The organism is Acidiluteibacter sp., from assembly GCF_055129545.1.
In genome coordinates, this window is sequence record NZ_JBSRUB010000013.1 from 519,043 (window position 1) to 634,385 (window position 115,343).

General features: G+C 34.1%; 95 protein-coding genes and 2 tRNA genes (2 of these 97 only partly in view). 59 read left to right on the plus strand and 38 right to left on the minus strand.

Annotated features, from left to right (window positions below; all coding sequences use genetic code 11):
* The 4 genes from ACTB0X_RS08255 to sppA all read right to left on the minus strand — a co-directional run.
* On the minus strand, positions 1-444 hold the 5' portion of the coding sequence (locus ACTB0X_RS08255) for a deoxynucleoside kinase (protein ID WP_463024525.1). It extends 174 nt beyond the left edge of the window; the window shows 444 of its 618 coding nt (coding positions 1-444); the start codon lies at positions 442-444; its stop codon lies beyond the left edge, outside the window.
* 61 nt (positions 445-505) lie between these two features.
* Positions 506-1,312 (minus strand): hypothetical protein, encoded by an 807-nt coding sequence (locus ACTB0X_RS08260; RefSeq protein WP_463024526.1) that lies wholly within the window; start codon positions 1,310-1,312, stop codon positions 506-508.
* Between the two features lies 1 nt (position 1,313).
* Positions 1,314-2,825: a GH3 auxin-responsive promoter family protein gene (locus ACTB0X_RS08265; RefSeq protein ID WP_463024527.1), complete on the minus strand. Its 1,512-nt coding sequence runs from the start codon at positions 2,823-2,825 to the stop codon at positions 1,314-1,316.
* Between the two features lie 130 nt (positions 2,826-2,955).
* On the minus strand, positions 2,956-4,755 hold the full coding sequence (gene sppA, locus ACTB0X_RS08270; RefSeq protein WP_463024528.1) for a signal peptide peptidase SppA: 1,800 nt from the start codon (positions 4,753-4,755) through the stop codon (positions 2,956-2,958).
* Positions 4,756-4,866: 111 nt separating this feature from the next.
* On the opposite strand from sppA, the gene folK reads away from it, so the two are divergent.
* Both folK and ACTB0X_RS08280 read left to right on the plus strand, forming a co-directional pair.
* A complete protein-coding gene (gene folK / locus ACTB0X_RS08275) occupies positions 4,867-5,364 on the plus strand; it encodes a 2-amino-4-hydroxy-6-hydroxymethyldihydropteridine diphosphokinase (protein WP_463024529.1) in 498 nt (165 codons plus the stop codon).
* A gap of 123 nt (positions 5,365-5,487) precedes the next feature.
* Positions 5,488-7,212: a tetratricopeptide repeat protein gene (locus tag ACTB0X_RS08280; RefSeq protein ID WP_463024530.1), complete on the plus strand. Its 1,725-nt coding sequence runs from the start codon at positions 5,488-5,490 to the stop codon at positions 7,210-7,212.
* A 107-nt stretch (positions 7,213-7,319) separates the two neighbouring features.
* On the opposite strand, the gene ACTB0X_RS08285 is transcribed toward ACTB0X_RS08280, so the two are convergent.
* On the minus strand, positions 7,320-7,847 hold the full coding sequence (locus ACTB0X_RS08285; RefSeq protein ID WP_463024531.1) for an RNA methyltransferase: 528 nt from the start codon (positions 7,845-7,847) through the stop codon (positions 7,320-7,322).
* Between the two features lie 164 nt (positions 7,848-8,011).
* On the opposite strand from ACTB0X_RS08285, the gene mutS reads away from it, so the two are divergent.
* From mutS to ACTB0X_RS08315, 6 genes are all read left to right on the plus strand, one after another.
* Positions 8,012-10,597, plus strand: a complete 2,586-nt coding sequence (mutS, locus tag ACTB0X_RS08290) for a DNA mismatch repair protein MutS (RefSeq protein ID WP_463024649.1) — start codon at positions 8,012-8,014, stop codon at positions 10,595-10,597.
* Positions 10,598-10,715: 118 nt separating this feature from the next.
* Positions 10,716-10,788: transfer RNA gene (locus ACTB0X_RS08295), tRNA-Gly, on the plus strand.
* 44 nt (positions 10,789-10,832) lie between these two features.
* Positions 10,833-10,917, plus strand: a tRNA-Leu gene (locus tag ACTB0X_RS08300).
* A gap of 246 nt (positions 10,918-11,163) precedes the next feature.
* Positions 11,164-11,448, plus strand: coding sequence for a GIY-YIG nuclease family protein (locus ACTB0X_RS08305; RefSeq protein ID WP_463024532.1), 285 nt, complete (start codon positions 11,164-11,166; stop codon positions 11,446-11,448).
* A 253-nt stretch (positions 11,449-11,701) separates the two neighbouring features.
* Entirely contained in the window at positions 11,702-12,631 is a 930-nt protein-coding gene (locus ACTB0X_RS08310) for a methionyl-tRNA formyltransferase (protein WP_463024533.1), read from the plus strand.
* Between the two features lie 148 nt (positions 12,632-12,779).
* A complete protein-coding gene (locus ACTB0X_RS08315; protein WP_463024534.1) occupies positions 12,780-13,319 on the plus strand; it encodes a phage tail protein in 540 nt (179 codons plus the stop codon).
* A gap of 71 nt (positions 13,320-13,390) precedes the next feature.
* Here ACTB0X_RS08315 and ACTB0X_RS08320 read toward each other — a convergent pair whose 3' ends face one another.
* Positions 13,391-15,640 (minus strand): CRTAC1 family protein, encoded by a 2,250-nt coding sequence (locus tag ACTB0X_RS08320; RefSeq protein ID WP_463024535.1) that lies wholly within the window; start codon positions 15,638-15,640, stop codon positions 13,391-13,393.
* A gap of 111 nt (positions 15,641-15,751) precedes the next feature.
* Between ACTB0X_RS08320 and ACTB0X_RS08325 the strand changes: the two genes are divergently transcribed.
* Positions 15,752-18,859: an FG-GAP-like repeat-containing protein gene (locus ACTB0X_RS08325; RefSeq protein ID WP_463024536.1), complete on the plus strand. Its 3,108-nt coding sequence runs from the start codon at positions 15,752-15,754 to the stop codon at positions 18,857-18,859.
* A gap of 9 nt (positions 18,860-18,868) precedes the next feature.
* Here the strand turns inward: ACTB0X_RS08325 and ACTB0X_RS08330 are convergent, their stop codons facing one another.
* Positions 18,869-19,576, minus strand: a complete 708-nt coding sequence (locus ACTB0X_RS08330; protein WP_463024537.1) for a sulfotransferase family protein — start codon at positions 19,574-19,576, stop codon at positions 18,869-18,871.
* A gap of 361 nt (positions 19,577-19,937) precedes the next feature.
* Here ACTB0X_RS08330 and ACTB0X_RS08335 point away from each other — a divergent pair, with 361 nt between their 5' ends.
* The 6 genes from ACTB0X_RS08335 (at position 19,938) to ACTB0X_RS08360 (ending at position 24,764) form a co-directional block, all read left to right on the plus strand.
* Entirely contained in the window at positions 19,938-20,534 is a 597-nt protein-coding gene (locus ACTB0X_RS08335; RefSeq protein ID WP_463024538.1) for a hypothetical protein, read from the plus strand.
* A gap of 87 nt (positions 20,535-20,621) precedes the next feature.
* Entirely contained in the window at positions 20,622-20,903 is a 282-nt protein-coding gene (locus ACTB0X_RS08340; RefSeq protein WP_463024539.1) for a lasso peptide biosynthesis PqqD family chaperone, read from the plus strand.
* Between the two features lie 80 nt (positions 20,904-20,983).
* Positions 20,984-21,886 (plus strand): hypothetical protein, encoded by a 903-nt coding sequence (locus tag ACTB0X_RS08345; protein ID WP_463024540.1) that lies wholly within the window; start codon positions 20,984-20,986, stop codon positions 21,884-21,886.
* Positions 21,879-22,721: a sulfotransferase domain-containing protein gene (locus ACTB0X_RS08350; RefSeq protein ID WP_463024541.1), complete on the plus strand. Its 843-nt coding sequence runs from the start codon at positions 21,879-21,881 to the stop codon at positions 22,719-22,721. Before ACTB0X_RS08345 ends, ACTB0X_RS08350 begins: the two co-directional genes overlap by 8 nt.
* Complete coding sequence (locus tag ACTB0X_RS08355) at positions 22,718-24,610, plus strand: asparagine synthase-related protein (protein ID WP_463024542.1); 1,893 nt, start codon at positions 22,718-22,720, stop codon at positions 24,608-24,610. Before ACTB0X_RS08350 ends, ACTB0X_RS08355 begins: the two co-directional genes overlap by 4 nt.
* Positions 24,594-24,764, plus strand: a complete 171-nt coding sequence (locus ACTB0X_RS08360) for a hypothetical protein (protein ID WP_463024543.1) — start codon at positions 24,594-24,596, stop codon at positions 24,762-24,764. The genes ACTB0X_RS08355 and ACTB0X_RS08360 overlap by 17 nt, the downstream gene beginning before the upstream one ends.
* Before the next feature lie 13 nt (positions 24,765-24,777).
* On the opposite strand, the gene ACTB0X_RS08365 is transcribed toward ACTB0X_RS08360, so the two are convergent.
* On the minus strand, positions 24,778-25,056 hold the full coding sequence (locus ACTB0X_RS08365) for a PqqD family peptide modification chaperone (protein WP_463024544.1): 279 nt from the start codon (positions 25,054-25,056) through the stop codon (positions 24,778-24,780).
* 275 nt (positions 25,057-25,331) lie between these two features.
* On the opposite strand from ACTB0X_RS08365, the gene ACTB0X_RS08370 reads away from it, so the two are divergent.
* The 3 genes from ACTB0X_RS08370 (at position 25,332) to ACTB0X_RS08380 (ending at position 27,465) form a co-directional block, all read left to right on the plus strand.
* Entirely contained in the window at positions 25,332-25,763 is a 432-nt protein-coding gene (locus ACTB0X_RS08370) for a hypothetical protein (RefSeq protein ID WP_463024545.1), read from the plus strand.
* A gap of 353 nt (positions 25,764-26,116) precedes the next feature.
* Positions 26,117-26,545: a hypothetical protein gene (locus tag ACTB0X_RS08375; RefSeq protein WP_463024546.1), complete on the plus strand. Its 429-nt coding sequence runs from the start codon at positions 26,117-26,119 to the stop codon at positions 26,543-26,545.
* Positions 26,546-26,556: 11 nt separating this feature from the next.
* Positions 26,557-27,465 carry a hypothetical protein gene (locus ACTB0X_RS08380; protein WP_463024547.1) on the plus strand — a complete coding sequence of 303 codons (909 nt, stop codon included), beginning with the start codon at positions 26,557-26,559 and terminating at the stop codon, positions 27,463-27,465.
* Here ACTB0X_RS08380 and ACTB0X_RS08385 read toward each other — a convergent pair.
* From ACTB0X_RS08385 to ACTB0X_RS08415, 7 genes are all read right to left on the minus strand, one after another.
* Positions 27,452-28,450 carry a glycosyltransferase family protein gene (locus ACTB0X_RS08385; RefSeq protein WP_463024548.1) on the minus strand — a complete coding sequence of 333 codons (999 nt, stop codon included), beginning with the start codon at positions 28,448-28,450 and terminating at the stop codon, positions 27,452-27,454. The two genes, ACTB0X_RS08380 and ACTB0X_RS08385, sit on opposite strands and share 14 nt — an antisense overlap.
* A 1-nt stretch (position 28,451) precedes the next feature.
* Complete coding sequence (locus ACTB0X_RS08390; RefSeq protein WP_463024549.1) at positions 28,452-29,063, minus strand: aspartyl/asparaginyl beta-hydroxylase domain-containing protein; 612 nt, start codon at positions 29,061-29,063, stop codon at positions 28,452-28,454.
* Between the two features lie 51 nt (positions 29,064-29,114).
* On the minus strand, positions 29,115-30,131 hold the full coding sequence (locus tag ACTB0X_RS08395; RefSeq protein WP_463024550.1) for a hypothetical protein: 1,017 nt from the start codon (positions 30,129-30,131) through the stop codon (positions 29,115-29,117).
* Positions 30,132-30,144: 13 nt separating this feature from the next.
* Complete coding sequence (locus ACTB0X_RS08400; protein ID WP_463024551.1) at positions 30,145-31,830, minus strand: ABC transporter ATP-binding protein; 1,686 nt, start codon at positions 31,828-31,830, stop codon at positions 30,145-30,147.
* Entirely contained in the window at positions 31,827-33,002 is a 1,176-nt protein-coding gene (locus tag ACTB0X_RS08405; RefSeq protein WP_463024552.1) for a nucleotidyltransferase domain-containing protein, read from the minus strand. The genes ACTB0X_RS08400 and ACTB0X_RS08405 overlap by 4 nt, the downstream gene beginning before the upstream one ends.
* An 85-nt stretch (positions 33,003-33,087) precedes the next feature.
* Positions 33,088-34,059 (minus strand): Gfo/Idh/MocA family protein, encoded by a 972-nt coding sequence (locus ACTB0X_RS08410; RefSeq protein ID WP_463024553.1) that lies wholly within the window; start codon positions 34,057-34,059, stop codon positions 33,088-33,090.
* Between the two features lie 68 nt (positions 34,060-34,127).
* A complete protein-coding gene (locus ACTB0X_RS08415; protein WP_463024554.1) occupies positions 34,128-34,868 on the minus strand; it encodes a glycosyltransferase family 2 protein in 741 nt (246 codons plus the stop codon).
* Positions 34,869-35,056: 188 nt separating this feature from the next.
* Here ACTB0X_RS08415 and ACTB0X_RS08420 point away from each other — a divergent pair, with 188 nt between their 5' ends.
* The 10 genes from ACTB0X_RS08420 (at position 35,057) to ACTB0X_RS08465 (ending at position 47,971) form a co-directional block, all read left to right on the plus strand.
* Positions 35,057-35,896: an FkbM family methyltransferase gene (locus ACTB0X_RS08420; RefSeq protein WP_463024555.1), complete on the plus strand. Its 840-nt coding sequence runs from the start codon at positions 35,057-35,059 to the stop codon at positions 35,894-35,896.
* Positions 35,897-35,899: 3 nt separating this feature from the next.
* Positions 35,900-37,186, plus strand: coding sequence for a hypothetical protein (locus ACTB0X_RS08425; protein WP_463024556.1), 1,287 nt, complete (start codon positions 35,900-35,902; stop codon positions 37,184-37,186).
* 95 nt (positions 37,187-37,281) lie between these two features.
* A complete protein-coding gene (locus ACTB0X_RS08430; protein WP_463024557.1) occupies positions 37,282-40,440 on the plus strand; it encodes an FG-GAP-like repeat-containing protein in 3,159 nt (1,052 codons plus the stop codon).
* A gap of 23 nt (positions 40,441-40,463) precedes the next feature.
* Entirely contained in the window at positions 40,464-41,660 is a 1,197-nt protein-coding gene (locus ACTB0X_RS08435; RefSeq protein WP_463024558.1) for an N-acetyl sugar amidotransferase, read from the plus strand.
* A complete protein-coding gene (locus ACTB0X_RS08440) occupies positions 41,660-43,282 on the plus strand; it encodes a carbamoyltransferase family protein (RefSeq protein ID WP_463024559.1) in 1,623 nt (540 codons plus the stop codon). The genes ACTB0X_RS08435 and ACTB0X_RS08440 overlap by 1 nt, the downstream gene beginning before the upstream one ends.
* Positions 43,283-43,324: 42 nt before the next feature.
* A complete protein-coding gene (locus ACTB0X_RS08445) occupies positions 43,325-45,109 on the plus strand; it encodes a DUF6798 domain-containing protein (RefSeq protein ID WP_463024560.1) in 1,785 nt (594 codons plus the stop codon).
* An 11-nt stretch (positions 45,110-45,120) separates the two neighbouring features.
* Positions 45,121-45,990: a carbon-nitrogen hydrolase family protein gene (locus ACTB0X_RS08450; protein WP_463024561.1), complete on the plus strand. Its 870-nt coding sequence runs from the start codon at positions 45,121-45,123 to the stop codon at positions 45,988-45,990.
* Between the two features lie 5 nt (positions 45,991-45,995).
* Positions 45,996-47,174 (plus strand): SGNH/GDSL hydrolase family protein, encoded by a 1,179-nt coding sequence (locus tag ACTB0X_RS08455; protein ID WP_463024562.1) that lies wholly within the window; start codon positions 45,996-45,998, stop codon positions 47,172-47,174.
* Positions 47,175-47,199: 25 nt separating this feature from the next.
* Positions 47,200-47,754: an aspartyl/asparaginyl beta-hydroxylase domain-containing protein gene (locus tag ACTB0X_RS08460; RefSeq protein ID WP_463024563.1), complete on the plus strand. Its 555-nt coding sequence runs from the start codon at positions 47,200-47,202 to the stop codon at positions 47,752-47,754.
* Positions 47,755-47,797: 43 nt separating this feature from the next.
* Positions 47,798-47,971, plus strand: coding sequence for a hypothetical protein (locus ACTB0X_RS08465; RefSeq protein ID WP_463024564.1), 174 nt, complete (start codon positions 47,798-47,800; stop codon positions 47,969-47,971).
* Positions 47,972-48,117: 146 nt separating this feature from the next.
* On the opposite strand, the gene ACTB0X_RS08470 is transcribed toward ACTB0X_RS08465, so the two are convergent.
* Genes ACTB0X_RS08470 through ACTB0X_RS08480 form a run of 3 tightly spaced genes read right to left on the minus strand, consistent with a single transcriptional unit; the run spans position 48,118 to position 52,414 of the window.
* On the minus strand, positions 48,118-49,299 hold the full coding sequence (locus ACTB0X_RS08470) for a JmjC domain-containing protein (RefSeq protein WP_463024565.1): 1,182 nt from the start codon (positions 49,297-49,299) through the stop codon (positions 48,118-48,120).
* Between the two features lie 11 nt (positions 49,300-49,310).
* Positions 49,311-50,894 (minus strand): tryptophan halogenase family protein, encoded by a 1,584-nt coding sequence (locus ACTB0X_RS08475; protein WP_463024566.1) that lies wholly within the window; start codon positions 50,892-50,894, stop codon positions 49,311-49,313.
* 2 nt (positions 50,895-50,896) lie between these two features.
* Positions 50,897-52,414: a tryptophan halogenase family protein gene (locus tag ACTB0X_RS08480; RefSeq protein ID WP_463024567.1), complete on the minus strand. Its 1,518-nt coding sequence runs from the start codon at positions 52,412-52,414 to the stop codon at positions 50,897-50,899.
* Positions 52,415-52,427: 13 nt separating this feature from the next.
* On the opposite strand from ACTB0X_RS08480, the gene ACTB0X_RS08485 reads away from it, so the two are divergent.
* From ACTB0X_RS08485 to ACTB0X_RS08510, 6 genes are all read left to right on the plus strand, one after another.
* Positions 52,428-54,416 carry an asparagine synthase-related protein gene (locus ACTB0X_RS08485; RefSeq protein WP_463024568.1) on the plus strand — a complete coding sequence of 663 codons (1,989 nt, stop codon included), beginning with the start codon at positions 52,428-52,430 and terminating at the stop codon, positions 54,414-54,416.
* A 26-nt stretch (positions 54,417-54,442) separates the two neighbouring features.
* On the plus strand, positions 54,443-55,591 hold the full coding sequence (locus ACTB0X_RS08490; RefSeq protein ID WP_463024569.1) for a hypothetical protein: 1,149 nt from the start codon (positions 54,443-54,445) through the stop codon (positions 55,589-55,591).
* Positions 55,591-56,502: a glycosyltransferase gene (locus tag ACTB0X_RS08495; RefSeq protein WP_463024570.1), complete on the plus strand. Its 912-nt coding sequence runs from the start codon at positions 55,591-55,593 to the stop codon at positions 56,500-56,502. The genes ACTB0X_RS08490 and ACTB0X_RS08495 overlap by 1 nt, the downstream gene beginning before the upstream one ends.
* 103 nt (positions 56,503-56,605) lie before the next feature.
* Positions 56,606-57,508 carry a hypothetical protein gene (locus ACTB0X_RS08500; protein ID WP_463024571.1) on the plus strand — a complete coding sequence of 301 codons (903 nt, stop codon included), beginning with the start codon at positions 56,606-56,608 and terminating at the stop codon, positions 57,506-57,508.
* Positions 57,505-58,338 (plus strand): sulfotransferase domain-containing protein, encoded by an 834-nt coding sequence (locus ACTB0X_RS08505; protein ID WP_463024572.1) that lies wholly within the window; start codon positions 57,505-57,507, stop codon positions 58,336-58,338. The genes ACTB0X_RS08500 and ACTB0X_RS08505 overlap by 4 nt, the downstream gene beginning before the upstream one ends.
* Before the next feature lie 55 nt (positions 58,339-58,393).
* Positions 58,394-58,672 (plus strand): lasso peptide biosynthesis PqqD family chaperone, encoded by a 279-nt coding sequence (locus tag ACTB0X_RS08510; RefSeq protein ID WP_463024573.1) that lies wholly within the window; start codon positions 58,394-58,396, stop codon positions 58,670-58,672.
* A 69-nt stretch (positions 58,673-58,741) separates the two neighbouring features.
* Here the strand turns inward: ACTB0X_RS08510 and ACTB0X_RS08515 are convergent, their stop codons facing one another.
* The gene (locus ACTB0X_RS08515) at positions 58,742-59,791 is read right to left on the minus strand and encodes a lasso peptide biosynthesis B2 protein (RefSeq protein WP_463024574.1); all 1,050 of its coding nucleotides are present in this window, start codon (positions 59,789-59,791) and stop codon (positions 58,742-58,744) included.
* 139 nt (positions 59,792-59,930) lie between these two features.
* Here ACTB0X_RS08515 and ACTB0X_RS08520 point away from each other — a divergent pair, with 139 nt between their 5' ends.
* On the plus strand, positions 59,931-60,554 hold the full coding sequence (locus ACTB0X_RS08520) for a sulfotransferase family 2 domain-containing protein (protein ID WP_463024575.1): 624 nt from the start codon (positions 59,931-59,933) through the stop codon (positions 60,552-60,554).
* Here ACTB0X_RS08520 and wecB read toward each other — a convergent pair whose 3' ends face one another.
* Positions 60,555-61,652: a non-hydrolyzing UDP-N-acetylglucosamine 2-epimerase gene (gene wecB / locus ACTB0X_RS08525; protein WP_463024576.1), complete on the minus strand. Its 1,098-nt coding sequence runs from the start codon at positions 61,650-61,652 to the stop codon at positions 60,555-60,557.
* 150 nt (positions 61,653-61,802) lie between these two features.
* Here wecB and ACTB0X_RS08530 point away from each other — a divergent pair, with 150 nt between their 5' ends.
* The 21 genes from ACTB0X_RS08530 to ACTB0X_RS08630 all read left to right on the plus strand — a co-directional run bounded on the left by ACTB0X_RS08530 (position 61,803) and on the right by ACTB0X_RS08630 (position 87,744).
* The gene (locus ACTB0X_RS08530; protein WP_463024577.1) at positions 61,803-63,284 is read left to right on the plus strand and encodes an SPOR domain-containing protein; all 1,482 of its coding nucleotides are present in this window, start codon (positions 61,803-61,805) and stop codon (positions 63,282-63,284) included.
* An 80-nt stretch (positions 63,285-63,364) separates the two neighbouring features.
* Positions 63,365-64,162, plus strand: coding sequence for a polysaccharide biosynthesis/export family protein (locus ACTB0X_RS08535; RefSeq protein ID WP_463024578.1), 798 nt, complete (start codon positions 63,365-63,367; stop codon positions 64,160-64,162).
* Positions 64,159-66,525 (plus strand): exopolysaccharide transport family protein, encoded by a 2,367-nt coding sequence (locus ACTB0X_RS08540; protein WP_463024579.1) that lies wholly within the window; start codon positions 64,159-64,161, stop codon positions 66,523-66,525. The genes ACTB0X_RS08535 and ACTB0X_RS08540 overlap by 4 nt, the downstream gene beginning before the upstream one ends.
* A gap of 9 nt (positions 66,526-66,534) precedes the next feature.
* Complete coding sequence (locus ACTB0X_RS08545; protein ID WP_463024580.1) at positions 66,535-67,875, plus strand: oligosaccharide flippase family protein; 1,341 nt, start codon at positions 66,535-66,537, stop codon at positions 67,873-67,875.
* Complete coding sequence (locus ACTB0X_RS08550) at positions 67,868-68,608, plus strand: class I SAM-dependent methyltransferase (RefSeq protein WP_463024581.1); 741 nt, start codon at positions 67,868-67,870, stop codon at positions 68,606-68,608. Before ACTB0X_RS08545 ends, ACTB0X_RS08550 begins: the two co-directional genes overlap by 8 nt.
* Positions 68,595-69,773: a glycosyltransferase gene (locus ACTB0X_RS08555; protein WP_463024582.1), complete on the plus strand. Its 1,179-nt coding sequence runs from the start codon at positions 68,595-68,597 to the stop codon at positions 69,771-69,773. The genes ACTB0X_RS08550 and ACTB0X_RS08555 overlap by 14 nt, the downstream gene beginning before the upstream one ends.
* A 5-nt stretch (positions 69,774-69,778) precedes the next feature.
* Entirely contained in the window at positions 69,779-70,786 is a 1,008-nt protein-coding gene (locus ACTB0X_RS08560; RefSeq protein ID WP_463024583.1) for a nucleotidyltransferase domain-containing protein, read from the plus strand.
* A gap of 36 nt (positions 70,787-70,822) precedes the next feature.
* Entirely contained in the window at positions 70,823-71,545 is a 723-nt protein-coding gene (locus ACTB0X_RS08565; protein ID WP_463024584.1) for a class I SAM-dependent methyltransferase, read from the plus strand.
* Positions 71,542-72,528 (plus strand): hypothetical protein, encoded by a 987-nt coding sequence (locus ACTB0X_RS08570; RefSeq protein WP_463024585.1) that lies wholly within the window; start codon positions 71,542-71,544, stop codon positions 72,526-72,528. The genes ACTB0X_RS08565 and ACTB0X_RS08570 overlap by 4 nt, the downstream gene beginning before the upstream one ends.
* A gap of 15 nt (positions 72,529-72,543) precedes the next feature.
* On the plus strand, positions 72,544-73,671 hold the full coding sequence (locus ACTB0X_RS08575; RefSeq protein ID WP_463024586.1) for a glycosyltransferase family 4 protein: 1,128 nt from the start codon (positions 72,544-72,546) through the stop codon (positions 73,669-73,671).
* 14 nt (positions 73,672-73,685) lie between these two features.
* Entirely contained in the window at positions 73,686-74,444 is a 759-nt protein-coding gene (locus ACTB0X_RS08580) for a class I SAM-dependent methyltransferase (protein WP_463024587.1), read from the plus strand.
* Positions 74,445-74,494: 50 nt separating this feature from the next.
* A complete protein-coding gene (locus tag ACTB0X_RS08585; protein ID WP_463024588.1) occupies positions 74,495-75,619 on the plus strand; it encodes a glycosyltransferase family 4 protein in 1,125 nt (374 codons plus the stop codon).
* A gap of 1 nt (position 75,620) precedes the next feature.
* A complete protein-coding gene (locus ACTB0X_RS08590; RefSeq protein ID WP_463024589.1) occupies positions 75,621-76,901 on the plus strand; it encodes an O-antigen ligase family protein in 1,281 nt (426 codons plus the stop codon).
* Positions 76,888-77,985 (plus strand): glycosyltransferase family 4 protein, encoded by a 1,098-nt coding sequence (locus ACTB0X_RS08595; protein ID WP_463024590.1) that lies wholly within the window; start codon positions 76,888-76,890, stop codon positions 77,983-77,985. The genes ACTB0X_RS08590 and ACTB0X_RS08595 overlap by 14 nt, the downstream gene beginning before the upstream one ends.
* A gap of 6 nt (positions 77,986-77,991) precedes the next feature.
* Positions 77,992-79,860 carry an asparagine synthase (glutamine-hydrolyzing) gene (gene asnB, locus ACTB0X_RS08600; protein WP_463024591.1) on the plus strand — a complete coding sequence of 623 codons (1,869 nt, stop codon included), beginning with the start codon at positions 77,992-77,994 and terminating at the stop codon, positions 79,858-79,860.
* Positions 79,861-81,984: a bi-domain-containing oxidoreductase gene (locus ACTB0X_RS08605; protein WP_463024592.1), complete on the plus strand. Its 2,124-nt coding sequence runs from the start codon at positions 79,861-79,863 to the stop codon at positions 81,982-81,984.
* 128 nt (positions 81,985-82,112) lie between these two features.
* Positions 82,113-82,757, plus strand: coding sequence for a putative polyvalent protein kinase domain-containing protein (locus tag ACTB0X_RS08610; RefSeq protein WP_463024593.1), 645 nt, complete (start codon positions 82,113-82,115; stop codon positions 82,755-82,757).
* 17 nt (positions 82,758-82,774) lie between these two features.
* Positions 82,775-83,953, plus strand: coding sequence for a hypothetical protein (locus ACTB0X_RS08615; protein WP_463024594.1), 1,179 nt, complete (start codon positions 82,775-82,777; stop codon positions 83,951-83,953).
* Positions 83,954-84,997, plus strand: coding sequence for a DUF354 domain-containing protein (locus ACTB0X_RS08620; protein ID WP_463024595.1), 1,044 nt, complete (start codon positions 83,954-83,956; stop codon positions 84,995-84,997).
* A gap of 44 nt (positions 84,998-85,041) precedes the next feature.
* Complete coding sequence (locus ACTB0X_RS08625; protein WP_463024596.1) at positions 85,042-86,130, plus strand: sugar transferase; 1,089 nt, start codon at positions 85,042-85,044, stop codon at positions 86,128-86,130.
* A gap of 12 nt (positions 86,131-86,142) precedes the next feature.
* Positions 86,143-87,744, plus strand: a complete 1,602-nt coding sequence (locus ACTB0X_RS08630; RefSeq protein WP_463024597.1) for a hypothetical protein — start codon at positions 86,143-86,145, stop codon at positions 87,742-87,744.
* 16 nt (positions 87,745-87,760) lie between these two features.
* Here ACTB0X_RS08630 and ACTB0X_RS08635 read toward each other — a convergent pair whose 3' ends face one another.
* The 16 genes from ACTB0X_RS08635 to ACTB0X_RS08710 form a co-directional block, all read right to left on the minus strand.
* Positions 87,761-88,477 (minus strand): ABC transporter ATP-binding protein, encoded by a 717-nt coding sequence (locus ACTB0X_RS08635; protein WP_463024598.1) that lies wholly within the window; start codon positions 88,475-88,477, stop codon positions 87,761-87,763.
* Between the two features lie 31 nt (positions 88,478-88,508).
* Positions 88,509-89,297, minus strand: coding sequence for an ABC transporter permease (locus tag ACTB0X_RS08640; RefSeq protein ID WP_463024599.1), 789 nt, complete (start codon positions 89,295-89,297; stop codon positions 88,509-88,511).
* A 15-nt stretch (positions 89,298-89,312) separates the two neighbouring features.
* Positions 89,313-91,469, minus strand: coding sequence for a glycosyltransferase (locus ACTB0X_RS08645; RefSeq protein WP_463024600.1), 2,157 nt, complete (start codon positions 91,467-91,469; stop codon positions 89,313-89,315).
* Positions 91,470-91,475: 6 nt separating this feature from the next.
* A complete protein-coding gene (locus ACTB0X_RS08650) occupies positions 91,476-92,087 on the minus strand; it encodes a class I SAM-dependent methyltransferase (protein WP_463024601.1) in 612 nt (203 codons plus the stop codon).
* Positions 92,084-93,049 carry a glycosyltransferase family 2 protein gene (locus ACTB0X_RS08655; protein WP_463024602.1) on the minus strand — a complete coding sequence of 322 codons (966 nt, stop codon included), beginning with the start codon at positions 93,047-93,049 and terminating at the stop codon, positions 92,084-92,086. Before ACTB0X_RS08655 ends, ACTB0X_RS08650 begins: the two co-directional genes overlap by 4 nt.
* A complete protein-coding gene (locus ACTB0X_RS08660; protein WP_463024603.1) occupies positions 93,049-96,357 on the minus strand; it encodes a glycosyltransferase in 3,309 nt (1,102 codons plus the stop codon). Before ACTB0X_RS08660 ends, ACTB0X_RS08655 begins: the two co-directional genes overlap by 1 nt.
* A 7-nt stretch (positions 96,358-96,364) precedes the next feature.
* Positions 96,365-98,710 (minus strand): class I SAM-dependent methyltransferase, encoded by a 2,346-nt coding sequence (locus ACTB0X_RS08665; protein ID WP_463024604.1) that lies wholly within the window; start codon positions 98,708-98,710, stop codon positions 96,365-96,367.
* A gap of 23 nt (positions 98,711-98,733) precedes the next feature.
* Positions 98,734-99,984 (minus strand): O-antigen ligase family protein, encoded by a 1,251-nt coding sequence (locus ACTB0X_RS08670; protein ID WP_463024605.1) that lies wholly within the window; start codon positions 99,982-99,984, stop codon positions 98,734-98,736.
* 10 nt (positions 99,985-99,994) lie between these two features.
* Complete coding sequence (locus ACTB0X_RS08675; RefSeq protein ID WP_463024606.1) at positions 99,995-101,086, minus strand: glycosyltransferase; 1,092 nt, start codon at positions 101,084-101,086, stop codon at positions 99,995-99,997.
* Positions 101,083-101,895: a glycosyltransferase gene (locus ACTB0X_RS08680; RefSeq protein WP_463024607.1), complete on the minus strand. Its 813-nt coding sequence runs from the start codon at positions 101,893-101,895 to the stop codon at positions 101,083-101,085. Before ACTB0X_RS08680 ends, ACTB0X_RS08675 begins: the two co-directional genes overlap by 4 nt.
* Before the next feature lie 460 nt (positions 101,896-102,355).
* On the minus strand, positions 102,356-103,090 hold the full coding sequence (locus ACTB0X_RS08685; RefSeq protein WP_463024609.1) for a WecB/TagA/CpsF family glycosyltransferase: 735 nt from the start codon (positions 103,088-103,090) through the stop codon (positions 102,356-102,358).
* Complete coding sequence (locus ACTB0X_RS08690; RefSeq protein WP_463024610.1) at positions 103,087-104,256, minus strand: glycosyltransferase family 4 protein; 1,170 nt, start codon at positions 104,254-104,256, stop codon at positions 103,087-103,089. Before ACTB0X_RS08690 ends, ACTB0X_RS08685 begins: the two co-directional genes overlap by 4 nt.
* Complete coding sequence (locus ACTB0X_RS08695; RefSeq protein ID WP_463024611.1) at positions 104,253-105,512, minus strand: O-antigen ligase family protein; 1,260 nt, start codon at positions 105,510-105,512, stop codon at positions 104,253-104,255. Before ACTB0X_RS08695 ends, ACTB0X_RS08690 begins: the two co-directional genes overlap by 4 nt.
* Positions 105,502-106,788 carry an O-antigen ligase family protein gene (locus tag ACTB0X_RS08700; RefSeq protein ID WP_463024612.1) on the minus strand — a complete coding sequence of 429 codons (1,287 nt, stop codon included), beginning with the start codon at positions 106,786-106,788 and terminating at the stop codon, positions 105,502-105,504. Before ACTB0X_RS08700 ends, ACTB0X_RS08695 begins: the two co-directional genes overlap by 11 nt.
* Positions 106,789-106,791: 3 nt before the next feature.
* Entirely contained in the window at positions 106,792-108,108 is a 1,317-nt protein-coding gene (locus ACTB0X_RS08705) for a lipopolysaccharide biosynthesis protein (protein WP_463024613.1), read from the minus strand.
* 2 nt (positions 108,109-108,110) lie between these two features.
* Positions 108,111-109,142, minus strand: coding sequence for a hypothetical protein (locus ACTB0X_RS08710; RefSeq protein ID WP_463024614.1), 1,032 nt, complete (start codon positions 109,140-109,142; stop codon positions 108,111-108,113).
* A 179-nt stretch (positions 109,143-109,321) separates the two neighbouring features.
* Between ACTB0X_RS08710 and ACTB0X_RS08715 the strand changes: the two genes are divergently transcribed.
* Positions 109,322-110,446, plus strand: a complete 1,125-nt coding sequence (locus ACTB0X_RS08715; RefSeq protein WP_463024615.1) for a glycosyltransferase family 4 protein — start codon at positions 109,322-109,324, stop codon at positions 110,444-110,446.
* Between the two features lie 19 nt (positions 110,447-110,465).
* Here ACTB0X_RS08715 and ACTB0X_RS08720 read toward each other — a convergent pair whose 3' ends face one another.
* Together ACTB0X_RS08720 and ACTB0X_RS08725 are read right to left on the minus strand one after the other, a co-directional pair.
* Positions 110,466-111,287 (minus strand): putative capsular polysaccharide synthesis family protein, encoded by an 822-nt coding sequence (locus tag ACTB0X_RS08720; RefSeq protein ID WP_463024616.1) that lies wholly within the window; start codon positions 111,285-111,287, stop codon positions 110,466-110,468.
* 1 nt (position 111,288) lies between these two features.
* Positions 111,289-112,899, minus strand: a complete 1,611-nt coding sequence (locus ACTB0X_RS08725; RefSeq protein ID WP_463024617.1) for a glycosyltransferase family 87 protein — start codon at positions 112,897-112,899, stop codon at positions 111,289-111,291.
* 121 nt (positions 112,900-113,020) lie between these two features.
* On the opposite strand from ACTB0X_RS08725, the gene ACTB0X_RS08730 reads away from it, so the two are divergent.
* Both ACTB0X_RS08730 and ACTB0X_RS08735 read left to right on the plus strand, forming a co-directional pair.
* Positions 113,021-114,247, plus strand: a complete 1,227-nt coding sequence (locus tag ACTB0X_RS08730; RefSeq protein WP_463024618.1) for a hypothetical protein — start codon at positions 113,021-113,023, stop codon at positions 114,245-114,247.
* A protein-coding gene (locus ACTB0X_RS08735) for a polysaccharide biosynthesis protein (protein ID WP_463024619.1) crosses the window boundary here: on the plus strand, positions 114,244-115,343 show its 5' portion. Its footprint extends 79 nt past the window's final position; only the first 1,100 of its 1,179 coding nucleotides appear in the window; it begins with the start codon at positions 114,244-114,246; the stop codon falls past the right edge of the window. Before ACTB0X_RS08730 ends, ACTB0X_RS08735 begins: the two co-directional genes overlap by 4 nt.

Here is a 115,343-nt window from a genome sequence, read left to right on the forward strand (position 1 = left end):
AATGCTTTCTTCGTATTCTCTTCCTCTCTTTTGGATTTGATTCACCAACTTAGGAATTGAAGCTCTTAAATAGATTAAAAGATCCGGTGGTTGGATAAATCCTTCCATTAATTTGAATAAGCTGAAATATGTTTCGAAATCACGAGTAGTCATCAAGCCCATTGCATGTAGGTTAGGAGCAAAAATATAGGCATCTTCAAAGATAGTTCTATCTTGAATCACTTTTTTACCAGTTTCTCTGATGTCCAGCACCTGACTAAATCGAGTGTTTAAGAAATACACCTGAAGATTAAAAGACCACCGCTGCATGTCGTTGTAAAAGTCGTTCAAATAGGGATTTTCATCGGCATCTTCATAATGGGCTTCCCAGTTATAATGTTTTGATAAAAGAGATGTTAGGGTTGTTTTTCCAGAGCCTATGTTGCCTGCAATTGCTATGTGCATATATTGATATTTAAAGTCCTACTAAAGTACAAAATTCAGAGCGATTTCATTCAAAAATGACCTACCTTTTGTCTGGTAAATAATGGTAAATATAGAGTTTTTCATTTTTTAATAAAAGCAGGCGGTCTTTGCTGATTTTTGCGCTTTTTATTTTGTCTAAAGGTAAAATCATTGGGGAAGCAACCAATTGTTTTGGGGAGTATTGGAAAAGAGTATCGTTGGTTTGGAAAATTATATTCTGATTAATTACTTGTATTTCATTCGTAGTTTTAATGGATAACACTTTATCAAATGTGGCAAATTGATCAAATATAATTACACTTTCATTCGATAAATGAAGTGCTACTGTTGAATTTTGTTCAATCAATGTTTTTGGATTTATTTGGTTGCCAATCCACTGACTCAGATTGATGCTTTTGTTCGTTACTGTTAAATCTTTACCTAACTTAATGAGTTTTTGTTGTAATCGATCAAATAGCCACAGTCCGTTTTCTTGAGAAGAGCAGGCCAATGTTACTCCATCATAACCCAACCGATCTAGGGCGATAGGAGTTTCCATAGCGGTCAAAAAGTTGTCTAAGAAAACAATGACTGAGTAGTCGGAATAAAAAACTAAGATTTTGTATGGGTTAGTGACATCTATTGAGCTGATGTTTCCCAATCGATTGTTACTGTATGTCCCGATTGAATCTCCTTCAGGGTTATATTTTATAATTGTATTGAAATCGAAAATATAACTATTGCCTAAATTGTCTGCTGCTAATCGTGCATTTTTAATTGGAAGTTGAATAGTCGCTATTAGTTTATTTTCTTGACCTAAAACGGTCAATCCCAAAAGCAAAAATAAAAGAAGGATTGAATTCTTCATACTAACGGTTGTATTCCAATATCTGTTCCAAATAGGTTCTTTCGTTCGCTAAACGTGGAACTTTATTTTGTCCACCCAATTTTCCTTTGTCTTTTAGCCAATTAAAGAAAGTGTCTGGTTTCATCACTTTTACCAACGGCCTTTTAAGAGCCATGTTGCCTTTGCGCTTTGCAGCATAATCTGTATTTATTTCTTGTAATGTATGGTCTAATGTATCAATAAATAATTCCAAGTCGTTGGGAGGGGAAGTAAATTCAATCAACCATTCATGACCACCAGCTTCCTTATCTTTCAGGAAAATTGGCGCCGCTGAGTATTCTTTTATATTCGCATTGGTGGCCTCACAAGCGGCATTCAATCCTTTTTCAGCATTTTCAATGATCAACTCTTCACCAAAGGCGTTGATGAAATGTTTAGTACGTCCACTAACTCTTATTCTATAAGGATCTTTTGAAGTAAATATAACGGTATCGCCAATCTTGTATCTCCACAATCCTGCGTTTGTCGTAATCACAATTGCATAATTGACACCAAGTTCCACTGCTTCTAATTCAAGTGTTTTTGGATACTCATTTTCCCATTCACTCATTGGAATAAATTCGTAGTAAATTCCATAATCAAGCATCAATAAAAGATCTTCGCTGTTTTTTTGATCTTGTATTCCAAAAAAACCTTCCGATGCATTGTATGTTTCGAGGTAATGCATTTGGTCTGATGGAATCAGTTTTTTGAATTCCTTGCGATAAGGAGTAAAACTAACACCTCCATGAAAGAATACTTCTAAATTGGGCCAAATGTCCAATATGCTATTCTTGCCGGTGCTTTCTAACACCTTGTGCAATAAAATTAATGTCCAAGAAGGAACTCCAGATAAATTAGTGACATTTTCATTGACAGTAATTTCTGTCATCTTGATTAATTTTTCCTCAAAATTGTCCAATAGGGCAACTTCCTTTCCTGGAGTTCTTAAATATTCCACCCAAAACGGCAAATTCTTAATGATAATGGCTGATAAGTCACCATGGTAAGAGTCGTTCTGTACATTTATAGATTGACTACTTCCACCCATCATGAGTGCCATTCCATCAAATACATTGGTTTCAGGGTAATTGTTGCAATACAACGAAAGCATATCTTTCCCCCCTTTATAATGGCAATCTTCTAATGCTTCTTTTGTAACTGGTATAAATTTGCTTTTGTCACTTGTTGTGCCAGATGATTTTGCAAACCATTTGGTTTCAGATGGCCACAAAATATTTTGTTCTCCATTTTTTAATCGATCGATGTATGGCTTGATTTCTTCATAGGATTGAACGGGCACTCGATTGGCGAAATCCGCTGGTGTTTTAATGCTGGTGTACCCGTATTTTTTACCCCATTCTGTATGTCTTCCATTGTATATTAAATTCTCAAACCATTCATTTTGAACTTCGCTAGGGTATTTCATGAACAGTTCTATCTGATGCATCCTTTTCTTCATTATCCAGGACATCAGCGAATTAATAAGAGCCATTTACTTTAGTTTTTATTTGTGGCTTAAAAATACTTGTAAAATCTGACTTTCAATTCATCTATTTCGAAATAAGCATAAAAAAAGCGTTGCAAAAATGCAACGCTTCCTCAAATTGTTCAACTAAAACAGACTAGTAAAATCTGACATCGAAAGGAATCCTAGTCATTATTCCTTGACGCGTGGAAACTTCTTCTAAACTTTTGTAATATTTGTATGTACTTCCCAAATTTTCGCCTAATATATAGGCTTTTGCATCCATGCTAAAATCTTCCATTATTTGTTGAAATGGCTCTTTTTGTCGAGGTAATTCTTTGATTTCATATGCCTCTATTCCTGCTAAAGTAGCTGCAGATTTTAATGCATCTTGCAATCCACCTATCTCATCTACCAATCCTATTCTTTTGGCATCCATTCCAGTCCAAACTCTACCTTGACCAATTGAATCAACATCAGCTTTTGAAATTCCTCTGCCTGCTGCTACTTTCGTGATGAAGTCATCATATACTGATTCAACCATTTCAGTGATCGCAATGGTTTCTTCATCATCTAATGGTCTAAATGTATTGATCATCATATCTGAATGTTTATTGGTGCTCACACCATCCACATAGACTCCAAGTTTGTTGTTGATTAACCCCTTAAAGTTCGGTATTACTCCAAATACACCGATAGATCCTGTTATGGTGTTAGGTTGTGCAAATATTTTATTTGCTCCACAAGAAATATAATAACCACCAGAAGCAGCTAAGTTCCCCATGGAAACAACTACTGGTTTCTTAGCTTTTGCTAATTCTAAAGCTCTCCACATCACATCAGAAGCTAAAGCACTTCCACCTGGTGAGTTTACTCTTAAAACAATGGCTTTGATATCATCGTCTTTTGCGGCTTTTTTAATTGCTTCAACTATTGTCTCGCTTCCCATGATTTCTGCATTACTCTTACCACCTCTTATTTCGCCAGCTGCGTAGATAATGGCAATTTCATTTTTGGAGCTTTTTATTTGGTCTCCATCCTCATCTTCATCTGTGTTTTCTTTTCCTGCTGCAGATTTGTATTTTGATAATTCAATCAATTTTGGCTCGTCTTTATCAATGCCAGAAAGCTCTACCAATTCTTGCATCACTTCATCTTCATATTTTAATGCATCCACCAATTTGTGCTTTACAGCATCAGCCGGTAGTCGAATTGAAATGTTGTCAGCAATTAGATTTAATTCATCTACTAAAACACCACGAGCTGTGGAGATTCCAGCAGTCATTTCTCCCCAAACTGAGTGAACTAGTGTGCTCATTTGTTTTTTATTGGATGGGCTCATTTCATTCATTAAAAATGGCTCTACTGCACTTTTAAACTTTCCGTGACGGATTACTTGCATTTCGATGTCTAGTTTTTCTAGTGCATCTTTAAAAAACATAATTTGGCTAGTCATTCCTTGAAACCTTAAATCTCCTTGAGGGTTTAAGTATACTTTGTCGGCAACTGTGCTAAGGAAGTAAGCCGATTGAGAATAGCCTTCGCTATATGAAATAATGAATTTTCCACTTTCTTTAAAATCTAACAAGGCTGCTCTAATTTCATCAATTACAGCTAATCCAGTATTTAATTGACTTAAATTTAGAAAAATACCTTTTATCTTGTCATCTGTTTTAGCTTTCTCTAAACTTGATTTAATTTCATTTAAACCCAACGTTTTTTTAGTTTCAAAACTATTGAAGTCAAAGTTTTCTAAGGGATTTTTAGATGCTCTATCCATAATCTCTTCATCCAATTTTATGTGTAAAACGGAGTTGTCTGAAACGAAAGTAACTGGCGAACTTCCAGCTGATGCCACAATCCCTCCAATGATTACAACAAGAAGGAAGATCGAAATGATTACAGTCAATAACATTCCTAGCATTGACGCAAACATGAATTTGAAAAATTGTTTCATAAATTTATGGTTTCAGTTGATTTGTAAATGAAAGGTAAAAGTAGCTTCTTTTTAAACGATACTTTTGCGAAAATACATTAGTGGTTAGTCAAAATGATAAAAGGAAAAAAGATGCTCAACACTTGTTATTTGCAATTGGGGAGCAATGAAGGCGATTCTTTAAATACGATGAAAGCCGCTGAGGAATTTATTCAACAATTGATTGGAGAAATTGTCAAAAAAAGCAGCTATTATCAATCCGAACCATGGGGAAATTCTAACTTAAATTGGTTCTTGAATAGTGTGATTCAAGTACGAACTGTGTTGTACCCATTTCAATTGTTAGAAGTGACTCAGTTGATTGAAAGTCGCTTAGGAAGAGAAAGTAAAGGAGGTCTAGATGGGCGGTATACAAATAGATCAATAGATATTGATATCCTATTTTATGATAATTTTATCATTCGAAGTAAACAATTGACGATTCCTCATGATAAAATTCCACACCGAAGATTTGTTTTAGAACCCTTTGTTGAAATTTTTCCTCAGTACATACATCCTTGTTTGAATAAGAATTTGAGTTACTTACTTGATCACTGTCAAGATAGGCTAAAAGTGTTGAGAATGGATTAATATTTGAAATGCACGAAAAGAGAAAATTTGGACGAAATAATTCGTACTTATTTTTTTTGTGTGATTTAACAATATTAACTAACATTGTATCTTAAAAATACAAGGAAAAGAAAACTTTAAAAGATGAAAAATACAAATACCAAAGCATTTGCTTTAGTTCTCACGGCTTCAGTTGGTTTAATGGCATGTAACCCATTGAATAAGATGTCAAAAAAGGCAGAAGAAGTAAGTTATTCAGTGACTCCAAGTCCATTAGAATTACACAACGATAGTATTGAAATTAACGTTTCAGGTAGTATTCCTCCACGTTTCTTCAATAAAAAAGTGTCTGTAAACTTTGTTCCTAACTTTAAATACGGTGGAAAAGAGACACAATTCAAAACAATTACACTAGTAGGTGAGGACAGTGAAGTTGAAGGTATGAAAATCAACTTTGAGAAAGGTGGAAATTTCGCATACACAGACAAAGTGGCTTACGAAGAAGGAATGGGAGTTTCTGAATTATTTATGGTAGCTACGGGTGCTTATAAAGGAAAAGAAAAGTCTTTCGATCCTGTAAAAGTGGCAGATGGTACTATTTTGACACCAATGATGGTTCAAAATGAAGATATGCCTGCAATTGGTCCTGATAAATTCAAGAAAGTTGTTCCACAGGAATATAAGGCAACAATCAACTATTTAGTAAATAGTTCTGCTGTTCGTTCTTCTGAATTAGCTGAAGCTGATATCAAAGAGATGGCTAATTTTATTAAGAATGGCAAAGAGAAAGGTTTTGTATTTAAGTCTACTAGTGTGGTAGCTTGGGCATCTCCAGAAGGTGAGATTTCATTGAATGAAAATTTAGCTGATCAAAGAGCTGCTTCAGGTGCAAATGCTGCATCAGGAATGTTCTCAAGAAATAAAGTAAAAGCAGCTAACGATAAAGAATTCTATTCTAAAACTGGTAAAGGTGAAGATTGGGATGGTTTTAAATCTGCAATGCAAGCTTCAGACATCAAAGATAAAAACTTAATCTTAAGAGTTTTGGAGATGTATGAGGACAAAACTAAAAGAGAAGAAGAGATTAAGAATTTAGCTGAAACTTTTGAAGTGGTAAAAGAAAATATCCTTCCTCAGTTGAGAAGATCAGAAATTACTATCAATGCTGAATTGAAAAGTATGTCTGACGAAATGATTTCTAAATATGCAGAAAGCAAGCCTGATACATTAACTGTTGAAGAATTGTTATATGCTGCTACTTTAACAACTGACATGGATAAGAAATTAGCGATCTACAAATCAGCTGAGAGAGTATATCCAAATGATTTTAGAGGATTCAACAACGCAGGTTATATTTATGCGATGCAAAATAACCTAGAATCAGCTAAAGGTGAATTTCAAAAAGCTGCTAAGTTAGCTCCAAGTGCTCCTTCTGTAAATAACAACTTAGGTATGGTTGCTCGTTTAGAAGGTGACAACAAGAAAGCAATGGAGTATTACAACAACGCTTCTGGTGCAGGGGATGCTGTAAATATGAACAAAGGTTTGATCAATATTAAGCAAGGTAACTATGCTGAAGCTGTAAGTAACTATGGAAGTGCAAAAACTTTCAACGCTGCTTTGGCTCAAACGTTGAACAAAGATTATCAAACAGCATTGAAAACTGTAGATGCTTCTGATGCTAGTTCTAAAGCAATGGGAATGTATTTGAAAGCAGTTATTGGTGCAAGAATGAAGGATAAATCAATGATGGTAAACAACCTTAAATTGGCTATCGCTAAAGACCCTTCATTGAAGGATTACGCTAAAAATGATGCAGAATTCTTAAGCTATAGAGATGATGCTGAATTTAAAGCAGCAGTTAACTAAGAAAAGATTTAGCAATATTAAAAGTCCTTTCAACTCAGTTGAAAGGGCTTTTTTTGTTTTATTATTTTGAATATTTACCTTGTGGGGTTTGAAAAGAATGTGTACGATTAGTGGAATTTTTTACTGAATTCATACATTACAATTCCTGCGCTTACTGATATATTTAGGGAATGCTTTGTTCCCTCTTGTTGGATTTCAATTACAGCATCAGAAAGGTTAATTATTTCTTGGTCTACACCATCAACCTCATGTCCGAATATTAATGCTACGCCATTTTTATTGGGAAGGTAGGATTCAGGGGTAGTGCTTTCTTTTGCTTGCTCTATGGAGAGTATCGCATATCCTTTTTCTTTGCATTTCTCAACTGCAATTGTGGTGTTGTCGCAATATTCCCACACAACAGATTCAGTGGCTCCCAAAGCACTTTTATTAATTTCTCTATGTGGTGGTGTAGCAGTGATTCCGCATAGGTAAATCTTTTCAATACGAAAGGCATCAGCGGTTCTAAATACTGACCCGATGTTGATTAAACTTCGAATGTTGTCAAGAATAATGACAATGGGACGTTTTTCTGTTGACTTGAATTCTTCAACAGTTAATCGATTTAACTCTTCGTTTTTGGTCTTTTCATTCATTTTGCAAAAATAGAACTAATCTTAGTTTTTCAAACTGTGAAAAACTATTCATAACCCATCTAGAAAATAGTGAAGAGGACGAAACGAACTTCTTAAATTAGCGTTGAAAATTTAAGAAATTGAGTAAAATAAAAAAGTCTGATAAGCCTACGGTTACACCTTTGATGAAACAGTACAATCAAATCAAGGGAAAGTATCCTGATGCTTTGTTGTTGTTTAGAGTAGGCGATTTTTACGAGACATTTGGGGCTGATGCGATAAAAGCCGCTGGCATTTTAGGAATCGTATTGACAAAACGCCACAATGGGTCGGCAAATGAAATAGAATTGGCCGGATTTCCGCACCATTCTTTAGAAACCTATTTGCCCAAATTAGTTCGTGCTGGACAACGCGTTGCCATCTGCGATCAATTGGAAGATCCAAAGCAAACGAAAACAATTGTGAAGCGTGGAGTAACGGAGTTGGTGACACCTGGCATTTCATATAGTGATAAAGTGTTGGATCACAAATCAAATAATTTTCTAGCAGCAGTGCATTTTGCCAAGAAGAATACCGGAGTTTCATTTTTAGATGTTTCTACAGGTGAATATTTAGTAGCTGAAGGTTCCATTGAATACATTGATAAATTATTGCAAAGTTTTTCTCCTGCTGAAATTGTATTTCAGAAAAAGGACAAACGCTTGTTTGAAGAGAGTTTTGGCACAAGTCATTACACCTATCCGTTAGAAGATTGGGCGTTTACTTTTGAATTTGGTAATGATATTTTACTGAAACATTTTGAAACGAAGTCGCTTAAAGGTTATGGAATAGAGGGCTATGAAAGTGGTGTGATTGCAGCTGGTGCGGTGTTGCACTATTTGGCCGAAACTCAACACAAGAAATTAAGGCATGTTGCTGCCATTTCAAGGATAGAAGAAGAGCGATATGTTTGGTTGGATCGATTTACTATTCGGAATTTAGAATTGATTCGATCACCACACGAAAATGCAAAAACATTGATTGATGTAATCGATGATACCATTTCACCGATGGGTTCTCGGTTGTTGAAGCGATGGGTGGCTCTTCCATTAAAAGATATTCAGCCTATTGAAGAGCGATTAAATGTAGTGACTCACTTTATAAAGAAAGAAGATGATGCTCAATTGATCAAACAGAACCTAGAGCAGATTGGTGATTTAGAACGATTGATTTCTAGGGCGGCTGTTGGACGAATTAATCCACGTGAAGTCGTTCAATTGAGTAGAGCTTTGGAAGCCCTTAAGCCAATTAAGGCGATGTGCATGTCAACGAAAGAGGGCTCTCTAAAGAGAATTGGCGAGCAGATGAATCCCTGTGATACCATTTTAGAAAGAATCAAAAAAGAGATGGTTATAGATCCTCCAGTAGCATTAGCGAAAGGAAATGTAATTGCTCAAGGAGTGAATGCGGAGTTGGATGAACTGCGCAAGTTGAAGACGAGTGGGAAAGATAGTTTGCTGGCTATTCAGCAACGAGAGGCTGAGGCGACAGGAATTTCAAGTTTGAAAATTGCGTTCAACAATGTATTTGGGTATTACATAGAAGTCAGAAATGCTCAAAAAGATAAAGTGCCTGAAACCTGGCATCGAAAACAAACTTTGGTGAATGCGGAACGATACATTACTGAAGAATTGAAGGAATATGAGAGTAAAATTTTAGGTGCAGAGGATAAGATTAATGTATTAGAATCAAGACTATATAATGATTTGATTTTGGCATTGTCAGATTATATAGTTCCCATTCAGTTGAATGCAAATTTGATCGCTCGATTAGATTGTTTGTTGGCTTTTTCACGAATTGCGATAAAAAATAATTACACTCGACCTTCATTGGACGATAGCAAGGCCTTAGATATCAAGTTGGGAAGACATCCAGTAATTGAAAAGCAATTGCCTCTAGGCGATGAATACATAGCCAATGATGTCTATTTGGATGATGTAACTCAACAAATCATGATGATTACAGGCCCTAATATGTCTGGAAAGTCGGCACTGCTGAGACAAACTGCATTGATCGTATTGATGGCTCAAATTGGCTGTTATGTGCCTGCCAAGCACGCCAAAATAGGAATAGTCGATAAAATATTCACTAGAGTAGGTGCTTCTGATAACATTTCTTTGGGTGAATCTACATTTATGGTGGAGATGAATGAAACAGCTAGTATTTTGAATAATGTGTCAGATCGATCGTTGATATTGCTCGATGAGATTGGGAGAGGAACAAGCACTTATGATGGTATTTCTATAGCTTGGGCAATTGCTGAATATTTACATGAAATAAAAGATTTGAAACCCAAAACGCTTTTTGCAACACACTATCATGAATTAAATGATATGGCAAAACAGTTTAAGCGAGTTAAGAATTTTCATGTGTCTGTTAAGGAGATAAATAACAAAATTATCTTCATGCGAAAATTAGTTCCTGGAGGCAGTGAACACAGTTTTGGTATTCATGTAGCAAAGATGGCTGGGATGCCTCCAAAGTTGATTCGAAGAGCCAATGAAATGTTGACACAACTAGAAAAGTCACACGAACAAACTGGAAATGGCAAGGCAAAAGTGAGTATGCCGGATGCTACCGAGGATTTTCAGCTCAGTTTTTTCCAATTGGACGATCCTGTTTTACAGTCAATAAAGGAGGAATTGATTCATATTGATATAAATACACTGACTCCTGTGGAGGCGTTGTTCAAGTTGAATGAGATTAAAAAAATGGTAGGTGTAAAAAAGTAGATTTTTTCGTTGTGAATCTGAAAAAAATATTACTTTTGTCGTCCACAACAAATAAGGCAACTTGTTTGTAGAGGGAGTTCTTAAAAGGATTTGATTCGAAAGAATCTAAAAATAATAAGCGAGAGTAGCTCAGCTGGTAGAGCACGACCTTGCCAAGGTCGGGGTCGCGGGTTCGAATCCCGTCTCCCGCTCAATGATTCCTAAGTCATGCTTAGGAATTGTTTTTTTATTGTCTGCCCGGGTGGTGAAACTGGTAGACACGCAGGACTTAAAATCCTGTGATCATTGCGATCGTGCGGGTTCAAGTCCCGCCCCGGGTACATTAAAGCATCTTAAGAAATTAAGGTGCTTTTTTTGTTTTGTAAAGATTATGAAAATAGTGCTGGTTCATGCCGATAGCTATCGGCACCCGCTCTAGTTAGAAGAAGCATTTTATGTAATCGAGACGCTTTTTTGTTAGAAATCTATGGTTTGCAAGTGAATTAGACACCCTATCCATAAGAGTGATTAGTATTATATTGTTTCGTTTCTTTAGCAATAAATATGGGGTCTAATTTTTTATAATTATGGCAGTGGTTTATATTATATATTCTGCGTCTCTTGATAGGTATTATATTGGGAGTTGTATGGATGTGAAGAGTAGGTTGATTGAGCATAATAATAAGAAATATTTAAACTCCTTTACGTCAAGAAGTAATGATTGGCAATTGTATTTTTCAATAGAAAATTTAGAGTATGAGCAATCTCGGCTGATAGAATCTCATATAAAATCGATGAAGAGTTCCATATATATCAGGAATTTGAAAAAATATCCTGAAATAGTGGAGAAGTTGATTGTTAAGTTTGAATAAAATTATCATGCGGGTTCATGCCGATAGCTATCGGCACCCGCCCCGGGTACATTAAAGCCTCTGACATATGTCAGAGGCTTTTTTTGTTTTGAAAAGTTGCTAAAAATTTAAAGCTAAAGGTTTTAAATGCAATAAAAACAGTTAAATTTTCTTCTCTGAATTGCTTAATAATCCGAATTCCCTAAATTAGCTGATCTTACAAATAATACTATTCATACGTTTTAAAAAACCTCACTAAACCCCTTCAACAGAAATGAAAATCGGCATCCTTTGCAACAGTAAATTGTGTTTTCCTTCTATCCAGTATTTGATGCAAATGGGCCATCAAGTGTTTATAGCTATGCCTCAAGCAGTAGCTGAAGATCACGCCGAAATAGAAGGGTTTGCCATGCATTTTAGGATTCCTGTTTTAAAGGTAGATCAGAAAAAGTTAACAGAAGAGTTGATCTTTTGGAAAGCTACTTCTGAATTGGATTGCCTGTTTGTGATTACTTTTCCATACATCCTTTCTACAGAATTGATCGATTCTATCGGAGTTGAGATTATCAATTTTCATTTTGCACCCTTACCTCAATATAAAGGAGCTCAACCTGCATTTTGGCTAATCAAGAATGGTGAAAAAGAAGGAGGAATAGCTGCTCACCTTATTACTGCAAAAATTGATGGTGGTCCTGTATTGCATTTCGAACGCTTTTCGATGAGCGCTGTTGAAACCTATGGTGGTTATATGACAAAGATGTCCTCCTTGAATGTGAAAGTGATTCAAAAGGTTTTGGAATTACTTGGTAAAAATGGGTGGAAAAAGCAGTTGAATGCCCAAAAGCAATTGGAGGCTGTGTATCATGCAAAGCCACAGTTTAATGATGTAAGGATTGACTGGAATAAAATGAAAGCTGCTGAGATAGAACGTTTATGCAGGGCTTGCAATCCATGGAATAAAGGAGCGATCACTACATTGGGAAATGTTCCGATAAAAATATTGGAGACGGAGGTTGTTGAGGTGGCTCGCTTTAATGAGTTGCCAGGCACAATAGTTATTATTGAAAGGACGAATCAATTGGCGGTTTATACTTGCGATGGGAAGGCGCTACTTTTGAAAATTGTCTACGATGAAAGTATGGGATTTTATAGTAACGATCGAGTAAATGAATTGGGAATAAAGCCAGGCGTGCGATTGGTTTAAAAAGTAAGATTTAAAGGGTCGGGTATTTTAGATTGAAAAATAGGGGCAAACCCCTATTTTTTTTGGTTGATAGATGTCGCATCTTTGAATCGATAGTTTATTAAATGCTATCGAATTAAACTTATTTATTTATTAAAATTTTTTTATTATGGATCCATTTATAGGAGAAATTAAGATGTTTGGAGGAAATTTTGCTCCAAGATCATGGGCATTTTGCGATGGTCAATTATTACCAATAGCACAAAATACAGCGTTATTTTCAATTTTAGGAACTACTTATGGTGGTGACGGAAGAACTACATTTGCTTTACCGGATTTGAGGGGTAGAGCTGCTGTGCATGCAGGGCATGGTCCTGGCTTAACTGATAGAAGATTGGGCTCTAGAGGAGGTGCAGAAATAACAACGCTGAATGTTACAAATATGCCGTCACATACTCACATAGCATCTGGAACAGTAAAAGCAGTAGGTGCTCCTGGTAATCAAAGGGTACCAACTGGGAATAACCTAGCAGGGACTGCAGGTGATTTACAGTATTCTGATGCAGGACCTAACGCCAGCATGGCTGCAAATAATGTAGATGTAACAGTTGGGAATGCAGGGGGTCAGCAACCATTCAACAATATGCAGCCTTATGAAGTAGTAAATTATATTATATGCTTGTTTGGAGTTTTTCCATCTAGGAGTTAAGATTGTTCTTGTTCAGTATTGAAAAGCAGTTAGTATATACATACTAACTGCTTTTTTTGGTTAAAAAGATTTTAATGATGCATATGTTGGTGGTGCTTCGGATTAAATAAAAACCCATGTAGGTTTATGTTTGTAATGCCTTCTTTTTCAGTTATCAGATAGCGTTTATTAGGAGCAATATCTGTAAAGATTTGTAATAAGTCAGAATTTGGCCAATCGACAATTATGCTGTCAATTTTAGTATAATTTCCTATGCCAACTTCTTGTTGCAATGTGTTGGAACCAAAACTACCACCTGAAGAAACAACATGATAAAAAGACTGCAAAGTATCTCCTTTGCTGGCTAAAATTTGAATTCTTGCACCAATAGCATCTTTGCTGGATGTGGTTCCTTCTAATTTTAAAGTAATCCAATTGTTATTATTTCCAGGGTTTTGAAATAGGGCATTCTGAAATTCATCTCCTTCGTATTCTCCACCCATTTCAGCTAAAATATCCTGATCACCATCATTGTCAATATCCCCGAAAGAAATACCATGCCCTTTTTGAATGTGGCCAACTCCTAGTTCAAATGTTTGATCTATAAATCCTTTACCCTCTTGGTTAATTAAAATTCTATTGGGATGGATTCCCATGTAATCTGGTTCTCCTGTGCCAATGTAAAAATCTAACCAACCGTCATTATTTACATCACCAAAATTGGCGCCCATCGTACTTAATGGAAAATCTAACCCCAATGCTTTAGTTTGGTTGGTAAATGTTCCGTCACCATTGTTGTGGTATAGAAATGCTCTGCTTGTAGAATCAATAACTCCTGCAAAGTGCTTAGCTGCAGAGGCTGCAGAACTTCCATTTCCATATTCAAAACTGGAGACAAATAAATCCAACCACCCATCGTTGTTATAATCCCAAAACCAGGGTGTAAAGCTCGAAATCGGGTTGCTTACACCCGCTGTTAATGTGGTGTTCTCGAATTGAGGTATCCCGTCTTTATTATTTCCTTTATTTTTTAAAAGGTAGTTGGGTCCATTGTGGTTTGAAACAAAAAGATCCATTAACCCATCATTGTCGTAATCGCCAGCACATAAACCTTTCGTAAAAGCATTGATATTTGCTCCACTTTCTACTGAAACTTCATTGAATTGTCCTTTTCCGTTATTGATGTATAACTCATTCGGTTTACTAACCTTAGTATTCACCATAGACTCATTCCCAATATAAATGTCCGTCCAACCATCATTATTAAAATCTGCACATACCGCATTTGCTACTGGCATGAATGAAAGCAAGCCTGCCTCAACGGTTACATCGGTGAAAGTGCCATCATGGTTGTTTCTGATAAGTGAGTTGGGGTAACGACCATTTTCTCGACCCCAAGAACCTCTTACAATCAATAGGTCTTTCCACCCATCATTATTATAATCCAATGGGTAAATGTTAAATCCCGAAGTCAACCCTTCTAGTTTTGCAGAGGAGGTCTGATCCGTAAAGCCACTTGTGCCATTGTTTACATAATATTTAAGATTGTTTGTTGAAAGCAAACCTGAAGTCATGATGTCCAATAAACCATCGTTGTTAAAATCTTCCATGACCGCCCCGCCTGCTCCAGATGTCTCGCCAACTCCTAAAAGGGGAGCGATATTATTAAAGTTGTCTGATGGATTATTATCAGCCATTAAATCAGATTGAATTAGCCATTCTTGTGGAACCCCTGCAGGGTATTCTCCTACTGTCTGATAAGCGACGTTTAAAAGCCATTTGTATCTCCAATCTTCTGGGTGTTTTTTTAGCATCTTTTTGTAAATCTCAATTGCTTTTCTGGTATTGTCTTGCAGTTCGTAAATTCCATTTTCCTTAATTGGAAGAATGCATGAATTGTGATTGTGTTTAAGAATACAATTTTCTTGTTCTCCCCATCTTAAATAAGCTACAGCTAATTGCTCGTTGTATCTTGTGTATAACTCATCGGATTCGTCATGAATTATTGTGGAGAGCTTCTCTAAAATGTCAATTGCTTCATTCGTTTTGCCTACTTCTAACAATTCTTTTGCTTCAGCCAATTGAGTGGTGGATGGTTTGTAAAAAATATAAGCTATTTTTTTGTACCATTTTATTTTATGGGTTTCATGCTTGTGATTTTCATCCCACCTATAAATACTATCCAATAAACTAACCATAGCCTTGGTGCCGGGTTCTAAATCATAAGTTGTTACCCAGTCCATAGATTGAAATTCAGTATTGGATGTTCTCGTTGAAAACCAATAAATACCGAATAATACTGTTAATATAGCGAGTACAGAAAGAATGTTTTTTCGTGTCATAATTATATTATTGAGAGTGCCTTAAATTATAGATTCAAATCTATAAAATATTCTTACTCATAATTTTAAAAGTAGCAAAGAAAATGCTAAAATTGCTATTTTAATATCAAAATGAGTTTTTACAAAAAGAAATTACTTTTAATTATTATTCTAGTTCTTGGAATAGCTATTTCCTTTTGGACAGGTTCTCGATACCCACAATTGAATACCAAAGCTTTAATGGGTGCTGATAGCCCTAGTATGGGAATAAGTTTTGATGTGGTGAAAGAGGTTCAACCCGAAGATTCCATTCTTGAAAAAGTAGTTTACAACACTATTAATTGGATGGACACCAATAAAAAGGGGATGACTTTCGGTTTTTTGTTTGGTGCAGCATTTATTCTATTATTTTCTTTACTTAAAGACGTAAATGTAAAAAGTAGATTTCTAAATACGGCCATTGGGTCTATTATCGGAGCTCCTTTGGGAGTTTGTGTCAATTGTGCGGCTCCAATAGCTAAAGGGATGAAGGATGCAGGGGCAAAATCGGAGACGGCTTTGGCCACCATGATTACCTCTCCTACCATGAATATTATTGTATTGTCGATGCTTTTTGCCTTTTTGCCAATTTACATGGTGTGGTTGAAAATTAGTTTTACATTGGCATTGATTTTTATCGTTATTCCATTGGTAGCAAATCTATTTAAAGAGAAGAGTCCCGTTATTCCGAAGAACTCAACTGTTCCTATTCCGGCCTTTAATTTAGAGAATGATCCTTCTGAAAAGTTGCTTCCGCACAGTTGGATGGAGGCCTTCGGTTGGACATTCAAATCTTATTTAAAGAGTTTGTGGTTTATTGTAAAAACTACACTTCCACTAATGATATTGGCAGGATTACTTGGGAATCTTCTAATCAGTATTTTGCCTTTAGAAGATTTAGTCGATTTGGTAAAAAACCTTTCTTCAACTGAGAAGATTGTTTACATGATGGCAATTGCCTTATTTGCGACTTTCCTTCCTGTACCAATTGCGTTTGATGTGATCATCACCACTATTCTTTGGTCAGCCGGATTGCATACTCGTTTTGCGATGATACTATTGTTTTGCTTGGGTACTTACAGCATTTATTCAAGCTTTGTTGTAGCTAAGTCATTTTCTTTTAAGTTGGCAACCTTACTCTTTTTTATTGTAGCGGGTTTTGGTTTTTTAGCAGGAATTTTTGGGCATTATTTCGAAAAGGAATTGGGAGTTAATTATCGATTGGAGAACTATGCGGTACTAAAAGCATCGGATGTTCCAATGAATTACATTCGAGTTCATGATGATATTGATAGAGGGCTGACTTATGAAGAGCTAACTCCATTTTTTAATGAGCGAGAAGTAAGAACTGAGGTTTTTCAGGAAGGCTCTGTTCGGTTATTCCAGATTCCATTTTTAGCTAAGAATAAATCAAAAGAAAAAAATAAATTTAGGTCTATTGAAGGTCTTGAAAAGGGTCTTGTAGTGCCTTATCAATTTTCTGTAAAAGAAATTCGCGAACCCTTTGCAAATCCCAGGAGTATTGCTTCAGGCGATGTGCATAACGATGGTTATCCGGATTTGTTGATCAGTTCTGCAGAAGACCTCTATCTATATGCGAATATTAATGGGAAGGAGTTTAAAGCACAAAAGTTGATCAATTTAAAGGAAAAGGGCGTTTTTAATGCTGCTTTGGTTGACTTCAATAACGATGGTTGGTTAGATATTTTTGTCAGTTCGTATCGTAATGGGAATTATATTATCGTCAATGATTCAGCGCGATTTAAAACTGATTCAATGATCCGCCTACCGCAGCTTGATGGAATGATATTAACCATCTCTCCTGGGTTTGCAGACGTAAATAAGGATGGATTAATAGACATTGTTTTGGGCAACTGGTCGATCGGTTCGCTGGGAGCTGCCGATTACGCGATGAAAGAAGCCCGAAACTTTCAGTTAATTAATCGAGAGGACTTCAAATTTGATCTTGAGCCATTAGTTGGTGCTGATGGGGAGACCTTAAGTTTGCTCTTAGCGGATTTTAATGACGATGGAAATACAGATGCAATTGTGGGGAATGATTTTAATACACCTGATTTTTACTATTTAGGCGCTAAGCAAGGTGGCTTTGAAAAGGTTAATGATCCCGAAAAATTAGTAGAAAAATCGACGCTAACGACCATGAGTGTGACTACTGCTGATATTAATAATGACTTAATTTCTGAGGTTTTACAAGTTCAAATAGATCGTGTAACGCCTGGCACAAGGACGATGGATATTAATACGATTTGTGGAGGAATTCAGGATAATTATTCAAAGCAAAAATGTATTGAAATATTTGAGCTTCAACAAGTATTTCACAAATCATCTGTGACTAAAAACTATGAGATTTGTCCAGAAGAGTATAAGGCAGATTGTATAGCTTCAGAGTTAATTACTTCGAATGCGCAAAAGGGCAGAAGTATTGTTAAAGATCCTTGTACTTACTTTGGCGATCAATGGGCCGATTTTAAATATGTTTGTGCAATACAGCAGCAAGATAATCCGCCATATCCAAGCGTAAAAGAAGGAACGTACCAAGATAAAGTGCAGGGCGGTATTTTCTTGCAGAAAGATGACAATGGTTTTTTTAAAGAGAAAACGAAACAGTATAATTTACAGAAAACTGGTTGGGGCTGGAATAGTAAATTTTGCGATCTAGATAACGATGAATGGCAGGATTTATATATTGTAAATGGTTTTACATTTCAGAACAGCCAAGAGACGAATATTTTTTATAGAAATATAAATGGAGCTTCATTTCAAGAGCAAACAAAAGATGTCGGCCTCATTAATTATTTACCAACTACTGCTTATACTTATGTTGATTATGATTTGGATGGAGATGTTGATATAATTTCAGCTACATCTTTTGGGCCTATTTCTATCTATGAAAATAACTTCCATGAAAACAATTCAATCGCATTTAGTATTGAGGATTATAGCGGAAATAGAAGCGGAGTTGGTGCTATTATTACCATCTACTATGGAGATGGGAAGCATCAGAAAAGAGAAATCCTTTTAAGCGGAGGTCATAAATCTTTCGATGAAACTAAAGTCTACTTTGGGTTAGGAATTCATCAACAAGTGGATAAAATAGAGGTGAAGTGGAGAACAGGTGATGCCACAGTAATAAACAAATCGTTAATTGCCGGTTCCATGTACACTATTGTTAGAGATTAATAGTTTGATCTAAAGCGATTCAATGAAATGAGTGACATCGTCTTCATAATCGAAAAACTGAATGTCTTTTTGGTATCTGTTTTTTACTTTTATAGCTAGTTCTTTTGTATAATAAACTCTTGTCTCTTTGCGATGTGATTGATTAAAGTGTCCGAGTTCTGGAAGATTAAATCGTTCTGAGATGAGCTTCCAATCTTCATTCAATTGTTCGTATTTGCCAATAAAGTCAACTGCTAGTTGATCTTGAATTAGTAGAAATTTATGTTGTGATTGAAAATGTGCATCAGATAAATGATCAGGTGTTTTACAGACAAAATCGACAAAATCCGGAAAACTAATATCTTGGGGAACAGCTTTTCCATACTTCCAAAAGTTTCGATTGACATCTTTCATTTTAGTTTTCTGTATAAAGCAAGAAACCAAACGATCTAGTGGATTGCGAACAAAGCTAAAGGAGTAATAATCGCTTTGAGGGATTGATTTTAAAGAAATGAAATTCCATGCAGCTTTGTGTGCGCTAACCTCAAATGATAAGTTAGTTTTAGCTGCAAGAGTTTCTTTAATAGAGCGATTGGCCGCTTTCGGAATGGGTACATAGATTAATTTTAACTCATCAACTTTAATCGCTTTTGGTTTGCTGAAAGCATATAAATAGCGCAATAACTTGCCGGGTAATAGTGAAGCAATAATTTTTTTCTGATGAGTGGTAAGTGTCAAGTAAAAACGTTTTATGTTACATATAGATTAAAGGCAGTAAACGGTTATTTTGCTCAAACAAAGTAAGTGTTTTTGAGCTTAGTTTTAAAGGCCAAAAGTCCAAAATATAATTATTCTGAGTCATCTTATTATTAAGTAGGGAATCATAAAAATAGCTTTACAAGCTGAGCCTATTTTTACGATTTTTAATTCAATTTTACATTTAAATCAAAGTTGATACTTTTAAGGTTTAGTCGTATTTTGTTCCGAATTTTATATCATTATTTAGAGGTATTATTTTTATCAAGTAATTTACAGTTAGTTGCTTACTAATTGGCAAATGAGTTCAATTTCAATCTGTCAAAATTATTAAAATTCAAGAATGATAAGTAGCACAATAGCGTTCAAACACAATCCAAAATGGTCAGAAGAATTCAAAGAGAAGGGGTTTGTTGTTTTAAGAGACGTCATCTCTTCTCAAACCATAGCAATGCTCGCTAATTATTATTGGTTTTTGATGCGTCACCAAAAGTTGGAACGATTTCCTGCTTCACTCGGAAAATATGGAGACCTTTTAAGCGAAAGTTTACTAGTAGGCTATCAGAAACTCTTTGAAGAAATAGGTGGTTGTTCTTTGTATCCAAGTTTTTCTTTTATGCGATTGTATTATCGAAATAGCTCATTAGAGAAACATAAAGATCGAGTTGGGAGTGAGTTTGCAGTTTCTATAGCAATAGATTACGATACAGAAGATAGTTGGCCTTTACATGTAGAAGATTTGAATAGAAAAGAGCACGCTTTGAAACTAAATAGAGGTGATTTAGTTTTGTATAGAGGCTGTGATTTAATGCATTGGCGAGAACCATATCAAGGAAAAAGTTCGCTTCAACTATTTTTGTTTTATGTAGATGCTGAGGGGCCAATGAAGGATTTTAAATTTGACAATCGAAAACAACTAGGAGACCCTTCAATGAGGTAAGTAGTTGTAAAATTGGTGAGAATAAGAGAAATGCCATTAAATGGCTGAAGAAAATAGTAAGTTAGGAATGCTAAAGAAATTAAACAAATGAACCATATTGAATTAAATACTACTATATCTAGAAATTTGGATTTTCTTGTAAGTGAGATGGATGGAAAAATTGTTATGATGAATATTGAAACAGGTAAATATCATGGTTTAGAAGGTGTAGCTGCAACAATTTGGGGTTTTTTGGAGAACTCTACTCAAGTGAAAGCTATTTGTTCGCACCTACAAACTGAATACGATGTTGATGACAAGACTTGCGAAGAAGAAACGATGAACTTCTTGAGGCAAATGGAAGAAAGTGATATGATCATAATTGGGTAATTATCAACTTCCTTAAATTGTACTATTTTGTAACTTATAACTAGTTGCTGTTTCTTCTATTCATTCTTAATCACAAAATTTTGGACATTTATAAGTATCGTGCATTTGGATTAACTACTCGCTCCAATTTTGAATTGTTTTCAATCCCTAGAACGGAAGTACCAGATGTTTGTGATTTAATGATAACAAAACTAGCACGACTATCAAACATGCCTGATGAGTTAGCAGATTCTCCTATTCTAACTAAAACTACTGAAGGTGTTCAGTATCATGTAAATAATATAGCAACATTTTTAATTAGAGAGGACAATCAAATTATAATACAACAGTATGCTGACCAAGATGCTCTTGTTGAGTGCATATTAATGAAAGGGGTGATGTCTGCCTATTTTACATCAAAGGGGTACACCGTTTTTAATGGAGCAGCTGTATTAATTCAAAGTGAAGTACATTTATTGTTGGGCGGCCCCGGGATAGGAATTTCTGCAGTTGCAGCAACCTTTCATAAATTAGGACATTCAGTACTAAGTGATGAGGTAATTGTGCTTAAAATGGATGATAATGGACTATCCTTGATACCATCGTTAACCTATACAAAGTTGTGGGAAGATATGATTAAACAGTTAGGGCTAGGGAATAATACCAAAACTAAAGTACGGCAAGAGTTATCAAAGTTTTATACCGATTTAGCCCCTATTCATGTTCAAAACTCTTACCCGATTTCTAAGACTCTTTTCTTCGAAATAAAATCTACAGGAAAATTGCGCAATGAATGCGCACGACTAAATACCTTTGAGCTTATTGAAATGTTAGGGGAACATGTATTTAAAGGTGCAGCTAATTCATCGAATAATAAATTAGCAAGATTTAAAACACTTACAGCGTTGGCTGCGGGCTATTCAGGCTACAGAATTACTCGTCCAAGGGCAATTTGGCATGTTGAAAAATTTGTGGATTTTATAATATCAAATACGCATGAATAACAATATTGTATGGCTTAGTTCATATCCCAAATCAGGGAGGACTTGGTTGAAAATTATATTGGAAAGTATTTTATTAAACAAGGGTGGTGAGGTAGATATCAATGATTTGAAGTTGACCTCTGCCTTTGCATTTAATAGGGCTTATTTTGATGCTTATTTTGGAGTTCCATCTTCAGATTTGCTTCAAAAAGAGATTGATGCGTTTAAAAGAGAATACCTAGTTGATACTTTTAAAAACGTCAGCGAAAAAAAAATAATTCTAACACATGACAAAAATGAAAAACTTGCTGAAGGGCAACTTTTTCCAAAAGAAATCACGGCATCAGCCATCCAAATTGTTCGAAATCCATTGTCCATTGTAGGGTCATTGGCTAATTATTTAAAACTAACTATTGATGAAAGTATAGACTACATAAATGGAAAATTTCATTCTAAAAGAGGACGCGACTTTTTATCTACCACTCTGGTAAGAAAACCGGAAAGCAGTTGGAGTGAATTTGTAAATTCATGGGTAAATAATGATGGTTATCCTACTTTTGTTTTGAGGTATGAGGATCTGGTTCAAGAGTCATTAGGGACTGTTGATTTACTTCTTAAGTTTTTAAATTATAAAATAGATTCAAAAGTTATATCAGATGCCATTGCAAATTGCAGCTTTCAAAATTTATCAAAAAGTGAGCGTTTAATCGGTTTTAATGAAAAGCCTGCAACGGCTCAAACTTTTTTTAGAAAAGGAAGTATCGACAGTTGGAAAGATGAATTAAATGCCTCTCAAGTAAAAAGAGTGATTGATGTAAATAGTGCGATGATGGCGAAATTTGGTTACGGCTTATGAGTTTAATATACGGTGCTATAGGGTTTGAAAAGTTATCTGAGAATAGTGATGCTGAACTTCTAAGAAAAGAATTAGTCGACTATCCATCTGATGAATTTGATGCTTTACAAGACGATTACTGCTCCATAGGTCTTTTTAGTATTCGACTGAGAAAAGAGCCGTTTCCTCAAGATCGAATTGTACAAAATGAAAATATAATTGTTATAGCTGACGCTCGATTGGATTATCGGGATGAGCTAGTGGATAAAATAGAGATTGAAGGAATTAGTGTTGAAACAACCTCAGACCCCACACTCATATTAACAGCCTATGAAAAATGGGGGAAAAAATGCATCGACCACTTGGAGGGAGATTTTGTTTTTCTAATCTATCATAAGAAGTCAAAAGAGGTGTGGGGAGCACGAGACCCTGTTGGATTTCGACCGTTGTTTTTTGTTCAACAGAAAGACCAGATATTATTTTCTACGAGTATAAAAGGATTGCTATCCATTTCATCTGTTTCCACTCAAATGAATGAGGAGTTCTGGTTAAACAGGGTGCTTTCAATTGATTGTTGCCCATCTGCTAGTCCGCATAAAGATATTCATCAAATCCCAATTGGTCATGAAGTTACATTCAAGAAAGAAGGGTTTGAAATAAAACGATTTTTTTGGTGGAAACGTAAAGTGAGTAAAGTAAAAGGAAAGAATTACGAAGCAGAATTAAAGGCAATTTTAGAGAAAGCCGTTGAAACTAGATTGTATCCAGACTATGGAGTGGGGGCGCAATTAAGTGGTGGGTTAGACTCCTCTGCTGTTGTGGCAATGGCATCTAAGCAATTGGCAAAAAAAGATAGGGAACAGAAATTATGGACTGTAAGCTCTGTTGCTCCTGAACAAGTTCGACACCCAAGAGATGAACGACCTTGGGTTAATTCTTTTAGTTCACATTTTGAGAATGTAGAAACTACCTTTTTTACGCCTGATTTGAATCAAATGGTTAATAACGAGGATTATTCATTGTTTGCCTTTTTGCGATTTAGAAGAACTCCTTCATTTTTTATAGAACGTAAATTCCAACGTCATTTAGAAAATAAAAACTGTAAAACAATTTTAACAGGATGGAGAGGAGATTATTATATTACAAGGCACGCAAATTACTCATGGAATGAGATAGTTTTGAATGGAGAGTTTGGTTTTTTATTTAAGAACTTGAATAAAGCGAGTAAGTGGAGAGGGGTTTCTTCTTTTAAATTGATTAAAAGAATATTAAAAAAGAATAGACCTTTTAAGGGGCCATTTGCAGACTCTATGGATTTATTCAATGAAAACTGGTTGGATAAAAATAGGGTGAGAATAGAAGAACATCTTGCAAAAGGTGTTAAAAGAGAGAGGATGGATATGGAATGGGATTTTAATCAAACCTTACCACAGGGTGGTAAAGAACTGCTCTATTATATGGAAGATGTTTCAATCATAAACAAAAAACCCACCTATACTTTGCATCCGCTTTCAGATCGCAGAGTGATCTCTTACGCATTAAATTTACCGGCTCAAGAGTATGAAAAAGATGGAATGGATAGAAGCTTATTTCGAAGAGCAATGAAAGATACACTACCTGAAAGGATTAGAATGAGAGTGGATAAAGGACTATTTGATTATGAGGAAAAAGAGCAACTAAAAATCATCATGAATAATTTATTTCAAAAAAATAGCAGCTTATTTGAGCAGTCAACTCTATCTCAATATATTAATTTAAAGGTTGTTTTCTCAATAATAGAAGATTATTTAGAACGGAAAAATAGTTTTGTTACATTTAAGGTAGCACAATCGTTAAATATTATCGGTTATTTGCTTTACTTTGTGCATGTAAACAAATATAAAGAAACGACAAATGGAAAAAGGAACTAAATCTGAACAGAATTCGATAGCGGTTAATAATAAGCGAGTTTGGACTACACCGGAAATAGTTGATTTGAATGTTGGTGAGGCTACGCAAAACGTAGCTGTGAAAACCGCATCAGCTCCTGATGGTGGTCCTTCTTTTTCTGACTACAACAGTTAATTTTAGTAACAGCTTAGTCAACTAGAATCATTTTCCGGTCAAGCAGCTGTTGTAGAAAAATAATTGTTTCTTTTTGACACGTTTCCGCATCAATTGCAAAGTCATTTAGTAATTTGTCGATTATTTTTTTCGCTTCAATTGGTTCGTCAAGAAGTTCCCAGACTGCTTTCCCAATTGGATTCATTCCATAGTATTTACCATCTTCGATAGACATTAAAGCAAGAGAGTCTTCTAGGTTTGCTTCCAAAAGAGTATCCGATTTTTTTATTATTGCGTCTATTTCAATTTTCATAATTTATTATGTGTTAATTGGATTCAAAAGTAATTAAGAATTTTATTTTTTAAGAAAAATAAAGCTATCCCTTATCTCTACTTACAAACATTTAATTTCCAGAGTCTATTCGAAATCAATTTTATTGAGATTGAAGTTGAATCAATTTGTAGTGAAAAGCTAGATAATGAAATCCTTTTTATCATCTTTGTAATGCTGTGGAAAATAACTTGATATACACCATCGTTTTTACGCTTTTTCTACTGTGGTTTATAATATGCGTTATCTATGCTATTATGCCAATGTGGCTTGGTAGTTTAGGGAAACTGTTGCATCGATATGGCTGGATAAGACAATGGGCAATGTATACCAAGCAGTTTAATAATGAGGATTTTAATGCAGTTTTTTTATCTGATGTTGTAGATAAAAATGATGAGCTTACTTGGTATGAGATCGATGATAATTTCAATAGTTTTTCAAAATTAGTCTATCACCCAAATTTCAGGAAAGACTTTTTTGTTTCTAAATGCTTAAGAAAGATAACGGCTACCAGAAGAAACAATGTTGGAACAGAAGTTAATTTGGAAGTTTTTCAATACCTGTGCTCTGTATTGACCACTTATCCGAATAGTAGCAATTCCAATTATAGAAAGATAAAAATCATGAAATTTGAAGAGAATAAAGAGCCTGAAGTAGTAATCATCTCAGATTTTATCGCCTTATCATAACGATCGCAGAAACTTTCTTTTGGACTTCGATGATTTTGTCGATTGGATTAATTCAAGAGTACTTGGAGAATTTAGCACTGTTTATAAAACATCCTGCTATTCTAAATCATTCATTAGATAATAGGATTATTCATTCTAAACGAGCTTCTTTTTTTAAAACATTCTACAATTCTTCCTTCATATGGGTTTTAGTTGTCTTGCAGCTCTTTTTGTCAATTGCTTTATTGGTAACTAATTTGTTTCACCAAGTTAACTTTCTGATTCCTTTATGTATTTTAGTTATAGATGTGCTTACTTTTTTTAGGTTTAGGTATTTACCTTCTTCCTATAAGCCCCTTCAACGCATTTTTATTTTGGCATTAGTTATCCATTACTATTTTGAACAAGAGGCTTTTTCCCAACTTTCATTTCTTGTCATTGCAGTATTTTTGAGTTTGGCTTATGTTGCGGCTGGTTATCAGAAGCTAACTAGTCAGGAGTGGAAGAATGGGTTCGTAATGAGCAAGATGTTTGATGAGATTAAATTGCCCATACTAAAAAACTCTAACTTTTTAAAGTGGATGGGGTATGGTGTTATTTTGTTTGAAGTCAGTTTTCCTTTAGTTTTTAGCCATTTGTTTCTGCTTTCTGCATATTTAATTATTGGCTTTTGTTTACACGCTTTTCTATATTTTAAATACCATTACAGCTTCTTTTTTTGGACATTTATTAGCGGTTATTTTGCCGTAATTTATTTGTTTCAAAATGGTGTGAATTTCTATTTTTATAATTTTATCAAGTAGCAGAATCTAAGATGTATTATTACACCATTTACGGTTTATTTATCCAGTCAGAAATTGAAATAACAGCTTTTCAAGAGGTAAATCAATTTGCTTCTAATACTGATGTTTATGCCATAGAATACGCAGAAGTAAGCTACATAGGATATGATTTTATTGATGATTTTGTAATTCGAGAATACACTAATGATGGAATTTTATATGTAATTAAAGATGTTGTAGCATTTTTAATTACTGAAAAACGAATGAAGATTTTTCCATTGGTCGACAATAAGAAAGTTTGGCAATCCTATTTAATAGGAGGAGCAATGTCAATCATTTTGATTCAGAAAGGGTTTTTTCTATTGCATGGAAGTGCTGTAGAGTCTAACGATTCGGCCTTTTTATTTTTAGGACTTTCAGGAGTAGGAAAATCATCTCTGGTTGCAGGGTTAGACCTACGTGGATTTAATATCATTACAGATGATATATGCGCTATTTCCAAAGTTGATGACGACTTATTTATTAGTGATGGTACCAAGCAAGTAAGACTATTAAAAGATGCTGTTAAGTCTCTAAATATAGAAAATGTAACCGCTTTAGACCATCCAATTACCCAACCAAAGTATGGATATAATTTTTCTAGAAAGCCGATAGGGTATAAAACTAAAGTGATGCAAATTGTAGAGCTCGTTGTGGATGAAAGTATGACCGAGGAGATTTGTTTAGAGAAAATTGACTCTTTCGGAAAAATTGAACTTTTGAAAGGGAATATCTATAAAGAGGATCTAGCAAAAACATTGAAAGCCCATACACAGAACTTTCAGTTTATGATGCTTTCTGCAAACGAAATAGCGTGTTATAGAATTAAGAGAAGGAACAAACACTATGATCTGGGTAGTCTGGTTGAGTTTGTACAGCAGAGAATCATTATGGCCGACTAGCGCTAGAGTTCTTATCAAATAGTGATTGTAACTCTTCCTTCTTTAGATTAAATGTCGACTCTGTTTCATTAAAAAATAGTTGTTCATTAATTCCACAGTCTTTTAGTCTGTCATTTATCCAATTCAAAATAGAGTCATCTTTTAAGTCTGACACTCCATTTGGAATTTTAAGTTGCATAGGATGTTCAAAGTTAGTGTGGTAATGAAGCATATTTATTTCACCATTCTCAATTTTAGTTAATGCTTCAGTACTATTTGTTTCTTTTAGTAAATGAAAGTTATATCCATGTGGTAAAACCTTTACAGATAGTTCCATGGCAGCAATGGTGGCAGAAAGAACAGACTGTTCTAAAAAGAAGTCACCTTTAGTAGGTTTTAGCTGGTTTTGCATTACAATGCCAAAATTTTCTTTCCATTTCTCGAATAAGCCTAACTTTCTTTTTGCCGCAATTAAGCCTGCATTATAGTATTGTAGTATTTTTTCAGAGTTGCTAAGCGTAATGTAGGATTGCTTTTTTACTCGTGTTAAACGGTATAACTCTTCCCAATAATTGGCATTTTCGTCTTTGCCATTGGTTCCTATTCCTTTTAGTGCAACATGCTGCATTGCAATATCTTCTTTTGCAAGTATTAATTCATCCAAGTTTCCCAAAACTAGTTGATCACTATCACAAAAGATTAAAATGTCTTCTTCTAGCTGTTTTTCAAAGTATGCACAGGTAATTATTTTGTTGGCAAATGCATACGTTTCGTATTTATCATTGAGGTGCTCGTAGTGGTGTGATACATTCAGTTTATTGAATAATTCTAATGTGTTCGCTGAGATATTTTTTCCTTTCCTTGGTGCTAAGCTATAGATGGGAGAGTCTTTTAAAGTTCCCCCAAATTTTCTAAGACTTTTTGCAAATAGCACGGATTTTTTTTCAAGCATTCCTTTTTCGGAGCAGATCATAAAGGCTACTGAAGGCAGTGTAAGTTTGCTCACTTTAATATTGCTGATTTATTTGTTCCTGAATAATAACTGACTGTTCATTGAAATTTAAATATTCGAATATAAGGTGAATACGATCTGTATTTCCTCCGTTGGCTGCAGAGTGCACAGCAGCGTTGTTAACCTCGTATGCTTCTCCAGCTTTTAAATGATATTTAATACCATCAACATAAAAAAAGGCTCCTTTATTAGTCTGCAGTGGGATGTGAATTTTATGAGGAATTGATCCTGTTTTGTCGCCGTCTGTGTGGGGAGAAATAAAACTTTTTGGTGAAAGCTTCGCCAACATTACTCGTGTATAAACTCCTTTTTCATAAGCGTAAGGTTTGGTAGCTTCCTCTAATATTGGCAATAAAATAGGCTTGAATTCTTCCCATTTAGTATAGCTGGTATATTGAAATGGAATGGTTTGCTTATTTGAAAAGCGAAGAATTATATGTTGAGTTGAGTTTAATGCACTCTTAGGTCTTTTGTTATAATTTGCATTAAAATCCTCTTCAGTATCCCAGTCTTTGTTGGTTAGTAATTTTAGTTTTTCTAACAACTGCTTTATATTAACCTTGCCCAATTCTCGAATTGAAGCCGTTTTGTTGTTGTTTGTTTCCACTCTTCTGTAGTATTAAAAATAAACTGCTACTTTATCTTGATAAAGCAATAATTAATTGATTTTTTGTGTTAAACAATCCTCAGCCATAAGTTCAGTCATAATTTTATTCAATCCTAATTGCATGAAAGCTGCTTTTTTAACTACGTCAACTGTTTTTGATTTCCCATTAAACAGTCTTAGATGCATAAGTATTATCGGAGTTAGTAATTTGTAATTCGGTGATTTTTTCCATTTTTCTTCGTTAAAGATAAGATAATCAGGCAAAATATGATCATTGAAAGATATGGCTGAATTTTTAAGTGAAGTTTGAAGCTTTTCGAAAGTTTGACCCAATTCAATTTTAAGTTCTTCAACACTTAACGATTGAAACATAGCGCTACATTCTTTATAAAAAGCAACTTCATTGTTATGCCAACTGCCCCATACCTTTTTGTATTTTGATTCATTAATTTCACCTGATGCATTCTCAATAATGGAAGAGAGCGATTTTAACTCTTTTGGGATATTATCTATTTCTGAAATTCCCATTTTTTTCGCTACCAATAAAGATAAATGTTTATCTATAAATAAATTGAGTTGTTTGGCTTTGTCCCAAAATGCTAAACCGTGATCTAAACTAACAGAACTGCATTGGTGAAGTCCACAGATATCAGATCTGTATTTATAAACAGTGCAATTGCCATTTTTTAGAAAAGAGCATTTCAGTGCTGTTGTTTGCTCCTGAGTAACTAACGTTTCTTTTTCTCTCGAAAGTTGAAATGCTTTGTTATAGTTGCTTGAAGGCAATATTCCAAAAGGAGTTACCCCTAATCTTTGGTCAATCCTATCTAAAATCAATTGGCTGCCTGAAGCCAATTCGTCACTTGAATCGCCTAAAATACTTCCTGTTATAAAGTTGGTCAAACTAGGTTGATAATCGCAGCATTTTGTATTAAAACGTATTAATGACTGATGGCTGCAAAAAGAGCAATTTCTACAATCAACAAACTCTTCGTTTGGTATCTCTAATTCACCAACTTCCTTCAGTAATTCGTGATATACAATAGAAATGTTCTCTTTAAAATGCATAAGAAAATATAGATTACAGATTTATTACATGATCCGCCAAATCAACCAGTTTAGAGCGATGTGCAACTATAATAATAGTCATTTTTCCTGATAATTGTCCAAGTGCTTCTTTAATCAGGTTCTCACTTTTATCGTCAACAGCACTAGTGGCTTCATCTAAGATTAATAGCTGAGGTTTTCTTATTAATGCTCTTGCTAAGGCTATTCGTTGACGTTCTCCGCCTGATAAATTAGTTCCTCGATCACCAACTAACGTGTCTAACCCGTTTGGCAATTGCTGAATAAATTCAAATGCGCCTGCTTGTTTTAAGGCTATTTCAATTTCTTCAGTAGTGGCATTAGGTTTTGCCCAGGTTAGGTTTTCTAGAATACTCGTATGGAATAGGAATGCATCTTGAGGAACAAAAGCGATTTGACTTCTCCATTGGTTTTGGTCGATTTGGTTCAACGAAATACCGTCAACAAATAGTTCACCCTTCGTTGGTTGCTGCAAGGAAAGTATTAAATCTATTAAAGTGCTTTTTCCAACTCCAGAAGGTCCAAGTAGAGCGGTTGTTTTATTTGCAGGAATAGAAAAGCTGAGCTGATTAAACAATAGATTCTCTCCATAAGAAAACGATACCGATTGTACTTTTATCTCTTTCTGTAACCGATCAAAAGCTTGGCCTATTTGGGTTTGTTCTTCTTTGTCTAACTGATCAATTGTATCCAACGTAGTTTCAAATGAAGGCAGGTTGTTTAGGATTTGTTGAAAATTATTTACCATACTACTCACTTTAGGCAGGAGTCGTGCAAAAATAAAAATGAGCAATAACACTTCTGTAATCGGAATTTCCAAAAGCTCTAATGCTACGTAGATGTAACCCACAACTACTAATGCTGCTAGCAATTCAAAGAATAGTTTTGTTTTTCCACTTGTTTTCACAAAAAGGATGTTCTGCTTTTCTGAGATCTCACTTTTTTGCTCAAAATCTATTAAATGAGCCGCTTCTTTTTGGTAGCTTTTTACCAACTTCAATGCACTCAGATGCTCCAAGATAATGGAATGCATGGCTTTGTTGTGTTTTACTGCAGTTCCGCCTAGTTTGTATGTTTTTTTATTGATGGGTTCATTTAAAAGCAAGAGTAAGCCAATTGGAATAATGGACAAAATAGTGAGTTGAAATGAAAGCATAAAGGAAAGTGCCAAATACACCATTATGAGAATAAGGGCTCCCACTAATTGGACACATTGATTACTGATTGACGAAAATTTCCGAATTTCTATGGTTAGAATTTCTTGGAGGTCACTTTGCTTCATTCGTTGGATTGAACTCCAGGATGAAAATGTAATTTTCTTAAAAAGGATATTCCTCCATTTCAATACAATACTTTGATTAATGATGGTATTGTTAACGGTTTGAGCATAATTTAAAAACGCAAAAAAGCTCATTACTAAGAGGTAAATAATCAATACATTAATTACAGAAATAGCAACTCCAGTGGTTTCAAAAGTTTGATTGATGAGTTGAACCAAATGACTATTGGATTCTTCCATTTGGGAAATACCTGCAAGGCTCAATAAAGGAATAATAAATAGTAAGCCAACGCCAGTAGTTAAACCTTTGAAAATAAGAATCACCAATGCGATGAGTGCATTCTTCTTCACAATCTTCAGAAGAAGAACTAGATTCCTAAATGCAATTACGAGGCGATTCATTGTTTTTTTGTTGGGTGAATGATGTATCTCCAAAACCAAAAGACTGGTCGAAGCCAAAAGTAGCCGAAAAAGAGTGAATCTGGTAATTTAATGAGCTGAAAATCATTAATTGAATATAATTTGAAATAGGATAGTTTATACTGAATTCGATTACTGAGTTTCAATTTGTAATTCAGTATTTTCAGATAGTTTGAAATAGATGTTTTTTGAGAATAGGTGTCTTCCTCAATAATTATTAGACGAGAAGTTTCAACTAATTTTTGAATAACTTTATTCTGTCGATAATGTTCTTGAATTACTTTAGGAGCAGGAAGTTTAAATAGTATTTCTATCAAAATAAGTCCTTGAACTAAAGTGCGATCAACTCCTAATTCTTGAGACTCTTTCAGTATTTTCTCCCAGTCGTATTTTATTTTTTGAGTTAAAGTTGCTAACTCCAATAGCCAATACAATAGATACCATTGATGTTTTGAGCCATGTGCGCATAAATAGAGCAAAAGGTGTTTATTGGAAAGACAGTTGATAGTAGTTTTCCCAACGACCATTGGTGTGCTGTCCCATAATAATTCATCAAAAGTGAGGGGAAGCAAGTGTCTATTGGCAAATAATCGCCAGTGAATTTCAATTTGAATCTTCTTCTTAGGATGAAAGAAGGCCAATTGATTGTTGGATTTTAGAAATGCTTTTTTCTGTTTTTTGCTCAGTGAGTTGAAAGGATAAGAATTGATGTAGCCTTGTTTTTCTATTTCTACAATGCATTTTTCTAACTGCTCCTCCTTTATTAGAAGATCAATATCTCTGGAGTTTTTGGCTGCAAAATCCCCGTAGATTTGTTTGGAGGCAATTGGCCCTTTAAGTGGAATGACAAAAATGGATAGTTGGTTGAATGCTTCGCAGATTAAACTAATTTCTGCGGTAAAAGAGAGCATTGTTACAGTTGCTTTTTTATTACGGTTACTTAACTGATTACTTTGTTCTGACGTTGTTGCAATCTTTTGTTCATTAATTGCCTTTTCAATGACTTTAGTTATCCGGTTTTTCTTCGCTAAATTAATTACATTGTCCAATTGATTGGACTCAATTGTTAACCCTTCAGATTTAAACGACGAATTACATATTTGCAGCAATACCTCAATTGATGAAAAGCGATGTATTTTTTTAGTAGTATTCAAATCAATTTATGAGCTATTACTTAAGTTAAAACTGGAATCCAAAATTAATCAATGAGCAAGTTACAGTTTGCAAGTCTACAATTATTTAAATAGACAATAAACTTTCTGTAGGCTCTAGTTGAATAGTTTCACCATTGCTCTCTAATGAATATTGAGCCGCATCCAATACCTTTAGAATGTTTAATCCAAATCTTCCATCTGATAAAAATGGTTGATTATTGTTTATCCCATTAAAAAGATCTGAGACCAATGTCGATAGTGATTCTTTTGATTCATAATGAGGATGAGTAATGGTAGAAAAGTTTCTAATTTCGATCTTTTTATGGTCTAAGGTGTCGTCAAACAAAACCGAATGCTCATTGCTAAGAAAATGCATTTTTCGTTCCTTGATTGATGAATACCAAGAACTCTCAAATTCAGCTTTGACATTGTTTGGGTAATAAACGGTCATTACTGCCTTCTTTTTATTAGAATCATTATCCATGTTTATCATCTCCGCATTGACAGCAATAGGCGTTTGGTCCAATATGTAATTGGTTATTGCCAAATCATGTGATGATAAATCTCCAAAAACGCTTACATCATCCCTAATAATCCCTTTTCCCAATCTGGAAGATTTTATTGATTTTAAAGTACCGAATTGAGTATCAATTAGGATTTCTTTCAATTTTCTCACTGCTCCTGAATAGAGATAGGTGTAATCAATGATCAAATATTTATTTTGTTTTTTAGCCAGTTCAACCAATTCTTTCGCTTCATCGAAAGAAGGAGTCATTGGTTTCTCTACTAGGACATGTTTGTTATTTAGTAGAGCGTTTTTTACAAGCTCAAAATGTGTTTTTACAGGTGTGGCAATAATGATAATTTCTAAGGAATTGTCGTTGATTAATTCTTCAGAATTAGTTGTTGTTCGGATACTTGGATAGGTAGTTTTAATTTCTTCAATCCTTAGAGGGTTGGTGTCAGCAACTAACTTTAAGTCAAATTCTTTTGAATGAAAAAAGTTTCTGACTAAATTCTTTCCCCAGTAACCATATCCAATTATGCCAGCCTTCATTTGAGTCATATTCCTTTAAGTCCTGCGAAAATACAAGTTTTAAGTTGTGTTGTTGTGATTAAACACATTTAGGTAATGTCTATTTTTGATCTTAGAGTCACTTTGAACCAGAAACAAACCCAAATCAATTTTGGAGTTTCAAGTAAGGCTTGTTTAATTATTTTGTATGATGCACCTTGACTGTTTCCACTTAGTCGAGGATAATAGGTTGATTGAATCTCAACAGGAAGATTACCAATATAAACGAGTTTGCTGCAGATTTCTGATTCTACTAATGAGCTTTCCATTCTTAAATTTAGCTTCTTGAGTGATTTATTTTTATAAGCTTTTACCCAATTCACATCTTTTAGTCGGAGTCCAATTGAATAGCGATTTAAGAATCGATTAAAAGCCGAAAGCCACTTTCTAGATTTACTATAAGCCTGATTATCTATTCGATAAAAAGAAATAAACGAATTATTTTGGAGGTTTTTGTAGGGTATAAGTTCATCCAAATTAAATTGGTTATCGCCAGGAATCATGATTACGTTTTCCTCCACTGCATTTTGATAGCCAGCATGTAAGGATTTTCCAATTCCTTTGTTATTAAGGTGGTTGATATAAGTGATGTGGTCATTTTTTTTGGTTAAATCAACAATAATTTTATGCGAATCGTCACTGCTTCCATCATTTACAACAACGATCTGGCCGCGGTTAATGGAGATAATTTTAAGTGTATTTAATGCATCCTCAATCACTTTTTTTATACTTCCCTCTTCGTTGTAACAGAGTATTATGATGGACCAACTTTGGGTTGGGGCTGTTGACATAGCGTTGTTTAATGAAAAGGAAATGAATTGGTTTTCTTTATCCTTTCAAAATTAGAGCAATTCTTCGAATTGCTCTAATAAATTAATTAATATGTAAAAAAATGGATTTCGCTAACATTCAAAATACCTGATTTATGTAGTTTCGTATAATAAATTATTAATTTTTTAGATAAATAATGTGGTCATTTTTGAAGTCATTTATAAGGAAGAAGAAGAACGATAAAAAAATTTCTAATCTCCTTCAACTTTATAAAGATTTGGATACTTATCAAATAGCAGTAAATGGGAACATTGTATATTTTGATACAACAGATGATTTTAGCAGACTTTGGTATCATGCTTCCAGGCGATCAACAGAATATCACGAACCTCATTTATCAAAACAGTTTATTCATCATATTCAAGAAGGCCATGTAGTTTTTGATATTGGAAGTCTGATTGGCTATTTCGTTTGTATGGCAAGTGAGTTGGTGGGAAAGTCGGGAGAGGTTCATGCATTTGAAATTGATAAAAAATGTCTACCATTGATAGAGAAGAGTATTGTTTTAAATAATTACAAGAATGTAAAAATAAATAATGTTGCAGTTTGCGATCGTATTGGGATTGAAAGAATAACACAATCTGATAATATAAAGTTCGGTGAAATGCTTTCGGTAGGAAGTCAGAAAAATTCAATTGAAATAGAAGCAACATCAATTGATAAATATATCGAATTGAGTGGTGTTTTTCCTGACTTGATTAAAATTGATGTTGAAGGTTCTGAATTGAGAGTTCTAAAAGGAATGCAACAGTTGCTCTTAAAGGGCAAAGTGAAACTTCTTATTGAAATACATGTAAAAAAACTAAAGCAATTTTATAATGTACATTACAAGGAATTAATTCAATTTTTACATGATTTGGATTATACTATGGAATTGATCCCTGAAGAGAATAAGATAGGTAAAAGGTCATTTGTGAAAAAAAATACTTTATTGGAGGACAATTCTTTAATTTATGCTTTTCGAGAAGAAAAATTGGATGGGACATAAACTATGAAAAAACAACTCAAAAATTCAATTAAGACTTTAGTTATATTGCCCTTCGCAATTCTAGGAATTGCTTGGATTTGTATGTTTCCTGCTTTATCGCCTTCTTTTCTACTTGGTATCGGTTTTTTATTATTGGGGATAACAATTAGTTGTATAGTTGGTGGAAAACTAACGAATATAGCACTATTGTTTTCTAGTTTGATGTTCGGTTATTTAGTTGGAGAAGGAGTGTCATATACTATAGACCCATACGTTAATGCCTCTGGATTCAATAAAAAGTCTACCGAATTTGACCCTATAAGAGGCTACCGTTGGTTAGGAGATAGTATCCGAGGGTTTAGGACGAGAATGGGAGTTACGGTTTACGACAATCATTTCTACCCCAATAATGAAGGGTGGATTATGGATCAGGAGTATACTTATACCAAGAAAGACTCCTCCAAAAAACGATGGATGATATTGGGTGATTCTTTTGTAGCTGGAATTATGTTAGAGACCAATTTGCCCAATCGAACCCAGCAATTGTTAAATGATTCATTGGGAGTAGGAAAGATTGAGATTTATTCTTTTGGAGTTGATGGAGGAGGAATCATGAATTGGTATAATGTCTTTTTTAAAGAGATATTACCCAATTATGAGTTCGATGGAATTATCATCGCTCCTTATGCAGATAATTTGTACCGTGATTTTATGGTAATGATGATCGATACCAATGGTTTTATGGGAAGAATAGATTCAGTCGAATGGTCGGAAGGCGATTCCCCCCAAATGAGCGATTTCAAGGAATTAAAGCCCTACACCAATGTATATTCTGACATTGAGATAGAACATTTTTTAAGTCATCCGTTAAAGCCGTTTGATTGGCCACTCAGGAAACAAATGAAAAATCTAATATATAATCTGGGTAGAAAGGGAAAAAACAATACTGCTGACAATATTAAAACCATAGACCAACTTAATCATAGAATGGGAGCAAAAAAATTTAACCAATTGGATTCAATAATTTCTTGGTGTCAATCCCATCAAAAGCAACTTGTTTTGGCTTCAATTCCATCTAGAGAGGAATTGAAGAATAATTGGTTAGGCGAAAGAAATCAGCACAAAGTAGAAATGGATATTATAGCTAAAGAATATCAATTAGAATATTTGGATGGCTATGCCGTATTTAAAGACTTGAATGAAGTAGAAATAGACTCTCGTTGGTTAAAGTATGATGGACATTGGAATCAAAAGGGTTCTGATGAATATGCTACAGAGTTGGCAAACTATCTGATAAGAATAAAACAATAAATAGGGTTATTTTTTTTCTATTCATTCGAAATGACTTTATTTGCCGCAATGAATAGATGCCACTATACATGCGTCATTAATCAGATTTTTAATGGATGATTTTTAGAAATAAACAACTTTCGATTTCCATACTTTTAATGATTGTCGTAGCGCTAACCTTTTGGTTAAGTTCTAGGTATCCTGCGCTCAATGAAAAGGCAATGATGGGTGACCAAACTGCTGTTAGTGGCATTGCTTTTAATGTGGTAATTCCTGTAACAGAAGCATCGGCTTGGTGGGAAAAAATAACGTACAACTTTGTGAACTGGGCTTATACCAACAAACAAGGGATGACCTTCGGGTTGCTATTTGCAGCCGTACTGATGCTACTCATTACCCAATTACGAAAAAAACAATTTGAAAATCCATTCGCAAATTCCTTGTTGGGAATGGTAATAGGCGCGCCATTGGGTGTTTGTGTCAATTGCGCCGCGCCTATTGCTGACGGAATGCATCGTTCTGGAGGGAGGTTAGAAACCTCGCTAGCCATGATGGTAAGTTCTCCAACCTTAAATGTGATCATTATTAGTATGCTTATCGCATTATTTCCTTTGCACATGGTGGTGCTAAAGCTAGTTTTTACGCTAGTTTTTGTATTGTTGGTTATTCCGCTTTTAGTTCACTTTTTGGTAAATAAAAAAGCACGAAAATTATCATTCTCCGATCCATTAGTTAAGACTTCACAAGAGATGAAAAATCCTTTTGGTATCGACGATGTAATTGTGGATACCGAAATGACTTGGCTAGCTGCTCTGCAATGGGTTATTGTTAGTTTCTTAAAACATCTATGGTATATCATCAAGATTGCTGTGCCATTAATGCTCTTAGCCGGTTTGCTTGGTAGTGCGGTAATTACTTTTGTTCCATGGGATTTAGTATCCAATTTGGATATTGCTTTGGATTGGGAGTGGTCATTACTCACTATGATAGTAATCGCTATGTTAGCGGCTTTCTTGCCTGTGCCCATCGCTTTTGATGTAGTCATTGTAGCTGTTCTTATGGCAAGTGGATTGCCCATCCGATATAGCATGATTCTGCTGTTTACACTAGGAATATTTAGTGTTTATCCCTGGTTGTTGATTAAACGTTCAGTCTCAACACGTTTTGCATGGGCTTTTTTCTTTTCTGTGGTTGCTTTCGGACTTTTTGCGGGTGCTAGCGGACACCTCTATCACAATTGGTATTGGCAAAAACAGTTGCCAAAAATGATTAGTGCTTTGAGTGAATCTAAGCACGATAAGTTGAATAAATTGTTTTATTCTCCAGTATCGGACATCTTAAGTTCTGATGAATTAGATCAACTGAAAAGTAGTGCGGCTATTCCATTAGAGATGTTTAAGGATTCAATAAATGGACTTACTATACATTCGATTCCTTTTGATTCTAATTTAGAAATAAATGATAAATTGTTTACAAAAATTGAGGGTCCCGACTTAGGAATACTTTTACCAAACTCATTTTCTCTACTAAATTTATATGAACCTTTTGGTGGGGCTGCGTCAATAAGTGTCGGAGATGTGCACAAGGATGGCAGGCCAGATCTAATTTTTGCAAGAGAGGAAGGAATTTATTTATATGTCAATAAAGGCAATGGGGAGTTTGCATTGCAAGCGCTTAATACGGATGGAATTGTTGCTCGTTTTTATTCTGCGGCATTTGTAGATTTAAATAACGATAGTTGGTTGGATATTTTTATTACCACATTTAAAGGAGGGAATTATGTGTTGTATAATCAAAGGGGGAGTTTTGGTTCAAGCGTAGCGAAACTAGTACCAAATCTTAAAGATGCTGTTCTCACTACTTCGCCATCGTTTGGAGACATCAATCGTGATGGAAAATTAGATGTTTTTCTAGGAAACTGGACATTGGGAAGAAATAACTACCCACTCTACTCAATGGATGCTTCTCAGAATGCTTTATTAATTAGTAATGAGGATAGCTTTAAGCTACAAGAGATGCCAGGTCTTGCAGGTGAGACTTTTAGTACCATAATTTCAGATTTAAATAATGATGGCTTTGTGGATGTGTTTGCAGGAAATGATTTTAAAATACCAGACTTTTTTTATTTAGGTAATGGTACAGAAAAACTAACAATAGTTAAACCCGGAGATGGCTTATATGACCAAATTCCAAATACAACTATGAGCATAAGTACTGCAGATCTAAATAATGATTTAGTTCCTGAATTGTTTATTGATCAAATTACAAATGCTGCTGAATCTGATAGAGACTTTTTTTATGAAGCAGAACTATCCGATTGTGATGAAATAAAAGACTCTGCTTATAAAAAGTATTGTCAAGAACTAATCCCAATTTATAGAAATTTGAACAAGAGTGCCAATAAAATGGATGCTTCCTTTTGTCCATTAGGTTGGGAAATTGAATGTTATTCTGCAATACTTGCCTCAAAAATAGTTTTGGAAAAGGATATTGGGCCAGATAGTAAATTGGCAGACGCTTTTCCCTATGATTTAAAGGAGCTAAAGTGGATGTATAAGTACGATAGAGAGAAGAGATTTCCATTGAACAAAAAGGATCTGATTAACTATTTGCCTCAACAATCAGAAACTAATGTTTTGTTGGTTCAACAAGAGAATAAAGAATACCTTGATAAAGCAAAAGATTGGGGTATTGAGTTTTCTGGCTGGGCTTGGAATGCTCAATTTGCTGATTTCGATAATGATGAATTTCAAGACCTATTCATATCTAATGGTTACAGCACAAACCCTAAATGGTACAGTAATGTGTTTTATAAAAATGTTGAAGGCAAAAGGATGGAGAATAAATCTCAAGAGACCGGATTAAATTCAAGAATCCCTTCGAATGCATGGTGTTCCATGGATTATGACAATGATGGTGATATAGATATTGTTTTAGCTCCCTTTGTTGGTCCTGCTGTAATCTATCGTAATAATACGAATTCGTCTAAGAAAAGCATTGCTTTTGATCTGAAGGATGAAATTGGAAATTATTATGGTATTAATAGTAGAATATATATCTATTATGGCCCTGAGAATTCCAAACATCAAATGAGAGAAGTTCAAATTGCTGGAGGAAATAAATCTTTCAATTCAAGTACCGTTTATTTTGGATTAAATGAATTTGAGAAAATAAGTAGGTTGAAGGTCGTTTGGTCTACCGGAGAAGAAATAGTCATTAATAGAGATTTTAATGCTGGAAGTAAATACATAATTAAAAGAGGAAAGATAAATTAATTTATCTCAATGATGTGTAGATGATGAGTGATAAAATAATAATGAACGGTTTAGAGACTAAATTGCCTAATCAAATTTGCACTAGATGTGTCCAAGATACAACCGTTCCTGGGATTTTATTTGACAAACAAGGGGTTTGCAACTTCTGCGAGTTACATGATAAAATGACACAGCTTTTTCCAAATGACGAAAAAGGGGAAGCTTATTTAATAAACTACTTTCAAAAGTTAAAAGAAAAAAATAAGCATAAGAATTACGATTGTATTGTTGGCATTAGTGGAGGAAGAGATAGTACATATCTAATTTATAAAATTGTAAAAGACTGGAAATTGAGGCCGCTAGCTGTACATTTTAATGATGGTTTTGACAATCCCGTTGCGGGTGAAAATATGCTTCGAGCTGTTAAGAAATTAGGAGTAGAATTAAGGACGGTTTCTTCCGATTGGCGAGAGGCAAAAGAGTTGAAAATTTCTTTTTTAAAAGCATCCACTCCTGATTTAAATTTAGGGACAGACATTGGAATAGCCTCTTCCCTTTATGGAATCGCCCACAAGGAAAACATTAAATGCATCTTGATTGGTCAATCTTTCAGAACTGAAGGGGTGAAACCATTGTCGTGGTCCTACTTTGATGGAGATTACTTAAGGAATGTTCAGAATCAATTTGGGAAGATAAAACTAAAAAAATGGAATGCCAATAGCCCTAATTTCAATCTAGGAATTAAGGAGCTATCTTATTATTCTCTTTTAAAAGGGATTAGAGTTATTACTCCATTTTATTATCACAACTATATTCGCGAGGAGGCAGATGAAATTATTAAAAGAGAGCTGGGGTGGGTTTATCCTGGGGCGCATTATTTTGATGATTTGTACCACAGTTTAATCAAATATGTTCATCGAGTTAAATTCAATATTGATTTGAATATGAATAGTGATTCTGCATTAGTGAGAAGTGGTCAATTAGATCGAAAAGTGGCATTGGAAAGAGCGCACAGTATATATAAAATTGAGAGTGATCAAATTATTGATTTATGCATTAAACGGTTAGGGATTAGTCGAGATGAATTTGATTCCTATTTAAAATTAAAACCCAAGACTTTTAGAGATTATAAAACGAGTTACAATTATATTCGCTTAGCAAAGTTGCCAATTTTTATCATGTCACGCTTGAATTTGGTACCTAAGGTAGCTTACGACAAGTATTTTAACTGCGGAAAATAATGTACATTTTAGGAATTAACGGAGGAGTTAGAGCAGGATACCAAGATGTGTCTGCAGTTTTGCTAAAAGATGGAGAGGTAATTTATGGCATCGCAGAAGAGCGCTTAAATCGAAAAAAACACTCAGCTGGACAATTGCCTTTTTATGCAATTAAAGAAGCGCTTAAATTTGCCAAAATTTCCATGCAAGAAGTCTCATTTGTTGCCACACATGGGAGCACTTGGGGTGAGGAATATGAAAAAGTAGTGGAAGAATATTTGCGTTATTCTTTTGGGTTTAGTCCCAAAGTTATTCGAATACATCATCATATTGCTCATGCAGCATCAGCATACTATGGCTCAGGTTTCGATGAAGCTATGATTTTAACAATGGATGCTTCTGGTGATGGAATTTCATTGCAAAAAGCAATTGGGAGAAAAGGGGATATTGAAATTTCAGAGCAAATTCCAAGAACGAATAGCTTAGGAATCTTTTACTCCATTATGACGCAGTTCTGTGGATTTATTAGAGATACCGACGAATATAAGTTGATGGGCTTGGCGCCTTATGGTGATGCTAGTAAAATAGATTTAAATGAAATTCTAGATGTCTCTGATGGCAATTTTGAATTAAATAATGCTTTCATAAAAGAAATAAAAGCTGGAGCCCCGCAAGGTTCAAGACAACAAGCAGCTTTTAGCAATAAGTTGGTTCTGCTACTGGGTGAGCCAAGATTTGCTATAAATGAGTTAACGCAACATTATAAAGATGTGGCAGCAGCTTCACAAGAACTATTAACGAATGCAATAGTCGCTGTAGTTACTAAATTTCACTCTGAAACTGGTTTAAGAAAAATTTGTATTGCAGGTGGAGTGGCTCTTAATTGTGAGACCAATAGGCATTTAATGAATTTAGATTTTATAGATGATCTCTTCGTTCAGCCTGCGAGTGGAGACGATGGAATAAGTTTAGGTGCTGCATGGTTTGTTTCCAATGAAATGGGCATTTCTCCGAAGCCTGCACTTAATTATTACTTGGGAAATGATTACAAGAACGACCAAATCAAACAACAATTGGACTTAATGGGATTGAAATACAAAGGCATTGAAGATATTGGAGAAAAAGCAGCTAGTTTAGTTGCTGAAGATAAAATTGTAGCTTGGTTTCAAGGAAGAGATGAGTTTGGCCCAAGAGCATTGGGAGCAAGGTCAATTTTAGCCAATCCACGAAATTCGGAAATGAAACAGACCTTGAATCAAAAAATAAAATTTAGAGAAGGCTTCAGACCCTTTTGCCCAAGCGTATTAGAAGAAGATGTTTCAACGTATTTTATTGGAAAAAAGAACAGTTCACCTTACATGACTATTAATTATGAGGTAAAAGATGCTGAACTGATGCCAAGCATTTCACATGTAAATAAAACTGCCAGAATTCAAACAGTAAGTCAAAGCAACAATGCCTTGTTTTATGATTACTTGAAGCAGTTGAAACAGAAAACAGGCGTAGGAGTAAGTATCAATACTAGTTTTAATAGAAATCAAGAACCGATGATTCACTCGCCAATGGATGCAATATCTGCTTTTTATGGTTCGGGAATAGATGCTTTATTAATTGGAAATTATTTGCTTCAGAAGAAGAGGTGAGTAAAGGAATATCAATATTTTTACAGGAATAAACCGAGCTAAATGAAAACCGTTTCTTATAAGAATTCCTTGTCTTTTGTTGTTCTTATTGGAGTCCTGGTAAGTTTTTATAAATACCGTTATTTCGGAGCTATGCAGATTGATATGCTCCCAATTATATTCAGGGATTTAGATCCAAATTTTTTAAAGAACGATTTTTATACCAATGTTAGCGAAGGGTTTAATGAAGATTTTATCTTTGCTAAGATTGTTGGTTGGTGTTCCCTTTTTATTTCGCTTCCAATTGTTTTCTTTGGGTTTACCTTATTGTCCAATGTGGGAATTTCCTTGGTTAGTTTTTTGGCTGCAAGAGATTTGTCCAATAAAAATAACCTAACTGGGTTAATTGCCGCCATCTTGTTTATTACGAGTTCGACCTTTCAATGGGGAAATCGTGATTTAATCTATCGCTCGGAATTAACTCCTGAGCACTTAATAATGCCATTCATATTGTTAGCCATTTGGATGGGAATTAAACAACGACCACTTCTAGTTGGGCTATTTGCAGGTTTAGCAACGTTCAGTCACCCATTAACTGGACCCGGAATAGGAGGTTTAGTTCTACTTCAAATAATAATTACACAGACTTGGTACAAGCAATTAAATTGGAGTCTATTTCTGAAGGTAGCAGCAGGAGGATTAATGGTTTTAGCGCCGCTTGTTTTGTATCTGATTCCATATTTTAAGTCCTTTGAATTTCGAATTTCAGATGAACTTTTTATCGAAATCATGAGGGCTCGATTTCCTCAACATTATCTAGCTTCTTATTTCTTTACCCCTTTGCGAACTTTTACGGGGCTTACTTTTCTAATTTCAACTTATTTTTCATGGAAAAAATGGAATCAAGAAATTAGTCCTCAAAAGGAATATCATTTCTCAATTTTCCCAATAAGTGTCCTGCTTTTAATTCTATGCTTGATTGGATGGTTGTTTTCAGAAGTTTGGCCTACACGTTTCATGCACACCTTGCATCCTTATCGGTTTCTACTGCTATTAAAGGTCTATGGCCTATTGGCATTTGCTTTATATGCAGGCACAATTGTTAATTCATCAGCAACTATCAAAACAAAAATTAGTACTGGAATAGCTTTATTTTATCCTCCTTTGCTTTTGATACATCAAGCTATTATTCAAAAAATAAAAAATATCCCCTTAGTGTTGTTTATAGGATACTTGGTGTTTTTGTATTTTATAGAGTATTATACAAGAAGTGCTTATGAGCCATTTGTTTTATTCTCCTGTCTCTTTATGTTGTTTATTTATAGTCGTAAGTATTTTCAAATAGCAGGTGTTATATTGTTGGTTGGAATAGCAATCAATATGACTCTAGTGCCTAAACTATCATTGCCAAAAGGAATAGAGAAAAGGCTTGAAAAACGGTTTAGGCCTGAAATCTATTCGGATTCAAAGATTAGTTTAGAAATTGAACTGGCTAACTACATTAAAAATAACACGCCTGAGAATAGTCTTTTATTGGTAATGCCTAAGCAAGGTCGTTTAAGGATATTGGCAAGCAGAGCATTAGTTGTAGATGGGTATTCTATTCCAATGAATGATAAAGGGCTAAATGAATGGTGGTACCGAATGAATACAATTTATAATAAAGGATCTAAAAACTCGATTCAGCACATTAAAGAAACGTACCCGAATTATCTAAAACTGACTGACTCAGATTTAGATGATTTGCACAAAGAGTTTAAATTTAATTATGCGGTGTTAAGAGCACCTGTTAAAACAAAGCATCAAATCGTTTATGAAAATAAGCAGTATAAATTAATAGCGTTTTAGAATTGTAAAAAATGAGTGAAATGTTAAAAATTGGGATGGCGCAATTACTAGTGGAAGGAGGCGAAGCTGAACGTAATTTTGAAAGAGCGTTCAAGTTAATCGATGAAGCGAAAGAACAAGGGTGTGATTTAGTGATTTTGCCTGAAACGATTGATTTCGCTTGGACACATCCTCGCTCTATTGAAGAATCGCTTCCAATTCCCGGAGCATTTAGTGATTTGTTTTGTCAAAAAGCTAAAGAGCTTGAGATCTACATTTGCGTTGGGCTTACAGAAAGAGTTGATAATGATAGACGCTACAATACGGCTTTATTAATTGACGATAAAGGAGAAATAATTTTAAAATACCACAAGATTAATTTACTAGAGGTAGAGCACCCTTTTTATGAAGTGGGAAATACGCTAAATGTAGTAGATACTCCATTTGGTAAAATTGGAGTAAATATTTGTGCTGATAATTATCGGGACTCAGTGACTATTGGCCACACTTTAGCAAGAATGGGCGCAAAAATAATTCTTTCTCCGGCTTCTTGGACGGTAGATTATTCTATGATTGAAGGAGAAGATCCATATCAAGATAAATGGATAGCCTCCTTATCTCATTTAGCAACTCTTTATGATCTTGTGATCGTCAGTACAACAAGTGTTGGATACATTGTAGGTGGGCCTTATGAAGGGAAAAAGATGGTCGGTTGTTCGCTTGCAGTCAACAAAGATGGGGTAATTGCTATGGGAGTTTTTAATGAATTTGCCGGTGAGCTAGTGGTGTCAGAGTTTGAAGTTCCTACAACTAAATACAAAGGGACGCAATTTGGTGAAATGCTAAAGGAGAAGGGAAATGAATTTGAGGTGGCGGTTAATAATTATTCGAAAAATAAATGAGTTTGATGGATAAAATAAAGTCAGGATTTATCAATTTCTCGATTGTTTTTTTTAGTCTACTAATCTTGTTAGGAGTACTAGAAGGTCTCTCAAAACTCTATATTGAAAAAGTTGCAAGCGATTCTAAATTTAAGAAGTATGCCTCAGTAGAAAAATTGAAGCAAAGAGAAAACACTTCTATTTCTAGCATGCATCGATACATCGGATATATTCCTACGCCAAATTTTAAAAAAGGAAAGAATAAGCACAATAGCTTAGGTTTAAGAGGTGAAGAAGTAACTACCCCAAAACCTAAAGGTGAGTTTAGAATTATTTGTATTGGTGGGTCTACTACATATACGGCTGATGTAGAAGATTATAAATTGTCATACCCTTTCCTTTTGCAAGAAAATTTACAGGATAGTGGATATTCGAATGTAAAGGTGATCAATGCTGGGATGCTTTCTTATACGACTTATGAATCGTTGATTAACCTTCAATTAAGACTACTTGATTTGGAGCCCGATTTATTTGTCATCTACCATGCAGTGAATGATGTTCATGCTCGATTGGTTTGGCCTCCTGAAGCCTACAAGGCTGATAATTCAGGTTATCGTCAGAGCATTTATGAGCAAAATCTAAATCACGGTTCGTCGATTTGGACTTATTTTAATTTAGGACGAATTATTCATGAGAGTGTGATGAATCATGATTTATTGCTCGCTAAGAAAAAGAGGGAAGGACATCCTGAAAGTGGAAAAGATTACGAATTGAGATATCAACGCATACTGAAAACTTATCCCGATGGAATTTTTAAAGAAGCTAGTGTAAGTGATATATTTAAAATGAATAAACCGACTTATTTTAAGCGTAATATTAACTTTATGATTTCTTTAGCCCAATCTGAAGGAGTTGAGGTTATGCTTTCTACTTTTGCATTTTGCCCTGATACAATCAAACAATCCTTGTATGCTTTCCCTGCATTAAATGAAGCTATACATGAACATAATACTGTACTAAAAGAAATCGCTGTAGAGCGAAATGTTCCTCTATTTGATTTTGAGAAAACATTCCCTCATAGCAGGGAATATTATAATGATGATATTCATGTCAATGAGAAGGGAAGCCGTTTGAAGGCTAAATTGTTTAGTGAATTTATTATTTCAAATAAGTTATTAGTTCATCAAAGAGATTCCTTTAATTAATAATGCAGAAAGGACAAAAAGGCATATGATAAATTTGAACAAAACAGAGAGTATTAGGATACTAGGAGAAGTAGACATTACAGAACTTAAGAAAAAAGTACTCGCATTGTCGAATGAATTTTGGGCTGAACAGAATACAGCCAAACCTAATAAGTTTGGAGTTTTAGATAAAACAGAACACATCGTGTTTCGGTTTATCAACAGTTTTAAGGATCATCGGTTTTACAGTGACAATGCTATCTGGGAAGATTGGAAAGGGGTGATAGCTCCATTACTCGAGGTAACGGCAAAAGCATACGGATATCAAACAGCAGAATTTCCTCGTATTATGCTTGCTAAGCTACCGGCAGGAGCGTCTATAAAACCACATATTGATCGTTCTCCAGCAGCTCAATTTCCGCATAAGGTTCATATACCACTACTTACGAATCAAGAAACTTTATTCTTCTTAAATGATAAAGGTTTTAACCTGAAAGAAGGGGTAATTCATGAAGTAAATAATCGAATAAATCATTCAGTTGTAAATAAGGGCGATAGTGATAGAATTCATTTAATTTTCGAGGTGTTTAGTACGGTATAGGGGATTTTTTGTATTTTTGAATCAGCATTTATAGGACATTTTTATGGAAAATAATAGACAGGATCAAGACCACTCAGAACAAAAGATTGATTCTAAGAATAATGCAGAGCGTAAGCCTTGGCATGCTCCTAAATTGGTTATTGAAGATACGGAGAATACAAAAGGAGGAACCTTCACATGCAATTCTCCTGGTGACGATGGTTGGTATTCTTCTTAATGTCCCAAATACTTTCTTTTTTAAGTATACTTTAGGTATGCACATTATTTATACGATCATTCCTCAACTAGATAGTGGGAGCTTATAAAGGTGTCTCGTAAAGTCATACATTTCCCCGATTCTACTGACCAAAAACACAAGCACCATCATTTATAATCGACGATAGTTAAAAGTCCTTCTTGCAACAGTTTTTTAGCAAGCGCAATTTTTTCCTGATTATTTTGCTGAGCATTTACATCGGACAATTTAAAGGGCTCCTCCTGTAATAATTGATCTAATAGCGGTGCGATGAATATTGGAAAGATTAGTTTTTTATTGTGAAATAAAAGGTGAATGGTTTTTCCTTGTTTGTTCAAGTGGTGAGCAACATATTTACTTTTCCTCAAAACTGTTTCGCTTGAAATTTGATTGCTACCTAACCAATCAGAAAGTCTATTTTCATTTTGAGAAGTTTGTTGATGGTAGGTTGCTGTATTTAAGTTTTCAACATGGTCGAGAGGGTGGTTTGATAGATTAAATGAAGCCCACTTTTCTTGGAATGATTTAAGAAAGGTATTGTAGGCTTCTTCACCTTCTAAAGGGATGGGAACTCTTTGTTGAAAATCAATATCCTCATTAGCTTGCTTTGCAAAATGTTCGATTAAATCAGACCACACTAGGCCTTCGAAGCTCAGAGCAAGATGCACAGACGGCGAATCGTCAACTGCATTGGCCATATGAGGGTAATTTTTTGGAAGGTAAATCAATTCATTTTCTTCTATTTGAAATTCTTTTTCCGGAATATCTTTTGGTTCCGGTTGACGAGGGCCACTATATGATTCTCTTGGATAGATCTGCCAATTCTTTTTTCCAGCAAGTTGGATAATGATAATATCATGAGCATCTTGATGTATTCCTATCCCTGTGCTTTTGGCCGGAGAAATATAAAGGTTTGCCCAAATCTTGACCGATAGTTCCTTTTCTAGTTCTCTGCAATAAACTCCAATTTGACCATGGCTTTTATCAATGCTATTTGCAATAATTGTAGCCCCATCTCTCAGTTTATCAAAGAGTTTGTCATTGTCAATAATGTCTGTTAGTTGAGATAGCTTGCTGTTTCTGTATTCTTTGATGGGAACTTCGCCACCATTTTGTATCAATTTTACCCATGGATAACGTAATCGAGTATTCGTAAAAAAACCGTCTAAAAATTCAATAGAGATTTGGCAATTCTGAGTTGGAGAATTACCTTTTTCAAGGTAAAGCCAATTTTTTCCCCAGAAATCCTTAAAGAATTGTTCTGTAGGTAACTTGCCTAATAATTCTTGAAACAATTTAGATGTAGCCATTGGTCAATTTGTTAGCATTTATTGATGAAATCAGAGATGTTTGCCTCATCGAAGAGGTCAAATTCACTATCTAGTATAAAGGGACTGTCAAAGAAATTTTTAAAGTCTAAGATTGTTGGATTCTCTGAAACCAAATTTAAAATTTTATGTTGAGGGATTGCATTTTTAGCTAATTGATCCCAAAGTTGGTACCTTTTAAGCCAATGCAACCTTTCTTTTTCTGTGACCGAGAAGGGCGGTTTGTTCGGATTTTTTCCTAAAACTAAAAGCATAAAGTCATGTGAGAATAAGCCATAAATTTGGAATTTATCTATTTTATTGATGCTCTCATTTTTACTCTTAAGCGTATAAAGTGGACCTTGAGATTTATATAATTTTAGAATCTCTTCTGCTCCTGAAATATCAATACTTGCTCTACAAGCCTTCCAGAAAGGAGTGTCATAACGATCATTAAACTTAAATTGAAGAGCAATAAACCACCTCAATCGATCCCAGATTTCCCCTAAATTTTGATTGATTTTCTCCCCAATATTATTTCCTTTATCAAGATTCTTTAAGTGCAATATGAGCGCATATATATTGGTGATTACCATGTGTAGAGCGGTTGATTGTAACGCTTCTATAAATCCATAGGCATTTCCGATAGCTGCTACATTTCCCTTTACAAAGTCAGTGTGTCTACCCGAACGAAAGCGCAAAACTTTCGTCTCTTTTATATTTGGATTTAATGCCCTGAATTCCTGTTCAGCTTGATCATCACTGCAAAAAGTGGAAGAATACACGTATCCCAAATGATCCGTATTATGCATTGGAATGTTCCATTGCCAACCATTATTCATGGTTCTTGCTTCGGTATAAGGTTTAATTGTTCCATTGTGTGCAGCATGTCCCGTAATTGCGCTATCCGTATAAAGGCTGCTCTTGTAATCCTGAAATGGAACTTTCATCGTTTTTTCAAGTAATATGGAAGAGAATCCGGAACAGTCTACATAAAAATCAAATTTGAGTTCAACTCCGTCGTCGCTAATCAATGACTTGAGTTCTCCATTTGCATTAGTCGTTGTTTGTTTAACTTTTGCATCAATTATTGGTATTCCTACTTCTTTTATTTTTTTTCTCAAGTACTTTACTAGCAATTTATTATCCAAATGATATGCATATGAATGTGGCAAGGCTAATGAACGATAGGGTTTCTCTATATTCCCTGTTTCTATAATGAATGATTTATCATAATTCATTAAAAAAGAGTTTAATGAATTGTAGTTAATGTCACCTTTTAACTCAAGGCTTAAAAATGGATTTAAGTAACCCAATGCATTATTAGAAAAACCTTGATCTTCTTTTCCCCAAAAATATCGAACTCCTAATTTCCATGTTGGTTTCACTTCTGCATAAAATTCAGCCAAGTCAAATTTCAATACATCATGCAACATTCTAAGGAGTTTTGGAGTAGTTGATTCACCAACTCCAATTACTGGTATTTTAGAAGACTCAATGATGGATATCTTTTTGTTAGGCATTAATTTAGAGAGTGTCAGTGCAGTGAGATAACCTGCAGTTCCACCACCAAGAATCCCAATGCTTTTACTGCTCATTTTTAAATACTTACTAATTCTGGGTTCATTTCGATTAGTTCTAAGGCTTCAGTATTCGGAATTGCTGACTTAGCAATACTTTCCCAAATACGCTTTTTTGCTTTTAAACTATTTCTTCTTTTTTCTAGGTATTCAGTATCTATCCTTGTAGGCAGAACTTCTTGTCCAAGTAGTATAATATCAAATCCATTGTGTCTAAAGATACTGGTCTCAAGAAGGCGATTTAAACTTTTGTCATTCAAATTTTTAGCCTTACGTAAGGGGCCATTCGCTCTATAAATTTCTAGAATCTGGTCGTAGCCTGAAATATCCGATTCTTTGTTATTCACTCTCCAGAATTCAGAATCAACTTTTTTATTAAACTTAAAGTGTAGGGCTAAAAACCACCTTAAGTGATCCCATTTCGCATTCAGGTGTTTATTTATAGCATAAATTGAATCATGGTCTGAAAGTGTTTTTGGGAATTTATCCATTAGAATTTGAATACCAGCTATAATCATATGAACTCCAGAGGACTCTAATGGTTCTACAAAGGCATATGAATTGCCAAAAGCGACTACATTTCCTTTAAAACACTCTTCATGCCTACCAGAGCGAAACTTTACAGTCCGGTACGAATCATCTATGTGCGGAATTTTATTCTTCAATTCCGAAAATGCTTCATCTTCACTACAAAAATAAGAACTGTATACATAACCTAGGCTATTTTTATCCCGTAAGGGAATATCCCATAACCAGCCATTTTTCATAGTGCTTGCCGTGGTATAGGATTTAATTTGGCTTGGGTTTTTAATGTTTGTAACAATAGCGCTATTTGTAAAAAGACTTTTAGAGTAATCAACATATTTTGAACCCATGGCTTGTTCAAGTAATAATGACTTGAATCCACTGCAATCTACATATAAATCAAACGAAAAACACGCTTGATCTTCATCGATTAAATGATCTATAAGTTGCTCATTTGAGGATTTAATTACGTTTATTATTTTTTTATTTACGAGAATAGTTCCACCCTCAATAGCTTTCTTTTTTAAAAAAGCAATTAATAATTCATTGTCAAGATGGTAGGCATAATTTAAATGACCTGAGATCGCCTGAATAGCAGACTCCCCTAATCCATTCTTGAAAATAAAGGACTTATTCTGGTCCATTAAAACCGATTGCAAATTACTCGATGAGACATTGTTATGAATATAATACCCCCCATAACTATCTTGTCTTTCGAAGGTATAGTTAAAATACGATTTATCTGGAGAGCCCCATTCAAATCTTATTCCTTGCTTGTGAGTAGGCTTAACCTCATGGTAAAATTCCTTAATATCAATACCAAGAACCTTGTGTAAAAATTTAACAATATTAGGTGTAGTTGCTTCTCCAACTCCAATAATTGGAACTTTGTCAGATTCAATTAAGGTGACTTTTAGTTCTGGACGAAATTTTCTAAATGCAAGTGCAGTTAGATAACCTGCAGTTCCTCCTCCGACAATTCCAATTGTATTGATTGGTGAATCTTCTGACATTAAATAATTTTTGATGAGAACAAAGCTAAGAATAGAATTAAGTTATTTAAATGCTAAATCGTTTAATTGTTTCTCTATTTTTGGATTTAAGATGAGCGCAATTTTTGGATATAGTATTTTAGGTGGGGGAGTAGCGGATAGAAGTTATGCTAAATCGATGCTGGATAAAATGAATCATTGGAATGCTGATGCTAGTAATTTGTGGTATGATGAATCAGCTGTAATAGGTCATTTGTTGCTTCAAAATTCACCACAATCGGCTTATGAACAACAACCTTTTTTTGATTCTGAATTAGGGATGAGCATTACAGCTGATGCAACTCTATATAATAGAAAAGAGTTAATGTTAGAGTTGGGAATAATCTATAATGATCAGGTTCCTGACAGTCAATTGATTTTAAAATCTTATTTAAAATGGGGGAAAGAGTGTCCTTCTCACTTTAATGGAGATTTTGCATTTGCCATTTGGGATAAAACCAAAGATGAACTCTTTTGTGCAAGAGACCATCATGGAATTAAACCATTTTATTATTTTTTTAGGGAAAATCGATTTGCTTTTGCTTCAGAAATAAAGGGGGTGCTGGAATTGCCTTTTGTTGATCAGGGAATCAATGAGTTGTGGGTGTCGGATTATTTGTGCAGAATCTGGTTAGACACCAAGTCGACATTATATAAGAGCATTAAACGATTAGAACCCGCCCAAACCTTAACGGTAAATAAGGATGGATTGCATTTTTATTCTTATTGGAATTTGAATAGGATTAAGGAACTTAAATTGTATTCTGAAGAAGAATATATAGAAGCATTTCGAGAGAAATTAGAAAATGCTGTTCATTCAAGATTGTCAACTGATTATAGAGTGAGCTCAGAACTGAGTGGTGGGTTGGACTCATCTGCTGTAACCACAATTGCGCATCGCAAGTTAAAAGGTCAATCCATCAAACCTTATTCTTTTGTTTTGCCAGAAGGAAGCTCTGAATTGTATCCTGATTTGAATGATGAACGTGAATGGATTAAAATCATTTGCAAACATTCAGGTATCAATGATAATGGTTTGCTTACAGGTGAAGGTATTGGTGTAATGCGTGCGTTTGATTGGAATAATAGAGTTCAAGATGAACCGCCAAAAGAAATGAACTGCATCTACCGTGATATTTTGTATCAAGAATTAAATGCGAATAACTCAAGAGTTTTATTGTCAGGATTTGGTGGAGATGAAATGGTTTCTCAACATGCAAATGAATACATAATTGGATTGATTCAGGCCAGAGAATGGAAATTAAGTTGGCATGAAGCGAAAGAGCTATCGAAGTTAAAAAAACGTTCATTTTCTGGAATTATAGTTAGATTGGCAGTGAAAAGTATGTTCAACACAAATTCAAGAGCGTCTAAAAAGATTATTAGGATGTTGACTGGTAAGTCTACACCCCTAAGGAATAAATTGAAACACCGTCCACTTCAACAAGCTTTATTCGAGAAATATAACATGGAAGATCGATTTGAGGAATATCAAGATCGGTTTAGAAATTCAGGATCATTTTTAAAAGACCAAGTTAGACGGATGCAGCAGCCTCAAGTAATGTATAGATTGGAAGCCTGTGACATTGCAACCAGATCGTTTAAAGTAGAATACAGATATCCATTGTTAGATATTCCTTTAACTGAGTTTTATTTAAGTCTTCCAATAAGCATGAAAGCAAAAAATGGGAAGGGGAGATATATCTTTAGAAAGGTACTCCAAGAGTATTTACCAGATTCAATTATTTGGAGATTAACAAAAAAAGGTTCTTCCAATCCACAATCCGTTGTGAGAAATGATGTTGATGGTTATAAAATAAATGAACAATTAATGGCCTTGCAAAAGGAACATTTGATTCATAAATACGCAGATTTTACAAAATTAAAAAAGAGCACCAAGGACCAAAAAGGCAGGCAAAAGATTTGGAGACACAGTACCACAGATTTTATGAATTTATTACTTGCAAAAAAAATAGGGCATTAGATAGGTGTACTTTTAGAAGTTATAACATGGAGATATTTAAATCATTTTTAAAGGATAATAGGTTCTGGGAGCAATTGTTGGAAGATACGAATCAATTTCAAGAAGCGGCTTTGTATCTAAATGCACTCCATTTAGACCAAAATTACGATGCTATATTTAAAAGATTCTTTCAAAAATACAATTCGGAAGAAGGAATTCATGAATTGGCTAAGATTCGAGTATATGTTAAGGGAGTTGAAAAGGAAGTTGCATTAAATCAATTAAAGAATAATCCGCCAGAAAATGAGGAAAATCTAAGTGATTGGGGGGAGTCTTTATTTGAAGGAAAGCCTTGGTGTATTGTATTGGATAAGGTGTCCGGGTTGATAGATGAATTGTCACTCCCAATAGCAGAATGGACTCAATATTTGCTTAGTAAACGACCTCCGGGTTCGCTTGTAATTGAGATAAGTCCTTATATTGGAAGGTATGGTTATACTCCTTTTGGAGCACATATTGATGTTCCAGGTATATCTGTGTTACACCTTCATTTAGGACCAAATAAAAAGGAAATGACCATTTGGGATGCAGACAAGTTTAGGAAACTAACTAAAAGTGACGCTCATATTTGTAATGATTTTGAACCATATTTGTGCAATGGAATTAATTATGAAATAGAAGCTGGAGATATTTTTCATTTACCGGCAGGAACCCATTACCATATTGGGAAAGCAGATGGTTTTTCAATTGGATTAACAATTGGTTTAAAAAAAGAAACTTCACGAAGCCTGCTTCAAAAGGCGATGAAGGAGCATCAAAAGAGTAGTCAAGAAGCTAATGAATCTGATATCGTAGAATCTTATAATTTGAAAAAGCAAAGCAATGCAGGGTTTATGAAAACTCCCTTATTGAAAGAGGTCTCTGATTCAGAGCTGTTTGGGAAAAAGGTGAAAGTAAATAGTCCATTCCAGTTGATATTAAAAAATAGAAATGAGGCGCAATTGGACGTATTCGTTAGAGGAAGGAGCTTTATGACCCCAAATTATGCGGAAGTTATAAGCTGTATTCAATTATTGAATCAGGGTGAAGCAATAACTTTAACAGACGACTTTTTTAAACAGGACGGGATGGAAAAGAGTAGAGTGATGAATTTAATGACCAAGCTCTATAATTACGGAGGGATAATTTTAGTGTAATGAGAAATGGTCTGGTCACCGTAACCAATGAAGAATACTTAGATGGAACAAAAGTCTTGTTTTATTCTTTTTTAGCGCATAATCCTCAATTTGAAGGCGATCTTATTGTGATACATAATGATCTTTCACCTGAAAAGCAACAAGAGCTCATTTGGTTGTTTGATGTGATTTTTGTTCAAATAGGAGAAGAATTGATACATGCAATAGAGGCTTTAGTTCAAGAAAAGAGAGAGTTAATAAATAGGTATCAGCGATTTTGGAGTCTAGCAGTTTTTAAATTAAATCAATATGAAAATGTACTGTTTTTAGACAGTGATATATTGATAAGAGGATCCTTACAGCATTTATTTGAAACAACGAATGGTTTTTCCGCCTGTCCAGATCTGAGTTTTTATGAAGGTGTTTCAAGAAGTAGAGAGTCTTTCCAAAAAGTAGAACCTCATTTAAATCCGGATGAAAATATTCTTAAAACATTTAATGCTGGGGTTTTTTCAATTTGTTTTTCGAAGCTCTCACGGACGGTATATGTTGAATTGCTGGATTTAGTTAAAGGGGTAGTTTTCTCAGGTGTAAAAAGTGGTCATACAGATCAGTATGTTTTAAATATTTACTTTGAGAACAAAGTGAATTGGTTCGATTTAACCAATAATTATGTATTGAAGAATACTGAATATATAGAAAGGATGGTTGGTGTTTCTTCGAATGAGGCATTGGTTTGGCATTATATACGGCATCCAAAACCATGGAAATTAAAGCGAGCAATTAAGAATAAGTTAAAAGGGATGCCTATTTCTCCGTACTGGTCGGAATGGCATAAAACATATCGTTTAGTTTTAGAAGAAAGTAATGAAAAGTGTTTTAAAGTTAGAAACTTGATTAAATGTTGGGTGTCAAAAAATCTTGTGTCCTAGGTATGTAGAGGCAAAAGAAATTAAAAATAAGTCTAGCGAAAGAGAAATTAAACTAGAATTCTATTTTTACCAATTAATTATTGATAGAAACTAAAAGATAAAAATGACGCATTATTATAATGTATTTGGTTGGAATATAAATTCAGATATTGAGCTTGTAGAACTATGGGAGGGTGATGAAAATACGACAGTTGATGTAGTTATTAAAAGGGCAGAATTATCTGATAATTTGGAAGGTGCAGTAAAAAGAGGAATTGGATTTCAAATAAAACCAAAACACTATTTTCTTGTGATTGAAAAGGTCGCAAAGTTTCATGTGATAGATGGAAATGAAATACATATTGATATTCATCCTGAAGCTCAATTGAAAGATGTAAAAGTATTTTTATATGCTTCTGTATTTGGTGGTCTTTGTTATTTAAGAGGAACCCTTCCATTACATGCTGGGGCAATTATGCACAACGGAAATGCGTATTTATTTACTGGAAATACAGGAGCAGGAAAGTCAACAACTGTGGCGGCATTGCAAAAGAGAGGTAATGCTGTTCTAACAGATGATTTAGCACCACTAAAATTTAATGCTTTAAATCAAGCAACCCTATCTCAAGGGATTTCTCGAATCAAATTGTGGGGAGATGCTTTAGATCAAATTTCTATACCATATTTGCCAGAAGATCAAATAAGAGATGACGTAAAGAAATTTCATACTCCTGTATATAAGAAATTAGAAGAGAATGAATTTTTAGTTAGAAAGATTTTTGTGTTAGAACCTCATGGTAAATTAGAATTAACTTGCACTGAGCTAAAGGGGAAAAAGAAAATTGTTGAAGTGATGAAGCATACTTTCAGAACTCAATTAATTGAGGGATTTGACCTGAAAAAAAGTCATTTCGAGAAATGCGCCCAATTAATAAATCAGGTTCAGATTTATAAAATTAAACAACCTCGGAAAGAGAATAAATTAGAAGAGTTAATCGATTTAATTGAGCAACAGATAAAAATGTGAAAAATCTAATTTGGCTAGCATCCTATCCTAAATCTGGTAATACCTGGCTTAGAGCTTTTTTATCAAACCTTATATTTGATTCTAAATCACCGGTTAGTATCAATCAGCTAACGCCCAAATATTGGGCGAATGACAACCGGTTGATTGAGAAATATTCTGATTTTGAGCCTTCAGAATTAACAGAAGAGGAAGTGCTTGCGTTGAGGCCTGAAATATATAAACAACATTCTATCGCTTCTCCCAATTTTCCTTTTTTTAAGATTCATGATGCATTTTATATAAATAAAAAAAATAGGCCATCAATACCCTTAGAATGTACCTTTAAAGTTGTTTATTTAGTAAGAAATCCGTTGGATGTTGCTGTTTCGTTTGCTCACCATCAACAGTTATCATTTGATGAAATAATTCAATTCATGTCTGATAAAAATGCTATTCTAGGTAAGGATTTGTATCGCTACAACCCCAATTCTACGGAGATATTGCTTTCGTGGTCGGACCATGTAAAGAGCTGGATGAATTCAAATACCGATTTGTTAATCCTGAAGTATGAGGATATGCATTTGGAGCCTTTAAGGACTTTTAGTGGATTAGTTAAATTTCTAGATTTAGATTATTCTGAGAGAGCAATAAAAAAAGCAATAAAGTTTAGTGATTTTAATATTCTAAAGGATCAGGAAAAAGAAGAGGGATTTGGTGATAGAAATCTGAAATCGGATTCTCATTTTTTTAGAAATGGCAAGGTAGGGAGTGGCTTAGATGAACTGTCAATGAAACAAAAAGAGAGAATTAGATCAGACCATGAAGAAATGATGAAGTACTTTAATTATTAATTGAAGTATACCAATTGCAAGTATTAGATTATTTCTATTTTTACAAAAAAAGAGGATGAATTTTACAGTTGAAAATACCATAGAGCGATCAGGAGAAGTTATTTCTAGTGAGGTAGAGAATGAATTAGTAATGATGAGTCTTGAAAATGGGAAATATTACGGGATAGATTCTATAGGTGGAGATATCTGGAAAATGATTGAGGCTCCTATTTTAATAAGTGAGATTTGTGATCGTTTAATGAAAGAATATAATGTAGATGAATCAACTTGTAAGCGGGATCTATTTGATTTTTTAGATCAATTAAAAGAGCAAGGATTAATAAAAGTTATATAAGTGAGTTTTATTTCTAGTAAGGAATTTAATAGCTTATTACTTTCTTAGTAATCGGCATTGTATGGTTTGTTATTTAGAATTCCCGAAAGTAGAAACTACCTTAAATTGATACCTTCCCTTAGCCCCCGTGATTATCTGACTTCCTGAACGTGTCCAAGCGTGGGCTTTTAATTTCAGAGCTTCTTCATCCTTTGTCAATCCAAAATAAATAGTAGACGAAATTCCTCGTCTGTTGAGCATGAATTTACAAGTAATTGCTTGCTCTAAACATAGACTTCTAAATGGAGTATGTCTACTTACCTTTCTGATTACCCTACCTATTTTTACAGAAGTTTCTTCTTGTAGAGTGGGAGTTTTTCTTGTCGTTTCAGTCATGTGTTCGCCCAATCTTTTTGCAATTACTCTAAATGGTAGAAAGAGCACTAGAAGTCTAGCAATAAATAGGAGAGAAATAGTTTCAATAAACAGGAGCTTGTCCTGAATAGGTGCTTTTAGAAAAGTAACAAGTTTGTTGTTTTTTGACTCTATTGCTTTGGTTTCTTCCTTTTTCTTATCAGACCTTGATTTGTTTCGGTGCGGAAATTCTTGATTCGGGACTTCTTTTCCTAAAAAATGACAGAGTCTTGTCCACTGATCTACTTCTTTTTCTATATCTATAATCAATAAATCTTCAGGTCTATTTTTAAAATACTCCAAAACTCCCTCATTGTGCTTCCTGTATCGCTTAAGGTAGATTTCCTCATTGTCGATTGGAGATGCTTCACCATAAATTATTTCTCGAATTTCGGTCTCTGTTGTTTTAAAATATTGTAGAGCACTTCTTAACCAACTGTTTTCTTCTCGAATGGTTAAAATAAACTTGCTTCCAGGATAAAAGGCATCTATTTCTTTGTAAAAAAGTGGCCAAGGATTATCGCAAAAAGCATCGTATGGTTTTATGACCTCTAATATTTCTTGGGATTGGTGATTCCGTATTAATTCAATTAAATTTTTATCTGGAATTAAATCTTGAAGTATTCCCAATCTCCTACAAACCCTGTATCCCATCATTTGAAAAGCGGTTGCTAAACTTGAAGTTCCAGTTTTGTGAAATCCAATACAAAATACCTTCTGATTCATAAAGCTAAATTGAACATATATGTTGAAATACTAAAACTACTAAAAGGACAAAATCAATTATTTTGATCACTTTTGGAGTATTGAATTTATAGAGATACTACTTAAAGAACTGTATAAGATGAATGAAGATATATAAGCCGTGATCGTTTCTCATAAACATAAATTTATTTTTATAGCCATTCCTAAAACGGCCACACATGCCATTCGTTTTGCGTTAAGAAAGCATCTCGGCCCAGATGATTGGGAGCAAGTGGAGTTATTTCATCAAAGTAGGTTGCCATTTAGTGAGTTTGAGCATGTAAATCATGGCCACATTACCTCTTTAAAAGTAAGGCAAGTTATTAATGATGAAATGTGGAACTCATACTTCAAGTTTACATTCGTCCGAAACCCTTTTGATCGTTTTGTTTCCTATGCTTTTTATAGACACCGGTCTTCGGAAATATTTACAAAGAATAAGCTAGGAATGATGAAGTTGCTTTTCAAGAACCCTACTTTAAATAACGATATCTTATTTAAACCCCAATGGAGTTTTGTTTCAAATGAGTTTGATGAGAATTTAGTTGACTTTATTGGGCGTTTTGAAAATTTGCAAACTGATTTTGATGAGGTCTGCAAGAGAATTGGATTGCCACAAATAAAGTTAGAGTCACATAACCCAACTAATCACAAAAATTATAAGCAATACTTAGATAAAGAGTTGATAGATTTAATTTCCAACTATTATATGGATGATCTAGAGCAATTTGATTATAGTTTATGATTAAATAATTTTTCTCAAGACCTCCACAATCCTTTCCGTAGCCTTTCCATCCCACAATTCAGGTATTTTAGACTCTTTGGTTCCATCTACTTCTTTTATTTTTGATAGGATAAGATTTTTATCCAATGCCAACAATTGATTGGTTCCGATTTCAATCGTGGAAGGACGTTCAGTGTTATCTCTTATGGTCAAGCAAGGAACTTTTCTAAATGTTGTTTCTTCTTGAATTCCGCCGCTATCTGTGAGAACTACTTTCGCATTTAGAATTAAGTGTTGAAAAGCAAAATAATCAATAGGTTCCAATTGAATGATGCTTGGATTGTTGTCTATTAAATGATTAAGTCCAAATTTTATTATTTTGCTTTTTGTCCGTGGATGAATGGGAATGACCACTTTTAGATCCTTCGAGATCTCATTGATTAATTCAAGGATGATCTGCAGTGATTTCTCGTTGTCAACATTTGATGGTCGATGGAAAGTGGCTAGGATATATTTTTCGGGCTTTAAGTTGAGTGTATTAAGAATTTGATTAGACTGAATATCTTCATCAAAGGCAACTAAAGTATCTATCATGGTATTACCTACGAAGAAGATTTGCGCTGCATTAACACCCTCGATTCTTAAATTATCGATTCCACTTTGCTCCGTCACAAAAAAGTAATCAGAAATTTTGTCTACAGCAATTCGATTAACTTCTTCTGGCATTTCTAAGTCAAAGCTTCTCAGTCCACTTTCCAAATGGGCAATTTTAATAGCTTGATTATTTGCGGCAACTGCAGCGGCATAAGTGGAGTCCACATCTCCCACAACAATAACTAGATCTGGATTCTCTACTGAGAAAAGTTGTTCCAACTGCAGGATAAGCTCTTTTACCTTTTCCGTTCGATTGCCTTCTGTGGTAGATAAGTTGAATTTGGGCTTTTTTAGTCTCAGTTGATCAAAGAAAATGGCAGACATTTGATCATCAAAATGCTGTCCAGTATGCACCAAATCGAATTGGAATTCACTTGAGTATTTGCTGAATTCTTTTTCGAATTGAGTAATTTTTATAAAATTTGGTCGTGTTCCAACTACACAAAGCACTTTCGATTTTGACATTTCTGATTTTTGATGAGGGTTCAAATATACTTGTTCATTTCAAATTGAATCACCCAGTAAAAAATAATTTTAATTCTATAATTCGCTCATGTTGAATTGTATTAAAACTTATTGTACATTGCTCCTCAAAATAACCATTATACCTTGAATATGAAAAAAGTTGTAAGTGCATCATTATTAGCGCTTAGTTTGTTCTTTTCTAATGAAACTGTTGCGCAGGAAAATTCAGTTACTACGCAGAATTCGAGTGAAAACTCATTTTTAGGTCGTGTAATTCAAAGAACTAGTATCTCACCGCATGTTGGAGTATTACATTCTTGGGGTGATTTTAAAAAGGATGGTTTTTTACCTTCTTTTGTTCAACCTGAATATAATAAATTAGGTTTTGGAATAAATGGAGATTTCCACCTAACAAATTATTTAAGTATTAGTGGGGGAGTACTATATGGATCTTTAGAGGGTCGGCTAGATGATGTAAATACTACTGGTGCAGTAAATGAGCCGTATGATTTAGGTGTTGGGATACAATATAATACCAACATTTTGGAGTTAATGTTGCCTCGTATTGATTTAAATGTGACTCGCCTAATCTTTAAAGATAAGGTGAAGTTTTTTAATAAGGTTTCTTTTGGAGTTTTCGCCAGTTATAGTTTGGTAAAGTATGACTCAAAAATATATGCTCAAAGTGATGAGGATGTAAGCTTATTGTACAGTAAAACTAGAGGAAGAACTGGAAAAACTACGGAGGCTGTAGCTTCATTTGGAGGTAAAATATCATATGTTGTTAACAATAAATTAGATATTTCACTAGAGGCATCTTTACGAAATGTGTTTAATGATAAATTGGATGCATGGGTAGCAGGAGATCATAATGATGCATACAGCTATTCTGCAATTGGCATTACTTATTATTTGAAAAAACGCGATTATATTGTAAAAAATCAGATGACTGATGTTGAGGAACTACCTATAAAATCGGCAGAACCTATAGTGCAGGAAGAAACTAAGGTCGTGAAAGAAGATACTAAGATTGAAAAAAGCAACACTATTTTTGGAAAGTACGAATATAAAAAGTTGCCGATGAATAATGAGGCGATTGTTGTACTTGATGAAAATGGACTTCCAATTGATACCATTTATACCAATGAGTTTGGAATTTTTGAATACAACAAATTAAGTCCTGATCAAAAAGTGTCATTCAAGCCATTAAACATTGATCAATTAAATGGTGACGATGTATCCTTGTTCACTATGGATAAAAATACTGGCGAGACCATAAAAGAATTTACATTTCCTTCTAAAAAAGCAGAGGTACCAGTAGTTGTTGAGAAACCTGTTGTAGAAAAGGCTGTTACTCCAACTAAAAAGGAGTCTAAGGAGGTTGCTTTGAGTGAGGATGAAGGCTATTATGTTTCTATTGCAGCATTTAGAAAGGAGAAAACTGCTCGAATTATGGCAGATGAGGTTTCAGAAACTGGACTTACTCCAACTATAATTAGAAATTTACAAGACTCATGGTATTTAATTACAGTGAGTAGACATACTACTAAAGTTGAAGCATTGAAAGAAATGCAAGTGATTAGAGAAAAAGGATTTCCAAAAGCTTGGGTACATATCAAACGAAAGTTATAATTTTGGGGTTGCTCAGACTTTAGTAGCGATTTAATAAAATGCTGATAAGGTTGGCTTCAACTTTTTTTATTTTCATTTAGATGTTTAATATTTTTTCAAGAGCTTCCATATCCAGTCTATCAAAGTATAGTGTTGTATGGCTAATTGTGGTAAGTCTTTTTTCTTCGTGTATTCCAACGAAGAAAATTACTTACCTGTCAGATGTGTCTGAAGGTTCTAAATTTGCTGTACAGGATTTGAATTATTTAATACGACCCGGAGATCGATTCTATATTAAAGTGGTAGATCCTTTGGCAAATTCTATGGTCGGTGGCATGGAAAGTAGCTCAGGTAATGCGACTCAAACAGTGAATATAATTAATCAAGCACCAACTATACACGATTTTATCGTTAAAGAGGATGGTAAAATTGATTATCCCATGATTGGTGAAATTGATGCATCTGGCAAAACGATCACGGAACTTAGAGCGGAAATATATGAAAAATGTAAAGGGTACATTACTAACCCTTCGGTTAAAATTTACATGACCAATTACAATGTAACGATTTTGGGAGAAGTGAATAATCCTGGTTTTTATCAGTTAATTACCAATAATCCTACTATTTTCGATGCCATTGGTTTAGCTAGTGATCTCACAGATTTTGCAAATAGAAAAGTAATTAAGTTAATTCGAAAAAATGAAGGTGAGCTTACTGTTCATTACCTGGATTTAACCTCCACTGAATTTATTCAATCTCCTTATTACTATATTCAACCCAATGATGTGATTCATGTTGCCCCATTAAAAGTAAAAAAGTTTAGTAGCGATAATGCACTGCCTTTAGTTCTTTCTGTTATTACTACAATTATCACAGTCGTTTCAATTACATCAAGATGAGTACAGAAGATTTAATTGAACAGTCTAATCGACAGGAAGTTTCTAGATTTAAAGAGAGTGTCAGTAAATTCTTGAAGAAGTGGCCGAGGTTACTGCTTTCTATAATTCTTTCAGTTGCTGTTGCATATATCTACCTTGGATTTAAATCCAACGTATATAAAGTAGAAAGTGTTATTCAGATAAAGAAAAGTAATCGAATGGAAGATCCAGGAGATTTGATATTTGGTGGAAGAATGATGTCCCGGTTTACTGGAGTTACTGATGAAACTATTATTTTCAAATCTTATCCATTGGTTAAGAGTGTTGTAGAGGAGTTGGACTTGGAGGTTGAGTATTTCGTTGAAGAAGGATTTAAAACGCAGGAAATTTATCAGAACAAGCCTTTTACATTCAAATATGACAGAAACAAGAGTCAAAAAATCCCCGAAGGTGTTCAGTTTGAAATAAAGCTGCTGGATGATAGTCGATTTGAAGTCAATACAACTTCACCTTTCGAGGGTAAGTTGGTTCAAAATGTAGGAGAATTCAATACTTTAATTGAATTGGGAACCTTTTCTTTTGTGTTAATCAAGAATGAGAGTTTTGGCAAAAACTCAAATTTTGAAAGTACTTACTATGTTCGTCTTAGGTCGGTGCAACAGACAGCATACTCATATAAGAATCAATTGAATTTCGAGGAAGGAGAAGCATTGTCTAGTTTACTGACAATGTCCATTAAATCCAATGTGCCTGAAAAATCAATAGCTTTTATTAATGGGTTGGTGGATAAATATATTGAACAGAGCTTACAAGATAAAAACGAAGTCGCAAAGAATACGGTTGAATTTATTGATCAACAGTTAGCAGTTATTTCAGATTCTCTAAATCGAAAGGAACAGAATTTGGCTGATTTTAAATCGTCAGAATCGATTGGGAGTTTAAGTGCAGAAGGTTCAGTGCTTGTGCAGAAATATAACGAAATAGAAACAGAGAAAGCGAAGTATGAGGTGATGCAAAAGTATTACAACTATTTGCAAGAGAAATTAGTTGATAAAGATGGGCAAAACTTGGAGAATTTGATTGCACCATCAGCTTTTGGTATTGAGGATCTTATCGTGAATGAGTTGGTTAAGAACCTTATCGAATTGAATTTAACTCGAAGTAAGTTGATGAAGGATGGGAATACTAAAAGTCCTTTGTTGAGTCAAGTAGAGAATAGAAGAATTGAAGTAATTGGAGCCTTAGAGGAGAGTATTGAAAACTTGGCGAAAGCGAACAAGATATTGTTGAATGATTTAAATAATCGTTCTAACCAATTAAGTAATAGCGCTCAAAAATTGCCTGCAACACAGTTGAAACTGGTGAATTTAAATCGTTTGTTGAAATTGAACGAGAATATTTATTTGTTCTTGATGGAGAAACGATCATCTGCGGCAATTACGATGTCTTCAAATACACCTGATTGCAAAGTAATAGAGCCAGCCATGCTTAATCCATTGAATCCTATAGCACCTAATCGCAAAATGCACTTCTTGATTGCGATATTATTAGGCTTGGCTTTGCCAACAATCATATTTGTGTCGATGGACTTCTTAAATGACACCGTTCGAGATAAGGATGATATCACTAGTACAACAGATATTCCTGTGATGGGTATTATTCCTAATTCTAAACATATCGAAAACAATAGAATAGTTTTTGATCAACCAAAATCTGCCCTAGCAGAGGCTTTTAGAACTATTCGGACTAACTTGACTTTTTACCAACAGAAGAAATCCTCCTTTGTGATTATGGTTACTTCAACAGTTGCCAGAGAAGGAAAGTCATTTTGTTCAATTAATTTGGCTGCCTCGCTCGCTGCATCAGGAAAGCGAACCGTTTTATTGGGTTTTGATTTGAGAAAACCACAAATTCATAATTACTTAGATCTTGAGAATAATGCTGGAATCAGTAGCTACCTTTCTGGGAATGCCAAAGTGGATGATATTGTGCTTAAAACTGCTCAGCCGAATTTGTTTGTGATCAGTTCAGGTCCTGTTCCTCCAAATCCAGCAGAGTTAATTTCTACTCCAAAGACCAATGAATTAATCGCTGATATGAAGAGGCAGTTTGATTATGTGATTATCGATACTCCTCCAATTGGTTTGGTAGCTGATGCGTTATTGCTGCAGCAAGAGTCTGACTTGAATTTATACATCGTAAGACAGAATTATTCGAAACGAGAGTTCTTGAATCAGATCAATGATTTCTATAAAACCTCCAAATTGACCAATCTGAGTATTGTGTTAAATGACGTGGATAAGAGTTCCAACAATAATTACGGATATTACGAAGAGGAATCCAAAAAGACCAAAAGGAGTCTGTTTAAAACTAACAAGGGTTAATTTATTTAAATGAACTTAAATAAATTAAAGTCATTGTTTGATGTGCAGACAAAGGTGCTATTCAAAAATTCCTCGTGGGTGTTAGGTGGTAATCTAACTCGTTCGGCTCTGGTTTTTTTAAGAGGAATTATTATTGCACGAGGGTTAGGAGTAGAATTATACGGAACCTTTACTATTATTTCCGCATTTGCCGGCAGTATTCAACAGTTTCTAAATTTTACATTGAGTTCCACTATTATAAAATTTGGAGCTAGTTATCTTTCTAATAAACAAAATGACAAGTTAGCTGCACTCATAAAAAGCGGTTATTATTTCTCGTCAATAGTGGCGGTGATATCTACCTCAATAATCGCTTTTTTAACCATATTTGTTTACGATGTTTTCTTAGATAAACCCGGATTGCAATGGTTTATACTGATGTATGCAATCATTTCGTCTACCATGTTTATCGATAATATAAGCACTACCTTATTGCAGCTCTATTATAAGTTCAAACAAGCTGCCATAATAAATATCGTAGTAACTATTATTGATTTATTGATTATCGCCATTATTGTATTATTCAATCCTAATAATTTTACCTACTTTTTTATTGCATTAGTTTCTAGTCGACTATTGGGTAGTGTTATTTTGAATATCGCCACATTTAAAATTGTAAAAACTAGTGTACTGCCATATTTAAAAACCTCTATTCGAATTCTTAAAGATGACTCTAGGGTCTTAGTAAATTATACGGTAGCTAATTCGGGAAGTAGAGCCATTAAATCATTAATCAATAATGGAGATGTATTGCTTTTGGGTTCAATGTTAGGTCCTGTTCCTGTTGCCTTTTATAATATTGCTAAAAAACTAGCATACATGATCTTAATTTTTATAGATCCATTGACAAATACTATTTTTCCTCAATTGTCAATTTTAATCGCAGATCAAAAATTTGATGAAGTAAAAAAGATGATTTATAGAATTACAAAATTATTGATGATCCCTTCTATTGCTTTCGTGGCTATTGTTTATTTTCTTAGAGACTACATCATTGTTTTAACCTACGGCAAGGAATATTTAGAGGCAGCAAAACCATTTCTATTTTTAACGATCAATGCAGTAGTAGGAGCCATTTTATTTTGGAACTTGCCATTATTGTTAAGTTTGGGAATGGCAAAATTTCGTTTTTACATTAACGTAGTTTCATTATTGTTAGGAGGAATTGTAGCTTACTTGCTTATTCCAACTTATTCCACTAACGGAGCAGCAATTGGATTGTTGGTGGCAAATAGTTTTGTAATTGGTGTATTTTGTTATGTTTCTATCACTAAAATTAATAACCCTAACTTTTTGAAAAGTTATGAGTAAACAGTTTAATGCATCTTCTAAACTTAATTTATTAAAGTATCCAAAGGAAGCATTCCAATACTTCAATAATAATAAATCACCGTTTCATGATCAGTTGATTCTGAATGCGGCGAAGAAACTCTTAGGTGCTAAATTTAAAAAATCATCTTGGATACTAGCATTAAAAGAAGTTGAAAGCAAGGACTACGTTTTGCCTTATACAAAAGATACTTTGATTGCAGGAAATAATATTAATACTTTGCTAGGTAAATGGTTGTATTGTTCTGTCAGGGCAATGAAACCTGAAGTGCTAATTGAAACTGGAATTGCTCATGGAAATTCTTCTTGGGTGATTTTAAATGCCCTTAAGAAGAATGAAAAGGGAGTTTTATATTCATTCGATTTGCCGAATAAAGATACCAATGCAGCTTATAATTTTGGTAAAAAGGAACCTGAAACTGGATGGGTTGTTCCTGATGAATTGAGACAAAATTGGAAAATGATTATCGGTGATAGTCGAGAAACATTGCCGAATACGTTAAAATCATTGGGAGAGATTGATTTCTTTTTTCATGATAGCGATCATTCTTATGATCATATGTTGTTCGAATTTGAAACTGTTTATCCTTTTTTAAAAAATGGAGGAATACTCTCAAGCGATGATATCAATAAAAATAGTTCCTTTCAGGAGTATACAAAAGCGAAAGAAATGAATACTATTCTATTTACAAAAGGTGGTTGTGCAGTTAAATAAAAAAACTAAAGTTTATTATTTTACGCCTTTTGATATTTTGAGGCCAAGAACAAATCAGATTTCTGATGTTCGTTTTTGCGAAGGCTTTGCACAAAATAGTTGTGAGGTGACTTTTATAGCACCTTTTGTCTATCGTAAAGACAATCTAAAAAAGCGAAAAGTTTTGGACTTCTATGGAGTAGAGGATAAGTTTAAAGTTCGTTATTTACCTACTTTATTTTTTAGCGAAATTGATGGTAAGGCAAACTTGCTAATTATTTTATTCTTGAATTCTCTGCTTTTTTTATGGATTTTATTTCAATCTATCTTTCAAAAAGGAGAGATTCTCATCATTTCTAGATCTCCAATTTTATTGTATCCATTTTTGAAAATGAGAACTATTTTCAAAAATAGAGTTAAAGTAATAAGTTGGATTCATGAGATAAAGAAAAATAAAGCAGACCAATATGTGTATAAAAATGCTGATTTTCTATGGGGAACTAATTCGGCAATTACGATTGACTTAAAGAATCTGTATCATATTCCAGATGAGATATTGGGTGTGACGAATAACCCTGTCTCACAAAGTCAGGTAAAAGCCACAGTTTCTAAGAACGGAGCAAGACAAATTATAGACATTCATAAGAGTCCATTAATCGTATACACTGGTAAATTGTTTATCGATCAGTTAGAAGTGAGATACCTGTTAGATGCAGCTAAAGAATTGCCTCATTACACCTTCTTGTTTACTGGTGGGAAATCTAACGTGGTAAAGTATTTCAAAGATTGGTGCACAAAAAATAAAATGAGCAATGTGGTTTTAGTCGGTTATCTGCACGATTATACTCAATTGAAATATTATCAGCAAGCTGCAGATGTCCTGGTTTCATATTATACCAGTAAAGAGCATGATGTTAGATATAATTTTCCGCAAAAAATAGTAGAGTATATGCTCACTGGAAATCCAATAGTAACTCCTAATTTTGAAGCAACTCGAGATGTATTAAATGAAGAGAATGCTATATTCGTTGAACCAGAGAATTTGGAATCCCTGAAAGGTGGGCTGATAGAGGCAGTAGAAAATAGAGATGTCTCAGAAAAAAAGGCAAAAATTGCTATGCAGAATGCTCAAAATTATACTTTTAAGAAAGCAATTGAACGATTATTAATACCTGTATTGAAATAATGCAAGTGTTTCAGTCATATCTGATTAAATATGTCAATGTCGCTTGTGTTTCAAAGTTGGATTACATTCAATCTTTGGTTGATGTATCCAAGAATTATAAAAAGTATGCCCCAAAAGTTATACGGCTTTTTAAAAAGAGCTCCGAAGATGAAAAACAAATAAATAGAACTGAAACAAGAATTGAAATAGAACCATATAATGGCAATAACAATTTTGTTTTGGAGATGAGTTCTCTCATTGAGAATGAATTAAAGAAAGATCTTTTAGGGGCTTATATTCATGGTAGCCTAGCTACTAATGAAGAAATCCCTTATAGTGATTTTGATGCATTAGTTATCTTAAAAGATGCTGTATTTGAAAGCGAGGAAAGGTTGGCCAGTGCAGCTTTAAAGCTACATCGATTGCAAAGAATTATGCATGAATTTGATCCACTTCAGCATCACGGGTGGTTCGTTATGACAGAAAGTATGTTGGATAATTACCCTAACTTGTATTTTCCTCCAGAATTGTTTGAGTTTTCAAGATCTTTATTTAAAAATCAAGGATTAAGTTTTTCTATTCAATACGAGGAACTGTCAAAAGAAGAATTTCTAAAGCCCTTTGTTCAATTGTCCAACAGTGTGCAAACTAAATTAAAGAGTGGTGCTCAACCAAAGAATAGTTTTGTTTTGAAGGGCTTATTGAGCGAATTTATGTTGTTGCCTGCATTGTATTTACAAGCAAAGTATAAACACGGAGTTTATAAGAAAGATAGTTTTCGATTGGCAGATAAGGATTTTGAGAAAGGGGAGTGGGAGATCATGAATAAAGTGTCAACTATTCGAGAAGAATGGGAGTATAAATTATCCCCTTTGCAAAAAAGAGTACTAACTTCTAAGTTATTTTTGGTTAGAAGAATAGGTCGTAGATTTGCACCAAGTGTTGCTTCTCAAATCTCAATAAAAATAGATCACGCATTTTTTAATGAGATGCTCGATTTAGTGATTTTAATGAAGAGAAAGTTGTCTGTTTAACAAATCGGGACTTTTTTTATTTGATAAGAAATAAGAATGATTAGAAATTTAGGAGCAGTAATAGTTGATCAATTGCGCTTGGAGTTCATTAAGTTTTGTTTTAATGAACTTGGAAGTAAGGATAGATTACTTGACCTAGGTTGTGGAGTAAAACCTTTTCAAACGATTTATAATGAAAAGGTGAAAAGCAGTGTTGGTGTAGAAGTAGAATCAACTTTACACGATCAATCGAAGGTAGATTTTTTTTATGATGGAATCAACCTACCCTTTAACGATAATGAATTTGATGTGGTCCTTTCTGCTGAAGTAATGGAGCATGTTCCATATCCGGAAAAGTTTCTATCCGAGATTTGTCGTGTGCTACGTGATGATGGGGTTGCGATTATTACAGTACCATTTTTGGTTCCACTTCATGAACAGCCACTTGATTATTATAGATATACCGAGTATTCCTTGCGGGACTTAGTAAAGAATACAAATTTTTCGATGGAATATTTGGAGGTGTTTGGAGACTATTTTAGTGTTGTAATTACTCTGTTGATCATCCCACATTTGAAATTTTGGAACTTCTTTGGGAAAAAATTTCGCCTTCCTATTTTAAGTACTCGATTAAATCCATTTGTATTTTTATTGATTTATCTCCCACAGAAATTGTATTTAGCATTAAGGAAAGTAAATGCTTTCAGGAAAATGTTTAATAAAATGAATTATGCACCAAGTGGATATGGGATCATGATAAAAAAGAACCAACAATTATGACTTATCAATTCCTTGGGACACCTAAATATATTGCTCCAGAAGCTTATGAAATTACAGTGGATAAAATTGTTGAGCTGCTAAATCAGGAAGATTCCATTCGTGCAGTCTATCGTTTGGGGAATGTCAACCACCCAGGAATTTCTGATATTGATCTCATTGTTGTTTTTAAAAACGGGACAAGTTGTCTATTGAACCCAATCGAGTCTTTAGATAAAGATGATAAATATCTTTTAACGCACAATTTGTTTGGCGCCTCAGAGGATCAATTCAAAAAAGTACTGCCATATAGTTTTTGGGATAATTTGAAATGCATTTGGGGTGAGCCGGTAGAAATTGATGCAGATCAAGTTAAGCTGTCATTAGAACAGGAATCCTTTTATAAACAACAAGTAGGGCTAGAGTTTTTGCAAAAAAATTATATAGAGCTGAGCGTTCAAAAGAAGTACGGAGTAATAAAGCTAAGAAGTATTATTCAGGAAATTAAGGGAGTGCGTTATGATTTGGATTTTTTAGGCATTGAGGGTTTAGAGATAAATAAATTGATGATGGGTTTCTTAAGTCGATTAGATCATTGGTTTGAGCAATCCTTCGATCCGATAGAATTTAGTCAATGGTTGGATCAGTACCATCTAGCCTTGGAAGATGCAATTATTCAAGTCAATCGTCGATTGAAAATTTTATGGGTGCCAAGAGAAGGAGATTTAAATTATGGAAGAAATATTTTAATCAAAAAGGGTGAACGACTTCAATGCAGTACATCGGGACTTTTCTTGCCGGCTTGGTTTCTTGCCAAACATAAAAAAATCTATAATGCGCATCAACGGTTGAATCAATTCGAAATAACGATGCAATATCACACTGAGGATAGCGAAAGTATGAACATTAAACGATTTAAGGCTTTTGAGACACATCAACTTGAGAACAAACTGAATTATCCTCATTTCGGTCCTTTGATGACTACTTTAGCAAGTCAATTTATTTAATGTTTTGAATTAGTGATGAAAGTTTTACACGTGATATGGAATGCAAAATTTGGTGGGATTGAAAAACTTGTTTACGACCTTTCTATTGTTCAAAGTTTTGTGAGTGAAATAGAACCACACATTTTCATCGCAAAGAAAGAAGGAGAGTTTCTAGAGAAATTTGAATCATCTATTATCCAGCTTCGGTTTTCTAAACTGAATAAAGGGTTCGATTTAAACATTGCAGAATATTTAAAAATTCGTTCTTTGTTTAAGCAGTATGAGGTAGTTCATTTTCATATTTTTAATCCACTCATTATTTTATGCTCACTTGGTTTAGATTGTAAGATAGTATTCACTGAGCACGGTAATTTTGGGTTTGGCAGAAAAAGAAAGCGATCCGATGGTTTAATGAGCGGGTTGAAGAAAATCTTTTTGAAGAAGGTGGCTTCATGGGTTACTTATAACTCTCATTTTACAAAAGAAAGCTCTGAACGTCTCTATGGATTAGAAAATCAAAAAAATGCCTCGGTGGTCTACAATGGAATTCAATTTCAAGAGATGAGTCCGGAAGCGATATCTCCAGAAATAACCGAATTGAGAGCTCAGTTGGAGGGTAAAGTAGTTGTTGGAACAATTTCACGTTTTGTTTCTTTTAAGCGAATTGATCGTCTAATTTTAGCTTTCTCGAAGTTAAAAAATAAAGGCGATTGTGTTCTTTTGTTAGTAGGAGATGGAGTTTTAATGTCGGAACTAAAGAAGCAAGTAGAAGAATTAAAAATCACTAATTCGGTTATTTTTGCTGGTTATGTGAGTAATGTGCAAGAATATCAACAGTTAATGGATGTCTGCGTATTTCCATCGCAGTCAGAATCGTTTGGACTGGTTGCCATTGAAACCTTATCGATTGGCAAACCAACCATTGTTTTTGCTGATGGGGGTGGTATAAAAGAAATTGTTGGAGGGTTAAACCACAACGATATTGTAAAAAATGAGTCCCAATTGGCGGAACGATTGGAATATTATATCAATGGGATGGAATCGCCAAATGAAACTAAAATAGCAAGAATTAAATACGCGAAAGAATTTAGTATTGAGGTATGTTGTGAGAAGTTTAATGATATTTACCGTCAACTAAACGAAGCGAACACTAATAAGCGATAAATCTCACTTAGAGAATGGAAAATACGGGAGAAATAGAGAAGGATTTTTTAGCAAAACGCGATACCTATTTTCAAGAAAATTATGTCAAGGAAACAAAGACGAACTACTTGAGAAGGTATAGAAATGAGCTGATAAGAAGGGAAATTGAAGAATTGAGCACTGTAAGAACTGTTCTTGATGTTGGGTGTGGCCCTGCTATTCTATACCCTGAGCTGTTGGAAAGGTGTGAGACCTATCATGCCATGGATCTGGTGGAATCTAATCTAGAGAAATTAAAGAGTCAACATAATGCAGATAAAATAAAAACGATTCAATCAGATTTAGATCGTTTTGTTCCAGAAGAGGGCGCTTATGATGTGATTATTAGTTCTGGTTCAATCGAATATGCCAATGATTTCGAAAGTATTATTAAAGTTTTAGTAAAGGCGCTCAAACAAAATGGAACCTTGATTATCTCATTCCCCAATCAAAATAGTCCTTATCGGATTTGGGGGGAACTGGTTTACCGAAATATTAGAAATTTATTCAGGAAAGAGAAAGCACCCTCCTATAAACGAGCCTTATTCAGTGAAGATTTTGTCAGAAAGCAACTTGCTTTGAATGGATCTGAAAACAAAATCACAGTAAGATATTTTGGGTTAAAGCTATTGTTACAGCCATTGGATGCACTGTTTGTTGATGTCGATTATAAGATTTTAAATTATTTTAATAGTCGCCCGGATAGTAACCTAAGTAATTTGTCACAGGAGTTTCTGGTAGTATATCAACAATAAAAAAGAGAAGAGCAGGATTAGTTTTAAATTCGCTCTAAAGTGGATTAACAATGGAGAATTCTAAAGTTATTATAGTTACCAATATACCCAATCAATATCGGGTGCCACTTTTTAATGAATTGAACAATCAATTGATTTTAAAGGGTAAGGAGCTCTTGGTTGTTTTTGCAGCGAAGAGCTATCAAGCACGAAAGTCAATCGTTGATTTATCCGAATGTAATTTTAACTATCACATTTTAGAGCCAAGTATCTTTCGCAGCATAGAGCAAAAGCGAGGCTTGTTTTTTTATTCTGGATTAATTCGCCTCTTATTGAAAGAAAAGCCGAAAACACTTATTGTGGGTGGTTTTTCTATTTCTAGCTTTAAAGTAGCTATGCTTCAGATTTTTACTACTTTCGATTTTGTTATTTGGTCCGGTACTTTTGAAGCTGAATCAACCAAAGCAAGACCAGTTCGGTCAATAATCAGAAAGTGGCTAATAAGCAGAGTAAATCATTTAATAGCATACAGTACAAAAGCAAAACAGTACTTTATCTCACTGGGAGCAGAAGAAAAAAAAGTGGTGAATGCTGGTAATACAGTCGATGTTGAGTTTTTTAGTTCAATTAATCGTACCATAGATGAGTTGCATAGAAAGAATGAAATTTATCACCTGACATATGTAGGTTATTTGACTTCCAGAAAAAATGTTGGATTATTATTAAATGTTGTAAAGGAATTGAAAGCATATAGAACTGACTTTGTGTTGGATATTGTAGGCGATGGAGAGAGTAAATTAGAGCTGGAGCAGTTGGCAAAGGAATTGGAGATTTCTAGTTTTATAAACTTTCATGGGTTCATGCAAAAAAAGAATTTGCCGGCAGTTTTAACTAATTCTGCTATATTTCTTTTTCAAACGGATTTTGATATTTGGGGCTTAGTTTTGAACGAAGCAATGGCTGTCGGTATTCCTTGTTTGGCATCGATTAATGCTGGAGCTACAGAGGATTTAATTCAAGAAGGTACAACAGGATTTAAAGTTGATTTTTATGATTCAATAAGTGTTGCAAAAAAAATTGATTACTTACTTAGTCATCCATTAAAAATGGAAGATGTAGGCAAGAATGCTCGCGATTTTATTCAACTAAATTATTCGTTAAGCAGTTGTTCAAGTAAAATGATATCAGTAATTTAAGATGACGTATAAGAATTGGAAAATATGGGTTAGTCAATTGCCATTTTCGCTAAAGTGGTTTATCGTGCTCATCTTATTACGGCCAATAATTGATTTGTTTTACTTTTTGAAGGAGATTTCTCCCCTCATTTCTCCATTATATATCGTAGGTATTTTAACTCCTTTGTTTATTATATTCAGCTTTTTATCCAAAAAATTTCCTCAAAAAATAAAGTCACTAATTTGCGATTTGAATTTTGGAATGTGGTCATTTTTGGTAGCATTCAATCTTTCTTTATTGTTTCTTATTGATAGTGGATTTGAAGTAATTAGTGATGTGCTTAAATACAGTACGCCCTTATTTTTATTCTATTTCTTCAGGCATTTTATAAGATCAAAAGTAGATTTGATTGGTGTGCTACAAACTTTTCTTTATTCAGCATATATTCCTGCAATATTGCTGGTATATGAGCTTTTGTTTGGTGCGATAAGTCCAGAATATCTTTCTGAAGGTAGAGGAGGAGGCGCTCGGATACAAGGAGGTTATGCAGATATTATGAATTACGCAATTTATGCAACAGGTGCATTGCTTATTCAATGTTACTTTTTTCTTAGATTTAATAAATTGAAAGCAGTGACAACTAAAAAAACGATCAACCTGATCTTAGTAATTATATTCTGTTTCGTTGGTTTCATTAGTATTAAGCAGACTTCGTCTTGGGCGGTTGCACTATTTTTGTTTGCTTTGTTCATATTTTATAACTTAAAAAGTATAAAGGGGTTTTTAATCATTTTGCTATTTTCTCCACTTTTAATTTTTATTGGATTTAATACATTTAAGGATAAGATTGAACCGTTAATTGAAAAGGAATATAAAGTAATTGAAGGAGATGCAGGAATCGAACGCTCTTTTAATGGGCGGATGACTAGGTGGATAAAGTATTTTGGGATTTGGTCAGAAATGCCATTGAGCAGTAATTTGTTGGGAACTCCATTATCAAATGATAAAGAAGCATCTACCATGATTAGTGGAGGTATGCACAGTGACTTTGTCAGAGTTTTATTTTTAAGTGGGGTTGTTGGATTTTTACTTTATTTGTCTTTTTTAATGTTAATCTTTAAAAGAGGGTTTGGATTACCTGTTCCTGAAAAGTTTCTAATTTTTAGTGCGGTAGGGGCTACTTTACTTTATTCCGTTTCTGCTACGCCACTTTTGTATGTTCCTTACTTGTATTATATTCTTCCTGTTTTTTCTTATGCGGCCTTGCCAAAGCCAATTTTACAATTAAATGAGAAAAAGTAAAGTCATCATCGTCGGAAAATTGCCACCACCATACATTGGCCCTGCGGTTGCGACCAATATCATTTTAAATTCTGCATTAAATGAGCAGTTTGAATTGTTGCATTTGAATACTAAAGTCAACGCATCCATTGATGATTTTGGTAAAGGAGGAATTGGGAAATTATTTAAGAATGTAACTATCTATTTGAAGTTGTTTCGTCTTTTAAGGAATTCAAAAGCAGCTATTATTTTGATTCCGATTAGTCAAACTACTTTGGGCTTTTTGAAGGATTCAATCTTAATTCTAATCGCTTCATTATTTTCAACTAAAATTCTACTGCAGCTTCGAGGGAGCAACTTTAAGAATTGGATCAATACAGCCAATTCAATTACGGAGAAGTATGTGCGATTTTGCATGAATCGAACGGACGGAATGATAGTGCTAGGAGAGAATTTACGTCACCTGTTTGAGGGGTATTATACACCTGAACATATTTATGTTGTTCCAAATGGATGCGACATTACAATCCCTAATCGAAATATAGAATCCACAAAAGTACAACTGCTTTATTTTGCCAACTTTCTCCCTTCTAAAGGAATAAAAGAAATTTTAGAAGCCTTAGTGATTCTGAAAGTAAAAGGAATAAATACTTTTGAAATGACAGCGGTTGGAGCTTGGGATAATGAGGTTTATAAAAAGGAATGCATGGAGTTGGTAGAGAAAAATCAATTGAAAGTTCATTTTCATCCTCCCATGAGTGGAGATCAAAAGTGGCAAGCTTTCGCCAACGCAGATGTGTTTTTGTTTACACCGAATGGTCCGGAAGGCCATCCTTGGGTGATTGTTGAAGCTTTAGCAGCCGGATTGCCAATTATTTCAACGGATCAAGGAGCTATTGTAGAATCGGTCATTCATAATAAAAACGGAATCATTCTTTCCGATTCTAGTTCCAATGAAATTGCAAAAGAGTTAGAATTAATGATTTTAAATAAAGAACAACGAATAGAAATGGGGAAGGCGAGTAAAGTCCATTATGATCGTAATTTTACTGAAGCAAAAATGGTGGAGAATATTTCTAAGACCATTCATCAAATTCTGAATTAAGAGCACATGTGCGGAATAACCGGCTATATTTCTAATAAACAATGGGATTCTCAACAAATGTTGGAGGTGCTTCATCACCGAGGGCCAGATAGTGTAGGAAAATTTAAAGAAGAAATTGAGGGGCAAAATTTATTTTTAGGACATAAGCGATTAAGTATTATTGATTTGAGTGTTGGTGGTCATCAACCCATGTTGAGTGACGATCAGCAAATTGTGCTCACTTTTAATGGAGAGATTTATAATTTTCAAGAACTAAAAGCAACGTTTTTACAAGAACAGCAGTTTAATTCCACTTCTGATACCGAGGTTTTACTCAAGTTATACGAGCTAAAGGGAATTGATTTTTTACAGGAGTTGAATGGCGATTTCGCCATTTCTTTATTGGATAAAAGACTTAATCAGTTGTTTGTCATTCGTGATAGAATGGGCATAAAGCCACTTTATTATTATCATGAAAATGGCGACTTTTTGTATGCTTCTGAGATTAAAAGCATTTTAGCTGCAGGTATTAAAGCAGAGTTGAATGAAGCTTGTTTGCAACAGTATTTTACATTTAAATACGTACCAGAAAACAACACGCTTTTTAAGAACATTTATCGGGTTCCTGCTGCACATTATTTGGAATATGATTTAAAATCAAAAAGCTTATCGGTTAAGAAATATTGGGAACCAAAGGCTCAAAAAGAATATACTAAGCTAAATTATAAAGAGGCTCAAAAAAAGATTTATGATTTAATTGAAGATGCTTGTCGAATCCGGTTGATTTCTGATGTGCCAGTTGGAACTTTCTTTTCAGGTGGATTGGACTCATCGATTATCACTCATTTCTTAAAAGGGAATAAGGAGATCAACCATTATTGCGCAGGTAAGAATGAGAGGGATTTAAAGAAAGAAGGAACCACTTCTGACAGCTATTACGCCGAGAAATTAGCGAAAGATTGGAAAATGAACTTGGAGTTAATCACCATTGGGGAAAACCAATTGACCAAAGAGTTAATTCAGAAAACAGTTCATTTTAATGACGATATTATTGCAGATGGCTCTCAGATTCCTTCGTATTTAATCACTCAGAAAGCCGCTGAAAAGAGTACTGTCATTTTATCGGGAATGGGTGCCGATGAGTTATTTTTAGGATATGCAGGTCATCAATTACTATTGTTGGACAGTACGTTAAATAAATTGCCGAAAGTATTTACCAAGCCCCTCTTTAAAAACTTTTCTTCATTGAATGTAGCTAAAGGGCCATTTATGGCCTACAAACGCTACTTACAAAAGCTAGGAAATTACAATCAAAGAGGAAATGCGCGATTTGGATTTTACAATATAGTTGGGGACTTTGATAGCTCTCGATTGATTTTTAAGAAAGAGTCGCAAACCATCATTCCTTTTATTGCCAATTATTTCCCTGAAGGAGAAAATCCGTTTGAAGGCTTAAAGCGATTTGAACGAAATAACTTTTTGATTAAAAATCTACACTATACAGACCGCATGAGTATGGCCAATTCGGTAGAAAACCGAGTGCCATTTTTGGATCATCGAATAGTCGAATTTGCATACAGTATTCCAAGAAGTTATAAGCTAAGCAACTTAGGTAAAACTAAAAAAATCTTGAAAGATGCGTTTAAAAACGATCTGCCCGATTTTGTGACAAACCGACGAAAAGCTGGGTTTGGAATGCCGCTAAGGAGTCTTTTGGGTGATCAAAAACAAATAGATGAATTATTAGACTTGGAATTTTTCAATAATTTTGACCAATTCTCGGTTGAAGGAATTCAGCAAGTCATTGAACAACATATAGCAGGCACAAAGGATAATTCCGCTCTAATTTATGCCTTAATTACTTTTCAAGAGTGGTATAAAATGTATATTCGCTAAATGGAGCAACTGACTCAAACCTTGAAAGATGGTAACATGCAACTGATGGAAGTGCCATTCCCGGCGCTACTTCCTGGCTGTTTATTGATACGCAATCATTATTCTATTATCAGTCCTGGTACGGAAGGAAAGACGGTAAAGGATGCTCGTCTAAGCTATATTGGGAAGGCAAAAGCTAGAAAAGAGGAAGTCAAAAAAGTAATTACATCAGCCAAAACATTTGGCGTGCTTAAAACCTATAATATGGTGATGAATAAGTTGGAAGCTTATTCTCCATTGGGTTATAGTTGTGCTGGAGAAGTTGTAGCCATGGCAGATGATGTAAAAGGATTTCAAATCGGAGATTTCGTGGCTTGTGGTGGAAATACGGCAGGGCACAGTGAAATCGTTTGTGTTCCAGTTAATTTATGTGTGAAAGTAAAAAAGGATGCCTCTCTAAAAGATGCCGCTTTTGCAACCATGGGCGCCATTGCCTTGCAAGGTGTTCGTCAATCGGAATTGAAATTAGGGGAGTCCTGTTTAGTAATTGGTTTGGGGGTTATTGGGCAATTGACCAATCAATTATTAGAAGCAGCAGGCGTTAAAGTCATCGGAATAGACATTGATGAAAATCAAGTAAATTTTGCCAAAGGGCAGAAAACAAAATTAATCTATAATCGGAATCATCCAGATCTAGAAGGCATTATAGCAGAAGCAACTGTTGGCCATGGAGTGGATGCAGTCATTATAACTGCAAGTACGAGTTCCCTTGATCCGATAGAATTTGCAGGTCAAGTTTGCCGTAAGAAAGGAAAAGTGATCATTGTTGGAGCTGTTCCAACAGGCTTTTCTAGAAAGAATTATTTCAAGAAAGAATTGGACTTAAGAATGTCTTCATCATACGGTCCGGGAAGGTATGAGAGTAATTATGAAGAAAAAGGACTAGACTATCCAATCGGTTTTGTTCGTTGGACAGAGAATCGGAACATGCAGGCATTTGTTGATTTAGTCGGTGACGGAAAGATCGATTTAAAGCCGCTGATTTCTCATGAGTTTGATTTTAAGGATGCTCCCAAAGCTTATCAATTAATTCTAGACAAAGAAGAAGTGATAGGAGGGATTGTGCTGAAGTACGATACAGAGAAAGTATTAAAAGCAGCCGTTCAATTGAATGATAAGAAGGCTAAAAAGAATGCAGTGAATGTGGGGCTCATCGGAGCCGGTTCATTTGCCCAAAACTTCTTACTACCTGCCTTAAAAGATAAAGTACAGTTTGTCGGCGTTGCTACAGCACGACCAACCAATTCAAAATACATCGCAGATAAATATCAATTCTCTTTCTGCACCAACGATGCTTCTGAATTGGTAAAAAGCGACCAATTGAATACAGTTGTCGTGGCTACTCGTCATAATACACATGCGCAATATGTTTTAGAAGCGTTGCAAGCCAATAAGAATGTCTTTGTTGAAAAACCTCTCTGCATGTCAGAGGAAGAATTGGCCGCTATTAAGGAGGTGCATTCAAAGAGCTCGGGAATTTTAATGGTGGGTTACAATAGACGATTCGCACCATTTACGAAGCAAGCAAAAGCGTTTTTGGGAGCTGAACTCCCGATGTCTATAAATTATAGAATCAATGCAGGGCAGTTGCCTGCTGATCATTGGGTGCACGACCCTGAAGTAGGAGGCGGCAGAATAGTTGGTGAAGCTTGCCATTTTATTGATCTGGTTCAGTTTTTAACTGGCAGTTTACTAAAGAGTGTGTCTGCTATTTCCTTACAATCGGCTGAAAATTTATACGATAATGTGGTGATTAGTTTGGAAACCATGAATGGAAGCATTGCTTCAATTACTTACTTTTCAAATGGGAGTAAACAAGTTTCCAAAGAATATTTAGAAGTGTTTTGCGGAGGAAAATCGGCCATTATCGATGACTTTAAAAAGTTAATCCTAGCAGATGGTAAGATTCAAAAGTTTAAAAGCGACCAAGACAAAGGTTATGCAGAAGAGATCACAGGATTTACCAATGCTATCCTAAATGGGACAACTTCCCCAATTTTAGCTGAAGAGTTATACTTGTCTTCGTTGGCTTCTTTGAAGGTGTTAGAATCCATCCAGAAAGGGGGAGAGAAAATCGTTTTATGATGCTTTAATCAGTTAACGTATTCTTTGATAAAAGTTAAAAACTAGTCTTATTCATATCTTTGTTATGAATTGGAAATTATTAGAGATGAATTAAATTTATCATATTTGAACTTAGTAGCTAGAATTTAATGATGAATTTTAAAAATATAAAAGATGAATTACAACATATCCTTTCAGGAAAGAGCAGCCATAGCTACAATGCGCCTATCCAGACAATTGCCAATTACCTTGGAGAGGGCAATAGAGCAAGCCCTATGGCTAAAGAAAAACACCAAAACAAAGCAGAAGAAGCAGAAAAGCTCAAGCAATTTGGGATAGACAATAATTGGATGTATCCCAATGTTGATCCGCTAAAATTTATTTCAAGTGGAGCAGAACAAAAAGTGTACATAAAAGATGACCATCATGTCATTAAATTGAATGATGCAATTTATTATGCTTCATGGCAAGATTACTTCCATAACCTCTTATTGCACAACTATTTTTTTGCAGATACTGCTTATCAATTTGTTGGGTTTAATATCCAAGAAAATAATTTATTTGCAGTCGTTCAGCAACCATTCGTTGAAGCGAGTCAATTAACTGAATTAAAAAATGTGAAGACTTTCTTAGAAAATAATGGCTTTACAAACAACCGAAATCATGACTATTTCCACCCGGGATTAGGAATTATTTTAGAAGATTTACACGACGAAAATGTCCTTACAAAGGATAATCTGTTGTACTTTATTGACACTGTTTTTTACATCAAGCCCGAATTATTTTGGACTTAGAATTAAATTAGATAAAAGTGATTAATTACAATTACCAAGTCGTAATTCAACAACTACGGGCATACATCGAAAAGGAAGAATTTAAAGGCTACGATCCTTATGATACGTTGAATTCGTGGGTGCCTTTTGGCTGGTTAGGCAAGTGGGGAAAACCGATTGGAATTCAGATTCAGAAAAGAAATCCAATAAACATTCGTCCACTCATCGGAATTAAAAAGGACTATAATCCCAAAGCCATTGGATTGTTATTGCATGCGTATAGTTTAATGTATCGTCAGGAGCCTAGTGAGGAAATTAAATCAAAAATAGATTTTCTGTTCAAATGGTTGTTGGACAACAGAACCAAAGGATTTAAACATTTTTGTTGGGGATATAATTTTGATTGGGCGAGTTCAGTGAAGCTATTACCAGCCTACTCTCCAACCATCGTTGTAAGTGGTTTTATTGCTAAAGGGATGATTGCGTATTATGAAGCATTCAAAAATCCGAAAGCATTAGACGTTCTCAAAAGCATTGGACAATTTATAGAAGAAGACCTAGATGTGTCAGAAGATGAATCTGGAATTTGTTTTAGTTATAGTACCATAGAAGTAGACTGTTGCTACAATGCGAGTATGTTGGGTAGTGAGTTATTTGCTTATTTATACCAAGAAACAAAGATTGATAAGTATAAAGAATTGGCCATTCGGTCTACTGATTTTGTAGTTGATAAGCAAAAAGCAGATGGAAGATGGAACTATAGTATCAAGCTAGAAACTGGCAAGGAAAGAACTCAAATTGACTTTCATCAAGGATACGTCATTGATAGTTTAGGGTATGTCATGAAATACATTCCATCGACTAAAGAAAAGTATCATGCCTATTTACAAAAGGGATTAGACTATTATCAGAAAAATCAGTTCTTAGCAAATGGACAATCGATCTATCGTTTTCCATCAAAGTGGCCAGTAGAAATACACAATCAAGCACAAGGAATCATCACCTTTGCAAGGTGGTCTGATTTGGATGAAGAGTATATTTCTCAATCAACTAAGATTGCAAACTATACCATCAATCAAATGCATTCAAAAAATGGATATTTCTACTACAAAAAGTATCCGTTGTTTACGATTAAGACACCCTTTATGCGCTGGAGCCAAGCATGGATGTTATTAGCGTTGACGGAATTATTAAATACTCAAAAAGGGTTGAATTAGATGAAGTATTTGTTTTATATCGGTCATCCGGCGCATTATCATAATTTCAAATTCGTTTCCCAAATATTGTCGGAAAAGGGTCATGAAATTATTTGGGTAGTCCGTGAGAAAGATGTATTGTTTAGCTTATTGGATGAGGTGCAATTTAAAACATACTTCATTAAAGAAAATGCACCTAAAAATAAATGGGGTCGAATTTTACGGATCTTAAAAAGAGAGTTCCGAATGCTTGGGATTATGATAAAGCATCGACCAAATGTGGCTATCGGCACTGATTTAGTGATTACGCATATTGGAAATTTATTGCGAATTCCTTCTGTAATCGTGAATGAAGATGATGCAGAAGCAGTTCCACTATTTGCCGATATGGGAATGAAATACGCCACCAATATCTTAACTCCTGAATGTTGTTCTGTGGGTCCTTATCGGGATAAAAGTATTTTTTACAAAGGCTATCAGGAATTAGCTTATTTGCATCCAGATTATTTCAAACCTGATAAATCTAAAGTAGAATCATTGTTTGCAGGAGAGGAACGGTTTTTTCTACTACGTTTTGCATCGCTTACTGCACATCATGATGATGGAGTAGAAGGGATAAACGATTCATTGGCGAAACAGATTATTGGGATTTTAGAAAGCAAAGGTAAGGTTTGGATTACTTCAGAAAGACCACTGTCAAGCGATTTTGAGCAATATAGAATTGCAATTCCGGCCACAGAGATCCATCATGCACTTTTTTATGCCGATTTGTATATTGGCGACAGTCAAACAATGGCTGCAGAGGCTGCTGTATTAGGAACTCCTTCACTAAGATTTAATGATTTTGTAGGAAAGTTAAGTTACTTGGAAGAGTTGGAGCATAAGTATAAGTTGACGTTTGGTATAAGGACCGACCAGAGAAAAGTCTTATTGGAAAAAGTTACAGAGTTGAGTAGTCAGGCTGATTTGAAAGCAATATGGCAAGAACGAAGGGAAGTATTATTGAATGAGACGATTGATGTGACTCAATTTTGGGTGCATTTTTTTGAGTCATATAATTTATGATGCTAAATTTTTTATTGTAAATTAGCCATCCTCAAAATGTTGGAATGCAGATAGTAAGTCGCAAGTTTTCGAAAGTAGATCAAGATATTATTCTTAAAGGGATAATGAATGAGGAGTTGCATTCATTTGTACAAGATAATATTAAAACAACTGAAAGAAATAAGACAACTATTCTTTCTGTGGGAAATCAATTTACCATCGACAACCTCCCGAATCCTAATGAATTCGAAAAAAATTATGAGAACATCATCAACTTAAAGAGAGTTAATGATGTACAAAATATCACTGGATTATATTCGGCTATAAATAGTCGCCTAGAAATTGGAGGGCGATTAATCACTTGTGTTGAAACATCTGATTTAAGAAAAGAGCGTCTGTATAAAAAATTTCCTCCAGTTATTAGATCAATCTATTATTTTTTCGATTATTTAGGAAAGCGTGTTGCCCCTAAAATGCCAATTTCTAATAGAGTCTACTTTTTTTTAACAGCGAATCGGAATAGAGTATTGACTTCCGTAGAAGTGTTAGGTCGATTGGTATATTGTGGTTTTCGAATTGTGGACACCAAACGAATAGATAATTTATTATATATCGTAGTCGAAAAAGAGTTGTATACGGTTAACCTGAAGCCTCGGAAGTATGGATTTTTCTTAAAGTTAAATCGTACAGGTTATCAAGGTAAACCGATTACAGTGTATAAAGTTAGAACCATGAATGCGTATTCTGAATATTTGCAGGATTACATTTACGCTACGAATCAATTGGCTGAAGGAGGTAAGTTTAAGGATGATTACCGCGTTAATTTCATGGGAAAAATTCTTAGAAAGTTATGGTTGGATGAATTGCCGATGATTTATAACTGGCTTAAGGGTGAATTGAAGCTGGTAGGACCACGACCTCTAAGTGCTCAATATTTAAGTTTGTATAGTCCTGAATTAAAAGAGCGACGAAAGAATTTTAAACCAGGGTTGGTGCCGCCTTATTATGCAGATTTACCAAAATCCATTGATGAAATTATGGATTCTGAGATGCGCTATTTTGAGGCTTATGAAAAAAGTCCATTGAGGACGGATATTCGATATTTCTTTAAGTCAATTAGTAACATAGTAATAAAAAAGGCAAGGAGTAAATAGGTAATTTTAACTATGTCAATTCGCTCATTATTCTTTTTTTTATTACTTGTTTTTTTAAGTGACTTTGCTACCTCTCAGGTTGTATATCAGGACATTTCCAAAACTTCCATCTATGAATTTTTAGATGAATTGGTAAATCTTCGTTTAATCGAACTCAATACTTTTAGTAAACCTTATTCAAGAGAGTTGATTGCTCAAAAATTGAATTCAGTGGATCAATCTGAATTGAATAGTCGTCAGATTAAAGAACTAAATTTTTATTTAAAAGACTATAATAAAGAGCTTTTGCCCAATAAGAATTTCGACAAGCGTTTGGATGTTTTGTATTATAAGGATTCTATTTTCTCATTCACTCTAAACCCCATTTTAGGCGCTGAATATTCTACCAATGAAAATGGAGACTATTTGAGAAGAACCATAGGCGGTGAGCTATTTGGATATTTGGGTAAAAATGTTGGGTTTTATGCCAGTTTGAGAGACAATGTAGCGAGTGATATTATCCAAAATGAAGAATTCTTGAATCCAGAGCGAGGCGCGAACTATAAAGGGAGTGGCGATTATAGCGACATGAGAGGAGGCGTTACCTACAGTTGGAATTGGGGTAGTTTAGGCTTGATAAAAGACAATTTTACGTGGGGCAACAATAATTTCGGTGCCAATATCTTATCGGATAAAGCACCTTCATATACTCGATTGCAATTGAAAGTTCAACCTGTGAAGTGGTTGGATTTTGAATATTTTCATGGCTCATTATCTTCAGAAGTTCGAGATAGTGCTCGCAGTTATTCCGCGGGTGTGCGACAACGAAATGTGGATATTCGAAAGTACATGGCAGCCAATATCTTTACGATACGACCATTTAAATATTTGAATGTATCAATCGGAAATTCGATCGTTTACAGCGATAATCTACAAGCAGCATTCTTTATTCCTTTTATGTTTTTCAAGTCAATAGATCACGGAGTATATAATGGATCCGGGAATTTTGGAGGAGGTAACTCTCAAATATTTTTTGACATAAGCTCTCGAAACTTGAAGGGCTATCATTTTTATACGTCATTTTTTGTAGATGAAATTTCATTCTCTAGAATGTGGGATAAAGAGCGACATTCCAATTTTGTGAGTATGAAATTTGGTGCACAGCGAAGTAACTTATTCGATAAGAATATTTCCTTAGCAGTAGAGTACACACGAACAAATCCGATCACTTACCGCCATTTTGTAAACACCACCACCTACGAGAGCAATAATTATAATATGGGACATTATCTAAGGGATAATGCGCAAGAATTGGCTTTTAAGATCAATGTAAAACCCATTGCCCGTCTCACTATTTCAGCGAATTATATTATCGCTCAGAAAGGTGAAGAGTATTTTTATTCAGGAACTACAGGCAATTCACCTGCTGTGTGGGGTTTGGATTTTATTGAGAATGAGCGGTGGAATAGTGATGCTTTTCAGTTAGTAGGTGGCTATGAGTTTTTTAATGATGTTTTCTTCTCTCTTAGTTATCAATATCAAAAAGTAGCAGGAGTGGATGCTACAATTTATACCTCTCCATTTTATCAAGGCTCTACCAATACCTTCTCTGCTAGTTTTAATATTGGGTTTTAAAGCGCATTACTACACATTAATCTATAGCTCTGTACTTCTCAATGGCAACTTTAGTGTCACCAAAATAGAGCATCTCTCCTTTATTCATCAAAATAGTCCGACTGCAGTATTGTTCGATCAAGCCTGCACTGTGAGAAACAATAATAACGGTTCTGCCCTTTATCCAATTTTCTTCTAAAACGATAGTCGCTTTTTCTTTAAATTTTTCATCACCCACGGCGAAAACTTCGTCCAGGAAGATGATATCTGCATTTGCATAAACCGCAATAGAGAAAGACAATCGTTGAATCATTCCGGTGGAAAAGTATTTGATTTTCGTATCAATGAATTCTTCTAGTTCTGCAAACTCAATGATATCCATGTATATTTTATCAATCTCTTTAATCTTTAAGCCCAGTGTGGAGCCATTAACGTAGATGTTCTCTCTGGCAGTTAACTCATGGCTAAATCCAACGCCTAGATTTAATAATAAAGAAGTTCCATTTTTTATTAACGCTCCGTCTTTGTCTGGAAGATAAGCTCCTGACATAATTTTGGTAAGAGTGGATTTTCCGCTACCATTTCGACCGATTAAGCCAATACACTCTCCTCTATATATTTCTAGATTAATGTTGCGTAGTGCCTTTACTTTTTTCTTTTCTGATTTCTTATGAAAGTTAAAAAGCTTTTGTTGTAGGGTGTAAAAAGCATTGTTAGCTATGGTAAAGGTCTTACTTACGTTCTTTAAAGACAATGATATTTCGCGTGATTTTTTTTTCATAGAATTATTGAATTTCAGAGGCTTTTATACCAATCTTGTTCAAGCAGAAGAATCCAATCAACAGCAATATAATCCCTTGAATGAAGTTTAATCCCAATAAAATAAAGTCAGGAGAAACATTGTACATCATTATATTTCTAAAATTGATAATGACTCCAGCCATCGGATTAACATAACTTAAAAACGGAAGGTTTTGAACAATGTATTCGTATGAATAAAGCAATGGAGATACCCAGAATAGAAACATTAAAACGAGTTCCCAGACTTGTTTAATATCTTTTACCACTAAAAATATGTTAGATAGAATCATTGAAATCCCTAAAGAGATCAAAAATAAATTCAAGAGTATTACCGGAAACCAAAACAATTGAAGGCCTAGATTTAAGCCATTTAGATAAAGGGCGACAATAAATACTCCAAGATTAAATAAAAAGCCAATTCCAATAGAAATAAGGCTAGATAAATAAATTTCTATTTTAGACATGTTGGAGTATTCGTAGAGGTATTTTTTAGTTTTTAAGACTACGATCATGCCAGTAGTACTTTCAGTAAATACCCCCCAAACAATTAATCCAATAAACAAATACAACGCATAATTTGGGATACTTACTCTTAAAATTAAAGCAAAAGCGACGTAGTAAATAGCCATCTGTGCTAACGGCTTTATTAATGCCCAAAGCAATCCAAGCTTATTTTCGTAATAGCGCAATTTGAACTCAATTTTCGCCATCAACCAAATTCGCTCTAGCCGATTGTCATTCCGTATATCCTTTTTAAGTTGTGTTAAATCCATTGAATCAAATCCAAATTAATTATTTAGAAGTCGATATAACCTCTTCCCCACTTTCCTTAGCAGTTTATTTTTTTTAATCATTTCAACAATCCTTCCATTTAGGAATTTGTCATTTCCAAAACGGTTGGAAGGCCATGTTGGATTGTCAAAGGTAATGCCAGAGCCGTTGTGATTCAAAAGATTAGCGATTTTACTTCCATACTCATTGAAAAAGGCTGCATGTTTTTTACTGATTAGTCGGTAAAGGTAAAGTTCTTTGTTGTCAGTAAATGCTTGTGCCATTGAGTTTTTTCTTATTCTGTACTGCCATAATGTTTCAGGCAGCGCTAAACCACGGGCACCATTTTTTACCATGGAAATAACGCTGTCATAATCTTCCATTCCATAAATCATTGAGGAATCGTTTTGCCCAAAACTTAAAAAATCATCAGCTTTATATATTAAAGCACTACTATTGATCATGTTGTGCAAAAGCAAATAAGGAGGCTCAGGATTGAATGTTGGCCACAGATCACTACTTTCTCCAAAGTATTGTGCCCAGCAACCTACAAAGCTTACGTTGTTATAGTTGGAAAGTATTCTAAGGGCTTTTTCGTAATAATCTGGACTTACAGTATCATCAGCATCTAAAAATGCTAAATATTCACCATCGGCCAGTTTCGCACCATAATTCCGGGTTGCCGCTAGTCCTTCATTGTGTTTTCTGTAGATGATTACAGGATATTTATTTGCAATGCTTTCTAGCTTTTGAATGCTTTTCTGATCTGTAGATCCATCATCAATCAAAATGATTTCTTTGTTGGAATAAGTGGATTTAATCAAAGAGTTAAGGGTATCATCAATAAAATCACCCATGTTGTAATAGGGAATGACAATGCTCAGTTTGCCAGTCTTGAATTCAGATCGAAGTGTTGGTGTCTTCTTTTTTATAGGCTCAATAAATGGAAACTCAACTGGAGTTTTGTACGTGAGCTTTAGTTCATTTAAAAGGGTTGCCTTTTGCTCGAAGATCGTTTTATAATTTGTTGATTCTAGCACAGACAATTGAGCTTGTTTCCCGATTTCTTCGATTTTATGTTGGTCAAGCTTTAATATATGGGTTAACTCATTTTTGAAACTGCCTTCAATAGCGTGATCAAATAAAAAGCCATTTTTATGATGTTTAAGAACTTCTATGTGACCACTATTTTTTGATGCAAGTACTACCTTCCCCATAGCCATTGCCTCCAATACGGCATACGGTAAATTATCAACGATGCTGGGAGTTATAATAATATGAGCTTTTTCAAGGCGACTTTTTAGTTGAGATGGAGGTAAGTTGCCCTCAAACTTGATTAATCCTTTTTTTATTTCGTTGGCATATTTCTTTTTGAAATATACAATCATGTCTTCTTGAATAGGATAGAAGAAATGCTCTCCACCACCTATGATGGTAATCGGTACATTAAATCCTTCATTCCACATTTCTTGCAAGTATTGCATCATTTCAATGCAGCCTTTTTGTGGGGTTAGTTTTCCAAAGAAAACAATTTCATCTTTTTTATATTGAGGAACTTCGCCTTCCTTCCAATCGCTGAAGTAAGGATTGAAAACTCGAATGGGATGCTTATCTTTTAGGTGCATTCGAGTTTCTAATTCACTCAATATATAATTTGAAGGTGCAATAACCAGGTCTGCCATCCGAATACTGGCTTTTTCCATTTGCCCAACCCAATAATCTGGAAAGTTATAGAGTGGCACTTGATTGTATTCCAAGTACAAAAAGCTGGGAGCGTGAATGGTTAAGACTACTTTGAGATTTTCAAACAGCGGGTATTTAAGCAGTTTCTTTTGTAAGATATAGTATCCTATTCCTAAATAATCTTGTGTTTCTAAAAAGTCTGGAGAGTCAGACTTTTTTAATTCTTCCTCAATGATCTGTGCAAACTCTAAACTAAGACGAACGTCAGGACCCAATGCCTTTCCTATTTCAACCTTATTCGGATTAAAACGAACAAGAGTGACATTTTCTATCGGTTGTTCCCTTTTTTGGTTGTCTACCGAATAGTCATTTACAAATACGGTAACAGCATATCCATTTTCCGTAAGCATTTTTGCAGTATGCCAACAATAGGTACTGATGCCGCCTCCATGAATCGGTGGAAACTCCGTTGTTAGTAACCAGTATTTCATTAAAAATTAGTCTTGGATTTTTCGAATAAGTACATCACAAAACATTTCAGGGTGCAAGGCCAAAAAAAGCATCTCAAAGTTATGCTCTAGCATAAATTCATTGGTAGCTTGAACCACACCATACTCTTCTTTCGCAAAATGATCATACATGATGTAGTCATTCATTACGAGGTAACCATTTGGCTTTAAAACTCGAATACACTCCGCTAAATCTTTCTTTACTGATTTGTAATCGTGGGCGGCATCGATATACATCCAGTCGAAGTAATTTTCTGGAAATGCGGATAAAACATCCCATGACAGGCCTTTCATCACTTTTACTTTGTCTCCTAAGATTTCAAATTTACTCTTAATGTAAAATTCATGATTACTTTTATTGAACCTATTTTTGTGGGGATAGTCATTCGCATTATACGTATCGGCTAAAATAAGCTCCTTCGGTTGGACAATTTCTAATAGATGCTGAGACCAGTCGCCTCCCAATACGCCAACTTCTATACCGATGGCATTTTTTGGCAAGTGTTGTAATATTTCATATCGATTCACTAGTACTTTACAGTTACTGACCATTTCAGTTTTCAACTTGGTGGCGTATACTCTTTTCTCTTGTTCAGTCATTTTTTTAGGATTTTAAATAGTTTACCCATTTTGATAAACCATTTGGGTAGGTGACCAAATTGGTTAGAATACCAATCTGTTATTTTGTTCATTTCATTTTTATACCAATCTATTTCTTTGGCTTTCTCTACTTCAAATCTTTCTACCTTTTCGGTCAATGCCAAAATTAGGTCTTTTTGAAAGGAGTTCCGAAGTGAATGATTTATTTCAAAGTAAGAAATATAGACTCTCTTCGGATCTGCTATTATCGACTCTTTTTGTTGTCTATTGAATTCATCATAAGTGGCTGTCGGAATAGAAGGGAGGACGCTTTTGTAGTTTTCTTGTGCTGCTTTTATGAAGTCATTACTATTCATCACATCCCAAGGGGTTTTACTATCTGTAAAACCGGCTCTAGCACACCTATTGGTATAGTCTACGTGTCCCATTCCTCGAAAGCCGAATGAATCAATATCCATATAGCCGACTTTTTCCAATACTTTAGGGGTGATGGTGTAGAAAAATCCGTGGGCATGCATCATAGGAACCCTACCTATTAATTTATTGTCGATAATCGGCAACTTTAATTGCTGTTCTCTACACCAATTTTGGTCACAAAAAACCAAATGGTCATTGCCTGTATTTATTGCTGTAGAATAGTATAGTTCGTCCCAGCCCGGTTTTAGAAAAGTGATATCATCATCAATCTTAAAGCAGAAGTCAAATGGAATTGTCTCTAACTTTTTTAAAATGGTATTCATTTGCTGATGAACGCCAATTCTATTGTTTTTTATGATTTCAATGTCACATTTTTCAATTGTAAGCTGCTCCAAATAGTCTAATGTTCCATCAGTTGAGCCGTCATCTGCAATAATGATTCTCCAATTGAAGCTGTCATTTTTTGTATTTACAAATGAGTTGATACACCTTTTTAAATATTTGATTCGATTGAAGGTAGTAATGGCTAGAATAAAACTTTTCATTAAAACCCTTTTTTTACTTTTACCCTTCTAAAAATTGAACCTATTTTCAAAAACCACCATGGTAAATGGTCATAGGTCCTACCATACCAATTACGTTCTAACTCTAATTTAGAGTAATTGTCATTCATTAATTTCAATTTAATTTGGACAGTACTTAATTCTTTAATTAGAGTTTGATTTTTATTAGTTAACATAATTTCTAGATTTTTTCTATCCTCTAAATCGTTTGATTGGTTAATATTATTTGAGGGTAAAATAGCTTTTGATTCTATGTTATCATATGTAGTTTTAACTAATTTGAAAAGTTCATTTATTGAGGTTAAGTCTTCTTTAGAATCAAAATATTCTAAGAAACTTTCTTGACTCTCAAAAAAAACAACTGCTTCAGACCAATTATTCTTATATATTATTTGTTGTTCCAGCTTTGAGAAGGTTTTAATTTTAGACTCAAACCGTTTCAAAAATTTTTCCTTTAAAACGAACATTTTTGAGTTTCTAACCTTGTTGCTTGTTTTTGAGGGTCTAGGGTTTAATTCTACCAATAATTCTTTAACTACTCCCATTTTATATTTATCAAAAAAGCGAATGTTAAATTCTAGGTCTTGATGTCTGTTAAAAGTTTCGTCAAACCCATTAATTGCTTCTAGAGCACTTCTTCTGTAGGTAGCAGTATTTGTATGCAAATAGTGCGAAATGAAATTTAAGGACAATAGGTCATAAGTTAAGTCTCCTTCTTTGTATCTATTAAGGTCATTGCTTTTTGAATTCCATCCTTTATAACCACAATATACGGCTGAAAATTCTTCAGGTAACTTTTTTAAAACTTGGATAGACTTTTCAACTTTTTCTGGAAAATAGATATCATCATCATCTAGAAATGAAATGTATTCACCATTTGAATTTAATAAACCTGTATTTCTGGCAGCAGCTCCATTTAAGTTACTTTTATGAGTTATGTATTTTATTGGAAAGCTTTTCTGTATTTGGTTTATAATTAATTCTGTGTTTTTTTGTTCTTCAGTACCTATACCATTGTCATCAACTACAACTATTTCAATCAAATCATAAGTCTGATCAATTAGTGAATTGATTGCATGTACTAAATTGTCACTTCTTTTATAGGTTGGAATTATTATACTGACTAAGCCTTTTTGGTATTTTTTTTCATTTTTGGTAGAGTTTAATTCAATTCTATCAAAACTTTTGGAGTGTATTAAATTTCCCCTTTTTTGATTAGTGACTTTTAATTTTAAATGATCAAATATTTTTTCGCAAATTAATTCAGTATTTACTAATAGTTCTCGGTTTATTGAAAGTATAAAATCACTTCCAAGATTTATATTATCATTTTTTATTATGTTGTCTTTAATTTCTATTTTGCTTGATTCTAAATACTCATTTTGATGAATAGGTCTAAAACCATTGTTGGTATTTAAAAACCACCGAATGTCGAAAATAGAATTTAAATCAGTATTTAATAAGTCAATATATTTTAAGTTTAATTTTGAATTCAAAATTATTGATATTGAATATTTTCGAGTTGGGAATTTGTATTTACTCAAGCTCCAGAGCATTCTTTCACCGTGTAAAAGTTGGTTTCTTCCTTCCCTTATACTGCTGCTACTTACATCGGGGATGCAGATATTAGGAAATGCTACGAAAGAATCCTCACTGTACTTGGTAAATAGAGTTCCTAATGGAATATGATCAAAAGGAGCATCAAAGTAACTTTGAGCTTTAATTAACTCATCAAAAATAGACTCATGAAGTCCTATTGCAAAGGAGCCACAAGTTTTTAATTCTAAAGGGTGGTAAAATCCATTATTTTTCGCTTTGTCGATATCAATCTCATCCCATCCATATTGAGAAGCACCAAAGTGAATTATTTTCCAAGTGTTAGATATAGAATTTAAGAATGCTTGAGCCTTCTTCTCAAAATAATCTACTAAGATGACATCATCTTCGAGTATCAGAATAGATTTATATTTTTTCTTTTTGGCATCTTTTAGAATTGAAATATACGTTTGAATATATCCAAATGCTCCTGGGGATTCAATAAACTTCCTACCTCTATATTTTTCAAGATCAGAGTATTGTTTAAATTTTTTAAGTTGACCAACCCCTCTATTAATGTAATTAATATACTGGGTCTTATTCTCTTCTAAATAACCATTTGTAGCATTCCAAAATTCAAAATCAATTTTTCTATCTTTAAGTTGTTTTGAGACAGAAAACCGATCTTTAAGTTCTTCCTTTAAATTTACTACATAAATTTTATCGAAAACAGCTTCCAAAAGCATATCACCCTCAGGCAATTCATTTAAAATCTGCAATACTTTTTCTTTTATTTGGATAAATTCATAATTAAAGTCACTGGTGTTAAACTTTTCATTAATAAATAAAAATAAATCGTCTGCTTTTTTATGATTTAATGGAATATTTTTTTTTGAAATAAACCCCAATAAATTATTCAAAGCATATATTTTAAGGTTATCTGAGAGGTCCCATATTTTTAAGAGATAATTCCAACGATTACAAAAAATTTCAGAAAATAGGAATAAATACTCTTCATTTAGATCGGCATATAAGTGCTCTAATACCTTTGTAAGGTCATCAATATGCTTTTGTTTCGTTTTTTGCTTTGTTATTGAAACTCCTTCTAAACGATAATTAAAAAGAATCTCGGTTGTAAAATCTATATGTTTAACTCTCTTGAAGGCTCTCGGTGTAAATTCTAAATCCTCATAATAAAGCTGTTCTTTAAAACTTATTTCATTAAAGATTTCAGAAGGAAAAATTTTATTACAAGCAGATGGTGTAATTTTGTCGCTAGCGAAAAGTTTTAACGCTTCATCTTGACTTATGGTTTCTTTTTTGGAAGGGATGAAACTCCATTCGACTTTATCATTTCTTTTTGAATGGAATCCGAAAATTAAAATGGATTTTTTAGATTTATTTTTTAGACTTTTAACCAAATAGTTTATAGAACCATCATTAAGCCAATCATCCGAATCTAAGAAAAAAAGATATTTTCCTTTAGCGTTTTTTATTCCGGTGTTTCTGGCTCCACCCAGACCTTTATTTTCACTATGGGTAATAATTTTGATATTAACATAGGGATATTTTTTAATATACTGCTTAAAAATACTAGCTGATGTATCAGGAGAACAATCGTCCACACCAATAATTTCAATTTGAGAAAGGCTTGTCTTATTATTTAATAATATGATGGAGTCAAGACATAATTTTATATAATTTTCAACATTATAAATTGGAATTATTATAGAAATTAAAGTATTATCTAACATATAATTATTATTCTTTTATAAAAAACTTATAGGTTCCTTTATGATTCTTGTTTAGCTCACACTCAAGATTGAATTTCTCTTGCCACTGATTTGCTATCTCACTTTCTTCTTTTCGATTTGCATCATCAAGATAAATAGTAGTATCACTTGAAAGATAATCTTTTAACAATGGAATCGCAGGGTATCTAGCCATATATTGTGTAACTCCTGGCGGCCCATCCACACTTATTATGGAAATGTTTCGTGGAAACTGAACTTTACTGATATCGTACCAAAGCCAATAGTCATTATCTATCTTATATTTAATTAATGGGCATAAGTAAAGGTCAATATAATCCTCCAGTTTATGTTCAAAAATCAATTGTTTTGTTTTTTCAAAATACTCATTATCATGTTCTAGCGAGATTACTTTGCCCGTTCCATTTTTTTTAACTGCATACCCCATTAATAATGTTGAAATTCCACTGCCAATATCAATAGCTGACCCTTTTTTATTTAATAAGCTATTGATTAGTGAGTGAGCAAAATCTGAACTTACTCTCCAATCATGCATAATAGGCAATGGGGCATTTAATTGGATTAAATTGTGAATAGATAAAAGCGCATCAATCCTTGCATAAACTACATTCGTTTGTTTAATCAGATTGAAATCTAAATGTTGTTTCTGATTTTCAATTTTTTCAAATAGTTCCTTGGGCAGAATTTCTAGGGCATCGTTAATATTATTTGATACTTTTAGCGTCTTATCTTGATTTATTCCTAATTGAGATGTAGATTTAGAAAGTTCTTGATTAAATAATTTAATTTTTTCCATCAAAGTCATTAATTCTTCCATCTTTATCAGATGGCTTTTTGATTCGTTTAATGCACTTTCTTTGATAGACATTAAGATAGATGCTTTAAGATTCTTTTCCGAATCAATCAATTGACGATGTTGATGGGATTGCTCTTCTCTGATTTTATCGGTTCTTGTTTCTAAACTTTTTTCAAAATCATCACTAGCCTTACTTAGGTGTTCAATAATTTCATTTCCTTGATTTTGGATTAGTTCTTTGTTCGTTGCAAGTTTGTTCTCAAGGTTATTTCGAATCTCTTCAATGATCGAATTTTGGCTATTGCTGGTAGCATTTTTTATTTGCTCTTCTAACTTATTTTGATAAGCTTGAAGCTTTGTCAACCCTTCTAAGAGTGTAGTTTCTAATTGTGATTTATTAGCAACAGTTGACTCCTTAAGACCCTTCTGCTCGTTTAAAATAAGATCAATTTGACTCCCTAAGGTATTTTCAAAATTAGTTTTTAGCTGCTCTAACTCATTTTTATATAACGCTATGCCTTCATTGTTTGCTAGGTTGGCCTCAGAAATTAAGTCACTTATTTGCTGGTTTGCTTCACTTATTAAAGTGCTTGTGCCAGTATAATTTTTCAGAAGTAATTGAATATCTTCTTCTATTTTCTTTTCAAAAGACTCACTCCAATTATTAACATCATTTACTGAGTTGACAACTGTCTTGATTTGATTCGATAGGTTTGAGTCTAGTTCACTAATTGCAATAGTATTACTCTCTTCTCTAGATTCAATGCGTTTAATAATTTCAATAAGATTAGCCTTTAATCCTTCAAATTTTTCATTTTGTGCCGTTTTTAACACTTGGTTCTGACTGCTTAACTCTCTCTCTAAGTTCTTGTTCGATTCTACTAAGTGGTCAAAAAGTGAGGTAGTGTAGTCTTTAAGCGCTACTAATTTATCCTCAAGTTCTTTTTTAGTGGAACTGCTTTCCACGTTACTGTCAACTAGTTTAGCCTCTAATTTTTGAATGGAATCTATTAATAGCTGATTTGAAGATGAAATTGCTTCATTTGTTGATTCATTTTTTGAAAGTACTTGGTTGATGAGACCTTCTTGCTTGTTCAGGTTTTCTATGATTTGCTTTTCAATCAAACTGATTTGAACCTCAAAAGAGCTTTTAAACAATGAGAACTCTTCTAGTAGCTTCTCTTTATTTGAATTTACAATGTCGATGAGTTGCTCACTCTTTTCTTTTTGATTTAAAACGTGATCTGCAAGTTGAATCTTTAGTAGTTGCACGTCACTTTCTATACTATCTTTAGCTAAATCAATCTTCTCTTGAGTATTGGTTTGATTTATTTTTAGTTCTGCTAATTGCTCGTTGATCCACTTTGAGTAAATCGTAACTGTGATAAAGATCAATATAAAGACAAATTCTAGCACAATGGATAAAATAATTCCTTCGTAGGAAAGGGCGCCGAAATATTGACTAGTAACTAGCTGAACTACATTTAGCACAGATAGCACCAAAAGAATACCTTTGATATTTTTAATTAAATGATTCATTATTCTTTGGGAGTATTTATTTTTTAAGGTATAGGTTTCTGATTTTTAAAGGCGAGCAAACTAAATATGAAGCTAAAAAATATTAACCCTTGCACTCTGCTTAATAAATTTTCAGTCAAACAACTAATTACGAAAATAGTGATAAAGCCTAAGAATAGCCAATTTTTAGCTAAATATGAGCGTCTTATAAAGTAGGTAATAAAGCATAGGAACAATAGTAAACCAATTATCCCTGTACTCAGCCAGATATCAAAAAATTGGTTGTGAGTATTGTAGTTGCTATTGATGGCAAGTAAAAAGTTTTTTTCTCTATACTTTTCTTGTAATTTGTCTTGTACATCTCCATCACCATAACCAATCCATGGAGATTTTTTGATTAATTCCCATGAGCAACTCCAGAGGGCTAATCGAGTATTAAACCCATTCCAGTTCTCGTCAGAGTTCTCCCCATTAAAATGATTTATTGGGTTCGGGTTGTCAAATCTATATTCTAGATTGGTAACACTTTTAAACCGCACGATTACTTTCGGAAAAACAGCCAAGAGTCCCATTAGCGCCAAAAGAGTAGTAAATACTAATAATAGTCCTTGTCTTTTAGTCAACTTTTTGAGTGCAATCCAACCGATGAAAATTCCAATAATCAAGGCTGTTATTAACAGAGAGGTTCTACTTGCTAGTAGGTATTGAGCAGCAATCAGGGCTATAAAACAAAGGCTAGCAACCGTTTTATCCAATACCTTTTTAATGTCATTTTGAACAATAAAAAAACACAAGAATGCCAATGCAGAATTTATGAAATAGGCATAATAAACAGCTTGTTTGTCAAATAATGAGACTAAATTATCATTATAAAAATAGCCAGAATCATTTGTACTTCCTACAATGTCTATCTGATGTATAAATCCAATAATTGGATAGAGACTAACTAATAAAATAACCCATTTTAATATACCATTTAGAGGCAATTTTTTGTTGGAGAGTAATCCAAATATAATGGGCAATAGAATTAAACTTAGCTTACTTTCAATTTCTTTCCATCCTGAGGAAAGGTTGGTAGTATAGGTTAGGCTAATGAAATAGATGAAAAATGGAATGGTGGTCATCCAAAAGTGAGTGGATTTGAATAGCTGCTTTGAAGCACTGATTATGCTTTTTTGAATCAATGCAGTTAGTCCCAATAAGAGAATACAAACATTTGTAGCTATTGCAAAAGCTGATAAATGGGATGCTATGAGAAGCAGCATCAAAAGAACTGAAAGCCTATTGGTTTTCATTTTGAGGTATTTACTTGCCTGTATTTTTTGGAGTGGTTTTTCTAAAAATGGCCTGGTAGAGATTGTTGTACTCAATTGCACACCGATGGTTGCTAAAATGTCTGTTGTACATTTTCAATGAATTAATAGATTTCTGTTCCAGCACCTCTCTATTTTCTTTTAAAAATAGGATATTTTCAATAGCTTTTATTCTGGTGTTAAAAAGAAAACCATTAATTCCATGATTTACTAAGTCATTGTTTCCAACACATTTGCTCATAACTAGTGGGAGTCCATATCCCATAGCCTCAATCCCGGCTAAAGGTAAGCCTTCCCATAATGAAGTTGAAATGTAGATGTCGGCTTCACTTAAGTGCTCAAATACTTCACGTCTGGAGCACCAACCTGTAGCTTCTACATGCGTTAATTCGTGCAATAGCTCTCCATCGCCTATCCATTTAAAGGTGATATTTGGATCGTCTTTGAAGAAATAAGCTATTTTGTTGAGGAATCTTGGATTCTTTTGAATTGTAATTTTTCCACAAGTAACTATTGTTAGCTGATCAGAAGAATTTTGTTTCTTTTTTATGGAAGAAATAGAAACTCCATTTTGAATAATTCGAGTATTAATTTTTAAACGACTAAAAGCTCTTTTTTCTGATTCGCTGGAACTTACGATTTTCGCACTCCATCCACCAAAAAACTTTTCAATGAGCTCGTACAGTCTTATTTTTCTTTCAGAAATATCTTTACGCAAAAATGAAGCCCCATTTGGGGTGTAAACCACATTGCGATAACCGCAAAATGCCGCCAATATTCGACCCAATACTCCTGCTTTGGAGGAGTGAAGGTGAAGAATGTCAAATTTATGACTCTTAAGTATTTTTTTTAACTCAAAAAATGCTTTTAAATCCTTGATAATACTAATTTCTCGCTGGGCATTTTTCCATTTAATAAATGTTGCTTTCCCTTCGTACTCTTGAATTATTTCATCAATTCTTCTGGTGTCTTTGCGTTCTCCATGGACAATGATGTGTCGATACTCTTCCATTCCTGAAACCAATTCATGGATAAACGTATTGACGCCTGTTGCAAATGGTTCTACAACATGGATTATTGTCATTTAAGTTGCATTTTTAGCTTTTGTATCCAAGATGAAGGGGTATTAATTAATGCGATGTTGTATAGGATCCCATAAAGTAGATACAGGTCTTTTTTTCCATATTTCATCACAATCTTTAATTTACTTCTATTCTGGTTCTTTTTTTCTGACATAGAAATTCCAGTCTCATTGTGTTCAGTATTTGTGAGGTATTTTGGAATGTTTGCCACTTTTGAATATTTGGCCATTTTGAAGAAATAAGCGTAGTCTTCGGCTGCGCTATAGTTGGATGGATATTTCCCTAAGCTTTTAACAATCGAAAGTCTATACATCGCAGATGGATGAATGATACTGCAACGAATCGACATTTTGTTTTTTATTTTACGGTGTTCCGATGGAGGACGGAATTTAAATAATTCTTTCCCGGAGTCCTTACAAATCCATTTTACCCAAGAGCCAACCAGAGAGTGCTCAGGATTCGCAGTTAAAAAATCTTCTTGAATCTTAAAACGATTTACAACACAGGTGTCACCGCAATCTAATCGAGCGATAAATTCGTGGTGTCCATGTTGTGCGATATAATTTAAACCAGTGTTTAGGGCATTTGTTATGCCCTCATTTTTCGATAAAAATATAAAGTCTAAACAGATGTTTTTGTTAATGAGCTTATTTAATTCTTGAGAAATGGGTAAGTTTTTTTTGTTGCTTCCGTCGTCAATTACTAATACATCTATTCCATTGGGATGATGGATAGATTGTATGGTTTTTATTAAGCCCTGAAGATTATTATAATGAGGAATTAGAACAATAGTTCTATTTAAATCGTGCATTCAAAGTAGTTTTTATTATCTATCTATAAACGAAATTTAGTTGATTTAGGTTGGAAAAAAATTGGGAAAATAATTAACCACCTTGTTTTCTTTCGAATTTAGATTTTTATATAGACGCTTTATTGATCTATTTCGTTGCCTTGTTTTTTTAAAATTATTGCACAAAGTTAATATAACTATAACGTTGATTTTTATTTGTCTGTGATTATTTTGGTCCCCCTCGTATCTTTTTACCAAGGGAAATTCTAAAATTTAGAACGCCTCCAATACTTTTCGTCACTACTTTTTAGAAAGGACAGGCCTTCTTACATTAAATAAATAAGAGTAGTCACTTTGTTCGAGTCGGCCGATAAATTAAGGAATTAGTTGTGAAATGGAAGCTTGGTAAAATTGAAAGTTATTTTGATAGTTTTTAGAGGTGGAGTTAATGAAATAAGGTATTTAAGATTTTGTTGATGGCTTATTTGCTAAATAATTCCATGAGGTTATAGTAAAGAAATTTTGGAACTACATAGGTGTATCTTTTGAGTAATCTCTTGGGTTCTTGGCAAACCCGGTAAAACCATTCCATCCCAATTGTTTGTATCCAAGTTGGTGCTTTTTTTACTTTTCCAGTGTGAAAATCGAAGGCAGCACCAATTGGTAAAATGGCATGAACGCTGGTAAATTGGGCTATTCGATGTGAAAAATACAGTTGTTTGGGTGCCCCAAGTCCAACCCACAGAATAGAAGTGTTAGAGCTATTTATTGTAAGGGCGATTTCCTTTAATTCATCATCAGATAATTCCTTAAAAGGTGGAGAATAAGTTCCTGAAATGTTGTAATTTCCCCAGCTTTCGCATTTTACTTTTAATTGTTCTGCAACACCCTCGCTTCCGCCACATAAAAAATGATTGATGGGTGAACCATTAGTTTCTTTTATTATTCGTTCAAAAAATTGAGAACCACCGATTCGAGTAGCATTTTTTTCTCCCTTTAGGTTTAAGATCCAAACTGAAGGCATTCCATCGGGAAGGTGCCAATAATATTTTTCTGTAACTTTTCTAAACGCTATATTCTCTTTAGCGTGAACCAGTACATTGGCATCTGAAGGACTAATGAGTAGGTTTCTCTTTTCTTTCGTTAATAAGTCAATGAATTCAACGACCGAAGAGTCAATTCCTTTTCCGTACAATTCAGTTCCTAATACGTTCATTTTTTATTTTGTTGAATCACTTTTGAATAAATGGATATTAATTGATTGTAATTACTATTCTCACTGTATAAGTTTATATGATCTTCAAATCCTTGAGCAACCATGGTTTTTACCAACTCTTTTTCCTTTAGCGAAATTTGAATTTTATCTATTAAATCATTGCTGTTTTTTGGAGTGAAAAGTAATCCATTTATTTGATTTGAAATAATGGATTTCATCGCACCAATATTACTCGCGATTACCAATGTTTTATGGGCAAAGGCTTCTAAAATTGTCATGGGCATACCCTCGTAATAGTAGGAGGGGAAAAGCAAGGCTGTTGCATTTTTTATATATTCTAATGTTTCTTTATTTCCCAATTTTCCAAGGAGTTCCACATTTTTAATTCCTATGAGCTCCGTTTGCAATTCACCTTCTCCAATAAATTTAATTGGCAGTGACAATGAGGGAGCAATCTCTGAAAGTAATTTGACTCCTTTTTGTCGATCTAATCTTCCTACGTAAATAAAATAGGGTTTAGTATTTTTTGATTTAACAGATGCTGGTGGTGAATTCACAAAATTCGGTTTTACTGTAAGCTTTTCTTCGGGCAATCCACCAGCTAGAAACTTTTGTTTGGCAAAATCCGTTAAACAAAGATAGGCGTCTACATCAGTTGTCCAGGTATTTTTAGCTTTATTTTTTTCTATCATTCTAGCTATTGCGTAGGTCTGAATAGAAGAGTTGCGATAACACTTTTTAAGCACAGAACCATAAGTTGTTGTGGCGGTGATACAGTCTTCACAATTCCGACCATTGCGATAAAGTAAACCATTTGAGCAAATTAACCGATAATTGTGCAAAGTAAAAACGACAGGAATTTTCAAGTACTTACAAGCTTTGAAAATAGCTGGAGAAATTAATGGTAAGAAATTATGAACATGACAAACGTCTGGTTTTTCAGTCTTTAATAAATCTATAATTTCTAAATAGGATTTTTTAGAAAATGTTGTAGATTTCAACAGCCGGAATTTTTCTATTGAAGAGTAGGAATTAATTTCCTCGTTGTATCTATAATATGGAATCACTAGGTGACCTTTTTCTTCTAGAAGTTTTTTTTCATTGGACACCACAGAATCTTCTCCTCCACCTAATTGATAGTAATTATGCGCCAATAGAATTTTCATTGCTCTTTTTTTGAAGAGATAAATAATTGTTTTTCCCAATGAAAAGCACAAATCAAAAATAAAAAGAAAATAATGCCTCTTTGAGTTTGGAGGGTAGATTCAGTCAAACTAAACGACGTAAATAGAATCAAGAAGATGGCAAGTAGTGGTTGATTATACTTGATGCTGGAACGGAATGCCAATGATAAAATTAATAACAATAGCAATACCATCACTATTCCATTTGACATCCAGTATTGCAAAAACATATTGTGTGAATTGAAGTTGTCTGCCAATCCAATTGTAAAGTTACTTTCTTGGTATGCTTTCGTTAATTCGTCTTCAGAATCACCTGTCCCCACACCTCCTATCCATCCTTTTTTTATCACATCAATAGAATTATCCCAAATAGCCATTCTTAGAGATAATGGCCGCATATTGTCAACGCTGTAATCTTTTTCTATTTCTAGAGTTTCTAATTTTGTGGTGATAATAATGGAAGAAAAAGTGAGAACGGTTATTAATAGCAAAATTGAAGCAATGAGATAACTCTTTTTTTCTAACAATTGTTTGCGATATCGAATTCCTAAAATACCAAGGAGAATTAATGGATAGATGACTGCAAAATTTGAAGATTTTAATAAATACAATAGGAATGTTGAAAATAACAAGTATCCAAAATATGCTATTTTCGTCGACCTTTTCTTTACCTGCTGATTGGCTAAAAGATAAACGACAACTGATCCACCAAAGGCTAAATATAAGGTGTAATAAATGGCATGCATTCCGGCTGGACCTGTTAATAATTGATGCATGAATACATTGTAACCAAAATGTTTTGAGTTTGTTAAGTAGGCACTTCCTGTTTCAAGATAAAATTGAGTAGCAATTCCCAAGCAATAAAGTCCTAGTAAAAAGGCTGAAAGTAGAAAAGTATTGAGTAGAAGCCTTTGGTGTTCTTTGTTTATTTTTAGAATAGGTAATGTTATAAAAGGAAATACTAAAAATCCCAAATTTCGCTCAATTATAGATTTTCCATAACCTAAGTTTTCAGAATATACTAAGCCAATGACGAGCAATAAAAACATCAAAGGAAGAATCCACAATTGGCCTAACTTTTTGATTGTTAATTGACGGAGAATTAAACCTACGATGGTGAGTACGCAAAGAATAAGAATGGCTAGGCTGTTGTATTCAGTTGGCAAAAAGAAGCTTACCATGAAATATAAATAGGCTAGTGTACACCAACAAGAGTATTTACTTAAACTACAGTTCATTGGTGGGGTTGGGTTGAGTTGAATAAAGCTTCCATCTTAATAGTAAAAAACAAAGGCAGCACCAGTATATTGCCATATCAAATATTCCAATTGTTATTCCTATAGTTAACAGAGGTACGAAAATAATTCCTACAAGTACTTTTTTGTTCCATTCTGGATTCGGTAACCACCTTTTTACTTGTGAATAAATCATTTTATACAAAAGTAATAATAAACACAAACCAAAAAATCCCGCGCTGATAAAGATGCTTAGGAAAGCATTGTGCGGATCGTAAGCAATGTCCGATTTTGAGGATATTCTTAGTGGATAGAAATTCTCGGGAGTGGCATAAACTGTAAATAGTTGAGTACTGGCTCCTGCACCTGCTCCAAATAAATAATTAAAGAAGGAAAAGTCTTTTATAGCGTCTAGGTATATGTTCCAAATGGTTCCTCTTCCGGTTAGCATTTGGTCGGGAAAATAATAACCGGTGTAATGATGAATAACTTGTAAGTAATTTAATATTAGGCTTGTAAAAATAATACCTCCAACAAATAACAAGAAAATTAGCCAAGGTTTAGAGATGATTCTAAATTTAGAGAGCGTTCCTCTATTGATGTATCCCAAGTAGTAAATAAATAAAACTGAAACACATCCAACAATTGCTTTGAAGTAGGTCATCAAGCTTACCATTAATAAAAAGACAATTAACCAAAAAGCTTCTTTTTCACGTTTGAAAAATTGAGAAAGGGTCGCAAAACAGATGATAATTGAAAGTTCTGAACCGTGATACAGCAGTCCATTTGGTCGTGGAATTTGAGTCCCATTTGCTGCGTAGGCAAAGTTTTGATAGGTTGCATTCCAGAAAGTAATGGGGATAATTTTAAAGAATTGAAGAACTGAAATAATTATAGGAACCCACAACAAAGCAAAAAAGCGATTGACATATTTATTTATTGTTTGATTGGTTAAGTTCTGATTCGAAACCATATCAATGGCGCATACCAATATAGTACTGCCAAAAAATAAATCGATAAAACTTTTTATATTCCAATACTCTTGGAACAATTGAATTACTAGATAGAATCCTAAAAAATAGATGTACCACCTTTTATTGGGATTATTCAAGAGTATAACTAAGCTTGTTAAAAAAGCTAATCCGATGCCAATAAAGTGAATTTTAATTGGAAATGGGGGGATGACATTTCCTAAAATGATAAAAATTGGAGTAAAACTTAATAATTCTAAGAATATAATATAAAGTGCTTTGTCTTTTCTATGGTTAAAAGTTTCCAATATTTAACCTTTTAGATGATTCATTACTTTTTTGTATTCTATTGGCAATGAAATACAAAGTGGCAATAAAGAAATGCAGGTCGCAATAATTACTCCTTTAACACCATATATTTTAATGAGGTATAATGACAAAGGAACGTTGATAATTGCAGATAAAATCAGCCAGTTCCTTTGTGATTTAATATTATTTATGCTGTTTAGGAAATAGGCAAAAATATTATACCAAGCTGTCAATAATGCTGCTATAGCAATAAATACAGAAAGACCAATAGGGATGTAAATGGATTCTCCGATCCAAAGTTGGTAGACAGTATTAGAAAACAATACCATAAGAAAAGAACTTACTGCCAGTCCTAGCCATATTATCATTAATTTTTGAATGTTGGCTTTAATCCAAGTACTGTCTTTTTTATGCACAGCCTCTGCAAATGAAGCCCAATAAGGCAATAGAATAATGTTGAAAATAACAGAAATAAGATTAAAATATTTAAATGCGACGTTGTATTTTGTTACTTCCTCTCCATTTAAAACATTGACTATGATTAGATTATCCGTAGAGAAAATAATCAAGATGCAAAGTTGAATAGCGAAGAAGGAAATGTTGTTTTGTGTTAATGGATTGCTTTGGCTTTTTAAATCATTAGAAATTATTGGTCTAAGATCCTTTAAGGATTTTTTAAACAGAACCAAGTTCGAAATCGACCAAACCAAAAATGGGACAAAAGAAAACCAAAAACAAAGCAATAGAATAGATGGCGATTCGATGAAATGACTTAGAATCAATAATCCAATTAGTGTGACTCCATTCTGAATAACAATTATTTTATAGGTACTTGATGCTCTATGGGTTGATAAAAGTAGGGAGTTTAAAAAATATAAAGTAAAGTGTAAAAAGTAGAAGGTGATGCAAGTAATTAGGCCCCATTTGAGGTAGGGATAGTTGCCACTTTCTGGCGTAAATAGCTGCTCTATTGGGGAAAAGTAAATGATTGGCACAAGCAGGGCTATAAAGGAAAAATACACTTGTATAAGATTTTTAAATGCTCTGCCAACAAGCTCTCGAATAGGATCAAATCGTTCATCAGAAAAATAGGTGGTAATCTGATTTCTAATACCATTACTAATACCTACTTCAATGGCAGAGAACCAAGTCAAAAATGAAAATATAGACAACCATATTCCATACTTTTCTTGACCTGCAAAGTCGATAGTGACACGAATGATTATAAAAGTAAACAGTACATTGATGGCTTTATAGCAGGTAGATTCTATAACATTTCTTCTGAGAGTACTAGATCTTTTTATTGGTTCGCTTTCCATGATTATATTGCAGGCATTGCCCGTTTAATAGCTATTAAAAGCGCTGCTAGTGCAAAGAATGAAAGCGAGAAAAAAGCCATCCTACCTAATTTGCCCAAACCAACTTTATAACCGATAGTGTTGAAATGCGAATAAATGATATAGCATGAACTGTAATTGGCTATCAACGCATCAATCTTGGATACTTCTTTTGAATAATCAATCATCTTGGCATAGACATCCATGGGATTAATCGTTGATTCCTTACTCTGACGATCCAAATTAATGATGGTTCCTGTAGTTGTTTTATTGCTGGCTTTTGCTTGCTCCAACATCACACTATTGGTGATTTTTTTCAATGTATCTAAACTTTCCATTTCTTTAATTAGGATAGTACGTTCGTTTTCCAATATGCTCAGTATGTTTTTTCGCATGTGGTTCAGCTCAGGGACTCTTTCTAAATAGGCCAAAAATGGAGCTTCTATTTTTTCAAAAATAAATTCATTACTGGACTTAATGATAATCATATTTTTATTGCTGTAGGAATTTTCACCATCTTCAAGAATCTCGTCTATTTTAATGTATCGTTGATAGGAAGTATCCAAGTTCTTGAAAACCGTATTAACATATTCTATACGTTCTTTTAGACTTGAATATGGAATGACCTCGAATTCAGTAATCGATTTAGCTTCATCAATTGTCAAGTTTAATAAGGAGCCAATTTTGTCAAATTGATCTCTTTTTAACAATGAGTTAAAATAGTTAATGTCAGAGATTAGTTGCTCTTTGGCATCTATGTTCAGCTTGACTACCATGCTGGAAGCATACTCTTTCGGAGCTATAGAAAAGCTAAAGTATCCTAGGATTGCGCCTAAAATAGCTATTAGTGCCAGTTTTTTGATATTGATTATCAAAAATAAAAATATTGATTTAAGGATGCTTCCTATGGCACTAAACCCTTTTCCAACAGCATACAAGATACGTATGACAATGCGTTCTATATCTTTGATTACCGGGGTTAAAGTCTCTTCTTCTGGAATATTATTCTTATCCATTGATGCTATTTTAGAAAACAAAGATAAATTTTATAGTTTGTTGAATTCAATTATCCTGAGATAAAAATGAATTCCATTTTTTATAGTCAAAGGAAGCTAACTAGTTCATGATTGACGTAGTTATTTTCAAAAAAAGTTTGTATCTAAATTCATTTACAAATCATAATTTTGGTCAGATTATGAAAGTAGCTCTGCTTACCAATTTTATTCCGCCTTATAGAAAGTCTCTTTACCAGTTAATTGCGAAACGAGTAGATCATTTTAAAGTGTATTTGTCAACTGCAATGGAGTCGGATAGAAATTGGCAAGTAAATCACGATGGACTCGATGTTGAAATTCAAAAAACATTGAGCTATCGCAAGGAATGGAAACATGAAAATGGCTACAATCAATTCGTAGATATTCACATCCCATATGACACAGTTTATAGATTATTTAAGTTTCGGCCGGATGTTGTAATCTCTGTAGAGCTGGGTATTAGAAGTTTATTGTCGTCAATATATTGTTCGCTGTTTGGTAAGCAATTGATACTTTGGCTTGCTCTTTCTGAACATACTGAGAAAAATAAGAAGGGGTTAAGAATTAAACTGCGGAAATACTTATTGGGGAAGTCATCCGCTATACTTTGCAATGGGGAGAGCTCTAAAAATTATGTAAGAGGTCTGGGGATAGAAAAGCCATTTTACTTTGTTGCATGTAGTAGTGATTATGAAATAAAGGATCCTAAAACGAACTTTAATTCAGACAAAAAGCAATTCTTGTATACTGGTCGTCTAATTAATTTGAAAGGAATTTCTCAAATGATAGATGAAGTGAGCAATTGGGCTACTAAGAATAAAGAGGACAAGATTGAATTAATTATTGCAGGATATGGTCCTGAAAAGTCTCATTTTTCAAAATTAGATACCTTTTCTAATGTTAGTTATAATCTCCTTGGGGATTTAAAGTATGAGGAGTTAAATGAATGGTATTCTAAGGCAGATTATTATTTATTCCCCACCTTAGGAGATGAATGGGGAGTGGTCGTAAATGAAGCGTTATTAAGTGGTATACCTGTATTGGGAAGTATATATAGTCAGGCCGTTTTACAGTTAATCGAAGACGATAAAAATGGTTGGCAGTATGATCCTTTGAAGAAAGGAGATTTAGAGCGTTTGTTGACTAAAGCGGTTGGAACTACCAACGAGCAGCTTGAGAAAATGTCTGTTTATGGACTAGAAGTTGTGAAAGAAGTTACCCCAGAAAAGGTATGTTCAGAAATAGTTTCAGCTTTAAATTATGCTAGAGGTAGTAAGGAAAGTTAAAAACTAAAGAGTATTCTTTTCAATTTTCTAGCCACCTGTTATATGTTTCCTCAATTTTATCTTTTGTAAAAAAGTGTTGACTGTATTTCGATTGGAGAAGTGAGTCTAAATAAATTCGACTGAACCTTATGGTATTTTTAAATTCGTTGTAAAGATGACCATTGCTGCTTTCAGCTGTAATATTCACATCCTTTAAAATGAAAGAATCTTGTTGAATGAATTTACCGATTTGGGCTTCTTTAATAGAATTACTAAGGGCACTATTTAGGATTAGAACTGTAAAATTATCTTTTGATAGGAATTGAAAACCCTCTTCTTGATTGAATTCGTAGTCGTAAACATCAATTCCCGTATCTCGTTTAAATTTTTGATCAAACCAATCAATAGCATATAAATGAGGTAGCTTTTCGTGATAAATTTGGATTAAAGGTTCTATTCCTCCTTTGTATTGACTGATTGGTGTGCCCACATACAATTCAAAAGCATCAAAAAATGCAGAGACATTTCGCTCAACCGGGTTCCTGAATAAAGTGATAACATTCAGCTTTTTATTGGGCTTTATTAGTTTGTTCTGTATGATTTTTATTGGGCTTTTGCTATCTGGAATTAATCCATTTTCAAAACAAAATTGCTGCATCATCCTATCTTCTTCTAAATTCAATGCGTGTATATGAAAGCAAGGAATGTTGGTTTGTTTCTTTATGGATGAATACACACTCATGGAGCCCACTTTCGCCATGGTATAAACTAACGCAGGAGTTCTATATGAAAGCCACAGTCTTAATCTTGAGGCAAAAAGTCTTAAGTGGTCAATGGTGTAATATCTAATAAATGCCTTCATTTTATGGAGTAACTGTTATTTTTTTAAGCGTATAAGCTCCTCTTCTAGAATGATGATCAGTGAGGTAGTAAATTTCTTTATCATTAACCAAAACTGGATTTTTCTTTAATGAATAGTCGTTAGTTATTTTTTTGTTTTTATAAAAGACTTGCCCCTCAGTTATTTTGCATGAAGTGGTGTCGAAATTACTAATCGAAATGTTGGATTGAATGACCTCATTCCCATTCTTTCCGAGTGCTTCATAAACAAGAAAGTTGTTTTCGGCATAGAAGTCATGAATTAAGAAATGTTCTTTTGTTGATAAGACATAATCAGAGTTTTCGACGTTGGGGTTTTTCAAAACCACTAGAATTAGAAAAGGGATAAACACAATTATAAAGACCTTAAAAAAATCAAGGTTAAATCTAGCGTTGAAGCTATACAATAAGGTTAAGCTAAGTAATACGCTCAACCACATTCTAGTAAATTCGAAAACGATTGGAAGTCCAATTAGCCAATGAAAAGGAAAGTTGCAGATGAGCAATAAAAGGATAAAGCTGCCGATTTTTAATCTTTTTGAGAATTCTCCCCTAAAAATTTCAAGAGCCGGAATCAACCATAAAATTTGAGCATAAGTAGCCGTTCTGGATTGAATTAGAAATAAGGTGACAACCCAAATAGATAAGAGTCTAAATGGTTTTTCTTTCTGGTTAAAACTTGTAGAAATCGCTAAAGACAAAAACATCGCCGCGAAGGTCCATGAAATGATTTTATAGGTTAGTTCGCTGTTAAATAATACATCAGGATTATAGTATTGATCTTGAACAAAAAGTGTTTTTACGAATACTGTAAATGTCTGTGCATTTGATTGGAAATTTACCGTGCTTTCATTAAGAATAGCATTGGGCATTACCTCTAAGAGATACCTTTCCCAAAAGGAAAACCCTCCAACTAAAACAGAAATGGCTATTAAAACCAAAGTGCTGGTACTAACCAGAGCTATCGATTTCCATTTTTTACTATAGACTAAAGGGATACAATAGTAAATGGGAAATACTTTTGTCAAGATAGATAAGCCAAGTAATAACCCACCCACAAATTTTTTATTGGTGTTGATATAATGGTAACTGAGGATAATAAAAGAAAGAATTAGGAGGTAAACCTGACCAAATTCAATGTTGTTTCTAATGGGCACAATGAATAATAAAGGAATAAGAAGAAGGAAAAAACGATTGTGTTCATTCAAATACCTTTTACTAAAAAGTTGTAGTGCTAGTGTGAAAAATAAAACACTGATGAGGTTAAATACTAATTTGGAGTAGAAGGCATTTTTAATTAATGCAAAAGGGTAGAATAAGGTGGCAGTAAATGGTGAATTCAAATAGAAGTCAGCAAGAACGTCGTTGTATCCTTTGCTCCATGCGTATTGATTGAAGTCATAAATGTCATACAAAACGGTTTCTGGAGGGATGTTTTCTGTTGCTAATAATGCAGGAAAATAATTGTTGGCAAAATCATGCAGCGGTTGGTCTAATGCAAAAATGGAAAAAATCAATCCAACTAAAACTGTTGGGATTAAATACCCAATAGGATTTGTGGTCAGATAGTTTTTAATCCTATTTAGTTGTTTCATTGGTAGAGACCGAAGTTTTGATAAACAAAAATAGAACTTCTATTCGGTTAAAGGTAGACTCAGAATATTTGATTCCGATTTAGTTGAATTCTGTATATCTGCAAAATTTTAATCCCTATTTTTGATTCATAGAAAAACTCCAATTAAACCTTGTTTCATCATCACTCAATTTATTTCAGAAAGTAAAATGTTTAAAATAGTTGCAAAATATGTAAGTGTTTTACTTTTAGTTAGCTTGTTAATTAATTCGTGTAAAAAAGATGATCTACCATTGGATGAAACAAGTCCATCAGTGATCAATTTGCATTATTATCAAAATGATAGTGAAACAAAACAAGAGTTTGAGAAGGGGTTAAAGTGGGCATTTTCCTTTTTAGGAGCTGAGCTAAAAACAGGTTCTTGGGAAAGTGGAGTGACTAGGATAAATGAAGAGTCGTTTCGTGTCGATTTTTCCAAATTAGGTTTTTCTTCAAATGGGATAAAGCAGCTCAATCTATTGATTCAACAATTTGTGCTAAGTGATGAATACACCAAAACTAGAGGGATAGATGCAGGTCGATTTATTACTAGTATTCTCAATAATTCAAACCATTATTATAAGATTGTTGGAATGCCAGAAACCCTAGATGGGTTTAATGGAAAAGCAAATTTTCTTAGTAAAAGGGCAGCCATCATTGAATCTGCAGTAGCACTGAAAGAACGGATTGTCAATCTACCATTATCCGATGTTGAAGTAGCTCAATTGAAGTATTGGGCAGAAGAATTGTCGGGTTCACTAAAAGATTCTACAGAGAAGGTGGAGGAAAATGAAGTGATGGATATAATGGCAAATGGACAACTTCGTTTTGGAATTTACAACAAACAAAAGGAGTTAATTGGCGGTTCAGATGCGAGTTTAACAATAGCAGGGAAGCCTGCGAAATGCTTGTGGTGCCATGAGACAAGTATTCAAAAGGGATTTGCGGCGATTACTGAAATTCCTGGATACTATTCCCCAAATCAGTTTGATAGTATTGTTGATTTAAATAATATTGAATTAAAGAATTACCGAAATTCATTGGATTCTGAAATAGATTTCAACGATAGAAAAGCACATACGGCCACAGAAAAATTATACATTCGATATTTTGAACCTTCAGCTAAACGACTTTCCAAAGAATGGAGTTTAAGTATTCAACAAGTAGAGTCACTTTTACAAAATATTCCAACACATATTCACGATGAGTTTCCTGAGTTTGGAAACTTGTACCATAGAGATGAAATACAATCGTTTTCTCCCTACCAAGTTTTACCAAGTGCTGCAAGTGCAAGAGAAACAGTTTCATTTGAAATTGATTTGTTGCCATGAAGCCGACCCCGAAAACCATTAAAAGAACAAAGTTTATTGGACTTGAAGGGTTGAATTTTGCGATTCGACCTATTCATACCAGCCTGATATCTTTATTGGTAATCCGATTAGTCGATATTGAGTTGTGGGGACAATTCGTTTTTTACCTCTTAACCATTGAAGTGATTACTATGGTTTTAAATTGGGGTCAAAGAGCCTATTTGATGCGGGAGTTCTCATTGCAGCCTCAACATATAGGCAGTCTGCTCTCAACAACTTTATTGGCGAGAGTTCCACTACTTATTGGTGCTTTACTTGTTCTTCTAATAGGGCGAGACTTTAGAATTTATTTCTCGAGTTTATTCTTGTGGTTGACATTTAAATGGTTGGCTAACCTTTTCGAATCACTGATTAAGTTTAACAGAACGTATTGGTATTCAATACTCGCAGAAGTAATAGCTATGTGTGTTGCAATAGTCTATTTGTTATATCATTATCAAACCGTAACAATGTCTGAAGTGATTTTTGCCTTTGCATTGTCTTCCTTCACTCGACTAATTGTTTTGTCCCCAATACTTAAAAATCTAACAAGAATAAAATTCAGTTGGATTGCTCTCTTTTCAAACCTTAAAGTGACTTTGCCCATTTTTGCCATTTCTATTGCGGCATTGTTACAAGTAAAAGGCGATTTATATACCGCTACTTTCATGTTGGATGATATAGAGTTGGCAAAATATCAGGTAATGATTAGTTTTTTAGTTCTCGGACAAACAATAGCTTGGGTGATTTTGGGGCCGTTTCAAAAGAATATCTACCGTTGGAAAGAAAGTAGTTTAATAGAACTTAAAAGGAAGTACTTGATCTTAGGAATTTTAATTTCCAGTGTTTTTTCTGTCCTCTTATTATTTGGTTTAAGAATTTTTTATCAAATCGAAATTGAGTTCTGGTACTCAATTTTATTTTTCGCATATATGCTTCCGCTCTACTTTTATTTAATTGAAAGTCAATTAATGTTGAAGTTAAAACAGGAGAAAAAGTTGCTGAAATTTAGTTTCTTCGCTGCTGTAGTGAATATTTGCGCTGCCATTTTATTAATTCAATTTTTTGATGTTGTTGG

Bases quoted from the DNA above. Each gene is read 5' to 3' on its own strand.
- ACTB0X_RS08260 (WP_463024526.1), bottom strand. From the start codon at position 1,312: ATGAAGAATTCAATCCTTCTTTTATTTTTGCTTTTGGGATTGACCGTT.
- ACTB0X_RS08265 (WP_463024527.1), bottom strand. From the start codon at position 2,825: ATGGCTCTTATTAATTCGCTGATGTCCTGGATAATGAAGAAAAGGATG.
- sppA (WP_463024528.1), bottom strand. From the start codon at position 4,755: ATGAAACAATTTTTCAAATTCATGTTTGCGTCAATGCTAGGAATGTTA.
- folK (WP_463024529.1), top strand. From the start codon at position 4,867: ATGCTCAACACTTGTTATTTGCAATTGGGGAGCAATGAAGGCGATTCT.
- ACTB0X_RS08280 (WP_463024530.1), top strand. From the start codon at position 5,488: ATGAAAAATACAAATACCAAAGCATTTGCTTTAGTTCTCACGGCTTCA.
- ACTB0X_RS08285 (WP_463024531.1), bottom strand. From the start codon at position 7,847: ATGAATGAAAAGACCAAAAACGAAGAGTTAAATCGATTAACTGTTGAA.
- mutS (WP_463024649.1), top strand. From the start codon at position 8,012: ATGAAACAGTACAATCAAATCAAGGGAAAGTATCCTGATGCTTTGTTG.
- ACTB0X_RS08305 (WP_463024532.1), top strand. From the start codon at position 11,164: ATGGCAGTGGTTTATATTATATATTCTGCGTCTCTTGATAGGTATTAT.
- ACTB0X_RS08310 (WP_463024533.1), top strand. From the start codon at position 11,702: ATGAAAATCGGCATCCTTTGCAACAGTAAATTGTGTTTTCCTTCTATC.
- ACTB0X_RS08315 (WP_463024534.1), top strand. From the start codon at position 12,780: ATGGATCCATTTATAGGAGAAATTAAGATGTTTGGAGGAAATTTTGCT.
- ACTB0X_RS08320 (WP_463024535.1), bottom strand. From the start codon at position 15,640: ATGACACGAAAAAACATTCTTTCTGTACTCGCTATATTAACAGTATTA.
- ACTB0X_RS08325 (WP_463024536.1), top strand. From the start codon at position 15,752: ATGAGTTTTTACAAAAAGAAATTACTTTTAATTATTATTCTAGTTCTT.
- ACTB0X_RS08335 (WP_463024538.1), top strand. From the start codon at position 19,938: ATGATAAGTAGCACAATAGCGTTCAAACACAATCCAAAATGGTCAGAA.
- ACTB0X_RS08340 (WP_463024539.1), top strand. From the start codon at position 20,622: ATGAACCATATTGAATTAAATACTACTATATCTAGAAATTTGGATTTT.
- ACTB0X_RS08350 (WP_463024541.1), top strand. From the start codon at position 21,879: ATGAATAACAATATTGTATGGCTTAGTTCATATCCCAAATCAGGGAGG.
- ACTB0X_RS08355 (WP_463024542.1), top strand. From the start codon at position 22,718: ATGAGTTTAATATACGGTGCTATAGGGTTTGAAAAGTTATCTGAGAAT.
- ACTB0X_RS08360 (WP_463024543.1), top strand. From the start codon at position 24,594: ATGGAAAAAGGAACTAAATCTGAACAGAATTCGATAGCGGTTAATAAT.
- ACTB0X_RS08365 (WP_463024544.1), bottom strand. From the start codon at position 25,056: ATGAAAATTGAAATAGACGCAATAATAAAAAAATCGGATACTCTTTTG.
- ACTB0X_RS08370 (WP_463024545.1), top strand. From the start codon at position 25,332: ATGCCAATGTGGCTTGGTAGTTTAGGGAAACTGTTGCATCGATATGGC.
- ACTB0X_RS08380 (WP_463024547.1), top strand. From the start codon at position 26,557: ATGTATTATTACACCATTTACGGTTTATTTATCCAGTCAGAAATTGAA.
- ACTB0X_RS08395 (WP_463024550.1), bottom strand. From the start codon at position 30,131: ATGCATTTTAAAGAGAACATTTCTATTGTATATCACGAATTACTGAAG.
- ACTB0X_RS08400 (WP_463024551.1), bottom strand. From the start codon at position 31,830: ATGAATCGCCTCGTAATTGCATTTAGGAATCTAGTTCTTCTTCTGAAG.
- ACTB0X_RS08410 (WP_463024553.1), bottom strand. From the start codon at position 34,059: ATGAAGGCTGGCATAATTGGATATGGTTACTGGGGAAAGAATTTAGTC.
- ACTB0X_RS08415 (WP_463024554.1), bottom strand. From the start codon at position 34,868: ATGTCAACAGCCCCAACCCAAAGTTGGTCCATCATAATACTCTGTTAC.
- ACTB0X_RS08425 (WP_463024556.1), top strand. From the start codon at position 35,900: ATGAAAAAACAACTCAAAAATTCAATTAAGACTTTAGTTATATTGCCC.
- ACTB0X_RS08430 (WP_463024557.1), top strand. From the start codon at position 37,282: ATGATTTTTAGAAATAAACAACTTTCGATTTCCATACTTTTAATGATT.
- ACTB0X_RS08435 (WP_463024558.1), top strand. From the start codon at position 40,464: ATGAGTGATAAAATAATAATGAACGGTTTAGAGACTAAATTGCCTAAT.
- ACTB0X_RS08440 (WP_463024559.1), top strand. From the start codon at position 41,660: ATGTACATTTTAGGAATTAACGGAGGAGTTAGAGCAGGATACCAAGAT.
- ACTB0X_RS08445 (WP_463024560.1), top strand. From the start codon at position 43,325: ATGAAAACCGTTTCTTATAAGAATTCCTTGTCTTTTGTTGTTCTTATT.
- ACTB0X_RS08450 (WP_463024561.1), top strand. From the start codon at position 45,121: ATGAGTGAAATGTTAAAAATTGGGATGGCGCAATTACTAGTGGAAGGA.
- ACTB0X_RS08455 (WP_463024562.1), top strand. From the start codon at position 45,996: ATGGATAAAATAAAGTCAGGATTTATCAATTTCTCGATTGTTTTTTTT.
- ACTB0X_RS08460 (WP_463024563.1), top strand. From the start codon at position 47,200: ATGATAAATTTGAACAAAACAGAGAGTATTAGGATACTAGGAGAAGTA.
- ACTB0X_RS08465 (WP_463024564.1), top strand. From the start codon at position 47,798: ATGGAAAATAATAGACAGGATCAAGACCACTCAGAACAAAAGATTGAT.
- ACTB0X_RS08470 (WP_463024565.1), bottom strand. From the start codon at position 49,299: ATGGCTACATCTAAATTGTTTCAAGAATTATTAGGCAAGTTACCTACA.
- ACTB0X_RS08475 (WP_463024566.1), bottom strand. From the start codon at position 50,894: ATGAGCAGTAAAAGCATTGGGATTCTTGGTGGTGGAACTGCAGGTTAT.
- ACTB0X_RS08480 (WP_463024567.1), bottom strand. From the start codon at position 52,414: ATGTCAGAAGATTCACCAATCAATACAATTGGAATTGTCGGAGGAGGA.
- ACTB0X_RS08485 (WP_463024568.1), top strand. From the start codon at position 52,428: ATGAGAACAAAGCTAAGAATAGAATTAAGTTATTTAAATGCTAAATCG.
- ACTB0X_RS08490 (WP_463024569.1), top strand. From the start codon at position 54,443: ATGGAGATATTTAAATCATTTTTAAAGGATAATAGGTTCTGGGAGCAA.
- ACTB0X_RS08495 (WP_463024570.1), top strand. From the start codon at position 55,591: ATGAGAAATGGTCTGGTCACCGTAACCAATGAAGAATACTTAGATGGA.
- ACTB0X_RS08500 (WP_463024571.1), top strand. From the start codon at position 56,606: ATGACGCATTATTATAATGTATTTGGTTGGAATATAAATTCAGATATT.
- ACTB0X_RS08510 (WP_463024573.1), top strand. From the start codon at position 58,394: ATGAATTTTACAGTTGAAAATACCATAGAGCGATCAGGAGAAGTTATT.
- ACTB0X_RS08515 (WP_463024574.1), bottom strand. From the start codon at position 59,791: ATGAATCAGAAGGTATTTTGTATTGGATTTCACAAAACTGGAACTTCA.
- wecB (WP_463024576.1), bottom strand. From the start codon at position 61,652: ATGTCAAAATCGAAAGTGCTTTGTGTAGTTGGAACACGACCAAATTTT.
- ACTB0X_RS08530 (WP_463024577.1), top strand. From the start codon at position 61,803: ATGAAAAAAGTTGTAAGTGCATCATTATTAGCGCTTAGTTTGTTCTTT.
- ACTB0X_RS08535 (WP_463024578.1), top strand. From the start codon at position 63,365: ATGTTTAATATTTTTTCAAGAGCTTCCATATCCAGTCTATCAAAGTAT.
- ACTB0X_RS08540 (WP_463024579.1), top strand. From the start codon at position 64,159: ATGAGTACAGAAGATTTAATTGAACAGTCTAATCGACAGGAAGTTTCT.
- ACTB0X_RS08545 (WP_463024580.1), top strand. From the start codon at position 66,535: ATGAACTTAAATAAATTAAAGTCATTGTTTGATGTGCAGACAAAGGTG.
- ACTB0X_RS08550 (WP_463024581.1), top strand. From the start codon at position 67,868: ATGAGTAAACAGTTTAATGCATCTTCTAAACTTAATTTATTAAAGTAT.
- ACTB0X_RS08565 (WP_463024584.1), top strand. From the start codon at position 70,823: ATGATTAGAAATTTAGGAGCAGTAATAGTTGATCAATTGCGCTTGGAG.
- ACTB0X_RS08570 (WP_463024585.1), top strand. From the start codon at position 71,542: ATGACTTATCAATTCCTTGGGACACCTAAATATATTGCTCCAGAAGCT.
- ACTB0X_RS08575 (WP_463024586.1), top strand. From the start codon at position 72,544: ATGAAAGTTTTACACGTGATATGGAATGCAAAATTTGGTGGGATTGAA.
- ACTB0X_RS08580 (WP_463024587.1), top strand. From the start codon at position 73,686: ATGGAAAATACGGGAGAAATAGAGAAGGATTTTTTAGCAAAACGCGAT.
- ACTB0X_RS08585 (WP_463024588.1), top strand. From the start codon at position 74,495: ATGGAGAATTCTAAAGTTATTATAGTTACCAATATACCCAATCAATAT.
- ACTB0X_RS08590 (WP_463024589.1), top strand. From the start codon at position 75,621: ATGACGTATAAGAATTGGAAAATATGGGTTAGTCAATTGCCATTTTCG.
- ACTB0X_RS08595 (WP_463024590.1), top strand. From the start codon at position 76,888: ATGAGAAAAAGTAAAGTCATCATCGTCGGAAAATTGCCACCACCATAC.
- asnB (WP_463024591.1), top strand. From the start codon at position 77,992: ATGTGCGGAATAACCGGCTATATTTCTAATAAACAATGGGATTCTCAA.
- ACTB0X_RS08605 (WP_463024592.1), top strand. From the start codon at position 79,861: ATGGAGCAACTGACTCAAACCTTGAAAGATGGTAACATGCAACTGATG.
- ACTB0X_RS08610 (WP_463024593.1), top strand. From the start codon at position 82,113: ATGATGAATTTTAAAAATATAAAAGATGAATTACAACATATCCTTTCA.
- ACTB0X_RS08620 (WP_463024595.1), top strand. From the start codon at position 83,954: ATGAAGTATTTGTTTTATATCGGTCATCCGGCGCATTATCATAATTTC.
- ACTB0X_RS08625 (WP_463024596.1), top strand. From the start codon at position 85,042: ATGCAGATAGTAAGTCGCAAGTTTTCGAAAGTAGATCAAGATATTATT.
- ACTB0X_RS08630 (WP_463024597.1), top strand. From the start codon at position 86,143: ATGTCAATTCGCTCATTATTCTTTTTTTTATTACTTGTTTTTTTAAGT.
- ACTB0X_RS08640 (WP_463024599.1), bottom strand. From the start codon at position 89,297: ATGGATTTAACACAACTTAAAAAGGATATACGGAATGACAATCGGCTA.
- ACTB0X_RS08645 (WP_463024600.1), bottom strand. From the start codon at position 91,469: ATGAAATACTGGTTACTAACAACGGAGTTTCCACCGATTCATGGAGGC.
- ACTB0X_RS08650 (WP_463024601.1), bottom strand. From the start codon at position 92,087: ATGACTGAACAAGAGAAAAGAGTATACGCCACCAAGTTGAAAACTGAA.
- ACTB0X_RS08655 (WP_463024602.1), bottom strand. From the start codon at position 93,049: ATGAAAAGTTTTATTCTAGCCATTACTACCTTCAATCGAATCAAATAT.
- ACTB0X_RS08660 (WP_463024603.1), bottom strand. From the start codon at position 96,357: ATGTTAGATAATACTTTAATTTCTATAATAATTCCAATTTATAATGTT.
- ACTB0X_RS08665 (WP_463024604.1), bottom strand. From the start codon at position 98,710: ATGAATCATTTAATTAAAAATATCAAAGGTATTCTTTTGGTGCTATCT.
- ACTB0X_RS08670 (WP_463024605.1), bottom strand. From the start codon at position 99,984: ATGAAAACCAATAGGCTTTCAGTTCTTTTGATGCTGCTTCTCATAGCA.
- ACTB0X_RS08675 (WP_463024606.1), bottom strand. From the start codon at position 101,086: ATGACAATAATCCATGTTGTAGAACCATTTGCAACAGGCGTCAATACG.
- ACTB0X_RS08680 (WP_463024607.1), bottom strand. From the start codon at position 101,895: ATGCACGATTTAAATAGAACTATTGTTCTAATTCCTCATTATAATAAT.
- ACTB0X_RS08685 (WP_463024609.1), bottom strand. From the start codon at position 103,090: ATGAACGTATTAGGAACTGAATTGTACGGAAAAGGAATTGACTCTTCG.
- ACTB0X_RS08690 (WP_463024610.1), bottom strand. From the start codon at position 104,256: ATGAAAATTCTATTGGCGCATAATTACTATCAATTAGGTGGAGGAGAA.
- ACTB0X_RS08695 (WP_463024611.1), bottom strand. From the start codon at position 105,512: ATGAACTGTAGTTTAAGTAAATACTCTTGTTGGTGTACACTAGCCTAT.
- ACTB0X_RS08705 (WP_463024613.1), bottom strand. From the start codon at position 108,108: ATGGAAAGCGAACCAATAAAAAGATCTAGTACTCTCAGAAGAAATGTT.
- ACTB0X_RS08710 (WP_463024614.1), bottom strand. From the start codon at position 109,142: ATGGATAAGAATAATATTCCAGAAGAAGAGACTTTAACCCCGGTAATC.
- ACTB0X_RS08715 (WP_463024615.1), top strand. From the start codon at position 109,322: ATGAAAGTAGCTCTGCTTACCAATTTTATTCCGCCTTATAGAAAGTCT.
- ACTB0X_RS08720 (WP_463024616.1), bottom strand. From the start codon at position 111,287: ATGAAGGCATTTATTAGATATTACACCATTGACCACTTAAGACTTTTT.
- ACTB0X_RS08725 (WP_463024617.1), bottom strand. From the start codon at position 112,899: ATGAAACAACTAAATAGGATTAAAAACTATCTGACCACAAATCCTATT.